The organism is Micromonospora sp. HNM0581 (genome assembly GCF_012726175.1).
Taxonomy (GTDB): Bacteria; Actinomycetota; Actinomycetes; order Mycobacteriales; family Micromonosporaceae; genus Micromonospora.
The window spans coordinates 171,916-286,151 of the sequence record NZ_JAASAD010000004.1; the positions used below are offsets into that span (position 1 = coordinate 171,916).

Below are 114,236 nucleotides of genomic sequence, written 5' to 3' on the forward strand. Positions count from 1 at the left end.
CCGCCAAGGAGAACATCCTGCTCCCACTGTCGATCGCCGGACGGAAGCCGGATCCGGCCTGGTTCGACCTCGTGATCGAGACCGTGGGTCTGCGCGAGCGGTTGGGTCACCGTCCGGCGCAGTTGTCCGGCGGCCAGCAGCAGCGGGTGGCGTGCGCCCGGGCGTTGGTGGCCCGCCCCGAGGTGATCTTCGCGGACGAGCCGACCGGCAACCTCGACTCGCGCTCCGGCGCCGAGGTGTTGAACTTCCTACGCAACTCGGTACGCCAGCACGGGCAGACCATCGTGATGGTCACCCACGATCCGACGGCCGCCGCGTACGCCGACCGGGTGGTGTTCCTCGCAGACGGGCAGATCGTCTCGGAACTGGTCGAGCCGACCGCGGACACGGTGCTGGACACGATGAAGAGGCTCGACACGCCTGCCGAGGTGGTCGGCTGATGTTCCGGGCAACCATGAAGAGTCTGCTGGCGCGGAAGGTCCGGCTGGTCCTGTCCGGCTTGGCCGTGGTCCTCGGCGTCATGTTCGTCTCCGGTGCCTTCGTGCTCACCGACACCTTGGGCCGCTCCTTCGACTCGCTGTTCGCCGACGCGTACGCCGAGGTCGACGTCAACGTGGCAGCCAAGCCGAAGCTGGCACTCGGCGAGATGGAAGGCGAGCAGTTCGCCGGCCCGTTCCCGGCCGCCACGGTGGAGACGGTGCGCGCCGTGGCCGGGGTGGCCGAGGCCACCGGGGTGGTCGCGGCCGACGGCGCCCGGTTGATCGGCAGCAACGGCAAGGCCGTCACGTCGTTCGGTCCGCCGCAGTTGGGAGGCAACTGGACGGGCGAGAGCGACCTGGTGCAGTTACGCGAGGGCCGCGAGCCGCAGGCCGACGACGAGATCGTCATCAACAAGGCGCTGGCGGAGGCCGGTCGGGTGGCGCTCGGCGACCGGGTGGGTGTGCTCACCCTCGAACCGCGCAAGGACTTCACCATCGTCGGCATCTTCGGGTACAGCGGTGACCGGGACTCCCTCGGTGGCACCAACGAGGTCATGTTCACCACACCCGTGGCCCAGCAGCTGATGCTCGGCGAGTCGGATGTGTTCAACAACATCGTGGTCAGCGCCGCCGACGGTGTCTCCGACGACCAGCTGCGTGACGCGGTGGCAACGGCGGTCGGCGACGGCTTCGTGGTCAAGACCGGCGAGCAGCTCTCCGCCGACGCCTCGGCCGGTCTGAAAGAGGGGTTGTCCTTCTTCAACCGGATCCTGCTCGGTTTCGCCGCGGTCGCTCTGCTCGTCGGCACGTTCCTGATCCTCAACACGTTCTCGATCATCGTGGCCCAACGCACCCGGGAACTCGCGTTGCTGCGGGCTGTCGGTGCCAGTGGCCGGCAGATCATCGGCTCGGTGGTGCTGGAGGCGATCGCCGTCGGGTTGATCGCCTCGGTGTTTGGCCTGGCCGCCGGGATCGGCATCGGCGCGCTGCTGGCGTACGTGTTCGGTAACCTCGCCGGTGGGCTGGCCCTGGCCGGGGTCGCGGTGCCCGCGTCGGCGGTGGTCGGCGCGTTCGGTGTCGGTCTGGTGATCACCGTGTTGGCGGCGCTGCTGCCGGCGCTGCGGGCCGCCCGGATTCCGCCGATCGCGGCGATGCAGGACGTGGCAACGCCGGACCGGCCGTTGACCAAGGTGACCGTCGGCGGGGCGCTGGTCTCCGCGATCGGCGTCGCCCTGCTCTTCGTCGGCCTGGGCGGGCACGCCGGTGGCAGCACGCTCGCCACCATCCTCGGTGGTGTGCTGTTCTCGTTCATCGGCGTGGCCCTGCTGACGCCGCTGATCAGTCGTCCGGTGGTGGCGGCGCTCGGCACGGTCTTCTCCGGCTGGGTGCCGGGAAGGCTGGGCCGGCTCAACTCCGGTCGTAACCCGCGCCGCACCGCGATCACGGCCGCCGCACTGATGGTGGGCATCGCCCTGGTCACCGGCATCACGGTGATCCTGGACTCGGCCAAGAGCAGCATCAGCGGACTGGCCCAGGACAGCATCAGCGCCGAATTGGTGATCGCCGGGGCGCAGTCCGGTCCGCGACCGCCGACGTTCGACCCGGCGGTGCTGGACGAGGCAAAGGCGATCCCGGGTGTCCGCCTCGTCGACGGCGAGTACGGTGACATCGCGATGGTCGGTGGCGAGCAGACCTGGGTCGGTGCCAGCAGTGAGCCGAGTGCGCTGGTGGAGATGTTCGGCCTAACCGCGACCGCCGGCGAAATCGGGCGCCTCGGGCCGGGTCAGATGCTGGTCAGTTCCGACGCGGCGGAGTCGCGTGGCCTCTCGGTCGGCTCCACGGTGCCGGTGCAGTTGGCCCGGGGCGATGGACGTACCTACACGGTCACCGGCATCTACCAGAGCACTCCGCTGTTCGGCGGCGTGACGTTGCCCGCCGAGGCTGCGAGCGACTTCTCCATCCCCCAGCCGATCCAGGGCTACATCCAGTTGGAGCCGGGGGTCAGCACCGCCGACGTGCTGCCCCGCGTGGAGGCGCTGCTGGTCGACAGCCCGGAGGTCTCGGTGGCTGACCGGGACGCGTTCATCGAACAGCAGACCGGGCAGCTCGACGGGCTGCTCCAGATGATCCAGATCCTGCTGGCGTTGGCCATCGTGATCGCGGTCCTCGGCATCATCAACACCCTCGCCCTGTCGGTGTTGGAGCGGACCCGGGAGCTGGGTCTGCTGCGTGCCATCGGTCTGCGGCGTTCCCAGACCATGGGGATGATCACCGTGGAAGCGGTGGTGATCTCGGTGTTCGGCGCGCTGCTTGGTGTCGTGGTCGGGGCCAGCCTGGGAGCCGCAGTGGTGGAAGCCCTCCGCGACGAGGGAATCACCGAGCTGGTGCTGCCATGGGGCCAGATGGGTGTCTTCCTCGGCCTGGCCGCGGTCATCGGCGTGGTCGCGGCGGCGCTACCGGCGATCCGGGCCGCCCGGATCAACGTCCTCGGTGCTATCGCCCACGACTAAGGGGTGAGGAACGGCCCCCTGCCAACGCCTCGCGTGGAGCAGGGGGCTGTTCCTGTAACGAAGGGTCAGGGAGGATGCCCTTCCTTGCCTGCACCGGCTCAGGCGGGGGCACGGCGCAGTAGTTCCGCCAGCAGTTCCAGGTCTGCCGACAGCAGGCTCTCCAACTGGTGGACGCCGTCGACGGGGGCCAGCGGCACCTCGGCGGGTACGGCCAGCACCGCCGCACCGGCGGCGACCGCACTTGCCACCCCGGTCGCCGAGTCCTCGATTGCCACACATCTGCCGATCGGCACTCCGAGCAGCCTGGCGGCGGTCAGGTAGGGCTCCGGATGCGGTTTCGTCGAGTCGACCTCGTCGCCGCAGACGACGACGTCGAAACTGGCGCGGCCGAGGGTGTCCAGGGCGATCTCGACCAGGGCCCGCCCGCTGGAGGTGACCAGGGCCGTCGGGACACCCGCCTGCCGGACCGCGCCGAGCAGTGCCAGTGCTCCGGGCCGCCACTGCAGACCGGTACGGAACAGTTCCAGGATCCGCGTGTTGATCCATTCCGCGCTGGTCTGCGGATCCCGGTGCGACTGCCCCAGGTCGTCGTGCAGGATCCGCATGGAATCGGCCATGCCCGTGCCGACGATCGCCCGTCGGGCAGCGGCGGACAGCGTGCCGCCGTACCGCTGTGCCAGTTCGGCCAGTGCCACGTCCCACAATCGCTCGCTGTCGACCAGGGTGCCGTCCATGTCGAAGAGCACGGCGGCTGGACGGGTACTGTTCACCGGATCCTCCTCGGGCTCGGGTGACCGGTGCATCCTGTCAGCCGACGATGGGTGAGCGGGCGGCACAGTGAGTTTCCTCAACCGAGGTCGCAGGCGGTCAGGGACCGTTCGTATCCGCGGAAGAACGCCTCGGCGCGCTGCTCGGGTGTGCCGTGGGAGCCCTCGGCGAACCACGGTTGACCCGGTTCGTCGCCGACGGCGAGCAGTCCGTCGTTGAACTCGTCGAGGTCGCCTTCTTCGAGGGTGAGCCGGCCGGACCGTACCGAGTCGCCGAGGAACGCCCCGGCCATGCAGTCGGCCTGCAGTTCCTGCTGGATGGTGAAGTTGTAGCGGATGCCGAGTCGGGTCTGGATGCCGTGTGCGTACTCGTGGCCGAGCAGGTAGAACACGAAAGCGTCACCGATCTGTCGGAATGCCCCGAAGGACCAGTTGATGTCGTACGCGATGTAGTCGCTGACAGTGCAGTACACGGCGTTGTTGCTGGGCACTTCCTGCCCGCCGCAGGAGATCTCACCGTCGCGCTGGTACGGAATGACCTGCCGGATCGGTCGGAAGGACCGTTCCGACGCGGCGAACTGGTCGGCCCAGTACGACTCGGCGAGGCGCTGCGCGTCGGCGACGTCCTGCCGGAACTCCTCCACCGTGTCGGTGCCGTCGGCCCGGGTCACCTCGGCTGTGGGCCTGGCCGGTTCCCGCTGCCCACCCGGTTCCGCAGGCCCTTCCACCGGCTCCACCATGCAGGCGGCGGCTGCCACCAGCGCCACCGCCAAGCCGGCGAGTCTGCCCCGGCGTCGCCCTCGCCCACCTGCCGCCACCATTCTCCTCCCGCCTCGACGTCACCGATGCTGTACCCCGACGGTACGACCGGCACGCCCATTTGCCGTCAGGTACGCCTCACCGTCCCGTCCGGTTCAGTTGCCCGTCTCGTGGGGCGCGAGTTGCGGTCGGAGCGTTCACTTTCGAGCCGTGCTGCGGCGATGGGCAACGGGGACGTGACGCTGTCGCCGTCACGCCCCCGTCTCCGGTGCCGCCGTGGCGGCACCTGCTCAGCAGGTGTTGAGCATGGCGTTCAGTGCCGACTTCTCCGCACTGTCCACGGTGAGGCTGTAGTACCACTTCACCTGGATCCAGGCCCGGGCGTAGGTGCAGTGGAACGACGCGAGCGGCGGCTTCCAGGCGGCCGGGTCCCGGTCACCTTTGGACGAGTTGACGGTGCCGGTGACCGCCCACAGCTCCGGCCCGCCCAGGTCGTTGGCGTAGGTTTGGCGCCGCGCGGTGGTCCAGGCCCAGGCGCCCGACCGCCAGGCCTCGGCGAGCGGCACCACGTGATCGATGGAGATCTCGGCGGGGTTGGTACGGGTCACTCCGTCGTACGGGCTGTACCAGGATCCGGACGTCGGATAGCAGCTGGAGTTCACCACCACGTTGTTGCCGTCACGCTTGAGCACCTGTTCCCGGGTGTTGCAGGATCCGGTGATGGTGACCCAGTGCGGGAACAGGTCGCGACTGTAGCTGGACTGGTGGGACTCGGCCATGACGGTGAGCGAGTTGAGCCGGCTGACCGCCGTGCTGTGGGAGGGGATGTTCGGCGGGGTGGCTTTGGCCGCCGATGGGACGAGTACGACCGACAGGACGACGGCGACGATCGAGACGATGGCGGCCTTGCGTGGGCGAGCCACGGGCGACTCCTGACTGTCGCCTGCGACGGCGGGTGGGGCGACCCGACTTGGGGACGCGGCAGGCGACACCAGGAATTCTGCCAAAGATAGCGATCAATAAATGTCGCCGCGTTGGGAGCCCTGTGAACGCCAGATGAAGACCGCGACGGGGCGCTACGGCGCGTGATCCGGTCGGTTCGGAGGAGGTCGGTCCGGTACGCCCACATCGCGATCTCCACCCGGTTTCTGACGCCGAGCTCGACCATCAGGCTGAACCCCTCCTCCTGCGGGGTGAGCGCCTCGACCGGCTGACACGGTGGCGCGGCCGGACCCACGTCGGCGAAGGCCCGGAGCATCCGGGTGGTGGTGTTCGGCGCGATGGGCGCGTCACCGGCAGCAGCGGCTGGCCTGGCTGGCCGCCATCGGGCCGCTCACCACGTCGGGCCGGACCGGGACGATGACCGCCGCCTGGCTGATCAACGTGGCGCTGGCCGAATGGATCATCCGTCGGCGCGGCGGTACCGCAGGATCGCGTGCAGTGGACCGGGGGCAGCGCCGACGTCCGATCGCTGTGCTGCCTGCCGGCGGCACCACCGGCTCCGGTTAGCCCGTGCGGTGTCCCGAGCCGGTGGCGGTGCCGCCGCGAGGTGCAGACGGTGATCCGGTGGATGCCTCACCGGTGGCCGCCGCCCGCAGGTCGACGCAGATCGCGTCCAGGAGCACACCGGCGGCCTGCTCGACCACGATCGGCGACCGTGGACGCAGCGGATCACCGGTCCGGGTTGTGGCGAGCGGCAGCGGTACGAGCGTGCAGTCCCGAACCACCACGTCCCGGTATTCGAGCACCCGGACCGAGTGGTCGATCTCGCTGCGCCCCCAGCCAGCGATACGGACGCCGTACAACGGGCCGTTCCAGGCCACGTGGGCATCCGTGATACGGATACGCGCGCCGACCGGGTTGTCGCCGCTGGAGTGGAACCGGTCGGTGTTGTCGCCCGGCAGCAGGCGAAATCCGATCTCCACCTCGGTCAGGTGGACCCGGTCCACCGACACGTCGTGTACCGAGCTGAGGTAGAACCCTTCGAACGCGTCGGAGACGCGCAGGTCGTGGATGTCGAGGTGGTGCGGGTGATAGGAGGGGCCGACGATCGAGTCGACGCCGTCGCCCACCGCACCCCAGTGCACGGCGATGCCGGTACATCCGCCGACGATCGCCACGTCGCTGATGGTGACGTCGCGCACCGCACCCATGACGGCGACACAGTTGGCGGCTCGGTCGGCACGGCGTTCGATCTGGACGCGCCGGATCTGAATGTCCTCGATCCATTCCGTCTCGGCCGGGTAGAGGTAGCTGCCCACGGTGACGGCGGTGCCCCGGTCGCCGCCATGCTCTCCCGGCGCGCACGGCGGCGGGAGGAAGCCGATGTCCTGGACCGTAACCTGTGAACCGAGGACGTGGACGATGGGTTCGCCGGCCGACGAGGACGACGTCAGCCACGTCGTCACCGGCCCGTCCCCGTGCGCCGCGCCGGTCAGCGTCCAGCCGGGACCAAGTGTCACTCCCCGATCCAGTGGGAAGGTTCCCGCCGGCAGTCGCAGGGTGCCCCCGGTCCGGGAGACCAGCAGTTGTTCGAGGGCGCGCCGGTTGGCCGCCGGATCATCGGTGAGCGTCAGGTCGTGGTGCTGCTCCTCGGTCACCGGTGGCGCTCCAGCTCGACGACCTGGCAGGCGGTCTCGGCGATCCGCCTTCGGACGACCGGGTTGTCCCGCTCGGCGAGCCCGACCAGCACCGGGCCGGGGGCGGTCCGCTCGATCACCACGTCGAGGGTGTCCTCGCCCTGCGGGGTCGCACTCACCCGGCATTCGGTGCCGCCGATCAGGTGTGCACCCCGCACCGTCAGCTGGTCCGGGTGCGGCGGCCGGGTGAACGGCGACGCCTCGAACAGCGCGTACCCCGCCCCGCGTTGCGCCACCCGGAACGCCCGCAACACGGTCTGGCCCTGCTGGCGGCGCAGCCACTTCTGGCTCGGCTGCCGCACCGCTGCCGGCGGTGCCGTGGCGGCCGAGATCCGCAACCTGCACCGTACGGTGGGTTCGGGGGCGTTGACGACGAAGAACCTCGACCGGGCTTGTCCCTGGCCACGACCGCGCGCTCCGACCAGACCGCCGGCGCTGACCAGCCCGGCCAGCTGTGCGGCGGCACCGGTGAAACGTTCGGTGTGGGCGTGTCCCTCCGCCTCGTCGATCGCGACGATCTCGATCTGGTTGATCCGGACACCTGTCGCTGCCGCTGGGCTGAGCGCGGTCGACGCCCAGGGCGGTACGGTGCCGTCGACGACCTCGACGATCAGGAGACCGTCCGCGCCCACCTCCTCGGCCCGCAGGTCGAACTCGACCCACGCGTGCGCCTCCACCATCCGCAACCGTCCCCGCTGGCGGCTGATCAGGGCGGCGGCACGGTCGGTGCCCTGGGCCCGGACCGTGACCAGCCGGGGCAGCTCACGCATGCCCCGGGTCGGTGCCGCCGCCCGCGACCACGCGGTCTGCGAGGCATCGTCGACGTGTAGGTCGATCCGGACGCGGACCGCACGGCCACCGGTGCGTACCTTGAGCACGACCGCACCGGACCCGCTCTGCACCCGACCCACGATCGCGACGCCCCGGGAGACCTGGTCGGCGATCAGCACCTCGGCGTCCCCACCCGAGGCGAACATCGCGGGAAGTTCGCGGGCCGGGACCGGCTCGTCGAACTCGGTGGCGAACCATGCGCCGATCGCCACTACCGGACACCTCCCGGCAGCTGGAGATCGGTTCGGGTCAGCACCGGCTCACGGCGGGTCCACATGCGCTCGACAGCCTCGAAGACCGGGTCCGCGTCGCTCTCGATGTGTCGGAACGAGGTCCGCACCGCACGCAGCAGGTAGTCTGCGGGCCAGACCTCCCAGTGCGGGACCTGCGGGGTGAACAGGTCCGTCGCGCTGCGGTAGAACCACAGCCACAGCCTGGCGCGTTCGACCTGCTCGGCTGAGATGATCTCCTCGCCGCTGAGCATGGCGCTGATCGCGGCGTCGAGCGCCTTCCAGTAGGTCTCGGGGTCGCCCACCACAGTGGACAGGCCGCATTCGCTCCACTCCGACCAGCCTGCCTGGATCACCGGGATGCCGTACGCCGGCAGTTCGTTGCTGACGCTGCCACGAACGGTGACACCCAGGTCGACGAGACTCCACAGGCCGTTCTTGCTCAGGTCCTTGCTGGGCTGGAACACCATGTGCCGGTGGCGGGCGTACCGCCGGGCCACGGAGTCGAAGAAGTCGGTGCTGTCGTATCGGAACTGGCTCGGATGATCCTGGAACAGCCACTGCACCTCGGTGGCGGTGCTGGCGAACTGTGCGGTCTCCTCGAACCAGTCGGCAAGCGTCGGGAAGGACTGGTGGTTGGTTCCCGGTGCGTCGGACACCGCGTGGTTGAACACCGCCACCACCGGACGTGCCGGGTCGAAGCCCAGGCGGGCAGCGAAGTGGGTACGCAGCCGCGCCCGCTCTTCGCTGTTGGTGATGTCGACGGAGGCGCTGGCTCCGCCCCGCCACCAGCTGGGCCGGCCGAGGTTGACCTTCGACCGCCAGGCGACGAGTTCGGCGTTGCGCCGCACCTCGGTGCGGCGCGACCACACCCGCTGTTCGAAGAAGGCGCCGATCTGGTGGGTGAGTTCACCACGGAACGTGTGCTCGCCGGTGTCGTTCTCGGGGAACAGCGCGTACGCCTTCAGGCAGCCGGTCTGTTGGGTGTGCACGACGGGTACCCCGGCCCGCCGGGCGGAGTCCACCGCGAGCCCCCAGTGGTCGTAGTCGACATGGCTGGTGACCAGCGCGACCACCGAACCGCTGCCGAGCAGGGCGTCGTAGGCCGATGAGATGGCCCGGGCCAGGGCCTGCCGCCGCCGGTAGCGGGGATCGGTGGCGGGGTTCTCCGGCGTCCGGGGCCGCTTGGTGACCCGGCAGTAGGTCGCGTCGACGAACTCGGCAAGCGTCTCCTCGCTCGTCGACGCACCCGGAGCCAACGGCCGTCCGAACAGCTCGACCGGCACCGAAGCCGGGTTGTCGGAGTTGGCTGGACCCTCGACGAGGCGGTACAGGTCGATGACCTGGCTGGCACCGTAGGCTGCCGCCATCCGCTCGACCAGTTTCACGTCGAACTCGGTCCACAGCGCCTCGTGCCACATCTGTTCCACGCCGGTCACCACGACCAGTTGGGCGGGAACGATGCGGCGGATCGCGTTGGCGACGGAGAGGTTACGCATCGCCACTCTGATGTCCTGGTGGAACACTTCGACGACGAGGTACTGCTGGGACGTCGTGGAGCTCAGGTTCTTGCGCCAGTAAACGTCAGCTGAGTCGAGGAATGCCTCGAACTCCTTTTTGTCAGCCCCGAGCCACACTCGAAGAACCGCCTTCCCCCGCATACCGCCTGAGCGCTGTGTCCGAATTTGTTTGGCGCACCGTGGAGCTGCCGGCCGGCGGGCCCGGCGCGACTCACGGAGACCGCAAGGTACCGGTGCCGAAAAGAGTTCAGATTGACGCCACATGGACAACAGGTGGCCGGGACGCCATCAGGAGTGAACGCGTTTCGGGTCGGCGCGCGGCACGCGGCGGGCGTCCCGGACGGCGACTGCGATGCCGGCCGGGCCCATGTGCCTGCGGGGACGCGCCGGCTGGCGACATCTGACCGATGATCGCCGTCAGCGCTGGTCAGCGTGCTCGTCGAACCGCTGCCGCAGGGTGTCGGCGAAGCCTTCGGCGGTGGCCAGTTGCTCGCGTAGCGCGACTACCCGGGTGGTGGCGAGGGTGTGGAACATGGCCAGCCGGTCGAGCAGTGCGGGGCGTTCGCCGCCGTCGGCGACGGGCAGCGCGTCGAGGATGCCGAGCAGGTCGCGCATCTCGTCGAGGGTGAACCCGAGCGGCTTCATGCGTCTGACCACCGCCAGTCGGTCCAGGTCGGGTTCGGTGTAGAGGCGGAAGCCACCGTCGGTACGCGCCGACGGAACGATCAGACCGACCTGTTCGTAGTGGCGGATGGTGCGGATGCTCAGGCCGACCCGCTCGGCGGCCTCGCCGATCTGCATGGGTCGGCCAGGTGTCGGGCCACTGGCGAAACGCGGCCCGGCATCACGGCCGGTGACGGGCATCAGTGACCCCCGCTGAGGGTGCCGGCGAGGCTGCCGTGGATGGCGGCACTGGGCTTGTTCAGTTCGATGATCTCGACGGTCTTGCCACGGTCGGCGTACTTCGTCGTGATGGCGTCGAGGGCAGCGACGGAGGAGGCGTCCCAGACGTGGGCGCGACTCATGTCGATGATCACCTTCTCGGGATCACCGGCGTAGTCGAACTGGTAGACCAGGTCGTTGCTGGAGGCGAAGAAGAGTTCGCCGTGCACCGAGTAGATCCGGGTCCCACCGTCGGGGTCGAGCACGCTGGTGACCTCGACGAGATGTGCGACCCGGCGGGCGAAGATCACCATGGCGGTGAGTACCCCGGCGACGACGCCGATGGCGAGGTTGTGGGTGGCCAGGGTGGTGGCGACGGTGGTGACCATGACGAGGGTCTCGCCCAACGGCATGCGCTTGAGCGTGGCAGGGGCGACCGAGTGCCAGTCGAAGGTGGAGACCGCAACGATGATCATGACGGCGACGAGGGCGGCCATCGGGATGGTGGCGACCACGTCGCCGAGCGCCACGACGAGGATGAGGAGGAAGACACCGGACAGGAACGTCGACAGTCGAGTGCGGGCGCCGGACGCCTTCACGTTGATCATCGTCTGGCCGATCATGGCACAGCCGCCCATACCGCCGAAGAATCCGGTGACGACGTTGGCCACTCCCTGGCCCCAGGACTCGCGGGTCTTGTTGGATCGGGTGTCGGTGATGTCGTCGACCAGCTTGGCGGTCATCAACGACTCCATCAGCCCGACCAGCGCGATACCGACAGCATAGGGGGTGATCAGCGCCAGGGTGTCCATGGTCCACGGGATCTGCGGCAGCCCGAGAGTGGGCAGGCTGTTCGGGAGTTCGCCCTGGTCGCCGACGGTCGGCACGGTCACCGCGGCGGCCACCGTGATGACGGTGAGAACGATGATCGCGACCAGCGGAGCGGGAACGACCCGGGTGAGTCGGGGCAGCCCGACCATGATCACCAAGGCGAGTGCGACGAGCGGGTAGACGAGCCACGGCACCCCGAGCAGGTACGGCACCTGCGCGGCGAAGATCAGGATGGCGAGGGCGTTGACGAAGCCGACCATCACGCTGCGGGGGATGAACCGCATCAGCTTCGCCACCCCGAGGGCGGCCAAGAGCACCTGGATCAACCCGCCCAGGATCACTGCCGCGACCAGGTAGTCGAGGCCATGTTCCTTGGCCAGAGGTGCGACGACCAGGGCGATCGCACCGGTCGCCGCGCTGATCATCGCCGGCCGGCCACCACAGATCGAGATGACGACGGCCATGGTGAAAGACGCGAACAGCCCGACCCGAGGGTCAACCCCAGCCAGGATCGAGAAGCTGATCGCCTCCGGGATCAACGCCAGGGCCACCACCAACCCGGCGAGGACCTCGGTCCGCAACACCTTCGGCGAGAGCCAGGACGGGCGGGACAGACGCGGCCGGGAGACCGCAGACAGCATCGAGGACATGAAGCCGTTTCCGCTCAGGGTGCGCACGCCTGGCGCACACACGATGCCGCTCCCCCCGGAGGGACCGACGTGATCTGTACGAACCAATACCGGTCGGACGTTTCCAGACCGTTTCCGGGCATCGTCGCCCAGGAGAACCGCTCGGGTAGGACCGCGAGGGGCCGCAGCCGCACCTCGACGACCGGCACCGAACCTACCCTCCGGAGAGGGTAGGTTTCACCCCACGGTGATGATCATCACCGTGGGGTGGGTCCAGTGCCACCCCTGTCCCGAACGAACTCAGCCGCCCACGTAGACGGCAAGGTGCTCGCCGGTGAGGGTGGACCGGGCCGCGACAAGGTCGGCGGGGGTGCCTTCGAAGACGACCCGGCCACCATCGTGCCCGGCCCCCGGACCCAGGTCGATGATCCAGTCGGCGTGGGCCATGACGGCCTGGTGGTGTTCGATGACGATGACCGACTTGCCGGAGTCGACGAGCCGGTCGAGCAGGCCGAGCAGGTGCTCGACGTCGGCCAGGTGCAACCCGGTGGTCGGCTCGTCGAGCACGTAGACCCCGCCCTGCTCAGCCATGTGGGTGGCCAGCTTCAGCCGCTGCCGCTCGCCGCCGGAGAGCGTGGTGAGCGGCTGGCCGAGGCTGAGATAGCCGAGGCCGACCTCGGCCAGCCGGGTAAGGATGCGGTGCGCGGCCGGCGTACGCGCCTCGCCGGAGCCGAAGAACCCCGCCGCCTCGCCGACCGACATCGCGAGCACCTCGGCGATGTTCCGGCCGCCGAAGTGGTATTCCAGGACGGACGCCTGGAACCGCCTGCCCTCGCACTCCTCGCACATCGTGGCGACGCCGGCCATCATCGCCAGGTCCGTGTAGACGACGCCCGCCCCGTTGCAGTTGGGACAGGCACCTTCGGAGTTGGCGCTGAACAGCGCAGGCTTGACCCCATTGGCCTTCGCGAACGCCTTACGGATCGGGTCGAGCAGCCCGGTGTACGTCGCCGGGTTGCTCCGCCGCGAGCCACGGATCGCGCCCTGGTCGATCGAAACCACTGCGGCCCCGGCCGGAATCGACCCGTGCACCAGCGAACTCTTACCCGAACCGGCGACGCCGGTCACCACGACGAGCACGCCGAGCGGGATGTCGACGTCGACGTCGCGCAGGTTGTGCCTCGACGCCTGGCGGATGGCCAGGTGGCCGGTGGGCGTGCGTACCGACTTCTTGAGCCCGGCCCGGTCGTCGAGGTGACGGCCGGTGAGCGTACCGCTGGCCCGCAGTCCCTCGACGGTGCCCTCGAAACACACGGTGCCGCCGGCCGTGCCGGCCCCGGGGCCGAGGTCGACGACGTGGTCGGCGATCACGATGGTCTCCGGCTTGTGCTCCACCACGAGCACCGTGTTGCCCTTGTCGCGTAGCCGTAGCAGCAGGCCGTTCATCTGCTGGATGTCGTGTGGGTGCAGCCCGATGGTGGGTTCGTCGAAGACGTAGGTGACGTCGGTCAGTGACGAGCCCAGGTGGCGGATCATCTTGGTGCGTTGCGCCTCGCCGCCGGAGAGCGTCCCGGAGGGGCGGTCCAGGCTGAGGTAGCCGAGCCCGATCTCGACGAAGGAGTCGAGGGTGTGCTGCAACGACGCCAGCAGCGGCGCCACCGAGGGCTCGTGCAGCCCATGCACCCACCGAGCGAGATCGCTGATCTGCATCGCGCAGGCGTCGGCGATGTTGACACCTTTGATCTTCGAGGAGCGGGCCGCCGCGCTCAGCCGGGTGCCGCCACAGTCGGGGCAGATCGTGAAGGTGACCGCCCGTTCCACGAAGGCGCGGACGTGCGGCTGCATCGCCTCGACGTCCTTGGACAGGAACGACTTCTGAATCTGCGGGATCAGACCCGAGTACGTCAGGTTGCTCCCATCGACCTTGATCTTGGTCGGCTCCTTGTGGAGCAGATCGTGCAGCTCCTTCTTCGTGTACTTGCGGATTGGTTTGTCCGGGTCGAAGAAGCCGCTACCCCGGTAGATCCGGCTGTACCACCCGTCCATGCTGTAACCGGGCACGGTGATCGCGCTCTCGTTGAGCGACTTGCTGTCGTCGTACAACGCGGTCAGGTCGATGTCCGTCACCCGCCCGGTGCCTTCGCAGCGCGGACACATGCCACCGGTGATGCTGAAGCTCCGCCGCTCCTTCGTCGTGGTGCCACCACGTTCGATGGTCACCGCGCCGGCACCATTGATCGAGGCGACGTTGAAGGAGTACGCCTGAGGCGACCCGATGTGCGGCTTGCCGAGCCGGCTGAACAGGATCCGCAGCATGGCGTTGGCGTCGGTGGCGGTGCCGACGGTGGACCGCGGGTTGGCGGCCATCCGCTCCTGGTCGACGATGATCGCCGTGGTCAGCCCGTCGAGGACGTCGACCTCCGGTCGGGCCAGGGTCGGCATGAAGCCCTGGATGAACGCGCTGTAGGTCTCGTTGATCAGCCGCTGCGACTCCGCCGCGATGGTGCTGAACACCAGCGAGCTCTTGCCCGAACCGGAGACCCCGGTGAACACCGTCAGCCGGCGCTTCGGCAACTCTACGGTGACGTCCTTGAGATTGTTCTCCCGGGCGCCCTGCACCCGGATGAAATCATGGCTGTCGGCGGTGTGCATCACGGTAGACCGGTCACCCCTACTCATCGCGCTTCCTGAATACATATCATGTTGCCGGCGGCGGCCCGGACAGCGCAGTCACGGACCCCGTACGGCTGATCGATCGGCTCCTGCACGATCTCGATGTCGCTTGCCTGCAACCGCTCGAAGACACCGTCGAGGTCGGGCGTGGCCAGCAGGATCGAGGCGTACGTGCCCTTGGCCATCATCTCGGAGATGGTCCGGCGTTCCTCCTCGGTCGGTGGCACGCCGACCAGCGCGGCGAACCGGATGCAGAAGGTACCCAGGGACGAGCAGCCGACCGCGGAACAGACCTCGGTGACCCTCAGGTCACCACGACGCAGCAGCGCCATGGCACGCTCGATCCGACGGGTCATCAGGTAGCCGTACGGAGAATCACCGTAGGCAAACCGGAACTGACGACTCAGGTGACCGGCTGACATGTTGACCCCACGGGCGAGCGCCTCCACATCCGGCGGCTGTGGATACTCCCGGTCGATGCGGTCGCGTACGCGGCGCAACCGAACCAGACCGCAGAGACGCCGAGCGGGTTTCGATCTTCCTGTCACCTCAGTGATCGTGCCACGACAGTACGACACCGGCGAGCTCGCCGGTCGACCGGCGCGTCGTCGAGGCAGTGGTGGCCAGGAGCCGCCAGGCCGTGGTCGACAGTGCAGCCGCCCCCCGGTCACAAAGTGTCAGCACGCTTCCGGATTCTCGTCCAGACCCGCCCGGCTGACCACCCCCGCGGCACTGCGAACCACGGCCCGATCGATCAACCGCCCGTCATCGTCGACGGCGACACCCGACCCGTCCCGTTCCGCCCGAGCTATCGCGTCGAGGACCCGCCGGGCGCTCGCCACCTCCTGCTCCGAGGGGCTGAACACGTCGTTGATGGTGCTCAACTGCCCCGGATGCACGGCACTACGGGCCCGTCGAGCGGGCTACGAGGAGATCTTCGACCTCTGATCGGCGGGCACGCGCCGGCCCGGCTACGAGGCACGCCCGCACCGTCGAGGCGTGGGGAAAACCCTGATTCCCTCTCCGCGGGCGCTGTCTAGGGTCGGAGCCATGGCCCCCCGCTGGCCAGTGCCGGTTGCCGCCGCAGCTGCCAGCAGCGGTGTCAGGTGCCGCCGACCCGATCCGACGAGGAGTCCCGGTGCGTAAGGTTGTTTCGGCTGTCCTCACCGTGGTCCTCGCGCTGGCCACGACAGGGTGCGGCAGCCGGTTCTCGGGCGATCCGGCCAGCGACGAAGACCCGTACAGTGAGTCCGCGTTGCGCTACGGGATGGCACCGGCGCCGCATCCCGACCTGACGTACCAGCCGGATGTGGTTCTCGTCGGCGGGGGCGGCCGCTCGGTCCGGTCGGTCACCGCCGACGGGTTGACCTGGCGGCTCGACGGTGACGCCCCCCGGGCCGCCGACCTTGCTCCGGGCAAGGTCATGTTCGTCACCGGACGTGGTGTCGGCCGGGTGCTCGATGTGCAGCGCGACGGTGGTGACCTGCTCGTCACGATCGGGCCGGTAACTGTCACCGACGTGATCCGTGACGGCACTCTGGAGCAGCGCGGCATCGTTATTGACAACCCGGTCGTCTACCAGGCTGGTGAGCCGATCTGGGCGATGTCCGAGGAGGAGGCCGACGCCCTGGGCGCCACGCCCACCGGCCGCGCCGGTCGGGCCGGGCCGGCGCGGCTAGCCCCGCCACCGCCCCGGCCGAACCAGCCGCCGCCGAGCCGGGGCGGTGGCGAGGTCAGGACGGTCGTCGCGAACTTCTCCACCGGTGTCAGCCTCAACGACGGCGCGGAGGTCAGCTTCCACTACCACCGCAACGGTACGAAACTGTCCGGGCGGGCCGCGCTGACCTTCGCCAAGCCGGAGGCGGACTTCCACCTGAACATCAGGGGTGGTTCGGTGACCCGGGCGGAGCTGTCGATCAGCGGCGGCTTCGGCATCCGCTACTCGTTCGAGGCCGGTCTCCGGGACGGGCAGAACATCCGGACGGTGCTTCCCATCCCGGTGGACTTCAGCATCCCGATGGGCACGGTGCTCGGCGTACCGCTGGCGTTGACCGTCAGCCAGACGGTGAAGGTGACCACCGCGTTCGGCGCGAAGGTGGGCACCATCAAGGGCAAGGGTGAGTTCTCCCTCGCCGGCTCGCTCGGCTACGGCTACGCCAACGGCACGTTCGGCCCGCAGGTCAGCAAGAACTTCAAGCGCAAGGAGAGCCTGATCAACTCGCTGAGCGGGGTGCCGGTCGGGGTGATGGGCCTGCTCATCGAGCATCAGGTCCGGTTCGACGTCGGGTTCAGCGCGTTCGTGCTCAAGGCCGGCCTGTTCTTCGAGGTGTCGACCGCCTACGCGACGACGATCGGGTCGGCGCTGGGCGCACCGCTGGCGGTCTGCCGGGGCGTGGGCATCGGCGTCCGAGCCTCGTACGGCGTGGGTTACACGATCCTGGCCCCGGTGGTGGACGTGATCAACAAGTTCCTCAGCCTGATCGACGTCAGGCCGATCGACCCGTCCGGCAAGCTGGGGCCGCCGCCGTACGTCATCCACAGCGACGAGGAGGTCATACCGCCCGGCACCAAACTCTGCGGCACCCCGAAGCCGGCCGCCGACTGAGCACGGTGCCGGCGGCCCGGCCGTCCGGTCACCGGCCCGCGTCGTCTCCAGTGGGTGGGGAACCGGCCGCGTCGGTGCCGAATCCGTCGAGCGCGGCACGCTCGTCGAGCGTACGCAGCTCCTGGAACACGGTGATGTGCAGACCGGCCGGCGCGTCGAGGCGGGCGTTGACCGACTGCCACGGCGTGGTGGTGGGTGGTGCGACCTGCTCGGCGCCGGCCGCGACCAGCCGGTCGGTGGTCGCGGCGGTGTCGTCCACCTCGAAGGCCACCCGGATGCGCGGGGCGACCTGACGCCCCACCTCCACGTCGTCGATCATGCGCTTCTGCGCCGGGTTGGCGATCTCCAGTGTGGCCCGTCCGGCGTCCAGGATCACCACCTGGGCTTCGTCCGCGCCGGAGAACGCGGCCTGCTCGGGCAGACCGAGCACGTCGCGATAGAAACGCACCGCCGCATCGTAGTCGTCGGCCTGCACCACGAGCCGCAACTGGCGGACCGTCGACGTGGACTTCTCGGATGAACTCACTGCTGCGACTCCCCTGCGACTGTCCGGTGGTGCCGGTGCCGGCACCACCGGCAATGGTGGTGCGGTCGGCCGCGGATCGCCACCTCGGGTGGCCGGGCGGAGTGCACCTTGAGCTTGGCGAAGACCCGGTTCACGTCCGACTCGACGGGCGCTCGGCGGCACGCCCGACGCCGGGCCGGACCACGGCCAGGGCTGGACCGTCACCGCGACGCTGCCGCGCGTCGCGACGAGGTGAGCCGCGGCACTTCCGGGCAGCTCGACCCCACACGCCCCGCAGCAGGTCGCGGTGTGCCGGCGACACGCGGTGGGTACCTACCGGACACCGAGAGGAGGACGACATGACGACCGACCCGAGGTACCTGCCGACTGCCCTGACCGGCCCCGAGGAACTGGTCGCCGACGGCCGCGATGCCGGCACCGAGTTGATCGGCGCGGACGACGCTGCGGCCGATGCCGCGCGAGCCGGTGCTGACATCGATCTGGCCACAGCCAGCCGCGACACCGATCCGACCCCTGTCGGCGCTGCCGATGCCGAGGCGGACCGGCAACGCGCCGCTGGCGACGACTGAGTCAAACCCGCCTGATCGTGGCCCCGGGGCGTACGCCCCGGGGCCACACTGGTCCGGGGTCGGGCTCAGGCCACCTCGGGCACCGAGACGACGAGCGAGTCGGCCGGCCCAGCGGAACCCGCCGCATACTCCTGCAGCGGCACCGCGCCGGCCTTCCAGGCGGTCAGCACCGGCTCCACGATGCGCCAGCACTCCTCGGCGACGTCGGCGTGTACCGACAGGGTCGGATCACCCTCGAAGGCGCCACGCAGCACCTCGCCGTACGGGGGAAGATCACCCGGACCGAAGTCCGCCGTCAGGTTCACCTGCTCCAACGCGAAGGGGTTCCCGGGACCGTTGATGTTGAGGTCCAGGCCGAGCCGATCCGGACCGAAACCGATCCGGAGCCGGTCGGGCTGTTCGTAGCCGGTCAGTCCGTCGGGCACCCGGGTCGGCTGCTTGAAGGTGATGACCGCCTCCTTGCGTACGGCGTCCACCGCCTTGCCGGAACGCAGCCGGAACGGCACTCCCGCCCAGCGCCAGGTGTCCACCGTGACCGCGAGTTCCGCGAGTGTCTCCGTACCCCGCACGGGGTCGACGCCGGGCTCGTCGGTGTAGTTCGGCAGCCGCCGCCCATCGATCTCGCCTGCTGTGTACCGGCCCCGTCGGCTGGCGGTCGACGGATCGTCGCGCCACAGTCGGGTGGCCCGCAGCACCTGCGCCTTGCGTCCCCGCACCTCCTCGGCCCGTAACGTCGGCGGTGGATCCATGGCGAGCAGGGCCAGCACCTGAAGCAGGTGGGACTGCACCATGTCCACGAGTGCGCCGGCACCGTCGTAGTAGCCCGCCCGCCCTTCGAGGCCGAGGGTCTCGTCGAAGACGATGTCCACGCAGGCCACGTGCGCGGAGTTGAGCACCGGCTCGAAGATCCGGTTGGCGAAGCGCAGGCCAAGGAGGTTGAGCACCGTCGACTTGCCGAGGAAGTGGTCGATCCGGTGAACCTGGTTCTCCGGCACGAGGGTCGCCAGCAGTTCGTTGAGTGAGCGGGCCGAGATCCGGTCGACACCGAAGGGCTTCTCCAGCATCAGCCGGGTGCCGGGGGGCACACCGATACGGGCCAGTGCGGCGGCCGAACGGGCCGTCACCAACGGCGGCAGCGCGAAAAAGATCACCAGCGGCCCGGTACAGCAGCCCAGCAGCGACCGCAGGTCCTCCTCGCGTGTCACGTCGGCTGCCACGTAGCGCGAGTCGCGGATCACCTCGGACTCCGTCGGGCCCACCGCGCCGACGGCCCCGAACGACTCGGCCACCCGGCGTCGCCAGCGCTCATCGTCCCAGCCGTCCATGCCGCTGCCGATCAGTCGCAGGCCAGGCACGGCTCCGGTGGCCACCAGCCGGCCGAGTCCGGGAAGCAGCAGCCTCCCAGTCAGGTCACCGCTGGCGCCGAGCACCAGCAGTGTCTGCCGTACGCCGGAGCCGGCGACGGGTGCTGCGGGGACAGTTGCGGGGGCGCTCCATGCCGGCGTCGTCATGCCACCACCATGCCCGGTCCCGGCGGCCGGCACGCACCGGACCCCGGGGACTCGCCGGGTGCTCGCGTACCGCGCCCGGATCCCTGCGGATCGTCACCCCGGCCGTGTCGCACGATCCACCCTGGTGCCACCGGAACTGGCCGATCATCCGGCTGTGTGACCCGCCACCGCGACAGTCCTGGTGTCGGGCCGGCGAGCCGATCTTCGTGTGGCAGTCTGGTCACACGGTCGGCCGGGACGAGGCCGACGACGTGCCCGACCCCCCTGCGAGGAGACGATCGAACCGATGGCTGCGGACGTCACCAGCACCGACGAGTGGCAGGCCCTACGCAGGCACGCCGACGAGATCCGCCTGACCCACCTGCGGGACCTGTTCGCCACCGATCACGATCGGGGCCGACGGTTGACCGTCGAGGTGGCCGACCTCTATGTCGACTACAGCAAGAACCTGGTCACCGACGAGACGGTGCGCCTGCTGACCGCCCTGGCCGAACGGGTCGGGCTGACCGACCGGATCACCGCCATGTTCGCCGGTGCCCACATCAACGGCACCGAGGACCGCGCGGTGCTGCACACCGCGCTGCGGCTGCCGGCCGACGCGACGCTCACCGTCGACGGGCAGGACGTGGCGGCTGACGTGCACGCGGTACGGAGGCGGATGGCCGAGTTCGCCGGCAAGGTGCGCTCAGGCGAGTGGCGTGGGCATACCGGTGAGCGGATCCGTACCGTGGTCAACATCGGCATCGGTGGCTCGGACCTGGGGCCGGTGATGGCGTACGAGGCGTTGAAGGCATACCGCGACGCTGGGCTGAGCTGCCGCTTCGTGTCGAACATCGACCCCACCGACATCCACGACACCACCAACGACCTGGACCCGGCCACCACCCTGTTCGTGGTGGTGTCGAAGACCTTCTCCACCCAGGAAACCCTGGCCAACGCCGAGCAGGCCCGACGCTGGCTGCTGGCCGGTCTCGACGCCGGCACCGACGCGGTGGCCCGTCACTTCGTCGCGGTCAGCACCAACGCCCAGCGGGTGGCGGACTTCGGCATCGACCCGGCCAACATGTTCGGCTTCTGGGACTGGGTGGGTGGCCGGTATTCACTGCCCTCGGCGGTGGGACTGTCGGTGATGCTGTCCGTCGGGCCGGCAGGTTTCGACGAGATGCTGGCCGGCTACCACGCCGTGGACGAGCACTTCCGTACCGCGCCGCTGACGGCCAACGCGCCGGTCCTGCTCGGCCTGCTCAACGTCTGGTACACCAACTTCCTGGGTGCGCAGACCCACGCGGTGCTGCCGTACTCACAGTACCTGCACCGGTTCCCCGCGTACCTGCAACAGCTGACCATGGAGAGCAACGGCAAGTCGGTACGCACCGACGGCCGTCAGGTGTCGTACGACACCGGGGAGATCTTCTGGGGCGAGCCCGGCACGAACGGCCAGCACGCCTTCTACCAGCTGCTGCACCAGGGCACCCGGCTGGTTCCGGCGGACTTCATCGCGTTCAGCGAGCCGAACCACGACATCGGCGACATGCACGACCTGTTCATGTCGAATTTCTTCGCCCAGACCGCGGCGTTGGCCTTCGGCCGGACCGCCGAACAGGTCGCGGCGGAAGGCACCGCCGCCAGCCTGGTGCCACACAAGGTGATGGCCGGCAACCATCCGACCACCTCGATCGTGGCCAACCGGCTCACCCCGGCCACACTCGGCCAACTGGTGGCCCTGTACGAGCACATCGTGCTCACCGAGGGCGTGATCTGGGGCATCAATCCGTTCGACCAGTGGGGTGTCGAGTTGGGCAAGGTGATGGCGAACCAACTAGCGCCGCTGCTCACCGGCGACCAGGCCGACCTGACCGGGCTGGACTCCTCCACCGCCGCCCTGATCTCCCGCTACCGCACCCAGCGTCAGCGGGGCTGACAGAAGGGTGGATCGGGAGGTTCTGGTCGGAGGACGCCAGGCCCGCATGACAGAACCTCCCGATCAGCACCCGGACGGTTCCAGTACGACGACCGGAATCAGACGGGTGGTCTGCCGCTCGTAGTCGGCGAAGCCCGGGTAGGCGGCCTTCTGCGCACTCCAGATCCGCTCCCGCTCGTCCCCGGTGGCCACCCGGGCGACCACGTCGACGGTGTCGGTACCGATCTCCGCCTGGATCCGAGGGTGGGCGAGCAGGTTGTGGTACCAGTCGGGATTGGTCGGCGCACCGGCCTTGGACGCGAACACGGCGTAGCCGCCGTCCACCTTCTGGTACATCATCGGATGTACGCGAGGCTGACCGCTTCTGGCCCCGACGGTGTGCAACAGCAGCAACGGTGCACCGGCGAACTGACCGCCCACCTGCCCGCCATTGGCGCGGAACTCAGCGATGATCTTGTCGTTCCAGTCGCTCATGTCTCCTCCTTGTCCGTCGCGTCACAGTCAGTCCCGCCGATTCTGTCAGGCGCGGGCCGGGCACCGTTGCCCGCGCCTGAGCTCAGCCGACTGATCACCAGCGGGATCTGTCATGCAACTGTCATCCAACCGTGCGGTCGACTCCAAGGTCGTTGCGCAAGGTGGTGGGCGATCGGGACGGCGCGTCGGGTCGCCGACGTACGACGAAGGAGACCGCTGTGGTGATGCCGTGGCCCTGGCCGATGCCCGACGACAACTCCTTCCGCGCGCTGTGGGACGAGCCGCAACACCACGACGAGGATGTCCGGCTCGCCGCACTCGTCGCCCAACGGCTGAGTGTCGACTGGTCGACCCGCAGGCAACAGATCACGGTGATGGTGCAGAACCGGGTGGTGATCCTCACCGGCCTGGTGGGCAGCGCCGAGGCCCGCCGCACGGCAGGTGAACTGGCTTGGGACGTGGAGGGCGTGACCGACGTCTGCAACGCACTACGGCTGGTCGCACACCGGCGCCGCCGCTGAACTTCGGCCCGTCCACGGCGCCCGGCACCGGCTCCGTGGACGGGCCGAACACGCAGTCGTCGACTTGGCCGGCCACAGCGCGGTCGGTGACGTCGGCCGATCGTCACGGCACCGTTCAGCTCATGGCCCCCGCCTATGCCGAGGTCGCCGGGGCCTCCTGCGAGGCGCGACCCTGCAGGAGGGCCAGCGCCTCGGCGCGGGTGCGGGCGACGGGAAACACCTCGTCCAGCCGGGTGACCCGTAGCACCTGTCGGATCAGCGGTGAGTTCGACGCCAGGCACAGCATCGCGCCGCGTTCGGCGACACCTCGGTGGGCCCGTACGAGCAGCCCGAGAGCGGTGGAGTCCAGAAGATCGGTGCGGCCGAGGTCCACCAGGATGTGGCCACCCATGTCCGCCGCGTGTCGCAACGCCAGGCCCAGGGTGTCACCGGTGTCGAGGTCGACGTCACCGGCGACGGTCACCACTGTCACGGTGCCGAGGTGTTCGATGCCGAGGATACCGCCGGGCACACCGGCAGCGGCGGGGCCGAGTTGGGTGCAGTGCGCGCAGCGGTGCGGGCCCTCGGCAAGCGGGGATCCGCTCCAGCCGTGCTCGGACACCAATGGCCACACCACCTCCGTGTCGGAGGGCATCCGCGGCCCGGCGACCGTGTCGCCGCAGTTGTCACAGGTCAGGGTGACCAGATGGTCATCCAGCACGACGGCCATGGCGTGCTCCTTCCCAGGTCAAGGAGGTCGAGGTCCCACCCTGCCGGGGTCAGGTGGCGGAGACCGCGCGGAAACATGACGATTGGGTGACGAAATGATTTCCCCTCGTTTGCGGGTCGGATGGGCGACGACCAGCCCCGGCTCGTCGCCCGCTTTGCGATGATAGACGTAGAGAGATCAGTTGATCCCTGGTTGTGACAGGAGGTCGATCATGCGCTACGCACTGCCCACCGACGAACCGGTCGGCAAGCTGGAGGTGGTGCACCGGTTCCGAGGCCCGATGCCGACCGGGGTGACGGTGTCACACCGTGGTCGGATCTTCGTGAACTTTCCCCGGTGGGGTGACCAGGTGACCGCAACCGTGGTGGAACTGCGTCGTGGTCGCGAGATTCCCTATCCCGACCTGCAGTGGAACACGCCGTCCGGCGACGACGACCCCTCGGCGTTCGTGTCGGTGCAGAGTGTGGTGGTGGACGCGGCCGACCGGCTCTGGGTGCTCGACACCGGCAGCCCGATGTTCCAGCCGACCTCACCCGGCGGGCCGAAGATGGTCCGCGTCGACCTGAAGACCGACACCGTCGCTCAGGTGATCACCTTCCCGCCCGAGGTGGTGCTGCCCACGTCCTACCTCAACGACGTGCGTTTCGACCTCCGGCGCGGCGAGGCCGGGCTGGCGTACATCACCGACTCCGCCGAGAACGCCCCCAATGCGATCATCGTGGTCGACCTGGCCAACGGAACGTCGTGGCGGCGGCTCAACGACCACCCGTCGACCAAGGCCGAGCCGCTGGCGGACTTTCGGCCAGTGGTCGAGGGGCGCCCGTTCCTGGTCCGTCCCCCGGACGCCCCGCCGATGCCGGTGGGCGTCGGTGCCGACGGCATCGCGATCTCGGCCGACGGCGCACGGCTGTACTACTGCGCCCTCGCCACCCGCCGCTGGTACAGCGTCGCCACCGACGCCCTCGCCGATCGCGCCCTGAGCGACGCGGAGGTCGCCGCGACAGTGATCGACGAGGGCGACAAGGGCGGCGCTGCCGACGGGCTGGAGTCCGACGACGCCGGCCGCCTCTACCTCACCAACTACGAGCACAACGCAGTGCTACGACGTCACCCTGACGGCGAGTACGAGACCGTGGTGCACGACGCCCGCCTGCTCTGGCCCGACACGCTGAGCGTGGCGACCAACCGGCACCTCTACATCATCGCCAACCAGGTGCACCGGCAGCCTCCGTTCAATCGCGGCCGGGACCTGCGGCGCAAGCCATACGCCCTGTTCCGGACCCGGATCGACGCGGGCCCCGTACTGCTGCGACCGTGACGGCGGCGCGCCCCGGTCAGACACAGGTGAGGTGCGATCGGGGCGGCGCGGCACGCGCTGCGGACTCGAACGGTACGGACCCTGAAGTCGTCGGTTGTGCGAGGTCAGGCGGCGATGAGGGCCGGGGTGGGGTGGTCGGGGGTGCCGTCGAGCGGGCTGGCCGGGGGTACCGGCTGGCGGCGGTTCGGCAGGGCCAGCCGGAAGACTTTCTTCCACGCGGAGAAGACCTGCCGGGGCAGCGAGCCGGTGGTGTACTTCAGCCCGTACCTGTCGAACAGGTCCCGTACCTCCGGCGCGATCTCCTGATAGCGGTTGCTCGGCAGGTCAGGGAAGAGGTGGTGCTCGATCTGGAAGGACAGGTTACCGGTCATGATGTGCATCAGCCGGCTGCCGCTGATGTTCGCCGAGCCGAGCATCTGCCGCACGTACCACTCACCTCGGGTCTCGCCCTCGATCGACGTCTTCTCGAAGGTCTCCACCCCGTCCGGGAAGTGCCCGCACATGATGACCGAATGACTCCACAGGTTGCGGATCAGGTTCGCGGTGAAGTTCGCGGCGAGGGTGTGCAGGAACGACGGGCCGGACAACAGGGGGAACAGCAGGTAGTCCTTGAGGAACTGGCGGCGGATCTTCCGGCCGACCGCGCGCAGCCTGGTGCGGAACTCGGGGTCCTTGTGTCCCCCGTTCTTCAGTTTGTTGCCCAGGTCGAGGTCGTAGGCGGCGATGCCGTACTCGAAGAAGCACGCGTTGACGAAGTTGTAGAGCGGCTGCCCGAGGTGGGCCGGGTGCCAGGGCTGGTCCTCGTCGACCCGCATGATGCCGTAACCGAGGTCGTTGTCCTTGCCGATCACGTTGGTGTACCGGTGGTGCAGCTCGTTGTGCGACTGCTTCCACTGGTCGGCGGGGGCGACGTGGTCCCACTCCCAGCTGGTCGAGTGGATCTTCGGATCGCGCATCCAGTCCCACTGGCCGTGCAGGACGTTGTGCCCGATCTCCATGTTCTCCAGGATTTTCGCCACCGACAGCCCGGCGGTGCCGACGACCCAGGCCGGCGGAAACAGCGAGAACAGCAGCACGACCCGGCTGCCGATCTCCAACTTCCGCTGCGTCGAGATGACCTTTCGGATGTACGCGGCGTCCCGTTCGCCCCGGGAGGCGACCACCCGTTCCCGCAGGGCGTCGAGCTCCCTGCCGAGGTTCTCGATGTCCTCGGCGGTCAGGTGGGCGATCGGGTTGGTGGCCTTCTTCTGCATGACGGTCACGTCGGTCGGTCTCCGATCAGATCTCGAGTTCGCACGGGCCGGCGGCGGCAGACACACAGGTCTGCACGCGCACGCCGTCACCCGGCAGGGCGGTGGTGAGTTGGCCGTTACGCAGGTCGCGAACCGCGCCCTGGCGCAGTGGCAGCACGCAGCCGAAGCAGATGCCCATCCGGCAGCCCGACGGCATGAGCACCCCGGCGTCCTCGCCGGCGTCCAGCAGCGGCGTTTCGCCGGCGGCCTGCACGGTCACCGACGAGCGGGTGAAGGTGACGGCACCGCCGTCACCGGCGGTGATGACCGTGGGACGGAACCGCTCGGTGTGCAACCGCTCGGCGTGGCCACGGGTCGACCAGTGCGTCTCCGCCGCGTCGAGCAGCCCGAGTGGCCCACACGCCCATGTCCGGCGCTCCAGGTGATCCGGGACCAGGGTGTCCAGCTCGGCCACGTCGAGTAGGCCCTCGACCTCGGTGTGCCGCTCGATGAGGCGGATGGCGCCGCGTTCGGCGAGACCGCGCAGCTCCGCCCCGAAGACCACGTCCGCCGCGGTGGGTGCCGAGTGCAGCAGCACCACGTCACTGCCGGCCAGTGCCCCTGAACGCAGCATTCCGGCCACCGGTGTGATGCCGCTACCCGCGGTGAGGAACAGCACCCGCGACGGTGCCGGTTGCGGCAGCACGAAGTCGCCGCGTGCCTGATCGAGCTGGACGATCGTGCCCGGCCGGATCCGGCGGACCAGGTGGTTGCTGACCACGCCGTCGGGGATCGCCTTCACCGTCACCGAAATCGGGTCGGCCCGCCGGCCGGGGGCCGAGGTGACCGAGTAGGCCCGCCACTGGCGTACCCCGTCGACGTCGACGCCGAGCCGGACGTACTGGCCGGGGACGTGGCCACGCCAGCTGCGCCCGGGCCGGATCAGCAGCGTCGCCGCGTCCGGGGTCTCCGGGTGCACGGCGACGACCCGGCCGCGTAGATCGGCGCCGGCTCGTAGCGGGGCGACCAGGTCGAGGTATTCGCTGGGCAGAACCGGGGTGGTCACCGTCTCGGCGAGCCGCCACAGGCGGCGCCGAAAAGATCTCGTCGGGCCCGGTCGCGGGACGGTGGCGGTCATACGACGATAGTCGCTGCGCGCTGGCATAAAATCTTGGCCAGCGAAGGTAAAGCGATCCATCCCTTTTGTGCGGGGAGAACAACCGTGGCGGAACCCTCCGGAACGACGAATCGGGCGGCCCACGTCGAACTGGACCAGCGGGTGGCCAGTGAGCTGCGTGATCGGCTACCGCTGGTGGCCGGTCGGACCGTCACCGCGATCACCGCGGAGGTACCCAGCTACTCCGGCACCCTCACCGGACAGATGCGCGACAAGATCGAGACCGCGGTGCAGATCGCGTTGGGCACCTTCCTGCAACTCCTCGAACAGTCTCAGGTTGCCGATCGTCCGCAGGCCAACGACCCGAGCACCCCACTGGTCCCGGCGCTGGAAGCCGCGTACGCGCTCGGTAGCGGCGAGGCCCGCTCGGGGCGCAGCGTGGACGCGCTGCTGGCCGCCTACCGGGTGGGTGCCCGGGTCTCCTGGCGGGAACTGGCCGCAGCCACCGTGGCGACCGGTCTGCCCGCCGCCAGGGTCGCCGAATTCGCCGAGCTGATGTTCGCCTACATCGACGAACTCTCCGCCGCCAGCGTCGCCGGGCACGCCGACGAGTTGGCGAGTGTCGGCCGAGCCCGACGGCGGAACCTGGAACGGCTCACCCAGCAGCTGCTCGCCGGGGAGACCGAGGACGTGCTGCTGCGCAGCGCCGAGCGGGCCGACTGGCCGGTGCCGAAGACTCTGACCGTCGCGCTGCTGCCGCAGGCGAAGCTGCGAGGAGCACTCGCCCTGCTCGGCGAGCACACCCTGGAGAGCAGCGAGGAGTTGCCCGTTGGCGAGCCGGGCGAGGAGACGGCGGTACTGCTCGTACCGGACATGCACGGCGACCGACGCCGACAGCTCGCCCGGGTGCTGCACGGGCGAAACGCGGTACTGGGGCCGTGCCGCCCCTGGGCCCGGGTCTGTTCCTCCTATCGGCGGGTGGTGCGGGTGGTCGCGCTCGGTATCCCCCAGCCCGCCGACGGCGAACCTCTGGACACCGAGCGTCACCTGGCCGAACTGCTGCTCACCGCCGATGTCGAGGCACTCGCCGACCTGCGTACCCGGATGCTGCAACCGCTCGCCGCCCTGCCCGCCGCCACCGCCGAGCGTCTCACCGAGACGTTGCGTTCCTGGCTGCTGCACCAGGGGCGACGTGACGACGTCGCCGCCGACCTCTTCGTCCACCCGCAGACCGTGCGATACCGGATGGGTCAGCTGCGCCAGCTCTACGGCGACCGTCTCACCGATCCACGCAGTCTGCTCGACCTGACGGTCGCGCTCGCGCTACCGGCCGGCGCAGTCAATCCGGGGTGAGCGGGCCACCGCCGGCAGGACCGAGCCCATGCCCGCCGATCAGCGGTCACTCGGCGGGCATGGGGCCGAGCAGGCGGATCTCCTCGGCGTCCAGCCGGGCCTGCAACTCCTGCAGCACGGCGTCGTCGATCACCCGCCGGTCACGCATCCGGGTGATCTCGCGTCTCTTGTGTTCCAGGGCGGCCAGCCGCAGTCGACGCTCGACCTCCCGGGCGGTCGACGAGTCGTCCCCGGGCGCGGCCTGCACCGCGCCGAGATGGCCCACGTACTCGGCCCGGAGCCGTCGCACGATCTCCGGGTCGGCGCCCACCCGGTCGGCGATGTCGGGTAGGGCGTCGAGCGTTGCCTGGGTCGCGGACACCTGTGCCTGCCGCGTCTCCGCGACGCGTTCCGGATCACCGCTCAGCCCCGCCCAGGTCATCAGGAACGGCAGGGTGGTGCCCTGCACGAGCAGGGTCACCAGGATCACCGTGACGACACCAAAAATGATCAGATCGCGTTCGGGCACCGGACTACCGTCCGGCGCAGTCAACGGCACGGCGAGTGCCGCCGCCAGCGACACCGCGCCCCGGAAACCGGCCCAGCCGGCGACCGTGCGGACCCGCCAGCCGACCCGGCGGGCGAGCTGCGACTCACGGCGGTCCACCAGCCGGGCCAGCCCGGCTGTCACGTGCAGCCACAACATCCGCACCAGCACCAGCACGCCCGCCATCACCAGCGCGATCACGACGGCCTGGCTCAGGGAGACGCTGCTGACGTTCTGCACCGCCCTCGGTACCTGCATGCCGACCAGCACGAAGAGGGCGCCGTTGACGAGGAAGGTGGTCAGGTCCCAGAACGACAACGCGAGAATGCGGGACCGGGCGCGGATCACCCGGGGACCGGCGAAGGAGAGCATCAAGCCGGCGACCACCACCGCGAGCACCCCACTCTCGTGGATGCTTTCGGCGAGGAAGAAGGCGACGAACGGGGTGAGCACACTCAGCGCACCTTCCCGTAGCGGGTCGTCGAGACGTCTGCGGATCGAAATCACCACCGTGCCGACCACCAGGCCAGCAACGACGCCACCGAGGAAGGACAGCCCGATCCGTTCGACGAGTTCGACGGCAGTCGGTGCGGCACCTCCGCCGAGCAAACCGAGTGCGACGGCGAACAGCACCAGGGCGGTGCCGTCGTTGACCAGACTCTCCGCGCGCAGCGTGGTGAGCAGGCGGCGGGGCATCCGACTGGCCAGCCCCGCCACCGCTGCGGCGTCGGTGGGAGCGAGCGCCGCGCCGAGCACCCAGGCCACCGCCGGGTCGACACCGAGACGCTGTACGACGAGGGCCACCGCGACCATCGTGGCACCGACCAGGCCGACCGCCAGCAGGGCGATGACCACGATGTTCGCCCTGATCTCCCGGAGGCTGACGGCCAGACTCTCCCGGTACAGGATCGCCGGCAGGAACAACAGCAGCACGACCTCGGGGGCGAGGACCACGTGCGAGAACGGGGGGAGCAGCGCCACCAGGGCACCGAGGCAGATGAGCAGCACCGGCGGGGCGACCCGGTACCGGCCGCCGACGGTGGTGCCGACCAGCACGACGATGCCGAGTGTGATGACCAGCAGCAGCTCGCGCACCTCGCCCCCCGTTCGTCGCCCCCCCCACATGGTGGAACGCCGGTGGGCCGTACCGGACCGATTCGCCGCACCGGACCGACCGGACTCAGCGGCGGGGCCCGGCCCCCAGGTCCTCCTCGATGCGGTTGGCGGTGGCAAGCAACGGGGACAGCGGTTCCCTGCGGATCGACTCGAATGAGCCCCGGCTCGCGTGGGCGGAGACGTTCACCGCGGCCACCACGGAGCCGCTGTCACCGTGGATCGGCCCGGCCAGCGAGTCGGCCCGACCTGCACCGGCTGTCACCGGCCCGGCAGCCGCGGGGCTTCGTCAGCGCCGCCATGGGCGGGCTCGGCTTAGGCCTACCGGCCGCCGCAGGGGCGACCCCGCCCGGCCGGTCGTCGCGGCACTCGGCGACGGCTCGTCACTATACGGCATCCAGGGGCTACGGAGCGCCGCCCGGTACGGTTGCGGCGTGCTGTTCGTGGTGCTCTCCAGCGGACGGTACGCCATCATGGACCGCCTCGCCGGCCGGGCCGGCGGCAACGCACCCCTGGCCGTCCTCAACGAGGTCGTTCCCACCCTGGCCGATCGGAGTGAGCCCCTGCTGCTCGACGTGTCGGTCGGCGACGCAGACGTCGCGCCCTGACCACGACGGCAACCCGCACCACCTGGCAAGGAGGACCATCATGAACCTGCTCGACCCCGACATCTGGCACGGCACTTTCTACAGCTACGGCTGGGTCAAGGGCAACGGCGGCACCACGACTGTCCGTTCCCCCGCGAGCCGCGAGGAGCTCGGCGAGGTCGGCGTGGCGGATCCGAGCGACGTGACACGCGCCTGCGCCCGTGCCGCCGCCGCCCAACGCGCCTGGGCCGCTACCAGCTACACGAAACGGGCCGCCGTGCTGCGCCGAGCGGGCGCGCTGTGGGAGCAGCACGCCGCCGAGGTCAGCGGTTGGATCGTCCGCGAAGCGGGGTCGATCCCGTTGAAAGCCGGCGTGGAGACCGCCACCGCAGCGCAGGAATGCTACGAGGCGGCGGCGCTCGCCTCACACCCACTCGGCGAGATCATCCCGAGTGCCCAGCCGCGCCTGAGTCTGGCCCGTCGGCTACCGGCCGGTGTCGTCGGTGTCATCGCCCCGTTCAATTTCCCGCTCGTCCTCGCCATCCGCTCGGTCGCGCCAGCACTGGCCCTCGGCAACGCGGTGGTACTCAAGCCGGACCTCCGCACGGCGGTCAGCGGCGGTCTGACCATCGCCCGGATCTTCGAGGAGGCCGGGCTGCCGGAAGGGCTGTTGCACGTCCTGCCCGGTGGCGTCGAGGCTGGCGAGGCGCTGGTCGCCGACCCGCACGTACGGGTGGTCAGCTTCACCGGGTCGACCGCCGCCGGTCGGAAGGTCGGCGAGGCCGCCGCGCGGCACCTGAAGCGGGCGCACCTGGAACTTGGGGGCAACTCGGCGCTGGTGGTTCTCGACGACGCCGACTTCGACCTGGCCGTCTCCGCTGGCGCCTGGGGTTCCTTCCTGCACCAGGGCCAGGTCTGCATGACCACCGGTCGACACCTGGTGCACGCCAGTATCGCCGAGCGCTACGTGGAGGCGCTGGCCGCCAAGGCCGACCGCCTGACAGTCGGCGACCCGGCCAGGGACAAGGTGACGCTCGGGCCGATCATCGACGAGGGACAGCGCGACAAGATTCACTCGCTGGTCACGGCAAGCGTCGACGCGGGCGCCCGACTCGCCGCCGGTGGTCGCTACGACGGGTTGTTCTATCGTCCGACCGTGCTCGCCGACGTCACCCCGGAAACCCCGGCGTACGCGCAGGAGGTCTTCGGCCCGGTCGCCCCGGTGTTGTCGTTCACCGACCTGGACCAGGCCGCGGCCCTCGCCGGCAGCTCGGAGTACGGGCTGTCGCTGGGCATCCTCAGCCGCGACGTGATGAAGGCGATGGCACTTGCCGAACGCATCCCCAGCGGGATCGTGCACATCAACGACCAGACGATCGGAGACGAGGCGGTGGCACCGTTCGGTGGGGTCGGCTCCTCCGGCACCGGTTCCCGCTTCGGCGGTGCGACGGCGAATGTGGAGGCGTTCACCGAGACGCAGTGGTTGACCGTACAGGGCGGCATCACCCGCTACCCGTTCTGAGCAGGTCGGAGGTCGTGGCGGGCGGTACACGGTTGCCGGGTGCGTCGGTGACCTCCCGGGTGCTGGCCATCCCGGGTGCCTTCGATCCGGCTCACCCGGTGCCGGCGTTCTGAGCGACATCGCCCGGCGTGCCGATCTGCCGCCCGCCACCACGCACCGGCTGGTGGCCGAGTTGGTGGCCGGCAGGCTCCGGGAGGCTGGCGACGATCCGTGAGGGCGGTTGGGCGCGGGCACACGAGGAGATGACCCTCGGTCCTACTCGATCGCCGTCGCGGTGCGTGGCCCCGATGGCGCCGGCGTTGCACGCAGCGGCTGAGTGTCAGCGACTGTTCCTGGCCGGCGACACGGTGCACATGTCGGCCACCCTGCGGTACGTCAGCACCTCCCCGGCGTACGCGACGAGCCTCGCGGAGAACTACGTCGGCATACCCGAGGTCTGAGGTGTGTCTCTTCCGTTGCTCCGCCGTACAGGGTAGAAACATCTGAACCCCGGTTCTGCCCAGTGTGCCGTCGGCGGGCCGGGCGAGAGAGCGCTCTCAGTCCGTTTGGTCGACCGTGTCGTCGGGCTCGCCATCGAACCGCCCGGCGGAAAGGACGAACGCATGCCGACCCCACCACCACACCAACGACGCGGACGGGCACTGGCCTTCGGGCTGGCCCTCACCACCGCCGTGATCGCCACGAACACCCCGGTGAACGCAGGACCACCCCGACCGGCGAACCCCGACCTCGGGCCCAACGTCACGATCTTCGACCCGGGCATGCCGGTCAGCCGGATCCAGGCGACACTCGACGCGGCACACGCCGCGCAGGTCGACAACGAGATGGGCGCCACCCGGCACGCCTACCTGTTCCGACCGGGCCAGTACGGCACCACCGAGGAACCGTTGCAAATCAAGGTGGGTTACTACACCGAGATCTCCGGTCTGGGCGCCTCCCCCACCGACGTGGTCATCAACGGCAAGGTCGAGGCGTACAACCGTTGCCTCACCGAGGGCGGCACCGGCAACTGCATCGCCCTCGTCAACTTCTGGCGCACACTGAGCAACCTGTCGCTGCGGATCAACGCCACCGGCCAGGACGACTGCCGCGCCTCCGCCAACTTCTGGGCGGTCTCCCAGGCAGTGTCGATGCGCCGGCTCGACATCAGTGGTGGTGGGCTGTCCCTGATGGACTACTGCACCAACGGGCCGCAGTACGCCAGCGGCGGCTTCATCGCCGACTCCCGGCTACCGGCCACCACCAACGGCTCCCAGCAGCAGTGGTTGACCCGCAACAGCGAGGTCGAGAGTTGGTCCAACGGGGTGTGGAACCAGGTCTTCGCCGGGGTGGTCGGCGCACCCGACGACGCCGGGTTCCCCGAGCCGCCGTACACCACGCTCGACACCACCCCGCTGAGCCGGGAGAAGCCGTACCTGTTCGTCGACGCCAACGGTAAGTACCAGGTCCGGGTACCGGCCGTACGCCGCGACACGCGCGGCATCACCTGGGGCGTCCGGATGGCTCCGGGACGGACCATCCCGATCGGCGACTTCTTCGTCGCCCGGCCGTCCGACCCGGTGCGGGTCATCAACCGTGAGCTCGCCCGGGGCAAGCACCTGCTGCTCACCCCCGGGGTGTATGACGTCGCGCGTAGCATCGAAGTCCGCCGACCCGACACGATCGTGCTCGGCATCGGGCACGCCACGCTCACCGCAGTCGACGGCGCGGTCCCGCTCGACGTCGCCGGGGTACCCGGTGTGGTCGTCGCCGGGGTCACGATCGACGCGGGCCTCGAGGAATCACCGGTGCTGCTACGGGTCGGCCGCAAGCACGGCCGCAACCACAGCATCCCGCGTAACCCGATCACGCTCTCCGACGTGTACTTCCGGGTCGGCGGCCCACACATCGGCAAGACGGACACCGCCCTGGAGGTCAACAGCGACCACGTCCTGATCGACCACACCTGGGTGTGGCGGGGTGACCACGGTGTCGAGGGCTTCACCGAGGGCGTCAACGGCGACACCGACCGCTGGCGCACCAACACCGGCCGCCACGGCGTCGTCGTCAACGGTGACCACGTCACCGCCACCGGTCTCTTCGTGGAACACTTCCAGCGGTACAACACCATCTGGAACGGTGAGCACGGCACGACGGTCCTTTACCAGAACGAACTGCCCTACGACCCACCCACGCAGGCCGACTGGCACAACGGCAGGACCAACGGGTGGGCCGGCTACAAGGTCGGCGACCGGGTCCGCCAGCACACCCTGCACGGTGGTGGGGTGTACGTGTTCAACCAGAACAACCCGTCGATCCGTACCGAGAACGGCTTCGAGGTGCCGGAGCGACCCGGCGTACGGCTACATCACGTCATGACGGTCAACCTCAGCGCCGGCACCATCGACCACGTGGTCAACGGCGTTGGTGAGGCCGCCGACATGGACCGCGTCGGCGCCCCGGTGTACCTGGAGCAGTACCCGTAGCGCGGTGAGTTGGGCCCCTGCCATGTGCGAGGCGTGGCAGGGCCCTCCCTCACTTCACGAGGGGACTGCGTCGTTCCAGCAGGACGACGTCGCGCCAGCGGCCTTGATGGCGGCCCACCCGCTCGCGGGTGCCGACGACCCGGAACCCCGCCCGCCGGTGCAGGGCGAGACTGGCGGCGTTCTCGGGGAAGACACCGGACTGGATCGTCCAGATGCCCGCCGCGTCCGTCGAATCGATGAGCGCGTCGAGCAACCGGCGGGCCGCACCCCTGCCCCGGGCGGCCGGGTCGACGTACACGGAGTGCTCCACCACCCCGGAGTAGACCGCCCGGGAAGAGGTCGGCGACACCGCGACCCAGCCGACGACCGTCCCGTCCCCGTCGACCGCCACCAGCCGGTGTGCCGGTAACCGACCGGCGTCGAAGTCGACCCAGGACGGCGCGACAGTCTCAAAACTGGCGTTCCCGCCGTCCAGCCCGGCCTGGTAGATCGCCAGAACCCGGTCGGCGTCGCCCGTCGTCATCGGGCGCAGCCGCACCTCGGCGGCCGGCAACTCGCTGCGGATCATCGGGAAATCCTAGGCCAGGGCGCCGGACGCCCGCACGCGTGCCGGATCAGGTGGTCCCGTCCCGGTTGGCGGCGTCGCGTTCAGCGGCCTCGATGTTGGCGTCGGTGACCTCGAACATTCCGAGCAGCAGGGTCAACGTCAGCACTCCCATGATCGCGAACACCGCGCGGAGACCGAACACCTCGGCCAGCAGGCCCCCGACGAGCGCGCCGGCCGGCATGCTCCCCCACGCCAACATTCGGTAGCCGCTGTTCACCCGACCGAGCAGAAGGTCCGGGGTGATCCGCTGACGCAGCGAGATCGTGATGACGTTCCAGGCGGCGCTGAGGATTCCGCCGACGAAGAAGACCGAGCCGATCACGAAAGGGTCGGTGCTGACGGCCGGCACACCGACGACGGCGGCCATCCCCAGAAGGGAGGCCGCGAGAGCGCGGGCCCGCCCGAGCCGCTGTTCGATTCGCCCGGTGGCCACCGAACCGAGGACGATCCCGGCGGCGACGGTGGTGAGCAGGATGCCGTAGCCAGGTCCGGTCAGACCCACGGCCGAGTCCGGGCCGACCGCGTAGAGCACCAGCACGGCGAAGATCGCGGTGGTGATGAAGTTGCTGATGCCGACCATCGTGGCCAGGGTGCGCAGCAGCCGGTGCCGCCAGAGGAAACGCAGCCCCTCGACGATGTCGGCGCGCACCGTCGTCGGGGTGTCTCGGGTTACCCGGAACCGGCCGGTGACCAGGAGCAGGGCCCCGACGGCTACCGCCCACAGCACCGCCGGCCCGGCGAGCGCCGACACCACCCCGACAGCGATCAGGAAACCGGCCAGGGGTGGGCCCACGAACTGGTTGGCGGTCAGTTCCACCGCGGCCAGCCGACCATTGGCCCGGGGCAGTTCGCGTCGGGTGACCAACTGCGGCAGGATCGACTGCGCCGACGTGTCGTAGAGGGTCTCGGCGATCCCGACGCCGAACGCCACCAAGTAGAGCAGCCAGATCGACCCGGAGTCGAGCAGCACCGCCAACGCCAGCGCGCCGATCAGCGTCGCCCGCCCGGTGTTGGCGGCGAGCATCACCCGACGCCTGTCGAGCCGGTCGACTAGAGCACCGGCTGGCAGCGCGAACAGCAGCCAGGGCAGGCTGAGGGCGGTGGCGGTCCCGGCCACGAGCAACGGCGAGCGGGTGTAGCCGACGGCGACCAACGGCAGTGCGACCTTGACGATCCCGTCGGCCAGGTTGGACACCGCCGAGGCAGACCAGAACCGCCAGAACCGGCCCCCCAACCCGTTGTCGTCGGTGGAGCGGGCAGCCGGCAGATCGGTTCGCACCGGTTCCTCGACCCCCGTCACGCCGCCGATCATCGCACCCCCAGGTCGCCGGTGGAACACCTGCCGGGTCCACCGGCGACGCTCGGGCAGGAGATCGTCGACGATCAGCGAGGTGCCCGAGGTTTTGCCGAGTTGCTCACTGACCGCGCCGTAGGTCACGGTCTCGTACCGAACGCTCGATCCCCGAACACCGCGACACTCCGACTCGACGCCCTGGTCACCAGCGCATCGCTCGCACAGCCTCCCGGGCGAACAGGCACGCCGCACGGTGGTTCGGGTCGACCTCGGTCAGCACCGGATCGGTCTCGGCACACGCCGGCCGGGCCTGCGGACAACGGGTACGGAACCGGCAGCCGCCCGGCGGGTCCACCGGACTGGGAACGTCCCCGCCGAGGATGATCCGGCGACGGCCCCGCTCGACCTGCGGATCGGCCACCGGCACCGCCGACAGCAGCGCAGCGGTGTACGGGTGGGCCGGGTCGCGCCAGATCTGCGCCGGAGTACCGCTCTCCACGATCCGCCCCAGGTACATCACCGCCATCCGGTCACTCATGTGCTCGACGGCGGCCAGGTCGTGGGCGATGAACAGGTAGGTCAGACGCAGCTCCCGTTGCAGCCGGCGGAGCAGGTTCATGATCTGCGCCTGCACGCTCAGGTCCAGCGAGGCGATCGGTTCGTCCAGGACGATCAGGTCCGGTTCGCCGGCGAGGGCACGGGCGATGCCGACCCGCTGCCGCTGGCCGCCGGAGAGTTCGTGGGGATGCCGGTCGGCCAGATCGCTGCGCAACCCGACCATGCCGAGAAGTTCGTCGACCCGACGGCGGCGGGCGGCACCACCGTCGGTGAGCCGATGCACGATCAGCGGCTCGGCGATGCTCGCCCCGATGGTCAGTCGTGGATCCAGAGACGCCTGCGGGTCCTGGAACACCATGGCCACCCGGCGACGAAACGCCCGCAGTCGCCGCCGGGACCACCGGGTGACGTCCTGTCCGGCCACCCGGACGCTGCCGGAGGTGGGCTCCACCAGCCGGAGCAGGGCCAGCCCGGTGGTGGACTTGCCGCTGCCCGACTCGCCGACCAGACCAAGCGTTTCCCCCCGGCGGACCCGCAACGACACCCCGTCAACGGCCCGAACGACCCCGGTCGGCGTCGGGAACCACACCGCCAGATCGTCGAGTTCGGCCACCACCTCGGCTGGTTCCCGCTGCGTGGGCATCCCACCGTCGGCCGGCACGACCGTACCGAGCTCATGATCAGCCCGCTGCCGCTGATTCATCGACGCTCCCCGTCGCTCGGCTGCGGGTAGAAGGTACGGACCTGGTGCCCGGCCGAGACCGGGACCAGCGGCGGCAGCTCGTGCGCGCAGCGGGCGTCCCCCCGTACCGGGCAGCGGGGCCAGAACGCGCAGCCCGCCGGCAGTTCCAACGGGCTGGGCGGCGCACCGGCGATAGTGACCAGGTCCGCACCGTCTGCCGTCGGGTCGGGACGGGCGGCCAGCAGAGCCCCGGTGTACGGGTGCGACGGCGCGCCGAAAACGGCGTCGACCGGCCCCTGTTCGAGGATCCGTCCGGCGTACATCACCGCCACGGTGTCGGCGATTCCGGCCACCACCCCCAGATCGTGGGTGATCCAGACGACTGCGGTGCCGAGCCGCCGTTGCAGGTCGCCGATCAGATCGACGATCTGCGCCTGAGTGGTGACGTCGAGGGCCGTGGTCGGCTCGTCGGCGATCAGCAGGTCCGGCTCACAGGCCAGCGCCATGGCGATCACCACCCGCTGCCGCATGCCGCCGGAGAACTGGTGCGGGTACGCGTCCACCCGCTGCCCCGCGGACGGGATGCCGACCATGTCCAGTAGTTCGACGGCGCGGGACCGGGCGGCTCGACGGGTCAGCCCGAGGTGTTCCTCGGCGGCCTCGGTGACCTGCCGGCCGACGGCGAGTACCGGGTTGAGCGAGGTCATCGGATCCTGGAAGACGAACCCGACGTGCCGCCCACGCAGTCGTCGACGACGTTCCTCGGTCACCCCGGTGAGTTCCGCGTCGAGCAGGTGCACCCGGCCGGTCACCCGGGCGGTGCGCGGCGCCAGTCCGGTGGCGGCGAGCACGCTCATACTCTTCCCGCTGCCGGACTCACCGACCAACGCCAGCGTCTGTCCGGGCTGCACCGCCCAGTCGACGCCCGCGACCGCGTGGGCCGGCCCACGCCGGGTGCCGATGGTGACGGTGAGGTCCTCGACGGCCAGTACGGGCTTCATGCGGTGCTCCTCCTGGCTTCGCTGACGGTGAGTTGGCGGGGGTCCAGCACGTCCCGCAGCGCGTCACCGACCAGGTTGAACGCCAGGACGGTGAGGAAGATCGCCGCACCGGGGAAGAAGCCCAGCCACCAGGCCTCGGTGACGAACCCGCGCCCGTCGAACAGCATCCGGCCCCAGGCCGGATCGGGTGGCTGGACGCCGAGACCGAGGAAGGACAGCGCCGCCTCGGAGAGGATCGCGAAGGCCAGCGAGAGCGACGTCTGCACGATCAACGGTGCGGCGATGTTCGGCAACACGTGCCGGCGCATGATCCGCAGATCGGACGCGCCGACGGAGACCGCAGCCCGGACGAAAACCTGCTCCCGCACCGAGAGCACGCCGGCCCGGGTCACCCGGGCGAAGATCGGCGTGTAGACCACCCCGATCGCCACCATCGCGGTGGTCAGCCCCGGGCCGAGGACCGCCACGATCGCCACCGCCAGCAGCAGCACCGGAAACGCGAACAGCACATCCATGCAGCGCATCAGCACGTTGTCGAGCCAGCCCCGGTAGTAGCCGGCGAACAACCCGAGAGTCACCCCCACCACGATTGCGATACCGACACTCACCAGACCCACCTGCAACGACACCCGGGCGGCGATCATCACCCGGCTGAGTACGTCCCGGCCCAGTTCGTCGGTACCGAACGGGTGCGCCCAGCTCGGTGGCTCAAGCATCTGGTCGACGTTCACCTCGTTGATGCCCGACGGCGCCAGCCAGGAACCGCCCACGCCCACCACCACCAGCACCGCCAGCACCAGGCTGCCGGTCAGGGCCAGCGGATCGCGTCGCAGCACCGCGAGCACGCGGCGCAGCTGTCCCTCACGGTTGACCGTCTGCGCGCTCATCTGACCGTGATCCTCGGATCGAGTCGGGCGTAGAGGATGTCGACCAGCAGATTGACCAGAAGAAACAGCGCCGCCACCAGCAGCACCGCCCCTTGCAACACCGGATAGTCCCGAGCCGCTACGGCGTCATAGGTGAGCCGTCCGATGCCGGGCCAGGCGAACAGCACCTCGATCACGATCACCCCGCCGAGCAGGCTGGCCAGTTGCACCGCCACCACGGTCACCACCGGGATGAGGGCGTTGCGCAGCACGTGCCGCGACACCACCACCCGGGTACGCAGTCCCTTCGCCTCGGCGGTGCGCACGTAGTCCTCGGAGAGCACCTCCAGCATCGACGAACGGATGAACCGGGTGAGGATCGAGGCGGTGACCAGCCCGACCGTGACGGCGGGCAGCGCCACATGGGACGCCCAGCGGCCCGGATCGTCGGTGAGGGCGACATAGCCGGACGGCGGTAGCCACCCGAGCACGCCGGAGAAGAGCAGGATGCCCATGATTCCCATCCAGAAGTCCGGCACCGAGACCCCGAACTGACTGAACACCCGAGCGGCGTGGTCGACGAGCGAGCCGCTGCGGATAGCCGAGACGATACCCAGTGGAACGGCAACGACCAGCGCGAACACCACCGCGGTGACAGCCAGCGACAGGGTCGCCGGCAGTCGCTCCAGCACGATCGCGGTGACCGGACGTCCACTGCGGAAGGACACACCGAGGTCGCCGGTCAGCGCCCGCCGCAGGTAGTCGAAGTACTGCACCGCCAGGGGCTGATCCAGCCCCGCCCGGGCCCGCAGCGCCTCGTACGTCTGCGGGTCGAAGCGGGTGCCGAGGGCGACCCGGACCGGGTCACCTGGCACCAGTTGGAGCAGCAGGAACACCACGAGGGTCACGCCGAGCAGCACGACGGCCGACTGCAACAGCCGACGGATGACGAAGCGGGCCACCTGAGGTCCCCCGCCGGGTCAACGAGCGAGAGCCACGTCGCGGAACCGGATCGCCCGGTCCGTGCGTACCTCGTAGCCGCTGACCTGCTTGGACCAGCCCTGGGCCACGTCCGGGTTGTAGAGGTAGATGTAGCTGGCGTCGTCCACGATCTGCTTCGCCACCTGCTCGTACTGCTGTTTGCGGGCGGCCTGGTCGGTCTCCGTCCGGGCCTGGTCGAGCAGCCGGTCCACGTCCGGGTTGGCGTACTCGTGGAAGTTGAACGTGCCGTCGCTGTGGTGCTGGGCGTAGTAGAACTCGTCAGGATCGATGTTGCCCAGCCAGCCGAGCATGAACGAGTCGAACGTGCCGGCGCCCTGCTCGTCGAGCCACTGTGCGAAATCCAGCGTACGGATCTCGACGGTGATCCCGACGGCCGCCAGCTGCGAGGCGACGACCTGGGCGGCGGTGACCGTCTCCGGGTACTCGCTGGTGACCATGAGGTCCATGGTCAGGCCGTTCACCCCGGCCTGGTCGAGCAGTTGCGTGGCCTGGCTGACGTCGTGGGTGTACGGCGCGTACTCGTAGTAGAAGGCGCTGTTCTGTGGGATGGCCGTCTGGTTGACCGTAGCCAGCCCGAACTTTGCCGCCTTGGTGATCGCCTCGCGGTCCAACGCGAAGGCGACGGCCCGGCGGACATTGACGTCGTCGTACGGCTTGCGCGCCTGGTTGAGCGCGAGGTACCAGTAGTCGGTCGAGGGCACCGACCGCACCGACGGGTCGTCCCCGTCGAGCAGCGCCGGCACCTGCTGCGGTGGCAGGTTGTCGGTCCAGTGCACCTCACCGCCGCGCAGGTTCTGCAGGGCGACGGTGGGGTCGCTGACGAAGGTGAACCGGAGGCCGTCCAGCTGGGGCTTCTCGCCCCAGTAGTTGTCGTTGCGGACCAGCCGGATGCTGTCGCCGGAGCTGTAGTCGTCCACGGCGAACGGGCCACTGCCGACCGGCTTGGTGGTGATCTCACCAGATTCCACGTTGGCCTTCTGGACGATCGCCACGCCCTTGAAGCCACCGAGGTTGGCCAGCAGGTTCGGAGTCGGCGCGGTGAGGGTCACCACCACGGTCTTCGGGTCGGTGGCCTCGATCGACTTGACGGTGCCGAACTTGTACGCGTTGTTCAGCTTCTCGTCGATGATCCGGTTGTAGGAGTAGACGACGTCGTCGGCGGTCAGCGGCGAACCGTCGGAGAACGTCACTCCCTCGCGAAGGGTGAACGTCCAGGTCAGCTGGTCCTCGCTGGTGGTCCACTCGGTGGCCAGTGCAGGCTTCATCTCCAGGTTGGCGTCCGGCTCGACGAGCGTGTCGAAGACGTTCTCCAGCACCTGGAAGCTGTAGTAGGCGGAGGTCTTGTGTGGATCGAGCTGGTCGGGTTCACCGCCGATCGCGGCGTTGAGCACGCCTCCGGCTCCCGCCGTGTCGTTGCCGTCGACGTCGACGCCCTCGCCCCCACTGCAGCCCGCCACGGCGGCGAGCATCAGGGCGATCGTCGCGCCGGCCAACCTGAATCTGGTCCTGGACATGGTCCTCCCTGATTCTTCTCCGGCAGTCGAAGATCTTGCGAGTCTGTTCCGCTTACCTACTGATGTCAATACAAATGGTGGCAAATTGCCCCTAGCTGTTGCTTCCCTGTCCCGCCCACGCTAACGCCAAACCCGCCCGGCGGCAGGACCCGGACCGGCGAGACGGACAGCTTCGCCATCGAGCTGTGACCCGGGTTCAGCGGCAACAGTGACTCACCGGTGTCCCTCATGCCGCCGGACGACAGTCCACTACAGGCAGTTGTTGCTGGTCAGCCGGATCGTGTACTCGGCATCGTCGCTCGTGATGCCCGACGGGACGCCGTCGAAGTGGGTTTCCACCTTCTGCCAACCCTGACGCTGCTCGTAGTGCAGGTGCGGCGCACCGGAGTTACCGGTGCTGCCGATCCGGCCGATCTGCTGGCCCTGAGCTACCTCCTGGCCGACCTCCACCAGCGGCGGCTCCAGCAGATGCAGGTACTGGGTCTCCCACCGGCCGCCGTGGTCGATCTTCACCCAGTAGCCGCCACCACGACCCCGCGGACCGTCCGGGTCGTCCGGGGTGCGACCACCAAGTGACCCGTTGATCCCGGCCACGGTGACGGTGCCCTCATACGAGGCGAGCACCGGTTGTCCCCACGGGTCGCCAGTGAGCGGGAAGAAGTCCACGTCGTATTCGCCATGCCCTGGATAGGTGCCGACCTGCCAGGTCTCACCGCAGCCGACCGGCATCTGGAACAGCGGACGGGGCCCCGGCGGGCGCAGCACGATCACGGCCGCCACGGCCAGGGCGGTCACGATGCCGAGGCTGAACAGGAGCCCGACCCGGGTTCGGCGGGCGCGTCGGTGGGAACGGGGGTGGCCGGGCGTCACGGCCCAGAGCATGCCAGAGACCGCCGATCCGCGTCGGTCGCGGTCAAGCCGGCACGGCCGGCACCGTAGGGCGGCTCGACCCTGCAACCGGCACCGGGAGCACCACCTCGGCACCATCACCGGCGACCTGCTCGCCGGCCAGGTACGTCCCGAGGGGCAGCCGGTGAAACCGGATCGCCTGACCGTCACCCACCCGCTACGGTCCGCCGCATGCGGTTGGACACGGTCCCCCCTTCCAAGTGGGTGGGTCAGGTGATGAGAAGTTTGCGGCCGATGCCGGAGCGGAACTGGGTCATGGCGTCGGCGTAGGCGGACAGGGGGAAGCGGTGGCTGATGAAGACCTGAGGGTCGAGGACACCGGCGGCGAACAACTCGGCGGCACGGTCGAAGCTGTGCAGGACGGCCATCGAGCCGGTGACGGTGATCTCCTTGTTGTAGATGCGGTACGGCTCGACCGGCACCCGGGTGGCGTACTCGGAGACGCCGAACTGGAGGAACGTGCCGGCCGGGGCGACCCGGGTCAAGCCGTCGGCGATGGCCGCCTCGACACCGGTGCAGTCGATGACGACGTCCCAGCCGCGCGGGCGGTCCAGCTCGTCGGCGTTGGCAGCGCTCGCCGAGCAGCCAAGCCGGACAGCGGTGGCGAGGCGGTCGGGATTGAGGTCGACCATGCTGACGGTCGCCGCACCGCAGCGCTTCGCCAACTCCAGCATCATCAGGCCCATGGTGCCGGCACCGTAGATGAGGTAGTGGTCGGCCAGCCGGCGGGGCAGCACGTCGAATCCGCGTACCGCGCAGGAGAGCGGCTCGATGAGCGCGGCGTCGGCGGGGGCGACACCGGAAGGCAGCACCACGCAGTTGCGTACCGGGGCGAGGGCGTACTCGGCCGCACCGCCGGGGACGGTGACCCCGATGGCGTTCCACCGTTCACAAAGGTTGCCCCGGGCCCGCCGGCACTGGTAGCACTCGCCGCAGTGCAGTGACGGATCCACCGCGACCTGATCACCGACCCGCAGCTCCGTGACGCCGGCGCCCACCTCGACGACGGTGCCGGCGAATTCGTGGCCCGGCACGATCGGGTACGCGGGTGCGAACTCGCCGTCCATGATGTGCAGGTCGGTGCCGCAGATCCCGCAGCCGGCCACCTCGACCACCACGTCCCGGGGGCCGGGCGTGGGGTCCGGTACCGACTCGACGCTGATCTGGCCCGGCGTGACGATGACAGCTGCCTTCACTTGACCGCCCCCATGGAGAGTCCTCGGACGAGTTGTTTCTGGGCGATCCAGCCGGCCAGCACGACCGGTAGCGACACGATGGTCGCCGCCGCGCAGAGCCGGGCCAGGAACAGCCCTTCGGACGTGATGAAGCCGACCAGGAAGATCGGCGAGGTGCCGGCCCGGGTGGCGGTCAGGTTGACCGCGAAGAAGAACTCGTTCCAGCTGAAGATGAAGCAGATCAGCGCGGTCGCGGCCAGGCCAGGTGCCACGATCGGCAGCAGGATCCGCCGGATGGTGACCAGCAGGTCGGCGCCGTCCATCGCCGCCGCCTCGATCAGTGCCGCCGGCACCTCCAGCAGGAACGACCGCATCATCCACACCGCCAGCGGCAGGTTCATGGCGGTGTAGAGCACGATCAGGGTCCAGACGTTGTCCAGCATGCCGAGGTCCTGCACGAGCAGGTAGATCGGCAGCAGCGCCGCGACCAGCGGCAGCATCTTGGTGCTGATGAAGAAGAACAATGCATCGCGCCACCGTTCGACCGGCCGGATGGACAACGCGTACGCCGCCGGGGTGGCCAGCACGAGCACCAGCAGGGTGGACAGCACACTGGCCATCACCGAGTTGAGCAGGTACGGGGTGATGTCCCGGTCGAAGACCTGCCGGTAGCCGTCCAGCACCGGGGTGAAGAACCAGGACGGCGGGTTGCTGGCGGCGTCGACCTCGCGTTTGAAGCCGGTGAGCACCATCCACGCCACCGGCAGGAAGAACAGCAGGCCGGCCAGCCACGCGAGCACGGTCCAGGCCGCCCCGGTCATTCCCGCACCACGTCGGGTCGGCTGCACGGTACGGGTCATCGTGCGTCCTCCATCCGGAACAGGCTGGAGATCACCCGCAACGCGAAGGTGGCGACGACGATGGTGCCGATCACCACCACGACTCCGGCTGCGGCGGCCTCGCCGTACTCGAACTTGCGGAAGGTGGTCAGGTAGATCTCGTACGGCAGGTTGGTGGTGGCCCGCCCCGGGCCGCCCTGGGTGATGGTGAAGACGGCGTCGAAGGTCTGCACCAGATAGATGGAGCCGAGCAGGGCGCCGAGTTCCAGGTAGGGCCGCAGGTACGGCAGGGTGATCCGGGTGAAGGTCTGCCACGGGCCGGCCCCGTCGACCCGGGCCGCTTCCAGGGTCTCCAGCGACTGGCTCTGCAACCCGGCCAGGATGATCAGCATCATGAACGGTGTCCACTGCCAGACCAGGGCGGCGACGACGGAGACCATCGGGTACTGCGAAACCCAGTCGGTGCTGCCGCCGAGGATGCCGTTGATCAGGCCGTACGACGGGTTGTAGATGGCGTGCTTCCACAGCAGTGCCGCCGCCATCGGCATCACCAGGAACGGGGTGATGAGCAGGGTCCGCACGATGCCGCGACCGGGGAACCGGCGGTCGAGCAGGATGGCCAGGCCGAGACCGAGCAACACCGAGGCGAACACCGACGAGGCGGTGAGCACCACCGTGTTGAGCAGGGCGGCGCGCAGCCGGCCGTCGGTGAGCACGGTGGCGTAGTTGGCCAGCCCGATGAACTCCTGGCTGCCGGGCCGCAGCGCGTTCCAGCTCTGCGTGGACAGGTAGAGGGTGAACAGGAACGGCAGCTGCGTCACCACGATGGCGAAGACCAGGGCGGGCAGCAGCGGAGCCCGGCGGGCCCAGCGGTGCCGCCGGTCAGGGCGGGTGGGACGCGGGTCGGGGCGCGGTGCAGCGTCCGCGCCGGTGGTGACGATGGTGGTGGTCATCGATCCGCCTCGTAGGGCAGGGCCGGGGCCGGCCGGTCGACCGGCCGGCCCCGGCGGGCGGCTACCGGTGGTTGCTGGCGGCTTCCTCGGCCAACCGCTGGCCGTCGGCGAGCGCCTGCTCGACGGTGGTCTGGCCGGCGATCGCGGCCGACACCTCCTGCGACACCTTCGTACCCAGGTCGGCGAACTCGGGAATGCCGACGAACTGGACACCGAGGGCGGGTCGCGGCTGCACTCCGGGGCTCACCGGATCAGCCTCCTGGATGGACTTCAGCGTGATGTCGGCGAACGCTTCGGCGGACTGCCGGTACTCGGCGATCTCGTAGGTCGACTGACGTTTGCCGGCCGGTACCCGGGACCAGCCGAGCGACGAGCCGACCAGCTTCTCGTACTCCTTGCCGGTGGCCCAGGAAATGAACTTCCAGGCGGAGTCGGCGTTCTTGGTGGTCTTCGGCATGGCGAGGGCCCACGCCCACAGCCAGCCGGAGGAGTCGGTCTCGTCGACCGGCGCGTACGCGTAGCCGACCTTGCCGGCGACGGTACTGGCGTCAGGATCCTCCAGGGTGCCGGCGGCAGAGGTGGCGTCGTACCACATGGCGGCCTTGCCCTGGCCGAAGGTGTTCAGGCACTCGGTGAAACCGGACTGTGGCGCGCCGGGCTGACCGTGCTCCCGCAGCAGGTCGACGTAGAACTTGGTCGCCTCGGCGAACTCGGGGGCGTTGACCTTCGGCGTCCAGTCCTGCTCGAACCAGGTGCCGCCGAAGGTGTTCACCACGGTGGTCAGCGGGGCGAACAACTCACCCCAGCCGGGCAGGCCGCGCAGGCAGATCCCGGAGACACCGGCAGCGTCGTCGTCGAGCTGCTCGGCGAACTGCGCCACCTGTTGCCAGGTCGGCCGCTCCGGCATGGTCAGGCCCTCGGCGTCGAAGAGTTCCCTGTTGTACATGAGGAACGACGACTCGCCGTAGAACGGGGCAGCGTAGAGCTTGCCGTCGGTGCCGGAGAGCGAGGCCACCATCGGCTCCAGCAGATCACCCCTGTCGTAGCCGGTGTCGGCGTCGGCGTACGAGCTGAGTTCGTGCAGCCAGCCGTTCTGCGCCCAGATCGGCGCCTCGTACGCCCCGATCGTCGCCACGTCGTACTGACCGCCCTGGGTGGCGACGTCCTGGGTGACCCGGTCCCGGAGTTCGTTCTCCGGCAGGATGGTGAACCGGACCTCGATTCCGGTGTCCTTGGTGAAGTTGTCGGCGGTGACCTTGGCCAGATCCTCCATTTGCGGGTTGCCGACCATCAGCACGGTGATGGCCGAACCGTCGTCTGACGAGCCGCCGCCCGCGCCGGAGCAGGCGGTACTGACCAGTCCGACCGCGAGGGCGACGGCGAGGGGGCCGGTCCAGCGGCGCGGAGATCGTGTTCTGGGCACAGCGAACCTCCATCGGTGGTGTGGTGGTGTGGTGGTGTGGTTGGCCGACGGCGCTCAGACGCGCAGCACCACCGGACCGAGCAGTGAGTAGCGGTGTGCCTCGGACGCCGGCAGTGCCGTGTCCGTGACGATGGTGTCGATGTCCGCCACGGTGGCGAACCGGCAGAAGCTGTGCCCACCGAACTTCGTGTGCACCCCGGCGAACACGACACGTCGGGACACCGACATCACCTGGGCCTTCACGGCGGCCACCGCCGGGTCGGGTGTGGTCAACCCGTGTTTGCGGGAGATCCCGTTGGCGCCGACGTAGGCCAGGTCGATGACGAATCCGGCGAGCATCCGGGTTGCCCAGTGGTCGACGGTGGCCAGGGTGCGACCACGGACCCGGCCGCCGAGCAGCAGCACGGTGAGACTCGGGTAGGCGGCCAGGGCCGCCGCGGTGTGCAGGGAGGCGGTCACCACCGTCAGGGGACGGTGGGTGGGTAGCGTCTCGGCGATCAGTTGCGGCGTGTAGCCCTCGTCGATGAAGACCGACTCGGCGTCGCCGAGGTGTTCCACCGCCGCGGCGGCGATGCGCCGCTTCTCCGCGACCATCCGGGTGGCCCGGGTCTCCAGGGTCGTCTCGAAGCGGGCCGTCTCCACCGGGTACGCCCCACCGTGGGTGCGTCTCACCAGTCCCTGCTGGGCCAGCAGGCTCAGGTCACGACGTACCGTCTCCTGAGCGACGCCAAGGTCGGCGGCGAGCTTGCGCACGTCGACGTCCCCCTGGCGGCGAGCCAGGGTGAGGATGTGCTGCCGGCGCTGCGTCGCGTCCACCTGCACGCCTCCGTTCGGCTCGGGTGCTTTTTTGTAACACCGTCGAGCGGCAGGTGACCCCGGTCACCTGCCGCTCAATCACGTGGATTTGATGACTGCTGTGCTCTACCGAACGGGCTGTTCATAACGGACAAATATGATCGATCGTTACGATCATGCTGCCCGTTCACCTGGGTGGGCCGCCCGACCAACACCCGATCTGCCCGCTCGGGCATGAGCCGGTCATCGCGGCGCAGCCCCGTTGTCGACCAGCCGGAAGCGCGTGGTCAGCGGCGCGTCGCCCAACTCCTCCAGGATCACCCCCTGGGTCGTTGAGTACTGCAGGTACGCCGACTGGTTGCTGACCGCGTACGTTGGTTTGCCGTCGCGCTCACCGTCCCGGATGACAGTAAACTGCTGCCTCGGCTCCTCCGGCGAGCAGACGGCCCCGACCACCCGCAGCGGCTGGCTGCCCGACGCCCGCGCCTCCCAGCAGACGTCGTCCCCTTCAGCGGCTCGGACCAGGTAGGTGTCAGGCCCCAGCGGCGTGAAGACGAAAAGTTGCCGGCCCTCGTCGCTGTCGACCTCGCTAAGGCGGCCGTCGGCGAGCAGGGAGAGCCCGCCACTCCACTGCGCAGCCCGTACGACCGTCACCTGCCGCCGTCCCGACAGCACCGGGTCGTTGCTCGACCAGCTGGGCGACGGACCGGACGTAGCAGCCGGCTCGGGACTGGCCGATGCGGAAGACGACGCCGCCGTCGGGCCGGCCGGCGTGACGGGCAGGGCGTCCGAATTTCCTGACGGTCGAGCCAGGACCGCGCCGGCACCGAGCAGACCGACGAGGACGGCGCCCAGCGTGGCCGAAGCGGCCTGCCGGCGGCGACGACGGGTGTCACCCCGGCCGCGGATGTCGACGGCCTTCGGCACCCTCCCCTGTCGACCGTGCGTCGCCAACGCCCGTAGGGCCTCGTCGAGCTGCTGCTCTGGACCCATCACCGCCTCCCCCCGCCGGTGGTCTCGTATGCGTCGATCAGGTGTGACGCGAGGGCCCGGCGACCCCGGGCGAGCCTCGTCTTGACGGTGTTCACGTTGCTGCCGATCTCCACTGCGATCTCGTTCACGCTGAGCCCGACCAGATGGTGCAGCACCACCACACGCCGCTGATCGGTGGAGATGCGGCGCAGCGCCGACACCACCGCCACGTGGTCGACCGAGGTCGCTTCGACCTGCTGGCCGGCCACCTCCCGGCGGTGGGCGCGGAGCCGGTTCACTGTCTTGCGCCACGTGCTCACCGCGATGCGGTACGCGACGCGGCGCACCCACGCCTCCGGGCTGTCGCACTCCCGTATCGACGCCCAGCGGTCCCACGCCCTGGCGTATGCCTCCGCCACCGCGTCCTCGGCATCGGCACGGCTGCCGACCATCGCGGACAGGTGGCCAAGTACCCGCTGCGCCGACGCCGAGTAGAAGGCGTCGAACTCCTCAGCGTCGCGTATCACTCAGGTTCCCACCCGTACTGTCGCTGCTGATTCTGGGTTGCCGGAGGAAGCCCCCGGGCTGGTGTCCCGGGGGCTCGACCGGGTTCTACGTGCGGGGTGCCGGTCCGTTGTCGTTGAACCGGAAGCTGCTTGCCGGAGGGGCGTCTCCCAACTCCTCCATGATCAGACCGAATCGCGTGGAGTCCCGCAGATAGGCCCACCGATTGCTGATCAGGTACTCCCGCGGACCACCGTCGGCCACGGCGGTGATCTCGAACCGCTGGGCGGGGTCGCCGGCCCGGCAGGTGGCGCCCCGCACGTACAGCGGCCGAGTGTCACCCGGGTTACGTACCTGCCAGCAGACCGGCTGGCCGGTGCCGCCACCGTAGTAGGCCTTGACGAGGAACTGTCCCGAACCCACCGGCGTCGGCACGAACAACTGCCGCCCCTGATCGTCGTCCACCTCGGCCAACCGGTCGCCGTCGAGCAGGGACAGTCCCGCCTCGAACGCACCGACCCGGACGATCGTCATTCGACGCTTGCCAGACAGCAACGGGTCCGTCGTCGGCCCGGCTGACGGGGCTGCCGCCGACGGCCCGTCAGCGAGCGGCTGGGCAACCGCTGCGGCCACCGACCCGTCGCCGGATGCCGGAGCCACGTCGTACCCCCCTACCGCGGTACCGGCGAAAATTACCAGGCCCGCAGCGGCGAACCACCTTCCCAGCAACATGATTCCTCCCGAACTGGTCGACACCGGAGCCAACCGCCGGATGGCGGGTGATCCTCGGTCGGTTCAGCGGGATGACGCGTAGGGGCTGGAGCAGGTTTCACGGTTCCATCGAGATTCTCGCGTCGGCGTGACCTACCGGGGCTGGCACCGTTTCGGCGCGGCGGGGCCGGTCGTCAGGTCAGCCTGATCAGACGCATGCCGGTGCGGATCAGGACCACGGCACCTCCGGCGGCCATGACCAGACCGATGCCGGGCATCAGTTGCCCCCAGGCGCCGGTGCTGGCACTGAGGCTGACCAGGCGGGCCACCTGCCATCCGACGATGGCGGCGACGACCAGTCCGGGGATCATGCTGTGCGCGACCGCCACCTTTCGGTACGGCAGCAGGGCACCGGCGACGGCCAGGAACGCCATGCTCAGCGTCCAGAGACCCGGGCCCGCCGCACCGGAGAGCGACCCGAACGGCGTGATGACCCAGGGCAGCAGCGAGCCGACGAGCGCGAGCACGCCGCCGACGATCATGCCGAGGCTGCCGGCGTGGAGGACCCGTCGGCGTACCGGGGCGGCGGTGGATGCGGTGTCGGCCATGCCCGGATGCTAGGTGCTCGACACCGCTGACCGAACGGGCAGATCGGTAAGCGGTCGGGCGTCATCGGTGGGCGGCCGAGCCAGGTCCGCGAAAAACCCGAATCGGGACGAGTCTCCACCACGGTCCGGGTCGCTCGACCGTTCGCGGAGTCCAACGGACCGCTCAGCGACCCGAGCGGTACCTGACCGGATCAACTCTTGCCTGACCAGGCTGCATCACGTTCGCTTCCCCACAACCAAGGTGTGACCGACCGCACAACCATGTCGAGCAGTACGGCGACGCGGCCGTACGGATCGGGCCACGACACCAGCACCGCGTCACCACCACCGGGCGCCGTGTCCTAGACCCCTCGCCGGATCCGCCGGTTTCATACCGACTAGGAGGCTCCAGAATGACCGAGGTAACCCCCGACAAGGAGACCCGCGGCGGTGAACCGCCACCGTCGGCACCACCGCCGACGTTCCCATCGGACAACGGTTGGCGGAAGGAATACTGGAGCCGCAACCTGCGGCTCATGGTCATTCTCCTGGCCGTCTGGTTCGTCGTCTCGTTCGGCTTCGGCATTCTGCTCGTCGAACCGCTCAACAACATCGCCGTCGCCGGATTCCCACTCGGCTTCTGGTTCGCCCAGCAGGGATCGATATACGTATTCGTAATTCTGATCTTCGTGTACGCGAAGATGATGGATCGACTCGACAACCAGTTCGGCGTCGACGAGCAGGAGACCGAGAGGGCTGGCTCATGAGTCAGATCCAGATCTGGACCCTCGTCTTCATCGTCGGCTCCTTCGCCGTCTACCTCTACATCGCCTGGCGCAGCCGGGTGAAGGAGACGGCCGGCTTCTACGTCGCCGGACAGGGCATCCCGACCATCGCCAACGGCGCCGCAGTGGCGGCCGACTGGATGTCAGCGGCATCGTTCATCTCGATGGCCGGCCTCATCGCGTTCCTCGGCTCCGACGGCACCATCTACCTGATGGGCTGGACCGGCGGCTATGTGCTACTGGCCCTGCTGATCGCCCCCTACCTGCGCAAGTGGGGCAAGTTCACGGTCCCCGAATTCGTCGGTGACCGGTATTCGGAGAGCGTACGCACCATCGCCGCGGTGGCCGCGATCATCATCTCCTTCACCTACGTGGTCGGGCAGATGCGCGGCGGCGGCATCGTCTTCAGCCGGTTCCTGAAACTGGACGTGACCCAGGGCGTCATCCTCGCTGCCGTGATCATCGGCCTCTACGCGGTGCTGGGCGGCATGAAGGGCATCACCTGGACCCAGGTGGCCCAGTACTCGGTGCTGATCGTCGCCTACCTGATTCCCGCGTTCGCGGTGGCGCAGCAGATGACCGGCATTCCGGTCCCGCAGGTGTCGTTCGGTCAGATCCTCGCCGAACTCGACGCGATAAGCGTCGAGATGGGGTTGAACCAGTACACCGAGGCGTTCGCGGCCCGGCCGCAGATCGACGTGTTCCTGGTGACGATGGCGCTGATGATCGGCACGGCCGGTCTGCCGCACGTCATCGTCCGGTTCTACACGACGAAGACCGTCCGGGGGGCCCGCTACTCGGCGTTCTGGGCGTTGTTCTTCATCGCCCTGCTCTACACCACCGCCCCGGCGGTGGGCGCCTTCACCAAGCTGAACCTGCTCCAGGATGTCAACGGCATCTCCGCGGACGCCTTGCCCAGCTGGATCGAGAACTGGGCGGCGACCGGGCTGGTCACGGTCAGCGACGGCGCGTCGACGATCAACACGGTCAGCAACAGCCCGGTCTCCGGCGCCGACCTGATCGTCAACAACGACATCCTGGTCCTCGCCAGTCCGGAGATCGCCGGCCTACCGGCACCGATCGTGGGTCTGGTGGCGGCCGGCGGCATGGCCGCCGCGATGTCCACGGCAGCCGGGCTGCTGCTGGTGATCTCGTCGTCGTTCTCGCACGACCTGTACTTCCGCAGGGTCAAGCGGGACTCCACCGATCAGCAGCGACTGCTCGCCGGCCGGATCGCCATGGGCCTCGCGGTGCTCGTCGCCATCTACGCCGGTATCAACCCGCCCGCGTTCGTGGCGCAGGTGGTCGCGTTCGCCTTCGGTCTGGCGGCGTCGACGTTCTTCCCGGCCATCGTGCTCGGCATCTTCTGGAAACGCTGTAACGCCACCGGCGCGGCAGCCGGCATGGTGACCGGCCTACTCTTCACCGCCAGCTACATGATCTACACACTGCCGGTGTTCGGTACGGCGGCCAACCCGCACATCTTGGACATCAGCCCGGAGGGCATCGGCACCATCGGCGCGATCGTCAACTTCGTCGTCACCATCGCGGTGTCGAAGATGACGGCCCCGCCGCCGGAGGAGACCGTCGAAATGGTGGAAAACATCCGCTACCCGGCAGCCCGGCGGGAGGTGACCGCCGGCACCGAGGCCGCCTGAGCGACCTCCGAGTCGACGAGGCGCGGTCGCCAGTCCCACCTCGACGGTGGGACCGGCGATCGGCCGTGCGGGAGCGCACGGACGTCAGCTGCCTTACTGCCCGACGGTCGGCAATCAGGTCGCCACCCGCTGAGGGCGGCGACCAGCTGCGATCCGTGGGGCTGCGATCGTGGTCCGTGCGGGCTCTGGCCGGGCGCACACGGACCACGACGTAAAGCTGCGGGTCGAGGTCATCCGACCCTGGCGGGGAACCTCTCCCACGTCCGGTGGGCGGCCATCAGCTGCTGGACAGCGGCCAGGACATCGGTTGCGGAGTCCCCGGTCACCACCCCTGGCGTGTCGGTGACGCCGGCCTGTTCCAGCACAGTGGTGCCGGCACCCCACGCGCCGACGGCCTTGGCGTGTCGCCAACACTCCTCGACCATCAGCGACACCCGGGGGTCGATGGTGGTGGCGCCGGCCGCGCCCGCCGTGGCCTGGCGGGTCGGCGACGCGTCCGGTGCCGGCGCGGGTGCCGAGGCGAGCAGGAGCGCGTCGAGTTCGACCGAGCGGCCGGTGGCGAAGCTCCGTTGCGCGGGCAGGTCGCCGATCGTTCCGCCGTGCGGCGCGATCAGCAGCGGCACCATCCCCGCGGCGACGGCCGCCTCACGGACGACACGGACACTGTCGACGTCGACCTCGGTGTCGACCACGATGCCGATCGTCCGGCCCGCGGTCGGCCACTGCCGACCCACCTGGGACAGCGCGGGGCTGGGTTCGACGTCGGCCACCGGCGCCGTCGGCTCCGGTGCGGGCAGGCCGAGGCCGGTGGCGACCTGGGCGCAGAGCACCGGGTCTATGTTCGCCAGGCACTGGAGCTGCCGTTGCCTGATCGCCTGGTGGTAGCACTTGCCCAACTCGAAGGTGTACGCCCGGACGATGTGTTCCCGCTCGACCGGGGACATGCTCGACCAGAACAGGCGGGCCTGGCTGAAGTGGTCGTCGAACGATGCCGGACTGGCGCGTACCTTGGGCGCCTGGGCGACCTGCACCGGCACGTCGACGAACGGGTGGTCCTCGTCGCCGGCCGGGAACGGGTTGCCACCGTCGAGGGAGTTCGGCCGGTAGGGAGCCACACCCGCGTGGACGGCCTGCTGGTGGAAGCCGTCCCTGAGCATGTCGTTGACCGGGGCGTGGGGCCGGTTGATCGGGATCTGCGCGAAGTTCGGCCCGCCCAGCCGGGTCAGCTGCGTGTCGACGTACGAGAAGAGCCGGCCCTGCAGCAGCGGGTCGTTCGTGACGTCGATGCCTGGCGGTAGGTGACCCACGTGGAAGGCGACCTGCTCGCTTTCGGCGAAGAAGTTCGTCGGAGTGCGGTTCAGCGTCAGTTTGCCGACCGGCTGCACCGGGGCGAGTTCCTCCGGCACGAACTTCGTCGGGTCGAGCAGGTCGATGCCGGCGAAGGTCTCCTCCGGGGTGTCGGGGAAGACCTGGAGGCCGAGTTCCCACTCGGGGAACGCTCCGGCCTCGATGGCGTCGTAGAGGTCACGCCGGTGAAAGTCCGGGTCGATGCCGCCGAGCAGTTGGGCCTCCTCCCAGACCAGCGAGTGCACGCCCAGCTTCGGCTTCCAGTGGAACTTGGCCAACGCCGTCTCGCCGGCGGCGTTGACCAGCCGGAAGGTGTGCACGCCGAAGCCCTCCATCGTCCGGTAGGAGCGCGGGATGCCCCGGTCGGACATGTTCCACATGGTGTGGTGCTGTGCCTCGGTGTGCAGCGAGACGAAGTCCCAGAAGGTGTCGTGCGCGCTCTGCGCCTGCGGGATCTCCCGGTCGGGGTGCGGCTTGCCGGCATGGATGATGTCCGGAAACTTGATCGCGTCCTGGATGAAGAAGACCGGCATGTTGTTGCCGACCAGGTCGAAGGTGCCCTCGTCGGTGTAGAACTTCGTGGCGAAGCCCCGGGTGTCACGCACGGTGTCCGCCGAGCCGCGGGAGCCGAGGACGGTGGAGAAGCGGACGAAGACCTCGGTGGTGCGCCCTTTCTTGAGGAAGTCCGCCCGGGTGACCGCCTCGGCGGTGCCGTACGCGGTGAACTCACCGTGAGCGCCCGCGCCCCGAGCGTGCACCACCCGCTCGGGGATTCGCTCGTGGTCGAAGTGGGTGATCTTCTCCCGCAGGTGGTGGTCCTGAAGTAGGACCGGCCCGCGGGGGCCAGCCTTCAGCGAGTGGTCGGTGTCGCGTAGTCGTGCGCCCTGCGCGGTGGTGAGGAAGGCACCCTGCTGGCCGTTGGCGGTGGCCGGCGCCCCGGTCTCGGCGCCGGTCGGGGTACGGGTCTGCGGGGCGCCCTGCTCGGGCTTCGGTGGCAGTGGCTCATGCGGCGTCGCCGGCTCGTCGAGCGGCGGCGGTGCGCTGCCCGGCGCACCGGGCACCTGCGGGGTGAGGGCGTCGGTCACCTTCTCAGCCACAGCCTCCACGGCTTCCTTTACCGCCTTGGCGGAGTTTCGGGCATTCATTTCGACGGATACCTCCCGGGAGACCGAAGCCAGTTGTCAAGGCGGTACCCAGGGTGGACCGCGCAAAACGGGTCGAACCGAAGAAGCGTCGGCCTGACCGGGCAGGGCGGCTGCCAGCGTTGACACCGCCGACAGCGGCATGATCTGCTCATAAGGTAGCGATAACGACAACCGTGATCGTTTGTCGAGGAGGAACATGTCTCTCACCGTGCCACCGAGCCTGCTGCGGGCCGCCGAATCCGGTCCCGTCGACGACGAGGAGTTCGTGGCCTGCGTCCGTGAGTCGCTGCCATACGCCTGGCAGACCGTCAGCAGGGTGGCCTCGGAACTGGCGTCCTCCGACGCCGAGTTCGCCGACAACCAGGTGCCGCCGCCCAGCGAGGCGGAGCGGGGCCAGCTGCTGCGCGCGTTGGCCAGTGACGCGATCCGCTCCAGCCTGGAGCGTCACTTCGGCGTCAAACTCGCGTTCCAGAACTGCCACCGGATCGCGGCGTTCCGACCGGCAGCCGTGGACTCCGACACCTACCGCCGGTTCATCTCCGTGCGCGGCCAACTGCTCAACCAGTCCCCCGAGTTGCGTGACTGCTGATCCGAGCGGGATCCGGCGAGCCGGTCGGGGCGTACGCGCGCACCTGTTCCTGCTCGCCGGACAACGCCCCGGCGACTCGCACGCCGAGGCGCTGGCGACCGCCCACCGCTACGGCCGTGCGGCGGAGGCCGCCGGCTTCGCCGGGGTCTGGATCGCCGAGCACCACTTCATCTCCTACGGGGTGTGTCCATCGGCGATCACCTTCGCCGCACACCTGCTCGGCGCGACCCGCCGCATCGAGGTAGGTACCGCCGCGTGCATCCTGTCCAACCGGCACCCGGTGGCCCTGGGTGAGGAGGCGGCGCTACTGCACGAGCTTTCCGGCGGCCGGTTCCGGCTCGGTGTCGGCCGCGGCGGGCCCTGGGTCGACCTCGAGGTCTTCGGCACCGGGACGGAACGGTTCACGCACGGTTTCCACGACTCGCTGGAGCTGTTGGCCCGCTGGCTGTCCGGGCAACCGACGGTCGCGGGGAACGACCGGTTCCCGTTCCGCGAGGTGCCGGTGGTGCCGCGTCCGCCCCACCGGCTGCCGGTCTGGGTCGCGGCGACCTCGACCGCCACCGTCGATCTCGCCGCCCGGCACGGCATGCCGTTGCTGCTCGGCCTGCACGCCGACCTCACCGAGAAGGTGGAGTTGCTCGACCGCTACACCGCGACGGCCAAGGCGCACGGCTACGACCCGGCGAGCATCGATCATGCCAGCGCCCATCTCGCCCAGGTGGCCGAGACCGACGCCGCTGCGGCGAGCGTGGTCTCCCGCGGGCTCCCGCCGCTGCTGGCCGGCACCCGGGAGTACGTCCGTCTGGACGGCGAACCGGCGGGGAACCGTGACCCGGCCGGCTACGTCGAGCATCTGATCGCCATCCATCCGGTGGGCACGCCCGGCCGGTGCCGGGAGGCCGTCGCGAGGGCGGCGGCACTGCCCGGCGTACGCCATCTGCTGTTCATGGTGGAAGCCGGCGGCGGATCCGAGGCCGGTCTGACGAACATCCACCGACTGGCCACCGAGGTGCTCGAGCTCGCTCCGGACGACAGTCGGCAACAAGACCCGCCGACACCGACGGGCCGGGCGGGTTCGTCACCGAGCGCAACAGCGACCCGCTACCATGCGTTCCATGGAAACGGTTACCGTTAGCAACTGGGCGGAGGGGTACCGATGAAGGTCGCCTTCGTCGGCAAGGGTGGCAGTGGCAAGACCACCCTCGCCGCGCTCCTCGCCCGCCACCTCACCGCCGAGGGGCGCCCGGTGCTGGCCATCGACGCCGACATCAACCAGCACCTCGCGGTAGCCCTCGGTGGTTCGGCCGCCGTGAGCACGGCACGACCGTTGAGTGAGCGCCTACCGGCGATCAAGGAATACCTGCGCGGTGACAATCCGCGCATACGTTCGGCGACGGAGATGGTGAAGACCACCCCACCGGGACAGGGCTCCCGATTACTGCGGGTGGCGGAGGAGAACCCGATCTACAGGGAGTGCGTCGCCGCCGTCGGCGGTGTGCGCCTGGCGGCGACCGGTGAGTTCAATGCCGAGGATCTGGGGGTGGCCTGCTACCACTCCAAGGTCGGCGCGGTGGAGCTGATGCTCAACCACCTGCTCGACGGGCCCGGCGAATACGTGGTGGTGGACATGACCGCCGGTGCCGACTCGTTCGCCTCGGGGCTGTTCACCCGGTTCGACCGAACCTTCCTGGTCTGCGAACCGACCGTGCGCAGTGTCGGTGTCTACCGCCAGTACGCCGGCTATGCGCGCGACTACGGGGTGGCCCTGTCGGTGATCGGCAACAAGGTCGAGGATGCCAGCGACGTGGATTTCCTGCACGAGCACGTCGGCGCGGACCTGCTCGGCTGGATGAGCCGATCGGCGTACGTGCGCCGCGCCGAGCGGGGCACGGTCGGCCCGTTGCACGACCTTGAGGAGGCCAATCGGGCCGTGCTGGGTCTAATGGCCGATGCCGTCGACGGCACCACGCAGGACTGGTCGGCGTTCACCCGGTGGGCCCACGAGTTCCACCGACGCAACGCCGAGGCCTGGGCCAACGATCGCACCGGCGTCGACCTCACCGCACAGATCGACCGGGACTTCCACATGGGGCCGACCGCTCTCGTCGGCGCCGCAGCAACTGCCTGAACCGTCGTCGACGGCACCGCTGCCGGGCCACCGATCCCGGGCCCGGCAGCGGTGACCGCGTTTGTTCCAACCTGGTTAACGTCACCTGCTGCCCACCCGACAGGTCTGGTGCTGATCGCGACATCTTGCGACGCTGGTGATCGTGTATGACTACGATCTGTTGGTGCTGGGCTCCGGGCCCAGCGGTCAGAAGGCCGCCATCGCCGCCGCGAAGCTGGGCCGGCGGGTCGGCCTGGTGGAGCGGCGCGACATGCTCGGCGGGGTGTGCATCAACACCGGAACCGTGCCGTCCAAGACCCTGCGGGAGGCGGTGCTCTACCTGACCGGCCTCAGCCAGCGAGACCTGTACGGAAGTAGCTACCGGGTGAAGGACGAGATCACGGTCAGTGACCTGACCGCTCGGACCCAGCACGTCATCAACCGGCAGACCGACGTCATCCGGAACCAACTGGCCCGTAACCGGGTCACGGTGATCACCGGCACCGGGCGTTTCGCCGACGCTCACTCCGTCTGGGTCGACAGTGACTCCGGACGCGAAACCCGAGTCACCTTCGGGCACGCCGTCATCGCCGCCGGCACCCGCCCGGCCCGACCCGAGAGCGTCGACTTCGACGACCGGACCATCGTGGACTCCGACGGTGTCATCAACCTCAGGGCCGTGCCGCGCAGCATGGTGGTGGTCGGTGCGGGCGTGATCGGCATGGAGTACGCCTCGATGTTCGCCGCGCTCGGCACGAAGGTCACGGTGGTGGAACGCCGAGACCGAATGCTCGACTTCTGCGACGAGGAGGTCGTCGAGTCGCTCAAATACCACCTGCGGGACCTGTCGGTCACGTTCCGCTTCGGCGAGGAGGTGGCCTCGGTCGAGAAACACCAGACCGCCGCCTTGTGCATCCTCAAGAGCGGCAAGAAGATCGTCGCGGACACGGTGATGTACTCGGCCGGCCGGCAGGGGCAGACCGACGGGCTGGACCTGGCCGCCGCCGGGCTGACCGCGGACCGACGCGGTCGCATCGAAGTCGACGCGAACTACCGCACCGCGGTGCCGAACATCTACGCCGTCGGCGACGTGATCGGTTTCCCCGCGCTGGCTTCGACGTCGATGGAGCAGGGACGGTTGGCCGCGCAGCATGCCTGCGGCGAGCCGGACCGACCGATGCACGAGTTGCAGCCGATCGGCATCTACACCATCCCGGAGATCAGTTTCGTCGGAAAGACCGAGGAGGAACTGACCGACAGCGCCACCCCGTTCGAGGTGGGCATCGCCCGCTACCGCGAGCTGGCACGGGGTCAGATCGTGGGTGACTCGTACGGAATGTTGAAACTGCTCGTCTCACCCGAGGACGGCCGCCTGCTCGGCGTGCACGTGTTCGGCACCGGGGCCACCGAGATCGTGCACATCGGACAGACCGTGATGGGCTGCGGCGGAACCGTCGACTATCTGGTCGACACGGTGTTCAACTACCCGACCCTGGCCGAGGCGTACAAGGTGGCGGCCCTGGACGCGTCCAACAAGATCCGTAACATAACCCGGATCGACGGCTGACGTCCTCACCGCAGGCGTTAGCGGGACCGAGCCGCGGGCGGGGCATCGCGTTCGCGGCGTTCGCGGCCCCCGGTCGAGCCCGTGTCGACCGGGGGCCGCGACCGGGGATCTAGGCGGCAGCCGCCAGGATCGGCTTCCGGGTGGGCCCCAGGTGCCGGGCGTACGCGCTGGTGGTGAAGAACGACGGAAGGTCCTCGCCGAGGGCGGTCTCCTCGACGATCCGCGCAGCCTGCTCAGCACGTTCCCGACCGGCCTGCTCTCGCCCCTCGGTCACCGTGGTCAGTTCCGCAGCCAGCATCGAGCGGACCAGGTCCTCGGTCACCGCTCCCCCGCCGGCCAGCGGAGTGCCGTGGCGCAGCCACTGCCACAGCTGGCACCGGGCGATCTCGGCGGTGGCGGCGTCCTCCATCAGGTTCCACAGTGCCACCGCGCCCGCACCGCCGAGCCAGGCGTCGATGTAGCGCAGCGCCACTGCGACGTTCGCCCGCACCCCGGCCTCAGTGACCTGGCCCGGGGTCTTGTCCACCGAGAGCAGTTCGGCGGCGGTGACCGTCACCTCGTCGCGACGCCGGTCGACCTGGTTCGGACGCTCACCCAGCACCCCGTCGAAAACCTCTCGGCAGGTTGCCACCAGGCCCGGGTGGGCCACCCAGGAGCCGTCGAAGCCGTCACCGGCCTCGCGCTGCTTGTCCGCCCGCACCTTGCTCAACGCCACCTCGTTGACCTGCGGGTCGCGAGCTGGAACGAAGGCGGCCATTCCGCCGATCGCGTGCGCGCCGCGCCTGTGGCAGGTACGCACCAGCAGTTCGGTGTACGCCCGCATGAACGGCACGGTCATCGTCACCTCGGCTCGGTCCGGCAGGACGAAGTCCGGCCACTGACCGAAGTTCTTGATGATGCTGAAGATGTAGTCCCACCGCCCGGCGTTCAGGCCTGCGGAGTGCTCGCGCAGCTCGTAGAGAATCTCCTCCATCTCGAACGCGGCGGTGATCGTCTCGATGAGGGTGGTCGCCCGGATGGTGCCCTGGGGTAGCCCGAGGTAACGCTGGGCGAAGACGAAGATGTCGTTCCACAGCCGCGCCTCGCGGTGGCTCTCCAGCTTCGGCAGGTAGAAGTACGGGCCCTTGCCGGCGTCGAGCTGCCGCCGGGCACAGTGGAACAGGTAGAGCCCGAAGTCGACCAGACTGGCCGAGATCTGCCGCCCGTCCACCACGATCCCCTTCTCCACCAGGTGCCATCCACGCGGCCGGACCACGATCGTCGCCAGGTCCTCACCGAGGGTGTAGCTCTTACCGCGCGCGTCGGTGAAGTCGATCCGGTGGTCCAACGCGTCGATCAGGTTGAGCTGGCCGCCGATCACGTTGTGCCAGTTCGGCGCGGTCGCGTCCTCGAAGTCGGCCAGCCAGACCTTGGCGCCGGAGTTCAACGCGTTGATGGTCATCTTGCGGTCCGGCGGCCCGGTGATCTCGACCCGCCGGTCCTCCAGACCAGGCGCGGGTGACGCCACCTGCCACGTCGGGTCGTCCCGGATCGCTGCGGTCTCCGGCAGGAAATCGGGCAGCTGCCCGGTGGCGTAGCGGTCGCGGCGGGCCCGTCGGGTGTCCAGCAGGGCCACCCGACGGGCGGCGAACTCGCTGTCCAGGGCGACCAGGAACTCCAGCGCCTCGCCGGTGAGAACCTCGTCGAAACGTTCGACCATCGGGCCGATGATCTCGTATCTCATGCGAACTGCTCCTCTTCCGTGGAGCCGCGCAGCGCGGTCGTCTCGGCTGCCGGGTTCAGCACCGTGCTGATCAGGTCGAAGTAGCCGGTACCCACCTCACGCTGGTGCTTGACCGCCGTGTAGCCGGACGGCTCGGCCGCGAACTCCCGCTCCTGGAGGGAGACGTACGCCGACATGCCGTCGGAGGCGTAGCCTCGGGCCAGGTCGAACATCGAGTAGTTCAGGGCGTGGAAACCGGCAAGGGTGATGAACTGGAACTTGTAGCCCATGTGACCGAGTTCGCGCTGGAACTTGGCGATGGTGGCGTCGTCGAGGTGCTTGCGCCAGTTGAACGACGGCGAGCAGTTGTAGGCCAGCAACTGGTCCGGGTACTCGGCCTTGATCGCCTCGGCGAAGTTGCGGGCCACCTCCAGGTCCGGCTTGCTGGTCTCCATCCACAGCAGGTCGGCGTGCGGGGCGTACGCAAGGCCCCGGGCGATGCACGGCTCGACCCCGTTGCGGACCCGGTAGAAGCCCTCCGCGGTGCGCTCGCCGGTGACGAAGGGCTGGTCCCGCTCGTCGACGTCAGTGGTGAGCAGGGTGGCGGCCTGGGCGTCGGTGCGGGCGATGACCACGGAAGGCACACCCGCCACGTCGGCGGCCAGCCGTGCCGCCTCCAGGGTGCGGATGTGCTGGCCGGTCGGGATGAGCACCTTCCCACCGAGGTGACCGCACTTCTTCTCACTGGCGAGCTGGTCTTCCCAGTGCACTCCGGCCGCGCCGGCCGCGATCATCGCGTTCATCAGCTCGTACGCGTTGAGCGCGCCACCGAAGCCAGCCTCGGCGTCGGCGACGATCGGCGCCAGCCAGTCGATGCCGGAGGTCTCGCCCTCAGCGGTGGTGATCTGTGCGGCGCGCAGCAGGGCGTTGTTGATCCGGCGCACCACCGCGGGCACCGAGTTGGCCGGGTACAGGCTCTGATCGGGGTAGGTGTGCCCGGCCAGGTTCGCGTCAGCGGCCACCTGCCAGCCGGAGAGGTAGATCGCCTTGAGTCCGGCCCGGACCATCTGCACGGCCTGGTTGCCGGTGAGGGCGCCGAGGGCGTGGATGTAGTCCTCACTGTTCAACAGTCGCCACAGCCGGTTCGCGCCGTGCCGGGCCAGGGTGTGCTCCTCCTGGATCGCGCCCCGCAACCGCACCACGTCCTCGGCGCTGTAGCTGCGTCGCACCCCCCGCCAGCGAGGGTTGGTGTCCCATTCGTGCTGCAACTGCTCGACCGGAGTAGCCATCGTTTTCTCATTCCCTTCAAATTCCGTCGTCACCTGGTGACGCTGCGCGAGATGCCGGGCCGCCGGGTGTGAAGACCACGGTCACACGGCGCGCGGAAGCGGTCGAGGGACGGAAAAAGCCAATTATTGAAAAGTCGGTGAGTCATTCTGCGAAGTTGTGAAAGGCTGCATTCGCAGCAGTGCTAATGTGGCCGGATCAGTTCGCCGGATCAGGGAGGTAAGGGCGATCGCCAGAACCTTCGCCGGGGCCCGGCTGCGCCGGATGCGCGAGGAACGCGGGTTGAGCCAGACGGAGCTGGCCCGGCACCTCAGCATCTCCCCGAGCTACCTCAACCAGATCGAGCACGACAGCCGACCGTTGACCGTCCCGGTGTTGTTACGCATCACCGAACTCTTCGGCGTCGACCCGACCGTGTTCGCCGCGCACGACACCCCCCGGCTGGTCGCCGGGCTGCGCGAGGCGCTGCCCGGACGCGCTGGGCTGACCGAGCTGACCGAACTGGCCACCCGGCTGCCGGAGGTGGCGGCGGCGGTGATCGAGCTGCACCGCCGCTACCAGCAGGCCGACGAGCAGCTCGCCGAGCTGGTCGGCGATCGCGAGCGGATCGGTCGTAGTCCACACGACCAGGTCACCGAGTTCTTCTACCGGCGGCAGAACTACGTGCCGGATCTCGACGAGGAAGCCGAGCGGCTGGCCGTTCAGATGGGGCTGCGTCGCGGCGAGACCCGCGCCCTGCTCCGCGAACGACTGGCACAGCGGCACGGCGTTCACGTCACCCGTGAGGACGCCGCCGCTCTCGGCGGGGAGCTGCACCGGTACCGCCCACGAACCCGCACCCTGCACCTGTCCACGTCGCTGCGCGCCGGGCAGGAGGCGATGCGGATGGCGGCTCAGATCGCCCTGTTGGAGTTCGCCGACGTCATCGACGAGATCGTCGAGTCGGAGGAGTTCGACGACGTGCAGACGCAGATCCTCACCCGGGTCGGTCTGGCCAACTACTTCGCGGCGGCGCTGATCCTGCCGTACGAGCACTTCCTCGCCGCAGCCGAGCAGCGTCGCTACGACATCGACCTGCTTACCCAGCACTACGCGATCGGCTGGGAGACGGTGTGCCACCGGCTCAGTACGTTGCAGCGGCCCCGGGCACGAGGGGTACCGTTCTCGTTCGTCCGGGTCGACCGGGCCGGCAACATGTCGAAACGACAGTCGGCCACCGGCTTCCCGTTCTCGCGCACGGGTGGCACCTGTCCCCTGTGGACGGTCTACGAGGCGTTCGGCGCGCCGGGGCGGGTGGTCACCCAGGTCGCCGCCATGCCGGACGGGCAGCGCTACCTGTGGATCGCCCGCACCATCACCCGCCACCACGGCGGTTACGGTCAGCCGGGCAAGGTGTACGCGATCGGACTGGGCTGCGAGGTGCGGCACGCCAGCCGGCTCGTCTACTCCACCGGCATGGACCTGCACGCGGCCGAGGCGGCGACGCCGATCGGACCGGGCTGCAAGACCTGCGAGCGGATGACCTGCCCACAGCGGGCCGCCCCGCCGATCAGTCGACAGCTGGACCTGGACGAAAACCGCAGCACCTTCATCCCGTACCCCCTGCGAACCTGACCTGTGCCACCACGCCTGCCGTCGGTGACGTGGCCGGCTGCGCGGACCGGCGCCCGGGGCGGTTCGGCACACCGCCGTGACCGAGGCGACGGCCTCGATCGCCCGCCGTAACGATCATGGTGGTGTCACCCATCGGTGCGGATACACTTCAGCCCCCCGCGAGCCCAGGGCTGGTACATGAATCCTCGTCCGACAGATACCCGACCGCTGGTGTCCGCCGTCGCACTGGTCTGCGTCGTAGTGGTGCTGGCCGGGTGCTCGGTGGTCACACCGGTCGCTTCGACGCCGCTGCGGGTGCTACAGCTGAACCTGTGCAACAGCGGCATGGCCACCGGCTGCTACACCGGCCGTTCGGTGGCCCGGGCCGCCGAGGTCATCCGGGCCCGGATCCCCGACATCGTCACCCTCAACGAGATCTGCTCCGGCGACGTGGACGCTCTGGAACAGGCGATGACGGACGCCCACGACGGCACGGTGGTGGCTGCCTTCCAGCCGGCCCGCAACGGCCGCACCGGCGAGCCGTACCGCTGCGTCAACGGGCAACAGTACGGCGTCGGGGTGCTCACGCACATCGCCGCGCCGTACCGTGGGCACGAGATCCACGCGGGGATCTACCCGGCACAGGACCCGGCGGACCCCGAACAGCGGGCCTGGCTCTGCGTCGAGGCCACCAGTGCCTTCTACGCCTGCACCACCCACCTCGCCTACACCAGCTCCACGTTGGCGCTGGCGCAGTGCGGGCACCTGCTGGGCACCGCCATCCCACAGCTGCACGACCGCCGCAGCTACCAGCCGACGGTGGTCAGCGGCGACCTCAACCTGCGCGTCGGTGGCACACCCGACGTACGGTCCTGCGTGCCGGCGGACTACCGCCACCGGCACGACGGCGGTGTTCAGCAGTTCATGGCCACGACCGACCTGACGGTCGAAACCACCGAATCGATCGACATGGAGCGGACAACGGACCACGCAGCGTTCCTGGTGTCCCTCAATGCCCCGCAGCAGCAGGACCGGTCGGTCTGACTGCCACTCACCCCCCGACCGGCACGGCGGCGACGAGCCCGTCCCGGTGATCGACCTTGCGGGTCGATCCGGCGGTCAGCGCGGCCGGGTCAACGTTGCACCCGGGCACCGGCACCGCGCACCAACGCCTCCACCTCGGCCAAGCTGGCCATGGACGTGTCGCCTGGAGTGGTCATGGCCAGCGCGCCGTGCGCGGCGCCGTACTCCACCGCGACCGCCAGGTCGCCGTCGCGTTCGAGCAGGCCGTAGATCAGCCCGGAAGCGAAGCTGTCGCCGCCACCGACGCGGTCCATGATCTCCAGACCGGGTCGGTGGGTGGCTTCGGCGAAGCCACCGCCGGCCCAGGCCACCGCACCCCAGTCGTTCACGGTCGCGCTGCGTACACCGCGCAGGGTGGTCGCCACCACCTTGAAGTTGGGGTACGCCTGCACGACCGCCTCGATCATCGCCTTGAAGTTGCCGGCATCCAGGGCGCCGCTGTGGATGTCGGTGTCCGGCACCGGAAAGCCGAGACAGGCGGTGAAGTCCTCCTCGTTGCCGATCATCACGTCCACCAGGCGGGCCAATCGGGAGTTCACCTCCCGCGCACGGTCCTGGCCGCCGACCGCCTTCCAGAGACTGGGTCGGTAGTTCAGGTCGTACGAGACGAGGGTGCCGTGCCGGCGAGCGGCGGTCATCGCGGCCTCGGCGGTCTGCGCAGCCGTCTCCGACAGGGCGGCGTAGATGCCGCCGGTGTGCAGCCACCGCACCCCGAGGGTGCCGAACAGGTGATCCCAGTCGACGTCGTCCGGTTTGAGCTGGCTGGCGGCGGAGTGGCCCCGGTCGGAGGTGCCGACGGCACCGCGTACCCCGAACCCACGCTCGGTGAAGTTGAGCCCGTTGCGCACGGTGCGGCCGATCCCGTCGTAGGGCAGCCAGGTGACCAGGCTGGTGTCGACGCCGCCCTGGAGGATCAGATCCTCCAGGAGGAGGCCGACCTCGTTGCGGGCGAACGCGGTGACGACTGCGGTCCGCAGGCCGAAGCAGCGGCGCAGACCCCGGGCGACGTTGTACTCGCCGCCGCCCTCCCATACCCGCAACTGGCGGGCGGTGCGGACCCGACCCTCACCGGGATCCAGCCGCAGCATGACCTCACCGAGCGAGACCAGGTCGTAGTGGCAGTCGGCCTTCGGCCGGGGATCCACCGCACTCACACCGCACCTCCGGCCGCCGTCAGCGCCTCCCGCGTGCGGGAGGTGATTTCGTCCCACTGTTCACCGGCGACGAGGTCGGCCGAGACCATCCAGCTCGCGCCGACCGCCAGCACCGCCGGGATGGCCAGGTAGTCGGCGATCCCGGCGGCGGTGATGCCACCGGTGGGGATGAACCGCACCTCGCGGAACGGCGCCGCCAGCGCCTTGATCATCGCTGCGCCGCCGAGTTGCTGGGCGGGAAAGAACTTGACCACGTTCAGGCCGGCGTCCAGGGCCATCTGGATCTCGGTGGCGGTGGCGACACCGGACACCACCGGCACACCGGAACGCTGGCAGGCGCGCACGACAGCCGGGGCGAAACCGGGGGTCACCACGAAGCGGGCGCCGGATGCGATGGCTCGCTCGGCGTGCTCCACGGTGAGCACCGTCCCGGCACCGACGATCAGATCACCGCGGGCAGCGAGCGTCGCGATGGCCTCCAGCCCGGCGGCGGTACGAAGAGTCACCTCGACTGCGGTCAGACCGCCCTTGGCCAGAGCGTCACCGAGCGGATCCGCGTGTCGCGCGTCGTCGATCACCACCACCGGCAGCACCCGACCGATGGATAACTGTTCAACACTATGAACGTTGGTCACATACGTGACCTTACCGGAGGCGCACCTCCCTTCGCTAGAGTGGCCGCGTGCCGATCGCGTCCGAAGACTTCCAGCCCGTGAAGTCGGCCGGGCGCACCCTCGACCTACTTGAGCTGCTCGCCGACCACCCGCAGCCCTGGGCACTCGGGGACCTGGCCCGCACCCTCGCCATTCCGAAGAGCAGCCTGCACGGCCTGCTGCGCACACTCGTCAACCGCGGCTGGGTACAACCCGACGACAGCGGCACCCGTTTCCGGCTCGGCATGCGTGCGCTTCGGGTGGGTGCCGCCTACCTGGACGGCGACGACCGGGTGACCCTGCTGTCAGGAGTGCTGGACGAGTTGTCCCGCCGCTTCGGTGAAGCCGCACACCTCGGCCGACTCGACGGCGACCAGGTCGTCTACCTCGCTAAACGGGAGTCGGTGCACCGGCTGCGGCTCTACAGCGCGATCGGTCGCCGGCTGCCGGCGCACGCCACCGCACTGGGCAAGGCCCTGCTGGCCGAGCATCCAGACACGGACGTCGACCGGATGCTGAACTGGCCGCTGGCCAGGCTCACACCGCACACGGTAACCGACCGCGAGGCGGTGCACGCCGCTCTCGCGACGGTACGGACCACCGGGTACGCCGTCGACCAGGAAGAGAATGCCGAGGGCATCCGCTGCTTCGCCGTGGCCGTACCGTTGGCGAGCCCGGCAGTCGACGCGGTGAGCGTTTCGGTACCGGTCAGCCGACTACGCCCGGACATCGAGACGGCGATCCTCGTGGCACTCCGGGAGCTGGTCGGAGGTCTCGCCCAGGCCCGGAGCATGCTGACCGGCTGACCGGACCCCACGCCGCGTGGCCCGCCACCTCGGTCGAAGCTGGACGGTCGCAGCGGCCGGGCACGTGGCTGGCAGGCCCGGCCGGTGTCCACGAGGTTCCGGAAGTATCGGTAAGGCCGACGACCGGACGGGGTGGACGCACCGGCGAATAGCGACCGGGGAGGGCGGCGGGTTAGCCTGCCCTAACTCATCGAGTGTGAGGCGGGGGCATGGCACAGACAGCGGGGCAACTGATCCGTCGGATGTTCTGGCGACAGCGCCGCGACACCGTGCTCTGCGCCGGTTTCTGGTCACTGCACCAGATGTGTGAGGCGTTCGTCCCGGTGGCCATCGGTCTGGTCATCGACCAGGCCGTCGGGACCGGGTCGACCTCGGCGATGGCCTGGTCGGTACTGGGCATCTTCGCGCTGTTCACCGCCCTCACGATGGGGTGGCGGTGGGGCTTCTGGTTCCTGTCCAGGGGGGTCGCGGAAGAGTCACACGGGTTACGGATGCGGGTGCTCCGGCGCGTGGTCGGCGGTCAGGGAATCCACACCAGCCGCCAGAGCGGAGAGCTGCTCTCGATCGCGACGTCCGACACCGAGGCCACCGCCGACCTGCTCGAACTGGGTTCCCGGGTGGTGAGCGCGTTTGTCGGTCTGGCGGTGGCCACGGTCGTGTTGCTACGCATCGACTGGTCGCTCGGGCTCGGTCTGGTGGTGGGCGTTCCGGTCCTGGTGCTCGGGCTCAACGCGCTCGGACCGGTGGTGGGCCGCCGCACGTCCGCGCAGCAGCAGGCGGTCGGTCGGGCCGCCGCCACGGCGTCGGATCTGCTGCGCGGGCTACGACCGCTGCGCGGATTCGGTGGCGTCGACGAGGCTGTCCGTCGCTACCGCACGACCAGCCGTACGTCCCTGGACGCCGGGATCGGCACGGTCAAGGCCGGTGCGACGTTCATCGGCGCATCGACCTTCACCACCGGTCTGCTGATCACCGCTGTTGCCGCACTGGCCGGCTGGTACGCCCTGGAAGACCGGATCACGGTCGGACAGCTCATCACGATCGTCGGGTTGGCCACCTTCCTCACCGACCCGGTACTCAACCTCGCCGACTGTGTCTTCCGGATCGCGACGGCGCGGGCCAGCGCGGCCCGGGTCGCCGAGGTGCTCGCCGCCCCGGAGCGGGTACGGTCCGGAACGCGCACGGCCCAGCCGGGAACCCTGGCCCTCGACGCGGTGCACGCGCCGGGCCTTGCCGGCGTCGATTTCGCCGTGGCCCCCGGGGAACTGCTCGGCATCGTCACCGCGGAGAACGGCACCGCCGACGAACTCACCGAACTGCTCGCCGGGGCGCGGTCACCGCAGCAAGGCACGGTACGACTGGCCGGCGTGCCACTGCGGGAGCTGGACCTCGCCTCGTTGCGCCGGACAGTGCTGGTCGAACCACACGGGGTCGACCTGTTCGGCTCCACCCTGCGGGAGGTGCTCCAGAGCGGCGAGGACCGGGACGACGCCGCGCTACGCGCCGCGATGGCCTCGGCGGTCGTCGGTGACCTGCTCACCGACGACATCGGGTTCGGACGGGAACTCGTCGACCACGGTCTGAATCTCTCCGGCGGCCAGCGGCAGCGGCTCGCTCTGGCTCGCGCTCTGCTGGCGGACCGGCCGGTGACCGTCCTACGTGACCCGACCACGGCCGTCGACGCGGTCACCGAGCAGGCCATCGCCGACGGTGTCCGCGCCCACCGCGACAGCGACAACCGGGCGACGGTGCTGGTCACCACGAGCGCACCGCTGCTCGACCGGTGCGACCGGGTCGTCTTTCTCCGCGCCGGTCGGGTCGCCGCCGTCGGGAACCACCGCGACCTGCTCGCCGACGCGGCGTACGCGCAGGTGGTGCTGCGATGACCAGCAACGCCACGATCCTGCCGGTCGCGACGGGCCGGGTCACACTCGCCGCCTTCTGGCGGGCCCTGCGACGCTACCCGCTGCTCGCCTGGGCCTCGGGGGCCACAGCCACGGCGGCGAGCGTCGCGGCCGTCGTCGTGCCGATCCTGCTCGGCCGGCTGGTGGACCTGGTGGTGGCCGCCGGGACCGTCGGGTCGCTGCTCCTGACCGCCGCGTGGATTCTCGGCGCGGGCCTGGCCGCCGCGGTACTGACCGGCGCGGCGAACTGGCTGGTCACCGAGTGGGGCATGCGGGCCTGCGCCGATCTGCGCGAGGAAGTGCTCGACCGGGCGCTGCGGATGGACCCGACTAGGTTGGAGAGCGCCGGTTCCGGAGACGTGGCCTCCCGGGTCACCGAGGACGTGGAACGGGTCACCGACTCGGTGCGGCTGGCGGCCGGGATCTTCACCGCACTCGTCACGGTCGTCGTCACCTTCGCCGGATTCGCCACGCTCGACTGGCGCATCGCGGTCGCCTTCCTGATCGTCTTCCCGGTGCACGTGTTGAGCCTGCGCCGGTTCGTGCCGCAGGCGAAACGGTTGTACGCCGCCGAACGGGAAGCCGCGGCGACGCGTACGCAGAGCCTGTTGACCACCTTCACCGGTGCCCGGACCGTGCACGCGTACGGCATGCAGGACCGGCAGGGCCGACGGGTCGAGCAGGCCTCCCGCCACGCCGTGGTGGCCCGGTTGAGCGCGGTTCGCGGATTCCTCTGGTTCGCGAACACGATGAACTACGCCGAGGCGCTCGGCTTGACCTCCGTCCTGCTCACCGGTTTCCTGCTGGTACGCGGGGGCGACAGCACAGTCGGCGACGTCACCGCGGCGGCGTTGCTGTTCCACCGGCTCTTCGGCCCACTCGGCATGTTGCTGATCTCGTTCAACGACGTCCAGTCCGCCGGTGCGGCACTTGCGCGGCTGGTCGGCATCACCGGGCTCGACGTGCCGGCCCCCAGACCGGCCGACACCGTTGGTCCGCCGCCACCGACGGGCATCACCGCGAAGTCGGTGTGGCACCGCTATCCCGGTGGTCCCGCCGTCGTAACGGACGTCTCGATTGAGATCGGCGAAGGTGAGTCGTTGGCAATCGTCGGCGAGAGCGGAGCCGGAAAGACGACCCTCGCGGCCATCCTCGGTGGCGTGTTCCCCGCCACGGACGGTGAGGTGTGGCTGGCCGACCGGCCGATCAGCGAGTTGCATCCGACGGAGCTGCGCCGGATGGTCGGCGTCGTCACCCAGGAGGTGCACGTCTTCGCCGGCACCCTCGCCGACGATCTGCGGCTGGCCGCCCCGGACGCCACCGACGAGGAACTGCACGCCGCGTTGCGGCTGGTCGGCGCCGACGCCTGGGTAGACGCACTGCCCGACGGGCTGTCGACCCGGGTCGGCGACGGCGAACATCCACTCACCGCCGGCCAGGCGCAGCAGGTGGCGTTGGCCCGGATCGCCCTGCTCGACCCACCGGTCGTCGTGCTCGACGAGGCCAGCGCCGAAGCCGGCAGCGCGGGTGCCCGACAGCTGGAGCAGGCCAGCGCCGCGCTGCTCCGGGGCCGTACGGCTGTCGTGGTCGCGCACCGGCTCAGCCAGGCACACACCTGTGACCGGATCGCCGTACTGGCGCATGGCCGCATCGTCGAGCTGGGTACCCCGGACGAGCTGGTCGCGGCCGGCGGTCGGTACGCCGAACTGTGGTCGGCGTGGCGGCGTTGACCGGCCGACCCCAGCGTCCGACGACCGGACCAGCCCCTGCCGTTCCGCCCGTCCGGCAGGGCCGGCGGACCGGCAATCGCCGACCGGCGACCGGCGGGGTCAGGTGCGCAGTAGCGGCAACACCCGCCGGCCCAGCAGATCGATTCCGCGCTGCGGGGTGAGACCGTGTGGGGTGCCGAACTCCACCCGGCTCGCCCCGGCCTCGAACACCGCCGCGGCCTGGGCGGCGACCTGCTCGGGCGTACCGGAGAACGCGAACAGGTCGAGCAGGTCGTCACCGATCAGAGCGCCGGCCAGGTCGTCCTCGCGTCGGGTGACATGGTGCTGGATGCGGACCAGCAGTTCCGGGTCGACCTCGACGGTGGGGTCGAGGGCGGCGACCACCGCAAGGTACATGGCGACCTCGGTTCTCGCCATCCGCCGGGCCAGCGCACCGTCGGTGTCGACGACGGTGACCGCGCCGAGCACCACTCCGGTGTCCCGGCCCGACGCCGCCTCGTCCAGCCAGGCCCGCATCGTCTTGGCCATCGCCGGGTTCGCTGACCCGCCGACCTTCACCTCATCGGCGAACGCGGCGGCGGACCGGGCGGTCTGCTGGCCCCAGGTGCCCACCAGCACCGGCACGTCGGACCGGGCCGGGGTGTACCGCAGCGCGGTGCCCGGAGCCACGGTGAACTCGCGGCCGACGAAGCCGGCGTCGTCACCGGCGAGCAGCCGGCGGACGATCTGTACCGTCTCCGCGATGCGCCGCAACGGCCGGGTCTGTGCCACCCCCACCTGCTGCAGCCAGGTCCCCCGGGCCAGACCGAGGTACGCGCGGCCGTGCGAGGCCAGGTCGAGCGCGGCGACCTGACCGGCCACCTCCACCGGATGCAGGGTGAACGGATTCAGGCAGGCCGCGCCGAGCCGGATCCGGCGGGTGTGTCGGGCGGCCACCAACAGCGGGAACAGGGGCGGCTGGTACATCAGGTCACCGAAGACGGACAGCACGTCGAAGCCGTGCCGTTCGGCCAACTCGGCCAGCACCGCGTACTCGTCGGCGGACTTGTCCGACTGCAGGCCGATACCCACCAGGCGGGTCACGTCAGCTCCTCGGTGGGGATCTGTCGCCGGCCGGTGCGTTCGATGCGCATGATGAGCCGTTCCTCCGGGTCGGGGCAGGCGACGTGACTGTCCTTGGCCATCCAGTCCCCGTCGTCGAGGGCCCGCTGCTTGGCTGGTAGCAGCGGCAGACACGCGGCGAGCGCGTACAGGCAGAAGTGCTGGCCCTCGGGGATACGCAACCGGCACGACTCGGTCAGGTCGAGGTAGTCACCCGGCTTCATGCCACACACCGAACGTCCCTCGATGCGCTCCACCACGACCCGCAGGTCGTATACGTCGGTGGTGGGCTGGTCGTCGCTCATCGCACGGCCTCCGCGTGGTGGTGCACGATCCGCCAACCCGCGTCGCCTCGCCGCAGCACGTCGGTGACCCGGAAGCACGCATCGGGTCGGTCGTCGACGTGACAGGCCCGCAGGACGTACCGGACCAGACCGGTGTCGTCCCATGCCTCGGCGTGCAGCTGTTCCGCAGCGACCGTCACCGGTGCCGGCCCGGTGGCCCCGGCCGCCCGCCGGTCGCGCAGTTCGTCCAGCGCGGCCAGGCCGAAGAGCAGTTGATCGGCGTCCGATTCCCAGATGGTCAGTTCAGGGTGCAGGTGCGCGTCGAAGGCGGTCCGATCCCCAAGTGATCGGTACATGTCGGTGATCGTGGTGGTGAGTTCGTCGATACTCATCGGGGTCACTTCCGGTCGAGGGAGGCGGCAGCGGGGCGGAACGTCTCGGCGAGGCGGCTGCGCAGCGGGTCGAGGCCCATCGGCCCGAGCGCCAGCGCGGTGTGGTGGAACCGTTTGCGGTCGAAGGCGGGACCGGAGCGGCGCTCGGCGTCCTGGCGTGCCTGCTGCCACAGCCGCGCGCCGACCTTGAAGGCGAGCGCCTGCGCCGGCCAGCCGAGGTAGCGGTCGACCTCGAATCGGGCGCTGGCGGAATCCAGTCCGGCGACCCGGGTGAGCAGGTCCACGGCCACCGGGTGGCTCCAGCGGGAGGCGTCGGTGAACCCGTTGCCTGCCGGTATCGGCAGGTCGAGGTGCAGGCCGAGATCGACGACCACGCGGGCTGCCCGCCACATCTGCCCGTCCAGCATCCCCAGCCGTTCCGCCGGGCTGGCGTAGAGGCCGAGTTCGTCGGCGAGCCGTTCGGCGTAGTGCGCCCAGCCCTCGGCGTACCCGTGCACGTGGCACAGCGTGCGTTGCCACCGGTGCAGCTCGGCGGTGGTGAGGGTGACGGCGTGCTGAAGGTGGTGGCCGGGCAGCCCCTCGTGGCAGAGCGTGCCGACGTGGCGCCACACCGGCACCGTCGACTCGCCCGGCGGCACCGACCACCAGATGCCACCCGGGCGGGTCAGGTTCGCGTCGGGTGGTGTGTAGTACATGACCCCGGAGGTGGCGGGACTGATCCGGCAGACCACCTGCCGGGTGGCCGGTGGGATGTCGAAGTGTGTCCCGTCGAGCAGGTCGGTGGTCAGCGCGGTACGCCGGGTCAGCCAGTCCTCCAGGGCGGGACCGACCGGCACCCGGCCGTCCGGGTCGGCGTCCAGTGCCGTCCGGGCGGCCACGACGTCCGGGTGACCGCAGTCGACCGCCACCGCCCGCAGCTCGGCGGCGATGCGGGTCAGCTCCGCCCAGCCGTACGCGTACAGCTCGTCCAGGTCGACGGTGGCGCCGAGGAACGCGCGGGCGGTGACCTCGTACAGCTCCCGGCCCACCCCGTCCACCTCGGATGCGACGGGTGCCAGCTCGGTGCGCAGGAAGGCGGCGAAGGCTGCCGTGGCGGCGGTGGCGACCTGTGCCCCGTCGGCCAGCCGGGCAGCCGACGGTCCCGTCTGGTGGCCGGCGACGAGGCCGCCGTAGAAGTCGCCGGCGACCCAGGCGGTGCACTGCTGCGCGACGGCCAGTACCTGCCGGCGGGCGACCAGGTGGCCACGCTGGGCGGAACGCCGCAGGGTGGCGGTGTACTGGGCGAGGGTGCTGGGCAGCCGGTGCAGGTGGTCGGCGACGACCGCCCAGTCGTCGACGGTGTTCCGGGGCAGGTTGTCGAAGACCTGCCGGGCCAGGTGCACCGGGGTGGCCAACGGGGCGAGCAACCGAGTGGTGAAGCCGACGTCGTGCAGCGTGATCTCGCTGTCCAGCCGGTCGGTCAGGGCACCGGCGAGGGCGCGCTCGGCCGGCGTGGTGACGGTCGCGCTGGCCACGGCGGTCGCGGTCCTGCGGGACAGTTCGGCCCGAGCGTCGAAGTTCTCCGGTGACAGGTCGGCCAACCGCCACTCGGGGGTACGCCCGGCCGCCTCGGCGGCCTCCGGGTCGAGTGCGGCGAGGGCGTGCAGGTACTCGTCGGCCACGGTGCAGATGCGCGGCGCGGGGGCGCCCGGCTGGGCGGTGCCGGTCACCGGGACGCCCGGAGCCGGTGCTTGTCGTCGCGGTACGCCACGCCGCCCTTCACGACAGCGTGCAGGGTACGCAGCGCGGATACGGAGCGGGTCGGGTCGTCGCGCAGCAGCAGCAGGTCGGCGTGTTTGCCGACCTCGACGCTGCCGAGGGTGTCCGCCCGGTCGAGCCACTCGGCGGGGCGGATGGTGGCGGCCTTGAGCGCGTCGGCCACCGACATCCCGGCGTCCACCATGAACTCCAGCTCGCGTACGGTCGCGCTGGTCTCGTCGTAGCCCGCGTGCGGGGGCATGTCGCTGCCCAACGCGATCGGTACCCCGTTACGGATGGCGTGCTGGAGGCTCTCCCAGTGCCGCGGGCCGGCGGCCAGAGCCCGGTCCATCAGCCAGCCGGGCACCCCGGAGTCGCGGAAGAACTGTTCGCAGCGGCTGACCACGATCGTGGGCACGTACCAGACGCCACGGTCGGCCATCAGACGGGTGACCTCGTCGGTCAGTTCGTAGCCGTGCTCGACGCAGTCGAGGCCGAGTTCGACGGCCCGGCGTACGGTGTCGGCCGGGCCGGCGTGCGCGGTGACCTTACGCCCCCAGTCGTGGGCGACCCGGAGCACGGCGGCCATTTCGTCGTCGAGCAGCTGAGGTGTGTCGATCGCCTCGAACTGGCCGGCGATGCCGCCGGAGACACACACTTTGATCAGGTCGGCGCCGGCCCGGATCTGTTCCCGGGTGATCCGACGGAAGCCGTCTGCACCGTCGGCCTCCAGCGCGTCGGCCTCCCAGCCGTGGCCGCCGGTGCAGCAGAGCGCGTGCCCGGCGGTGAAGATCCGTGGGCCGTCCACCGCGCCGGCCTCGATGCCCCGGCGCAGCGCGAAGTCGGCGTACCGGCTCTCGCCCACCAGCCGGGCGGTGGTGATCCCGGCGTGCAGGGTGCGCCGGGCCGAGTCGGCCATCAGCAGTACCAGTTCGGCCAGGTTGGACCGGTGCACCGTGTCGGCGAGGTGGCCGGGCAGCCCGAGGGAGAGGTGTACGTGCATGTTGGTCAGACCGGGCATCACCACGTCGCCGTGGAGGTCGACCACACGGGCGTCGCCGGCCTCGGCGAGCACGTCGTCGACGGCTCCCACGGCCTTGATCGTTCCGTCGGCGCCGATCCAGACACCCCGGTCGGGTTGGAGGTGGTCGGCGACCCCGTCGTAGAGGGCGAGGTTGACCAGAACCTGTTCGGTGGCGGTGTACATGACGGCGTCCTCAGTTCGCGGGTACGACGGCCGCGGCAGTCGTGGGGTCGTTGAGCCAGCAGGCGGCGCTGCGACCGCCGAGTTCGAGGGTCGGTGGCTGGTCTCCACAGGGGGCGAAGGCGTGCGAGCAGCGCGGCCGGAAACGACAGCCGGTGGGGGCGTTGGCGGGATCGGGCACCTCACCGGCCAGGGTGGCGGGCAGTGCCGGGGTGGTGCTGATGCGGGGCACCGCGTCGATGAGCGCCCGGGTGTAGGGGTGTCGCGGACTGCGCCACAGCTCGCGGGTGGGCGCGGTCTCGACGATGCGGCCCAGGTACATCACCGCCGTGACGTCGGCGATCTCGTGCACCAGGGCAAGGTCGTGGGAGATGAACAGCATGCCCATGTCCAGGTCGCGGACCAGCTCGACGAGCAGGTTGACCACCTGCGCCTGGGAGGAGGCGTCCAGCGCGGTGACCGGTTCGTCGGCGATGATCATGCGGGGTTGCGGGGCGAGGGCCCGGGCGATGGCGAGCCGTTGCCGTTGGCCGCCGGAGAACTGGTGTGGGTACCGGTCGGCGGCGGTGCCCGGCATACCGACCCGGTCCAACAACTCGCGCACCCTCTCCCGGCGGGCCGCGCCGGCAAGCGTCGACGGAACGCCGTCGAGCAGTTGCGCGCCGATGGTGCGGCGGGGATTCAACGAGGCGTACGGATTCTGGAAGACCATCTGCAGGCCGATCTCGGTGTCCGGCCGGCGTCGCCAGCCCAACGGCGTGACCGGCTGGCCGGCGAAGCGGACCGCGCCGGCGCTCGGCGGGGTCAAACCCACAGCGACCCGGGCCAGTGACGACTTGCCGCAGCCCGATTCGCCGACCAGGCCGACGACCTGTCCGGATGCCACCTGAAGGCTCACCCCGGCGACCGCGCGTACCCGGCCTCGCCCGCGCGAGCGGTACTCGACCTCGACGTCGCTGATCTCCAACAGGTCGCTCATCGGGCAGCCACCTCCAGGTGCGGGCGGACCACGCAGGCCACCGAACGGTCGACGGCCACCGGGTCCAGGCGCGGCGGGGCGGTGCCGCACTCCGGCTCCGCGTGCCGGCAGCGGGGTTCGAACGGGCACCCTGGCGGTGCCTCTCCCGGCGCCGGCGGGCTGCCGGGAATGGGTCGCAGTGTGCCGACGGTCTGGGTGCCGTGCGGCCGGGCACCGAGCAGTGCCGAGGTGTACGGGTGCGCAGGTGCGGTGAGTAGCGCTCCGGTCGGACCGGTCTCCACCACCCGACCGGCGTAGAAGACGTAGCCACGGGTGGTCAACGCGCTGAGCACCCCCAGGTCGTGGGTGATGAACGCGACGGCCAGGCCGGTCTCGGTGCGCAGCCGGTCGAGCAGGGCGAGGATGCCGGCCTGCACGGTGACGTCGAGGGCGGTGGTCGGCTCGTCGGCGATCAGCAGTCGGGGCCGGGCCGCCAGGGCGATGGCGATGGCCGCCCGTTGCCGCATGCCACCGGAGAACTGGTGCGGATAGGCGCGCAGGGCACGTTCCGGGTCGGGGATGCGCACCTGGTCGAGCAGTTCCACCGCCCGGCGCGTGGCGGCCCGGCGGTCCATCCGAAGGTGCACCCGCATGTGTTCGGTGAGCTGACGACCGACGGTGAGCATCGGGTGCAGGGCGGCGGTCGGGTCCTGGAAGACCATGGCGATGCCCGCGCCTCGGACCCGCTGCCAGCCGCGGTTGTCCAGGCCGAGCAGGTCCGTGCCGGCGAACCGGGCCGACCCGGTTACCTTGGCTCCGGCCGGCAGCAGGCCGAGCAGGGTCTGTGCGGTGAGACTCTTGCCGCAGCCGCTCTCCCCGGCGATACCGACGAGTTCACCCTCGTCGACGCTGAGCGAAACGTCGTGCAGGATCGGCAGCGGTCCGCGCGGGCCGGGCAGGGTCACGGCGAGGGAGTCGACGTCGAGCAGCGGCGCCATCTCAGCGTCCCTTCGCGTAGCGGGGGTCGAGCCGGTCACGCAACGCGTCGCCGAGCACGTTGAAGGCCATCACCACGGTGAGGATGGCCAGGCCCGGAAAGACGCTCACCCACCACATCGACAGGTCCTGCGAGCCGAGCGCGACCATCGAACCCCACTCGGCGGCCGGCGGTCGCGGGCCGAGCCCCAGGAAGGACAGTGCGGCGAGCAGCAGCACCGCGTTGCCGAGTTCCAGGGTGGCCAGCACGATCGCCGGGCCGATGCTGTTGGGCAACACGTCACGGCGTAGCGCCCGGACCGGTCCGACGCCCAGCAGTCGGGCGGCGTTGAGGTAGTCGTCGCCGCGCATGCTGAGCACGGCGCTGCGGATCACCCGGGCGTAGACCGGCCAGGAGACGATGACCAGCGCCAGCACCGCGTTGCGGGTGTTCGGGCCGAAGGCGGCGGTCACCGCCATCGCCAGGATGATCTGCGGGAAGGCGAAGACCAGGTCGGTCAGCCGCATCAGCGCCTCGTCGGCGAACCGGCCCAGGTATCCGGCGACCAACCCGAGCAGACCGCCGACGAGCAGGGCCAGGGAGACGATGGCCAGGGCCAGCGGGATCGACAGCCGCGCGCCGTGGACGACCCGGCTGAAGATGTCCCGGCCGAGCGAGTCGGTGCCGAACCAGTGGGTCGCCGACGGCGGTGCGTAGGTGTCGGCGCTCTGGGCGAGTGGGTCGTAGGGCGCGACGATCGGGGCGAGGATCGCCGCCAGCAGCCAGCCACCGAGGATGGCGAGCGCCACCACAGCGATCGGCTGTCGCCACACCGGCCGGCCGGTCGAGCCACCGCGTAGCCGGCCGAGCCACCGGCGTCGGGTCAGGGCCCGGTCCACCTTCGGGTCGGGGGCCACCGGGTCGGGTGCGGTCATCGTCATGACAGGCGGATCCTCGGGTCGATGAGCCCGTACAGCAGGTCGACGGTGAGGTTGACAAGCGTGTAGACGAGCGCCACGAACAGGCTGACTCCGAGGATCGCGGGCAGGTCGAGGGCGGTGGCGCTGCGGTAGGCGTACTGACCGACGCCGGGCCAGCCGAAAATGCTCTCGACCAGCACCGTCCCGGACAGCAGCGAGGCGAAGGCCAGGCCGGAGACGGTGACCACCGGAACCAGGCCCGCGCGCAGCAGGTGCCGGCGCAGGACCACCCGCGTCGGCAGGCCCTTGGCGTACGCGGCCCGGATGTAGTCCTGCTGGAGCACTTCCAGCATGGCGGAGCGGACGAAGCGGACCAGCAGCGCCACGGTCAACGAGGTCAGCACCAGCACCGGCAGGGTCAGGTGCTGCGCCGCATCCCAGGCGACATCCCACTGCCCAGCCAACGCGGCGTCCACTGTGTACATGCCGGTGACGGTCGGCGGTGGGCTGAACGCCGTGGACAGCCGGCCCCCGCTGGGCGCCAGACCGAGCTGGTAGAAGAACACGTAGAGCACCACCAGGGAGAGCCAGAACGGTGGGGTGGATAGCCCGAGCAGGGCACCGACGCGGACGATCTGGTCGGTGGCGCGGCCGTTACGGACCGCGGCGAGCATCCCGATCCCGGTCCCGATCACCAGCGCCAGCACCATCGTGGGGATGGCCAGTTCCAGGGTCGCCGGCACGTAGCGCACCAGGTCGTCCAGGACCGACCGACCGGTCTGCTGGGAGATGCCCAGGTCGCCCCGCAGCAGGTTGCCGAGGTAGTGCAGGTACTGCTGCCAGAGCGGCTGGTCCAGGCCCCACTTCTCCCGAAAGGCCGCCACCGTGGCCGGATCGTTGAGTGCCTGGTCGGACAGGTTCGCGGTGACCGGATCGCCGGGTACCACGTTCACCAGCCCGAACGTCACCACGGTGACACCGAGCAGGAGGCCGGCGGTGATCGCCAGCCGCTTTGCCAGGAAGGCGAGCAGCGGGTGGGCGCGGCGGGGCCGGGGCGCGGTCGTGGTGACCGCGCCCGGCTCGCCGTTCTGGACCGTCGTCATGGTGCTCCGACTACTTGCGGCCGACCGCGGCGACGTCGACCTGCCAGCCGGCGGCGGAGTAGTCCGCACCGGTGAGGTCGGCGGTCGCCACCACCGTGGAGGAGTTGCTGGCCAGCACGATGTACGGGGAGGACTGGTTCATCAGCCGCTGCCACTGCTGCATGGCGGTGGCCCGGGCCGCGAGGTCGAGGGTCTCGGTGACCTTCTCTCCGGCGGCCACGATCGCCGGGTCGGCCCGCTCCACGGTCCAGCCCGAGCGAAGCGCGGTGGCCTGGCCGGGCGCCATGTTGTTGATCAGCGAGTCGGCGACCGGGTAGTTCAGACTCTGCGGGGTGAAGCCCAGGGGCGACTTGCCGCTGCGCATCTCGTCCAGGAAGGTGGTCAGCGGCTGCGGGTTCAACTCGAGCGTGATGCCGGCCTCGGCGGCGTCGCCCTGCACCTTGGTGGCGACGGTGCCCAGGTCGACACCCTTGTAGGTGATGGCCGGGTAGTTGAACTTGACCGTCGGGTCGGTCAGGTCGGCCTCGGCGAGCAGCGCCTTGGCCTTCGTCACGTCCCGGGTGGACGCCTCGCTGGCGGGCAGGGTACCGGGGAAAGCGGGGGCGACCAGGCCGGCACCGGGTGCGGCACCCTCGCCGTACAGGGCGGCGATGCCCTGGTAGTCGATGGCGGCCCGCAGTGCCTGGTTGAACTTCGGGTTCGCGGTCACCGCCGACACGGCCGGGTCGGCGTTGAGGAAGAGGAAGTAGACGGTGTCCTGCACACCTGAGGTCTGCAGGCTGTCCGGCAGTCCGTCGAGCAGCTTGCCGGAGATGTCGAGCGAGATCTCGGCGCTCTCGGCACGCTGCATGGTCAGCTTTTGGGTCTGCACGTCCATGTTGCGCAGCACCACCCGCTCGAACTGCGGCTTCTCGCCCCAGTAGTCCGGGTTGGCCTCCAGCACCACCTGCGACTCCGGCTCGTACGACGACAGCACGTACGGCCCGCTACCGATCGAGTTGGTGTCGAGGTACTGCTGGGCGGTGTCGCCCTGCGCGGCGTCCTCGCCGTCCTTGGCGCCGTTGTCCTGGGCAACCTCGGCGTTCAGCACGCCGGTGGACGGCATCGCCAGCACCACCGGGACGTTCGGGTTCGGCGTCGCCGAGGTGACCACCACGGTGCTGTCGTCGGTCTTGCTGAACGTCAGTTCGCTGACGGTGACCGCCGGACTGCCCTTGATGTTCTTCAGTCGGTTGAGGGAGAACACCACGTCGTCGGCGGTGAGCGGGCTGCCGTCGGAGAAGGTCACCCCGGAGCGGAGCGTGAAGGTGAAGGTCTTCGCGTCCGGGGACGCCTCGTACGACTCGGCGAGCGCCGGGACGGGGGTGCCGACGTCGGAGCCTTCGAAGGTGAGCAGGGTGTCGTAGAGGGCGTGCACCGCGGTCAGGCCGGTGGCTTCGTAGACACGGCCCGGGTCGAGGGTCTTGAGCACGAACGACGTGTTGACGGTGAGGGTCTTGACCTCGCCATCGTTCGCGTTGCCACCGCTGCCGCCGGCTGTGCAGGCGGTGGTGGAGATGACGGCCAGCGTCGCCAGAGCGATTGCTCCGGCGCGGAGCCGGCGGGGGGACACCGACATGCTGTTCCTACCTTCGTATGGTGTGGCCCGCTGCGCGGGGCCCGCGGGCGTCGACGTCCGGCGGCACCGTCACCGCCGGCGCAGATGGCTGGTTGACGGTGTCCCGGGTTCTCCGGAGGTGCGTCGGGGCTTTCAAGGTGTGTCGTCGCAGGGTTGGATGTAGCCGGACTCGCGTTCGTCCGGTTCGTGCCTGGACGCGGCGTGTCTGCCGTTATCAAACAACGCCGTCCTGTTGTTTGACCACCCTAAACACGGCCGTGTAGCTTGGTCAAACATTTTTAGTCACACTGTTATCGGATCGAGGTTCACATGCTCGGCGACCGGCTCCGCGTCCTGCGTCAGCAGCACTCACTCACGCTGCGGCAGCTCGCCACAGCCGCCGACGTGTCACCCGCGCTGCTGAGTCAGATCGAGAACAGCGCGACCGACCCGAGCCTGGCCACCCTGCGCAAGCTCGCGCAGGTCTTCGACACCTCGGTCGCCGAACTGTTCTCCGAACCCGAGGCACCCGCGGTGCACATCAGCCGGGCCGGCAGCCGCAGCCTGCTCACCGCGCCCCCGGGGCAGATCACCTACGAACGCCTCACCCCGGGACGCGGCGACCTGGAGGTGCTCCAAGCCCATCTCGACCCGGGCGACGCCAGTTCGGCCGAGCCGTGGGCCCACCCCTCCACCGAGTGTGCCATCGTCATCAGCGGCGAGGTGGTCGCCGACATCGGTGGTGAGGCGTACCCCCTCGCCGCCGGTGAGGCCGTCACCTTCGACTCACGCCTGGCCCACCTCTACCGCAACGCCAGTGACCAGCCGGCCCACCTGATCATCGCGGTCACGCCGCCCAACCCCTGAACGGTCGACGAGTTCTCGCTCCGGTCGGAGGTGCCAGGGCCAGCGCTACTGTCGTCGGCGTGGATCTGGACGACATCGCCACCCGGCTCGACGTACCCTTCGAGGACGTCGACCGCGTGCACCGGCTGGCCGGCGAGCAGCCGTCGACGCCGGTGCCCGCCAGAGCCAACGCGCCAGCGCTGCTCGACCGGCTCGCCGCAAAGCCGGACGATGCCGCCGAGATCATGGCGGGCTGGCCCGACTCCGACTCCACGCAGTGGACCCCGGAGCTGCGCTGGCTGCTCGACCGCTCGATCGCCCTGGTCCGCGCGGATCTCGGAGGCCACGAATGGCTGCCACCCGGCCCGGCGCTGCCGCGCGAGCGGGGCCCCGCCTGGCGGCACCTCTACGTCTACACGTACCTGGCCATGGTGGACATGGCCAGGGGGTACCACCGGGACCACGGCGTTTCCGACGCCGTGTCCTGGGCTACCCTCGCCGACCTGGGTCGCAACCTCGCGATCGACCGGCGGATGAACCGCCAGGGCTGGTCGGTCATGCAGAGCTGGCTGACACTGCACTCGCGCGGCGCGCTCTACGAGCTGGGTCGGCTTCAGCACCACCGCGGCGGCACCGCCATCGACCTGCACATCCCGGACTCGGGCCCACTGACCCCGGCAGCGGTCGAGGCGTCACTCGACGAGGCCCGCGTGTTCTTCCCTCGCCACTTCCCCGACGAGCACTACACGTCGTTCGCCTGCGGCTCGTGGCTACTCGACCCGCAGCTGGGGGAATACCTGCCCGAGGAATCCAACATCGTCCGGTTCCAGCGACGTTTCGAGCTGGAGCCCTATCAAGAACCGGCAGGGCTCGACGCCGACGTCGAAGTGGTGCGGTTCGTGTTTCGCAGCCTGACCACACCGCTGAATCAGCTGCCGCGCCACACGGCGCTCCAGCGCGCGGTCGTCGACCACCTCCGGGCGGGCCGACACTGGCAGTGGCGACGCGGCCGTTTTCCGATGTGACGCCGCCGCCGCCAGCCCGCCGGACGGCCGGTCGCCGGCCGTCCGGAGCCGGCATCAGCGGTTGGTGACCAGGTCGCCGCAGTCGGTCTCGTCGGGCAGCAGCGGTCGCAGGGTCAGCGTCCACCGCTTGCCGTCCGAGACCCAGGGGGTGGCCGCGTTCGCCGTCGCAGCGGCGGTGAGCACCTGCTGCGCCGCGTCACCGGTCGCCGTGACACAACCCAGACCCAGGCCCGCGCCGAGTTCGCCGCCCGGCAGTGCCGGCCCGGGCCAGGCCACCTCGGGCTGCTCGCCAGCCTCAGCGTTGGCGCCCCAGGGCTCGGCCACGGCGGCGACGGCGGTCGGCACGTACGGCTGCGTGTCCGTCGGCGCGGCGGCGAGCGGACCGGACTCGGCGGTCAGCGAGTCGGCGAACTCCCGCAGGGTCTTTCGCTTCGACCGCTGGTCGGCGGTGAGCCCGGTCTGCGTCCCGCCGGACTCAGCCAGGGCATAGACCTCCAATTCCTGGACGCCGTTGTCACCGAGGATCGTGAAGCGCGTCGTGGGCGCGTCGGCGACCGGCGGCGTGCCGAGATCCGCCGGGTCGCCCACCCCGACGCCGCGGGCCGTCTTGAGCAGTTCCTCCACCTCGGTGGCACTGATCGTGCCCACCTGTAGGTTGGGCAACGCCGGACCGGGATAGATCAACGGCACCGGCCCCTGAGTGATCACGCGGCCGTCACCGTAGACGCTCACGGTGGGCAGGCGGGTGGCCAGCATGGCAGGCGTGACGAAACCCCCGGTGTGCTCCATCCGGAACACCACCGCGTCGGCGGAGTAGGACCGCTCGGGTGAGTCCGCCTCTCCCGACCCGGTGCCACCGGACTGCTGGCCGCAGGCCGCGGAGGTCAGCAACAGCAGAGGGACGACCGCGAGTCGCCCGCTTCGACGAATGCTCATGCCGTTTGGACGTCGGCCGACGCCGACCGGTTCCAGGCGAGGTCGGGGTGGCCGAGGAGGTCAGGCCCAGTTGACCGTGAATGCTGCGGTGTGCACCTGCCCGTCCACCTGGAAGTACTCCCGCACCGACGGTCCAGTGTGTCGGGCTTTGCGATGCGTCCAGCCGTTGTCGACCCGAGCACCGCCCGGCGCGGTGACAGTGACGTACGCGTCCTGGCGGACCCGCTCGGTGAGGTAGAGCTGCACAGCCGTCACGGCCTCGTCGACGGTGGCGCCCTCGCTGATCAGCGAGCGACCGTGGACCCCCCGGCGGGTACGGCCGTCGCTCGAAGTTGCGCACGTACTTGGTGGTCAACGGGACGCCGGTCCAGAGGACCTCAGCTGCTACGAGCTTGGCGGTCAAAGGCCTGCAAGTTCGATGCTTCCCCTATCTTCAGGCTCGTATCTGCATGACGTAGAGTGAGAGCTGTGACGGTGTTTCGCATGGGCGAGGCAGCCGAGCTGCTGGGGGTCAGCGCGGACACGGTGCGGCGCTGGGTGGATGCCGGTCGTCTCGCCGCCATCCGCGACGAGCAGGGACATCGACTGATCCACGGTGTCGATCTGGCCGCGTTCGTCCGGTCCCAGGCCGACGGTCCAGTCGATCGGGCAGACGAGTCCTCGGCCCGTAACCGGCTCCGGGGGATCGTCACCGCCGTGCTCAAGGACGCCGTGATGGCCCAGGTGGACATTCAGGCCGGACCGTTCCGGGTGGTGTCGCTGATGAGCCGTGAGGCCGTCGACGACCTGGGACTGTCGGTCGGTTCGGTGGCCATCGCGGTGATCAAGTCGACCACCGTCGTCGTGGAGCGACCGCCGACCGACGCAGACCGGAGTCACGGCTCGTGACGGCCCGACGCCTGGCGCTGTCCGCCGCCATGATGATGGTGGCGCTTACCGGCTGCGGCAGTGGCGAGACCACCGACCAGCGACCGCAGGGCGGTGCCGTGACCGGTGCCGTCACGGTGTTCGCCGCCGCGTCGCTCACCGAGTCGTTCACCCGGATCGGCGAGGACTTCGAGACCGCGAATCCCGGCGCGCGGGTCACCTTCAGCTTCGCCGGCAGTTCCGCCCTCGCGCACCAGATCAACCAGGGTGCCCCGGCAGACGTCTTCGCCTCCGCCTCCCCCGCGAACATGACGACCGTCGTCGACGCCGGCAACGGCGACGGCAACCCGAGTGTCTTCGTACGCAACCAGCTCGTGATCGCGGTGCCGGACGGCAACCCGGGCAGGGTGAGCGGCCTGGCCGACCTGACCCCACCGGACGTCAAGGTCGCGCTCTGCGCCGAACAGGTCCCCTGTGGCGCAGCGGCGGTGAAGGCACTGGACGCCGCCGGGACGGAACTTATCCCGGTCACGCTGGAACAGGACGTCAAGGCGGCCCTGTCCAAGGTACGACTGGACGAAGTCGACGCGGCACTGGTGTACCGCTCCGATGTACGGGCCGCCGACGAGGAGGTCGACGGGATCGAGTTCCCCGAATCGGCCGGGGCGGTCAACGACTATCCGATCGTCGTGCTGAAGAACGCCCCGAACGGGTCGGCCGCCCGTGCGTTCGTCGAGCATGTGCTCTCCGGACCGGGTCAGGCCGTCCTCGCCGCCGCCGGATTCCAGGCCCCGTAGCCGATGTCCCGGCCTGACCTCGTGACCGTAACGCCCGCCCGGTCCGCGCCACCTCCACAATCCAGGCGCACCGGTCGAATACCCGTCGCGTTGCTGCTGCCCGCCGCCCTGGGCCTGGTCTTCCTGGTGCTGCCGCTGGCAGGTCTGTTGATCCGTACGCCGTGGAGCACCCTTCCGCAGCGCTTGACCGAGCCGGGGGTGCTCACCGCGCTGCGGCTGTCCGTCCAGGCCGCGACCCTGGCCACGCTGCTCTGCCTCGTCCTCGGAGTGCCCCTGGCCTGGCTGCTCGCCCGCATCGACTTCCCGGGCCGCCGCCTGGTGCGTGCCCTGGTCACCGTACCGCTGGTGCTGCCGCCGGTGGTCGGTGGTGTGGCTCTGCTGCTCGTCTTCGGCAGGCGGGGCATCCTCGGCGGCTGGCTCGACAGCGCCTTCGGGTTCACCTTGCCGTTCACCACGGCCGGTGTGGTGCTCGCCGAGGCCTTCGTCGCAATGCCGTTCCTGGTGATCGCCGTCGAGGGCGCGCTGCGCGGCGCGGACGTCCGGTACGAGGAGGCGGCGGCGACCCTCGGCGCGGGCCGGTGGACCACCTTCACCCACGTGACGCTCCCGTTGGTCGCCCCGGGCATCGCCGCCGGAGCGGTGCTGTGCTGGGCCCGGGCGCTCGGCGAGTTCGGTGCCACCATCACCTTCGCCGGCAACTTCCCCGGCCGTACGCAGACCATGCCGCTGGCGGTCTACCTCGCCCTGGAGACGGACCTGGAGGCGGCGATCGTGTTGAGTCTCGTCCTGCTCACCGTCTCGGTGGCGATTCTGGCCAGCCTCCGTGACCGCTGGCTCGGCAGTTCGTGACCGGCGATCCGAACTGCCCCGGCGTCGATCCGAGCCCGCCGGGCGACCCTTCACCCGGCCCTGCGGTGCTCGACGCCCACCTCGTCGTGGACCGTGGCACCTTCCGACTCGATCTACCGCTGACCATCCGCCCGGGCGAGGTCGTCGCTCTCCTCGGGCCGAACGGCGCTGGCAAGACAACCGCGCTGCGGGCCCTCGCCGGCCTGCTTTCCCTCACCGGCGGGCACCTCAGCCTCGCAGGACGCCACCTCGATCATCCGGGCCGGCGGATCTGGACCCCGACCGAACAGCGTCCGATCGGCGTCGTCTTCCAGGACTACCTGCTCTTCCCGCACCTGACCGCGCTGGACAACGTCGCGTTCGGGCCGCGTCGGCAGGGCCTCGACCGGCAGCGGGCCCGGCAGCGGGCAGCGGACTGGCTGACCCGGGTCGGGCTCGCCGAACAGGCCCGGCGCCGGCCCCGCCACCTGTCCGGCGGGCAGGCGCAGCGGGTGGCCCTGGCCCGGGCCCTGGCCGTCGAACCCGCGCTACTGCTGCTCGATGAGCCGCTCGCCGCGCTCGACGCCCGTACCCGGCTCGACACCCGCGCCCAGCTCCAGCGCCATCTCGCCGACCACCCCGGCGCCACGCTGCTGGTCACCCACGACCTGATCGACGCGGTCGTGCTCGCCGACCGACTGGTCGTCATCGAACAGGGTCGGGTGGTGCAGATGGGCGACGTCGCCACCGTCACCGCCCAGCCGCGCACCGACTACGTCGCCCGTCTGGTCGGTCTCAACCTCCACCGAGGGCGGGCCGACGGGCACCGCGTCCTGCTGGCCGGCGGGTTGCACCTGGTCACCGGCGACCGGCACGAAGGTGAGGTCCTTGTCGCGTTCGCCCCCTCGGCTGTGGCGCTGCATTCCGTCCGCCCCGACGGCAGCCCCAACAGCTGGCCGGCCACCATCACCGGGGTGCACCGCCACGGCGACAACCTGCGGGTGCAACTCGACGGCCCGGTCACCGTCGCAGCCGACGTCACCCCGGGCGCCGCCGCCCAGCTGCGACCGGCACCCGGGCGGACGCTGTGGGCCGCCGTCGAGGCCGCCGAGACCCGCGTCTATCCGGCCTCGGCGGTCCCTACCGGCTGACCGTTTTCGATCGCCGGGGTTCGTCCTCCGGACGGCGGACCTTCGCGTACCGCCGGGCCGACGTCAGACGAAGCGTGCCGGGTCACCGGCGCCCAACCGAACGATTTCCGGCTCACCGTCGGAGAAGTCCACCACCGTGGTCGGTTCGGTGCCGCAGTCGCCCGCGTCGACGACCGCGTCGACGACGTTGTCGAGACGTTCCTTGATTTCCCAGCCCTGGGTCATCGGCTCCTGCTCGTCGGGCAGCAGCAACGTGCTCGACAGCAGCGGCTCGCCGAGCGCGTCGAGCAGCGCGCGGGTGACCGGATGGGCGGGGATGCGCGCTCCGACCGTTTTCTTGCGGGGGTGCCACAGTCGCCGGGGCACCTCCTTGGTGGCGGGGAGGATGAAGGTGTACCGGCCGGGGGTGGCCGCCTTCACCGCGCGGAACACCGCGTTGTCCAGCTGCACGAACTGCCCGAGCTGGGCGAAGTCGCGGCACACGAGGGTGAAGTGGTGCCCGCTGTCGAGGTGGCGGATCTCTCGGATCCGGTCGATGCCGTCCCGGTTGCCCAGCCGGCAGCCCAGGGCGAAGCAGGAATCCGTCGGGTACGCGATCAGACCGTCCCTGCGGATGATGTCGATCACCTGGCCGATGCTGCGCGGTTGCGGGTTGTCGGGGTGCACGTCGAAGTACCTCGCCATGGGCCGAAGCTTAGAGCGCCCGCTTCCACTGTCGCGTTGCCGACAGTGGCGCGTCCAGCCAAACGTCGACGTTCATCGTTGTTCTTATGGTCGTACGCCCACCCGGCGGCGGCTCCGGGGACCTGCTCCGGCCGCCCACGACGCCGACCCCGGTACGGGGCACCGTGCTCGCGTTCGCCCTGCTGTCGCTGTTGTTCGCGCTCGCGACGGTACACCGGTCGCTGGCCGCGACCGGTTCCCTCGGCGCCGTCGCCTTCTTCGCCGCCATGGCCACGGCGTGTGCGCTGGTGTCGGTCAGCCTGGCAGCCCGCCGCCGCTGGGCACCCTACCCGGCGTATGCCCTGGCCGCCCTGCTGGCCGCCGCCTCACTGGGCCTCTTCGGCGCGATCACCGTTGTCGGTCTGGGCCTGCTGGTCTGGGTGGTCCTGGCATTGAACACCCGGGACTCGCGGGACTGGTTCGGTCGGCGCGGTCGGCTGCGCTGACCTGGGTCCCGCTCTCACCCGGGCGAGGCGATCAACCCGGCCGGCAGGGGTGTCGTGGCCGCCCTCGGACACCGACTTGCCCCCACGTCGACCCATTGTTTAGGTTTGCCTAACCAAAGTTTGGGAGGGTTCCATGTCGTTGCCCGCCGCGACCGAAACGATCGGCGAACGGGACAGCGCCGTCGTCACCACCGACCGGGTTGACATCGAGGCGCTCACCCACGTCTACCACCAGGTGCACGCCACCGCACTGCACCTGGTCGACCACATCGCACCGACGGCCGAGGAACGCCTCCGGTGGACCGCCGCCGCCCCCGGTTTCGAGGCGGCGCTCGGGTACGTCGACGGCCAGCTGGTGGGCGCGGTCATGGGTTGCCCGCTGCCACCGGAGACCCTGTGGTGGCGTGACCTGACCTCCGCCACGGATCCGGACCTCGCCGTCGAATGGCCGGGCCGCACCTTCGCGGTGTGCGAGGCGTTCGTCCTGCCCGAGTACCGCCGGCACCGCCTCGGGCTCCGGATGACTGTCGAGTTGCTGACCCGACGACGCGAGGAACGGGTATCCCTCGCCGTCGCCGAGACCAACACCCGGGTGTGGCACGCACTGCAACGCACCGGGTTCACCCATGTCGGCGACCTCGTGCCGTTTCCTGGCTGGCGTTCGCACCGGATGCTGGTACGCGCGCTGCCACTGACCGCCACCCCCTGAACCGACCTCGCGGGCCGGTAGTCGTACGCCCAGCCGTCCCGGCCGGGTCGAAGGCGTCGACGGCCGGCAACTGTGCACCGCCCGTTCGCACCCACAGTGGAGAACCCGATGAAACGGAACTGGGAAGCCCTCGTACTCAAGGCGTTCGGGGGCCGGAACTTCCAGCTGACCGTCCTGGAGACCGAACCCGTCGGGGACCACTACCGACGGCTGCTCGTCGACGGGGGTGAACTGCTGCGTACCTGCGGTGTGCACCCCACCATGTGGATCCGGTTGTGGTTCGACAACGAGGGCCGGCCGCACCAGCGGGCGTACACTCTCGTCGACCCGGACGCCGACAGCGGACAGTTCCATCTCGTGTTCGCACTGCACGACGGCTGCGCCGCCCGCTGGGCCTCGACCGCCCGGCCCGGGGACACCATCGAGGCGACCGTCCAGGGCAGCACCTTCTCCTTTCCCGAGCCGGCGCCCGGCCGGCTGCACCTGGTCGGTGACGCGGCATCCCTGCCGGCGGTCAACAGCCTGCTCGACGCCGCCGGACCGGCGTCGGCGGGAATCTGGCTCGAGTACGCCCACGACGGTGAACGCGAGCTGCCGCTGCGTACCCGGCCACACGACGAAGTGGTGTGGGTACCGCGCCGTGCCGAGGGCCAACACCTGGTGGACACCGTCACCACCGCTCTGACCACCGGCCAGGAGGACAGCCTGTACTGGGTGGCGTGCGAGGCGGCCAGCACCCGCAGCATCGTCAGGCACCTCCGCAAAGGACTCGGCGTCGGCAAGGAGCAGGTGTCGGCGCTTGCCTACTGGCGCGCCCGGTGACGGCCCGGCACCCCACCGACTCGTGATGCTGTACCTGACCGCCGTCAATCCGACAGACTCCGTCCTGGACGGACTACTGCCGGCCGCTGACGCTCTCGGCGTGCCGGTCACCGTGCTCACCGACCGGCCCGACGACTGGCCCGGGTCAGTGTCGACGCGGGGCTGCCCGGTGCGGGACCCACGTGCCGTCACCGAGGCGGTCCGGGCAGGACCAGCCCCGGTGGGCCTGTTCTCCAACAGCGATCACCTGCAGGCCGCCACCGCGCTGGCCGCCCGCCGACTCGGCCTGCCCGGTAAGGATCCCGAGGCGGCACGACGCTGCAAGGACAAGGCCGCCACCCGGCAGGCGGTGGCCGACGCCGGTCTCGACGACGTCCGGGCCCGAACGTTGGCACCTGCGCAACCGCCGACGTTCGATGTCTTCCCCGCCGTGGTCAAGCCCCGCGACGGCGTAGCCAGTGAGGACGCCTATCTGGTCACCGACGAGGACGAACTGGCCAGGCGGGTGAGCGAGATCCGCCGCCGCCGACCGGACGCGTCACTCGTGGTGGAGGAGTACCTGCCCGGCGAGGTCCGCACCCACGACACCCTCGGTGACACCGGCACACTCACCGTGCTCGGTGGCTGGCGCACCACGCTCGGTCCGCCGCCCACCTTCACCGAGCTGTGCCTGGAGTGGGCACCGGCAGCCCCGGCGACGGCTGAGCGGCTACGGGCTCAACTGGATGCCCTCGGCGTACGGTTCGGTGCCTGCCACACCGAGTTCGTCATGCACCGGGAACGCCCCCGCCTCATCGAGGTCAATGACAGGTTGATCGGCGACCGGATGGATCTCATCCTGGCCGAACTTCTCGGGATACCCCTGTTCGAGTACGTCATCCGGCTGCACCTGGGCGAGTCCGTGGCCGACTTCACGCTACCCGACCTGGCGCAACACGTACCGGCCGCCCGCGTCGAGTACGTCTGCGCCGACCGCACCGGCACCCTCGTCGCCGCCCCTGGAGCCGTCGACGCGGTACGCGACGGGGTGCGGCTCGGCTGCCGCCCGTTACGGGCGGTCGGTACCAGCGCCGCGCGAACCGGCACGAACCGTGACTACCTTGCCGTCCTGCACGGCATCGGGTCGGATCCGGTCACGGTGCGCCGCGCGCTCGTCGGATTCCGCGCCGACCTCGACTGGGTGATCGCCGCGTGACCGACCCGGTCGAGCGGGAACTGTTCCGCCGGGTGCTGAACGCTCTGCTGCGAGAGGACCACCTCGGGATGAGCAGCGGCGGCCGTCCTGACGGGCCCGGCTGGTGGCAGGCACCGCACCACGCCGGTCAGCTACGACTTCCGGTCCGTCCCGACGGTTTCCAGCACACCGTCCGCCTGGCCCGCGCCGAACTGCACCTGTGTCCGGCCGGTCAGGCTCTGCGCCGGGTTGACACCCTGGCGGGCCTGCTGGAGCTGCTCGCGCCACCCGACGATGCCGACGCCGAGCAGGGATGGCGTGTCTTCACCGACGAGTGCCGGCAGGACCTGCTCGCCCGCCGGCTTGCCGCAACCAACCGACCGGTCACGTTCGCCCGGATCGCCGCTGCCCGGGTCGGCTGGCCCACCGGCTTCGGCGGCGCCCTCCTCGACGACGTGCTCGCCGCCCACGCCGGCCACGCCGTCTACCCCACCGACCGGTGCCGGCACGGCCTGGACGGCGCCGACCTGCTCCGGTACGCACCGGAACACGCTCCCGCGTTCACCCTGCGCTGGCTGGCCGTACCGGCCCGGACGCTGCGACTGAGCGGCCGGTTGCCCAGCTGGTGGCCGGCGCCGCGCCGGGCCGGTGAGGTGCTGCTGCCGGTGCATCCACTCACCGCCGACCGGTCGGACCTGCCGGTGCTCGACACACCGGGCATCACTGTGCGGCCCACGCTGTCGATGCGGACCGTCGCCCTGGACAGCGATCCGACCACGCACCTGAAGCTGCCGCTGCCGACCGCGAGTCTGGGCGCCCGCAACCGCCGCACCCTCGCACCCGGCTCGCTCACCGACGGCGCGGACATGGCCCAGCTACTCGACCGCCTTGCCGCGGCGCAGCCGCGCTTCGCCGGCCGGATCGTGCACGCCGACGAGAGCACCTTCGGCCACTGCGACGACGAGTTGCGGGCTTTCCTGCTCCGCCGGCTCCCCGTCGGTTGGGACCGGGCGACCGTGGTGCCGGTGGCCGCCCTCGCCGCGGCGGATCCCACCGCCGGCACGGTCGCCCAGCGCATCGGCGGTGACGACCCGACCCGGCTGCTCGGGTCCTACCTCGATCTCCTGCTCGACTGGCACGTGTTCCTTTGGTTACGTAACGGAGTGGCATTGGAAGCACATCCACAGAACATCCAGCTGGTCCTGTCGGCCGAGGGCCCGGTACGGCTGCTGTACAAGGACAACGACGGTGCCCGGCTGGACCGCCGGCACGCGGGCGCGCTCCGACTGCGCGACCAACGGATGTGGATCCGCCACCCCGGGGAGTTGTCCGACATGTTCGTGACGATCACCCTGCACCTGGCTGCCGCAGCACCTCTGCTCGCCCTGGCGGAGCGGGGGGTGCCGGTGCCCTCGCCCGCCGAGGCCCTGGCGCCCCGCCTACGCGCCGCCCGCGACAGGTGGGGCGACACACCCGCCGCGCGGGAGCTGATCGACCGCGTCCTGACCGCCGACCGGTTGCCGGTCAAGGCGATGCTCACCGCCGGCACGCTGCTGCCCAAGCATCGGATCGGCTGCACCGACGTGAACAAGTTCTACCTCCGCACCGGACCCAACTACCTACGGAGCGCCTCGTGACGCCGCAGACGGCTGAGGCCACCACCCGACCGGCGGAACGCGCCGCCGACCTGGCCGCCGCGCACACCCTGCTCGCCTGCTACCTGCGGGAGGTGGCTGCGCCCGACGGTGCCGCCGAGACCGTCGGCGGGATCCTGCGGATCCGGCTGCCGAACGTCGGACTGACCCTTTCCTGCCGGCTGGTGCGGGTCTCTCCCGTGTTGGCGCACCGCTACGTCGGCCCGGTCCGCTGCCGGCCCGCATCGATCCTTGACCGCCCGGCCGTGCCGGTCGCCGTCCCACCGATCGACGTGCCGGACGACGGCCCGCTCGTCGGTGACGTGCCGGTCGACAGTGCGCAGCTCGCACGGTTGATCGCCACCGAGTTGAGTGCCCGCACCGGGCTGGCCAACGACGAATTCGTCGAGCAGGTACTGGGCAGCCGGGACGCACTGGCCACACTGTTGCGACAGCGACCGTCCCGCGACCCCACCCCGACCGGTGACCCGGTGCTGGACGGCTACGTCGATTCCGAACAGTCCCTCGTGTACGGGCACCCGCACCACCCCAGCCCGAAATGGCGCAGCGGTGACCCGGCGAGCTGGCGGCGGTACGCCCCGGAGCTCCGCAGCGCATTCCAGCTGAGTTGGCTCGCCGTCCCGACCGCTCTGGTGGCCGACGACGGGCCGGTGGACGAACTGATCGCACCGCTACGACCGCCGGATGCCCCACCCGGGCACCTCCTGCTGCCGGTGCACCCGTGGCAGTTGGACCTGGTCCCGCCGAACGATCCGCGACTGCGCCGGCTCGGCCCGGCCGGGGTACCGGTCCGTCCGACCGCGAGCGTCCGTACGCTGTACGCCCCCTCGGTGGACCGGTTCCTCAAGACCAGTCTGCACGTACGCATCACCAACTGTCTGCGCAAGAACGCCCGCTACGAGTTGACCGGGGCGGTGGCGTTGACGCGGTTTCTGGCCGATGTGCCGCTCGCGGCGCAGGTCGGTCTGCTACGGGAACCCGGCTACCGGACCGTCGACCTGCCGGGTGCGGACGAGGCGTACGGCACCATCCTGCGGACGGGTGTACGCGAACATCTGCGGCCGGGCGAGCGGGTGGTGTTGGCGGCGGCGTTGGCTGCCACACCGCTGACCGTGCCTGATCCGTTCGGCTGGTGGCGGGCCTACGTCGAGTTGCTGGTACCCACCGTGCTGCGGCTGTGGCTCGGTCACGGCGTGGTCCACGAGGCGCACCTGCAGAACGTGCTCGTGGTCCTGGCCCCGGATGGCCGCCCGGTCCGACTGGTCCTGCGGGACCTCGAGGGGGTGAAGTTGGATCCGGGCCGGTTGACGGCCTGGCCGGACGGGGTGCCCCGGGAAGTCGCCTACACCCCCGCGCAGGCGGCCCTGCGCGTCGTCTACTGCTTGTTCGTCAACCACCTCGCCGGCCTCGCCGGTGCGCTCGCCGACTTTCACCCCGGCGTGGAGCCCCGGCTGTGGCAGCTGGTCCGGCAGGTCGTCGAGGCGACGTACGCGCAGCTGGGTGAGCCGGTCGAGCTGGTCGCCCTGCTCGACGGCGCCCCGCTCGCCGCGAAGGCGAACCTGCTGGTCCGCTGGCATCGGGCCGCCGACCAGCGGGCACCCTACGTCGTGGTGCCCAACCCGCTGGGTGGTGCCGGGTGACCCGACCCACGTACGTCTACGACCTCGCTGCCCTGGCTACCCATGCCTCCGCTGTCCGGGCGGCCCTGCCGGCACAGGTCGAGCTGCTGTACGCGGTCAAGGCCAACCCCGACGCGGGTGTGCTGCGTATCCTCGCCGCCTCGGTCGACGGCTTCGAGGCCGCCAGTCGGGGCGAGCTGCGGCACCTCGCGGACGTGCTGCCCGATCAGCGGGTGGCCGCGTTCGCCGGGCCGGGCAAGACCGACGCGGATCTGACCGCCGCGCTCGTGTCCGAGGTGCACCGGGTACACGTCGAGTCCGGTGCCGAACTGCACCGGCTGGCCGCTCTGGCCCGGGCCGCCGGGCGTACCGTCGACGTGCTGCTACGGGTGAATCTGCCGGTCGCCACCCCGGGGGCGGTGCTGGTGATGGGCGGGCAGGCGAGCCCGTTCGGCATGGACCCGCAGGAAGCGGTCCGGCTTGCCGCGCAGCCGCCGGCCGGTGTCCGGGTCCGTGGCGTGCACGCCCACCTGGCCAGCGGGCTCGACGCGGCGACCGCCGCCGTGGTGGCGCGCGAGGTGACCGACTGGGCGGTCCGGCAGGTACGCGCCGAGGAGGTGAACGTCGGCGGCGGCATGGCAGTCGACTACCACCGTCCGGAGCAGCGTTTCGACTGGCGGGTCTACGGTCGGCTGCTCGGCGAGGTGGCGAAGGCTCATCCGATGGTCCGGCTCCGCATCGAGCCAGGTCGGGCCGTGGCGGTCTACTGCGGGTCGTACCTGACCGAAGTGATCGACGTGAAACGGTCCCGGGGCCGGTGGTTCGTGATCGTGGCCGGCGGCACCCATCATCTGCGGACCCCGGCGGCCAAGGGGCACTCCCAACCCTTCGTCGTGGTGTCCCGGGCCGGTACCGGCCCACGGACCGACGGCGGTCCGGTCACCGTCGTCGGTCAACTCTGCACACCGAAGGACGTGCTGGCCCGCGACACCGACAGTGGTCCGATCGCCGTCGGCGACGTGCTGGTCTTCGGGATGGCCGGTGCGTACGCCTGGAACATCAGTCACCGCGACTTCCTGCTGCATGATCCGCCCGACTTCCGGGCCGGTGATCCACTCGCCGTCGCGCACAGTTGGGGTCGCGCAGCGCCGTGATCCGTCGACGCGCTGAGACCGACAGCGCGCCGGCTGGACAGCTCTTCGCCTTGGCGACGGCCGGCGTCCCCGGCCGTACCGGGGCGAGCGGTGCGCCCTTTCCGCTGCCCTGATCTTGCTGATAGCTTGTTGCCACTGCTTTGCAAGAGCCTAGGGAGTGCAGATGGGTGCGGTGACCGCGACCGCCCTGCCCGAAAACCGGCCGGACCTGCTCGGTGTCGCAGCGCAGCGCCGCCGGACCGGGATCTGGCTGCTCGCGCTGACGATCACGCTGATCCTCACCGGGGTGATCGCGGTCGGGTCCGGTGCGGTCAACGTCCCCCCGGCGACGGCGGCGCAGATCATCGGGCACCATCTCGTCGGCCTGCCCGGCGAGGTGACCTGGACCCCACCCCAGGACGCCATCGTCTGGCAGGTACGACTACCCCGGGTGCTGCTCGGCATGCTCGTCGGTGCCGGGCTTGCCGCATGCGGGGTCGCGTTGCAGGCCATGGTGCGCAACGTTCTGGCTGACCCCTACCTGCTGGGCATCAACTCCGGCGCCTCCAGCGGGGCAGCCGCCGCGATCCTGTTCGGCGCAGGCGCCACCTTCGGACAGTACGCCCTGTCCAGCAGCGCCTTCCTCGGCGCGCTCAGCGCGTCGCTGCTCGTCTTCCTGATCGCCCGCAGCGGCGGGCGGGTGACATCGGTCCGGCTGCTGCTGTCCGGTGTCGCTGTCGGTTACGTCCTCTACGCCACCACCAGCTTCCTGATATTCGCCTCCGGGTCCGCCGAAGGCGCCCGCTCAGTGATGTTCTGGCTGCTCGGCTCCCTCGGGCTGGCCCGGTGGAACGCTCTGCTGCTCGTCGCCGCGGTCGCACTCGGCTCGATGATCACCTACCTGACCGTCGTCGGCAGACGCCTCGACGTGCTGGCCATCGGCGACGAGACCGCCCACACGCTCGGCGTGTCACCCGGCCGGTTCCGGCTCCGGCTGCTCGTGCTCGTGTCGCTGGGCGTTGGTGTGCTGGTCTCCGCCGCCGGCAGCATCGGCTTCGTCGGCCTCGTCGTGCCGCACCTGGCCCGCCGCATCGTCGGCGCCCCACACGTCCGCGTGGTACCGGTGGCCGCGTTGCTCGGCGCCATCCTGCTGGTCTGGGCCGACGTGCTCGCCCGGATGCTGCTCTCCCCCCAGGAGATCCCGATCGGCATCGTCACCGCCCTGCTCGGTGCCCCCTTCCTGCTGGTCCTCATCCGTCGCCTGCACGCCACCGGCGCCTGAGCGCCCGACCCGCCGAGGAGCGCCGATGAAAGCAACCCGACTCGCCGTCACCGCCGCCACGTCCACTCTCTCGCTGCTGGTAGCCGCCTGCGGCGGAGCCGGCAACGAGCCGGGCGGTGACCGTCCCGGCTTTCCCGTCACCGTCACCAACTGCGGCGTCCAGGTGACCTTCGACGCCCCACCGCAGCGGGTCGTCCTGCTCACCAGCGCGGCGGTGCCGTACCTGCACGCGCTCGGTGTGCTCGACCGCGTCACCGCCCGCGCCGGGAAGTACCCCAGGGAGTACTACGACAGCGGCACCCTCGCCGCACTCGACCGCATCCCCCTGCTAACCGACAAGACCGACACCACCGGCCACCTGCAGATCGCCAAAGAGGTGGTGATCAGCCAGGAACCAGACCTGGTGCTCGGCGAGGTCGACAACCTCTCCCGCGACACCCTCTCGGCGGTGGACATCCCGCTGCTCGAGGAACCGGCCCTGTGCGCGGAAACCACCGCCACCCCCAGCTTCGCCGACATCCCCCGGCAGCTGGAAACCTACGGTCGGGTGTTCGGCCGCGAGGCACAGGCGGCTTCCGCCGTCGACGCACTCACCGAGCGGATGGCGACGATCCAGGCCAGCCCGACGACAGCGCCCGGTCGTACCGCGGCGGTGCTGTACCCGACGGTGGGCGGCGGCAGCACGTACGCGTACGGCTCCGCCAGCATGGCCCATCCACAACTGGAGGCGGCCGGCTTCCGAAACGTCTTCGGCGACACCCCCGAACGCGTGTTCGAGGTCACCATCGAGGAACTGCTCGGCCGTGACCCCGACGTGCTGATCCTGCTCCACAGCGACGGTGACTCCGCCGCGGTCGCGCAGGGCCTGACCGGTCTACCCGGCGCCGAGCAGCTCACCGCGGTCCGCAACGGCAACGTGATGACCCAACTGTTCCACTTCACCGAGCCGCCGACCCCACTGTCGATCGACGGACTGGAACGCATCGTGCGACGGTTCGGATCCGAGTCGTGATCCAGGCGACCCAGGTCTCCTGGCGCTACGGTGCCAACCCGGTGATCGACGGGATCAGCGTGACCGCCCGACCCGGGCGGGTGCTCGGCCTCATCGGCCCCAACGGCAGCGGTAAGACCACCCTGCTGCGGCTGCTCTACGGCGCACTGCGCGGCGGCACCGGACACGTTGCCGTCGATGGTGACGAGGTGAGCGCACTACCGCCGCGGGAAGCCGCGCGGCGGCTCGCCGTGGTGGTGCAGGAAACCGGCGCGGAGACCGCCCTCACCGTGGCCGAGTTGGTGCTGCTGGGCCGCAGCCCGCACCTGAGCACCTTCCAGCGCACCGGGCCAGCCGACCACGAGATCACGATCGAGTGTCTACGCCGGGTCGGCGCCGGCCAGTTGGGGTCACGGGCGTTCGCCAGCCTCTCCGGCGGTGAACGCCAGCGGGTGCTCATCGCCCGGGCGCTGGCCCAGCAGGCCACCCACCTGCTCCTCGACGAGCCCACCAACCATCTCGACATCCGCTACCAGCACGAAATCCTGCGGCTGGTCCGCGGCCTGGGCACCTGTGCCGTCGTCGTACTGCACGACCTGAACCTCGCCGCCCGTTACTGCGACGACCTGGTGCTGCTGGGCCGAGGCGAGGTCGCCGCGGCCGGCACCACCGAGGAGGTCCTCGACCCCACCGTGATCGAAGCCGTCTACCACATCGGCGTCCAGCGCCTCGACCTCGACGGCGCCATCCACCTGCTGTACCACCCCCGTGACGAACCCACCGCCACGGGGACCAGCGCACCGGCGGCGGCCAGCCACATGCCGGCGTGAACGCAGCCGACCGCAGAAGCCCCGCGGTGCTCCGGCCCCGGCGGTGATCGGCAGGATCGCCGCCGGGGCCGAACCCGGTTACACAACCGGCCGGACCTGCGTCAGAAGTCGTCGTCGAAGGCGACCGTGCCGGTGACACCAACCTGGTACGCCGACACCCGGCGCTCGAAGAAGTTCGACAGCTCCTGCACGTCCTGCAACTCCATGAAAGCGAACGGGTTCTTCGACCCGTACAGCGGTTCGATCTCCAACTGCGCCAACCGGCGGTCGGCGACGTGCTGGAGGTACTCGCGCATGTCCGCCAGAGAAAGCCCGGAAACACCCTGTTCGAGCAGGTCGGCGGCGAACTGCACCTCACACTCGACGGCCTCGGCCAGCATGTCCCGGACCTGCTGCTCCATCTCGGCGTCGAACAGATCCGGCTCCTCGGCGCGTACGGTGTCGACCACGTCGAAGGCGAAGGCCATGTGCATCGACTCGTCCCGGAACACCCAGTTGGTGCCGGAGGCCAGGCCGTGCAGCAGGCCCCGGGAACGCAGGAAGTACACGTAGGCGAAGGCGCCGTAGAAGAACAACCCCTCGATGCACGCGGCGAAACAGATCAGGTTGAGCAGGAACGACCGCCGGTCCTCGCGGGTCTTCAACTCCCGCAGCTCGAAGATCGAGTCGATCCACTTGAAGCAGAACTCGGCCTTGCGGGCGATCGACGGGATGTTCTCCACCGCCGCGAACGCCGCGAACCGTTCCCGCTCGTCGGGCACGTAGGTGTCGAGCAGGTTCAGATAGAACTGGACGTGCACCGCCTCCTCGAACAGCTGCCGCGACAGGTAGAGCCGGCCCTCCGGGGAGTTGACGTGCTGGTAGAGATTGAGCACGAGATTGTTGGCGACGATGGTGTCGCCGGTGGCGAAGAACGCCACCAACCGGGACACCAGGTGCTGCTCCGCCGGGGACAGCTTGGCCAGGTCGGTGAGGTCGGAGTGCAGGTCGACCTCCTCCACCGTCCAGGTGTTCTTGATGGCGTCCTTGAACCTGTCGAAGAACTGCGGGTAGCGCATCGGCCGCAGGGTCAGGTCCATACCGGGGTCGAGCAGCATCTGCCGCTGACCGGTGGTGGGCTCAGAGGAAACGATCGTCACTGGCACGCCTCGCAGCTCTCGGGATTCTCCAGGGAGCAGGCCAACGCCTCGTCGTCGCTGACCGCGACGACCGGCTTGATGGCGACGGTGGCCTGCTGGATCCGGGTCGCGGGACGCGACCGCAGGTAGTAGGTGGTCTTCAGCCCGGCTTTCCAGGCATACAGGTACATCGAGGAGAGCTTGCCGATGGTCGGCGCGCCCAGGAACAGGTTCAACGACTGCGACTGGTCGATGAACGGCGCACGGGCGGCCGCCAGATCGATGAGCGCCCGCTGCGGCAGCTCCCACGCGGTACGGAACAGCTCCCGCACCTGCGGCGGCAACTCGGCGATGCCCTGCACCGATCCCTCGGCCCGCTTGATCTGCTCCCGGATCGGCGCCGTCCACAACCCACGCGCCTTCAACTCCCGGACCAGATAGGTGTTGATCTGGAGGAACTCGCCGGACATCGTCTCGCGCTTGAACAGGTTGGACACCTGCGGCTCGATGCATTCGTAGCAACCGGCGATCGAGGCGATCGTGGCGGTCGGTGCGATCGCCACCAGCAGCGAGTTCCGCAGGCCGTGGCGGGCGACCGTCTCCCGCAGGGCGGCCCACCGCTGCGTCTGGGTCACCTCTGCGCCCCACAGGTCGGGGTGCAGCTCACCCTTCGCCGCGCGGGTCTCGGCGTACGCCGGGTGCGGGCCGAAACTCTCGGCGAGCCCCGCTGACGTCTCCAACGCGGTCAGGAAGATCTCTTCCTGTACCCGGGTCGACAGCTCCCGCGCCTGCGCCGAGTCGAACGGCAGACGCAGAGCGAACAACGCGTCCTGCAGACCCATCAGCCCGAGCCCGACCGGCCGCCAGCGCGGGTTCGACACCGCCGTCTGCTCGGCCGGGTAGTAATTGATGTCGATCACCCGGTCGAGGAACACCACCGCCGTGCGCACCGTCGCCCGTAGCTTCTCCCAGTCGACACCGTCGGCGGTGACGTGCGCCCCCAGGTTCACCGATCCCAGGTTGCACACCGCCGTCTCGGTGTCGCTGTTGACCTCCAGGATCTCCGTGCACAGGTTCGACAGGTGGATCGTGTTGCCCGGCTCACCGGTCTGGTTCGACAACCGGTTCGCCGCGTCCTTGAACGTCATCCACCCGTTGCCGGTCTGCGCGAGCGTACGCATCATCCGGCCGTACAGGTCGCGGGCCTTGACCGTGCGGACGGCCTTCTTCTCCGCCGCCCGGTACGCCTCGTCGAACGCCTCACCGAAAAGATCCGGCAGCTCCGGCGCATCCGACGGGTCGATCAACGACCAGTCGCCGTCCGCTTCGACCCGGCGCATGAACTCGTCCGGGATCCAGTTCGCCAGGTTCAGGTTGTGGGTACGCCGGGACTCCTCCCCGGTGTTGTCCCGCAGCTCCAGGAACTCCTCGATGTCCGGGTGCCACGGCTCCAGGTACACGCAGGCCGCGCCCTTACGCCGACCCCCCTGGTTGACGGCCGCCACCCCGGCGTCGAGGGTCTTCAAAAACGGCACGATGCCGTTGGAGCGGCCGTTGGTTCCCCGGATCAACGCACCCCGGCCCCGCACCCGTGACCAGGAGATACCGATGCCGCCGGAGAACTTCGACAGCTTCGCCACCTGGTGGTAGCGCTCGTAGATGGAGTCGAGTTCGTCGCGTGGCGAGTCGACGAGGAAACACGACGACATCTGGGTGTGCCGCGTCCCCGAGTTGAACAACGTGGGTGAACTCGGCAGGTAGGCCAGGCTCGACATCAACCGGTAGAAGCCGATCGCCTCCCCCGGCGTCTGCGACAACCCGCAGGCGACCCGCAGCAGCCAGTACTGCGGCGTCTCCACCACCAGCCGGGTCCGCGGATGCCGAAGCAGGTAGCGGTCCGCGACCGTACGCAGCCCGAAATACTCGAACCGCAGGTCACCGTCGGGGTCGACCGCGTCGTCCAGCTTGCGGGCGTTGCGGGCCACGAACGCGGCGGTCGTGTCCCCGACAAGTCCCAGGTCGTGCGCGTGACGAATGGACTGGCTGAAACTGGCTACCTGCTGTCCGCGGACCTCCTTGTCCACGTACGCGGCAAGCAGCCGCGCCGCCAGCTTGGAGTACTGCGGCTCCTCGCCGATCAGCTCGGCGGCCGTCTGAATGGACAGCTTGTCCAGCTCAGCGGTGGTGGCGCCGTCGTACAAACCACTGATCGTCTTCGTGGCCACCCGAAGCGGATCCACCTCGTCCAGATCGGCGACCCACCGCTCCACCGCGCGGACGATCTTGTTGACGTCCACCGGTTCGGCGTCCCCGTTGCGCTTACGGACCTGCATCACCTGCCGGCGCTGCTCCGGCACAGCTGGGCCGGACGCAGGAATCTCCCGCACGACCGTCACGTCTCTCTCCTCGCGCCGTCTACTGATGGCCTCGGACAACGCGGGAGGACGCCACAGGGCTCGCGCACAGGCGCGTTCCGGGTGGCGTCGGCCGTCCCACGCGGCCGACTGCCGCCGCCCGCGTGCGCGGACGGCGTGCTGGCAGGTCTTCGGGCTCGTGGGCGTGCTCGCCTTCCTACTGGCCGTCGCTTCCCAGGCCGCAGCCCAGTGCCGTGTGACGGCTGTCGTTCCCACTCACCGCTGCGGGGCAGCCCCGGATTCACACCGGGTTCCCTCTTACCTCAGCCGCCCCGGATGGGCGCCCGAACCAGCTACGGGTGACACCATATATGGGTGGCCTACGAACGCAAGACACCAGATGGTGTGCCGGCGTGTCCTGCAACGGATCTCACATCCGGCTATCCCCCGCGCCGCTGCGTGCCTGCCACACACCGAATCGACAGTGGAACCCGAAGCGAACGCGCAGTGCCCACACGCTCTACCTGGCGTTGAAGTAGCTGGCCTCGGGATGATGGACGACGATGGCGTCGGTGGCCTGCTCCGGCATCAGCTGGAACTCCTCGGACAACTCCACACCGATCCGCCCGGCACCCAGCAACTCCACGATCTTCGCCCGATCCTCCAGATCGGGGCAGGCCGGGTAACCGAACGCGTACCGGCAGCCCCGGTAGTCGGTGCGCAGCAGACCAGCCAGGTCAGCCGGGTCGTCGTCGGCGACGGTGCGGCCGTCGGGCAGCCGCAGCTCGGACCGGACCCGCCTGTGCCAGTACTCGGCGAGGGCCTCGGTGAGCTGCACCGACAACCCGTGCACCTCCAGGTAGTCGCGGTACTCGTTGCGCGCGAACAGCTTCGCCGCGTACTCACTGACCGGCTGGCCCACCGTCACCAGCTGCAACGCGACCACGTCCAGGTCACCGCCGCGCGGGCGGAAGAAGTCGGCCAGGCACAGCCGCCGCTCCTGCCGCTGGCGGGGGAAGGTGAAGCGGGCCCGCTCGGCGTGCCCGTTCTCGTCCAAGACCACCAGGTCGTTGCCCTCCGAGTAGGCGGGGAAGTAGCCGTACACCACGGCCGCCTCCAACACCTGGTCGGCGATCAGCCGGTCCAGCCAGTAACGCAGCCTCGGCTGACCCTCCGTCTCCACCAGCTCCTCGTACGACGGACCCTTACCGCCCCGCGCACCACGCAGCCCCCACTGGCCCATGAAGGTGGCCCGCTCGTCCAGCAGCGCCGCGTAGTCGGCCAGCGGCACCCCCTTGACCACCCGGGTGCCGTAAAACGGTGCCACCGGCACCGGCACGTCGACCGCGACATCCGAGCGCACCGAGGTGTCGTGCAGCTCAGGCAGCGACTCCGTCACCATCGCGCGCTGTCTTTCCCGGCGGGCCCGCCGCGCCGCCAGAGCCGCCTCCCGTTCGGGATCCACCACCGGAGCACCGCCACGCTTGGCGGTCATCACCCGGTCCATCAGGGACAACCCCTCGAAGGCGTCACGGGCATAGTGCACCTGACCGGGGAACATCGACCGCAGGTCGTCCTCGACGTACGCCCGGGTCAACGCCGCGCCACCGAGCAGAACCGGCCAGCGCTCCGCGACCCCGCGCGAGGCCATCTCGACCAGGTTCTCCTTCATGATGACGGTGCTCTTGACCAGCAGACCCGACATGCCGATGGCGTCGGCGCGGTGCTGTTCGGCGGCGTCGAGGATGGCGGAGATCGGCTGCTTGATGCCGATGTTCACCACCTCGTAGCCGTTGTTGGACAGGATGATGTCCACCAGGTTCTTGCCGATGTCGTGCACGTCGCCCTTGACGGTCGCGAGCACGATGCGACCCTTGCCGCCGTCGTCGGCCTTCTCCATGTGCGGTTCGAGGTACGCCACCGCGGTCTTCATCACCTCGGCGGACTGCAACACGAACGGCAGCTGCATCTGACCGGAACCGAACAGCTCACCGACGACCTTCATGCCGTCGAGCAGGATGTCGTTGATGATGAGCAGCGGAGCGGTGCCAGCGGCCATCGCCGCGTCGAGGTCGGCCTCCAGACCGTTGCGCTCGCCGTCGATGATCCGCCGCTTCAGCCGCTCGTTGAGCGGGAGGGCCGCCAACTCCTCGGCCCGGGTGGCCCGTGCCGAGGCGGCGTCGACGCCCTCGAAGACCTCGATGAACCGCTGCACCGGGTCGTAGCCTTCACGACGTCGGTCGTAGATGAGGTCGAGGGCGATCTCGCGCTGCTCGTCGGGAATCTTCGCCATCGGCAGGATCTTGCTGGCGTGCACGATCGCCGAGGTGAGCCCGGCCTGAACGCACTCGTGCAGGAAGACCGAGTTGAGCACCTGCCGGGCCGCCGGGTTGAGCCCGAACGAGACGTTCGAGATGCCCAGGGTGAAGTTCACCCCGGGCCAGCGGCGGGCGATCTCCCGGATCGCCTCGATGGTCTCGATGCCGTCTCGGCGGGTCTCCTCCTGACCGGTGGCGATCGGGAAGGTCAGCGCGTCGATGAGGATGTCCGAACGGTGCATCCCCCACCGGCCGGTGAGATCCTCGATCAGCCGCCCGGCGACCCGTACCTTCCACTCCGCCGTCCGCGCCTGCCCCTCCTCGTCGATGAGCAGTGCGACCACGGCGGCGCCGTGCTCGGCGACCACCGGCATCACCCGCGCGTACCGGGACTCCGGGCCGTCGCCGTCCTCGAAGTTCACCGAGTTGACCACGCAACGACCGCCGAGCATCTCCAGCCCGGCCTCGACCACCGCCGGCTCGGTCGAGTCCAGCATGATCGGCAGGGTGGAGGCGGTGGCGAACCGGCCGGCCAGCTCACGCATGTCGGTGGTGCCGTCCCGGCCGACGTAGTCGACGCAGAGATCCAGCAGGTGTGAACCGTCACGGGCCTGGCCACGGGCGATCTCCACACAGGACTGCCAGTCCGCGGCGAGCATGGCCTCCCGGAACGCCTTGGAGCCGTTGGCGTTGGTGCGCTCCCCCACCATCAGCACACTCGCGTCCTGCGCGAACGGCACATGGTGGTAGACCGAGGAGACACCCGCGTCGACGCGCGGCTGGCGGGCCACCGGCCGTACGTCACGCAGCCGATCGGCGAGTACCCGGATGTGCTCGGGGGTCGTGCCACAGCAACCGCCGACCAACGCGACGCCGTAGTCGGTGACGAACTGTTCCAACGCGTCGGCCATGTCCTCGGGACCCAGGGGGAAGTACGCACCGTCCGGGGTGAGTACCGGCAGACCGGCGTTGGGCATCACCGACACCGGAATGCGGGAGTGTCGAGACAGGTAGCGCAGATGCTCACCCATCTCGGCCGGTCCGGTCGAGCAGTTGAGCCCGATCAGGTCCACGCCGAGCGGCTCGATCGCGGTCAACGCCGCACCGATCTCGCTGCCCAGCAGCATCGTGCCGGTGGTTTCGACCGCCACGTGACAGATGATCGGGACGTCACGGCCCAGCTCGGTCATCGCCCGCCTGGACCCGATCACCGCTGCCTTGACCTGGAGCAGATCCTGACAGGTCTCGATGATCAGCGCGTCCGCGCCACCGGTGATCAGTCCACCGGCGTTCTGCTGGTACGCGTCGCGGAGCGTGGCGTACGCGGCGTGACCGAGGGTCGGCAGCTTCGTCCCCGGGCCTATCGAACCGAGCACCCACCGGGGCTGTTGCGAAGTCGAGTAGACGTCGGCGGCATCCCGCGCCAGTCGTGCCCCCACCTCGGACAACTCCCAGATCCGGTCCGCGATGTCGTACTCGGCGAGGTTGGGCAGATTCGCGCCGAAGGTGTTCGTCTCCACACAGTCCGCGCCCGCCGCCAGGTACGCCTCGTGCACCCCGCGGACGACGTCCGGCCGGGTGACGTTGAGGATCTCGTTGCATCCCTCCAGGCCGTCGAAGTCGTCCAGGCTCAGGTCGGCGGCCTGCAACATCGTGCCCATCGCCCCGTCGGTGACGAGGACCCGATCTGCCAGCGCGTCAAGCAACGAAGTCCGCACAACCTCAGGTTAGTGCGACAGGGCGGGCCCACGCCCCTGCGTGTGGCACGTTCCCACATTGTGTCGTCCGGATCACGGTGTCTGTTTCGGCCGGCATCACCGAACATCATCGGCTGCTGGGCGCACGACACCGGCGCTGAGGCCCGCCCCGACCGGCGCGGCCGACGGGCCGGTTCCGGGCCCGACACGTAGGCTGACTGACGTGAAGGACTACAGCGACACCGCCACGCACCGTGGGCGGACGACCGGGCCTGCGGCCCGGACCGCCGGTGACGAGCAGGAGGTGACGGCATGACCGAGTTCGACGGGCTGCCGGTGCTGCGGTCCCCCGTCGCCATCTGCGCCTTCGAGGGGTGGAACGACGCGGCGGACGCGTCCACCGCGGCGGTCGAGCACCTGGAGCAGGTATGGGAGGCCCGGCCCGTCACCGAGCTGGATCCGGAGGACTTCTACGACTTCCAGGTCAGCCGGCCCACCATCACCATGTCCGACGGCGCCACCCGCCGGGTGGAATGGCCCACCACCCGGTTCACGGTCGCCAGTCCCGCCGGTACCGAGCGGGACGTGGTGCTGATCCGCGGCATCGAGCCGAGTATGCGGTGGCGGACCTTCTGCGAGCAGGTGCTGGAGATCTGCCACAGCCTGGAGGTCGAGCGGGTGGTGCTGCTCGGAGCGCTGCTGGCCGACGTGCCGTACACCCGGCCGCTACCGATCAGCGGCAGCGCCTCCGACGCCGACGCCGCGCGCCGATACCAGCTCACCCCGACCCGCTACGACGGGCCGACCGGCATCGTCGGCGTCCTGCACGACGCCTGCACACGAGCCGAGGTCGACGCCGTCTCGTTCTGGGTCCACGTGCCGCACTACGCCAACAATCCGCCCTGCCCGAAGGCCACCCTCGCCCTGCTGCACCGGGTCGAGGAGGTGCTCGATCTGCCGGTTCCCATGGCCGACCTGGCCGAGGAGGCCGCCGAGTGGGAACAGCGGGTACGCAGCGCCGCCGAGCAGGATGCCGAGCTGGGCGAATACGTACGCGAGTTGGAGGAACGGGTGGGTGATGCCGGCATCACCCCGTTGACCGGGGACGAGATCGCCCAGGAGTTCGAGAAGTACCTGCGCCGCCGCGGTGGATCAGCCGGTCCCACCGCCGGTTCCTGGTAACTCTTCCCCTTCTTCGTTTCACGAGGCCCCGGGCGGGTGATCGCCCGGGGCCTCGTCGTGTGGGTCGGGGTGGCGATTCACGCACCCCGTAAGGCATCCTAGGACCCTAGCTGAAACGAGGAGGCGGGGGATGCAAATCAACCCGGGGGCGGCCGAGTTCCCGCACCGACAGATCGCTACGCAGCTCAAGAGCCAGATCCGGCGCGGCGACTGGGCACCGGGCGAACGACTGCCGTCCATCCCGGCCATCGCCGAGATGTTCGGCGTCGCCAAGCAGACCGTGCAACGCGCCGTCGACCAACTCCGGGTCGAGGGCATCCTGATCACCAAACCCGGATCCGGCACGTACGTCCGGGGCACCCGGCGTCGACTCAACCGGCTCTCCCGAGGCCGCTACGGCGGCTTCCGCGGCTACCACACAGACCTGGCGGCCCGCTACCGCCAACAGCTCGTCTCCGTCGGCCGCTCCCCCGCACCGCCCGAGGTGGCCGACGCCTTCGGCGTACCCGACGGCACCGAACTGCTCTGCCGCCGCCACCTCGTCCGCACCGAGGACTCACCGGTGGAGGTGGGCGCCTCCTGGTTCCTGCCCGCCGACACCGCCGGCACCTCGCTGGAACGGACCGAGGCGTTCGGCCGCCCCCTCTACCAGGAAGCCGAAGAGGCCACCGGCCGGCGGTACACCACCGCCACCGACACCATCACCGCACGCCAGCCCAGCCGCGAAGAATCCGAGACCCTCCAGATCCGGCCGGACACCCCGGTACTGCATCTGCTGCACGTGGCGTACGACCCGCAGCGCCGACCCATCGAGGTCGCGCAAGCCACCTGGCCCGGCCCCGTCACCACCCTCACCGAGCAGTACCAGATCCCCGCCCCCACCGCCGAACCCGACCCTGACCCCGGCCTCGTCCTCGGCTGACCCGCGGCGCCGCCCCGCCCCACCGGACGCAGGCAACACCATCGGGATACTGCTGTGTCCGGCGCTGACGAAGCCACGACGCCAGGCCACCGGCGACGGGCACACGTCAGCACGGCGGGACAGGCAGGCGGTGGTTGATCAGAGGCGGATGCCGAGCAGGGCGTCGACGGTGTCGGCGAACAGGAGCGGCGCCGCCGGGTCGTCGTCGACCCCGGCGAGGGTTCGCTCGGCCCACTCGTCAGCCACCCGCAGGGCGCCGGGAGTGTCGAGGTCGTCGGCGAGTTTCCCGCGTACGCCGGCCAGGAGCCCCGCACCGGACGGCCCGGCGGCCTCGGCGGCGGCCCGTCGCCAACGGTTCAGCCGGCCCTGCGCGTCAGTGAGCAGGTCGTCGGTCCACGACCGGTCGGCGCGGTAGTGACCGGAGAGCAGAGCGAGCCGGACCGCCATCGGATCCACCCGGTCGGCCCGCAGCCGGGAGACGAAGACCAGGTTGCCCCGGGACTTGGACATCTTCTCGCCGTTGAGTCCGATCATGCCGGCGTGCACGTAGTGACCGGCGAACGGCGCGGCGCCGGACAACCGCTCGGCGTGCGCGGCGGAACACTCGTGGTGCGGGAACAACAGGTCGTTACCGCCACCCTGGACGTCGATGGTGGAGCCGAGCAGGTTGAGGGCGATCACCGCGCACTCGATGTGCCACCCCGGTCGGCCCGGGCCAAGGTCGTTGCCGGGCCAGGACGGCTCGCCGTCTCGGGCACCGCGCCACAGCAGCGGGTCCAACGGGTCACGTTTACCGGCACGGTCCGGGTCGCCGCCACGCTCAGGAAAGATGTCCAGCATCTCCGCGCGGGACAGGTTCGACTCGTAGCCGAAGCTCGGCGCGGTCGAGACGTCGAAGTAGACGTCGCCGGTGCCGTCGTCGAGACGGTACGCGGCACCATCCTTGAGCAGCACGAGCACCTTGTCGGCGATGTCCGGGATCGACTCCACCGCGCCCACGTAGTGGGCCGGCGGGATGATCCGCAACGCCTCCATGTCCTCCCGGAACAGCGCCGTCTCCCGCATCGCCAGGACCTTCCAGTCCTCACGGTCACGCTCCGCCCGCTCCAGCAACGGATCATCGATGTCGGTGACGTTCTGGACGTAGCGGACCTCGCGCCCGGTGTCGCGCCACATCCGCTGCACCAGATCGAAAGTGATCATGGTGGCGGCATGCCCGAGATGAGTGGCGTCGTACGGGGTGATACCGCAGACGTACATGGTGGCGGTGCCGTCCGGGTCACTCGGCTGCGTACTCCCGCGAGCCGAGTCGAACAACCTCAACGGCCCGGGCCGCCCCGGCAGCCGCGGCACCTCGTGCCCCATCCAAGACTCCATGCTCGTCAGCCTAACCAGCCGCCGGGTAACGTCACGCCGACCGGCGAGTGATCAACGCGACAGGCTCAGAGCGGTGGCCAGGGCACCGCCGGCCAGTCCTGCGACGGCCGTGGAAAGCGGCAACTCTCGCGCAGCCGGTCGATCCGGGCGGCCAACGCGGCGGTCTCGCCACGGGTGAGATGCTCGGCCAGGTCCGCACCGAGCGGCCCAGCAAGCTGCCGGGACAGGCGAGCGAGCATGTCGACCGCGTCGTCGGGCAGGGAGCGGTCGGCCCAACCCCAGAGCACCGTACGCAGCTTCTCGTCCACGTGGAAGCTCACCCCGTGGTCGACCCCGTGGATCCGGTCGTCCGGGCCGACCAGCACGTGGCCGCCCTTACGGTCCGCGTTGTTGATCACCGCGTCGAGCAGTGCGAGCCGGGCCAGCCGCGGGTCGTCGGCGTGGGCCAACGCGTACGCGGTGCCGTCGTCGTCGCGGGCGGCCGCGATCGGGAACCAGCGGGCCGGCACCGAATCGGCCGGCACGAACCCCACAAGCGGCTCGGAGTCGGGTGGCTCGTCGATCCACAGCTGGCAGGAGCCCGGCCCCAACGGCCCGTCCCGCAGCACCGTCGGCGGCACCAGATCCCACCCGGTGGCCGCGGAAACCAGGTAAGCCGCCACCTCACGGCCCGCCAGGGTGCCCTCGGGGAAATCCCACAGCGGTCGCTCGCCGCGCACTGGTTTGTACACGCACCGAGCCGACACCCCGTCCAAGGTCAGCAGCGCCCGCAGGGTGGTGTTGGAGGCGTCGACGAGGCGCCCCTCGACGGTCAGCTCACCGTCCCGCAGCAGGCGCAGCGCAGCACCCCCTTCCTGACGGGGAGCCACACCGGAGGAGGTCACCGGTGGTAGCCGTTGTTCCGGGGGCAGAGATGGCCGGCCGGGTCCAACGGCTGACCGCAGAGGGGGCAGGGTGGCCGACCGGCGTTGACCACTCGTCGGGCCCGCTCGATGAACGCGCGAGTCGCCTCCGGGGTCAGCCGGACCCGCAGCCGGTCGAGATCCTCGTCCGGCTCGACGTCATCGGGTTCTTCCTCTGCCTCGGCCTCCACCTCGCCGAGCTCGATCTCCGACTCGGCCTCGCCGACCGCTATCGCCTCGATCACCACGGTCGCGGTGTCCGCGTCGAAGGCCAGGCCCAGTGTGCCGACGCGGAACTCCTCGTCGACGGGGGTCTCCAGCGGATCGTTGTCACCGACCGGGACCACAGCCTCCGGCAGCTCCACACCGAACCGACGCTGAGCCTCGGTCAGCAGCTCCTCCAGCTTCTCGGCGAGCAGGGAGACCTGGACCTTCTCCAGCGCGACGCTGACCAGGCGGCCACCACCGCGCGCCTGAAGAAAGAACGTGCGCTCCCCCGGCGGCCCGACGGTCCCGGCGACGAACCGCTCCGGCGGCTCGAAGGCGTGCACCTGGTGGGTCATAACCACGACCCTATCCGGCGGCCACACACAGCGCGCACCCCACCGACCCGTTTCGCGGCACACCCGACGGTGCCGGGACGCGCGTCCGGGCGAGTCATCGGGACACCCCCGCGCCACCGCCGACCGCAGCGTCCGAGTCCGTCGGCCGGCGGGCCCGCCGACGCCGCTTACCAGGCGCCGGCACCAGGCCGGCCAGGTCACCACCGACGTCGTTGAGACGGATCAGGAAGGGACGCAGAGGCGTGTAGCGGATCACGGTCACCGATGCCGGATCGACCACGATCCGCTGGAAGAGGTCCAGGTGTACGCCGAGCGCGTCGGCGACGACAGCCTTGATCACATCCCCGTGACTACAGGCCAGCCAGACCGCCTCCGGGCCGTGCTCGGCACTCAGTCGGGCGTCCCAGGCGCGAACCGCCGCGACCGCCCGGGTCGCCATCTGCGCCATCGCCTCACCGTCGGGGAAGACGACGGCGCTGGGATGCTGCTGCACCACCGGCCAGAGCGGCTCCTTGGCCAGCTTCTTGAGTGGCTGGCCTTCCCAGCTGCCGTACCCACATTCGATCAGACCCTCGTCCACCACCGGGGACGCGTCGGGCAACGCCAGTTCAAGGGTCTGCCGGCAGCGGACCAGTGGGCTGGTCACCACGGCCGCCAACGGCACCGCCCGCAGCCGGCCACCGACCGCGGTGGCCTGGGCGCGACCGGTCTCGTCCAGCTCGACGGGCTGCCGACCGGCGAGACCACCGTCGGCGTTCGCGGTGGTACGTCCGTGCCGCAGGAGCAGAAGTGTCGCCACCCGCACCACCCTAGGCCCTCGCCCACACCGCTGATGGCTGCACCGAACTCCCCGGGAGGTCGGGCGCCTTCCGCCACCGGCCACGGCGGTGACCGGACGGCACCCTGGGGCGTTTACGACCGAACGGGCATGGTGTCCGGTTCTGCGGGCCGCAGCGGGCGGAATCATCGACCGGTGGCCGGCGTTGTGCAGGGTGGCTGACCGAGCAGCACACCGGCCCACCCCGGGGCCGATCTCCTCTCAGACTTCTGGCGCTCGACCGCGCCGACCTCACCCGCCACCCCCGTTCCACGACGGGCGAGGTCCGACCCCGACGCGAAGGAGCCCCCGATGAACACCATGCTGCGAAAGAGCATCCTCGGTATCGCCGGCCTCGGCACCGCCGTCGGTCTCGCCGCCGGCCCGCTCAACCACGGCACGGACAGCGACCCCACCCCCACCAACCCCATCGCCGCCGTGCAGGCCGACACGCCGGACACCAGCACGCTGCTGCCGCACGGCACGCCGACCGGCCAGTCGACGATCGAGTTGGACGACGAGCAGGTCGGCAACGTGAAGGCGATCATCGCGGCGACGA

The 114,236-nt window shown here is 69.9% G+C and carries 103 protein-coding genes, 1 pseudogene and 1 riboswitch (1 of these 105 running past the window's edge); of the genes and pseudogenes, 43 read left to right on the forward strand and 61 right to left on the reverse strand.

Annotated features, from left to right (window positions below; translation table 11 throughout):
• A protein-coding gene (locus HCA58_RS08095) for an ABC transporter ATP-binding protein (protein ID WP_169597140.1) crosses the window boundary here: on the forward strand, positions 1-440 show its 3' portion. 328 nt of this gene lie to the left of the window's left edge; only the last 440 of its 768 coding nucleotides appear in the window; the start codon falls outside the window, past its left edge; it ends in the stop codon at positions 438-440.
• Entirely contained in the window at positions 440-2,989 is a 2,550-nt protein-coding gene (locus HCA58_RS08100; RefSeq protein ID WP_169597141.1) for an ABC transporter permease, read from the forward strand. Before HCA58_RS08095 ends, HCA58_RS08100 begins: the two co-directional genes overlap by 1 nt.
• 98 nt (positions 2,990-3,087) lie before the next feature.
• Here the strand turns inward: HCA58_RS08100 and HCA58_RS08105 are convergent, their stop codons facing one another.
• The 3 genes from HCA58_RS08105 to HCA58_RS08115 form a co-directional block, all read right to left on the reverse strand.
• Positions 3,088-3,735, reverse strand: coding sequence for an HAD family phosphatase (locus HCA58_RS08105; RefSeq protein ID WP_169597232.1), 648 nt, complete (start codon positions 3,733-3,735; stop codon positions 3,088-3,090).
• Positions 3,736-3,836: 101 nt separating this feature from the next.
• Entirely contained in the window at positions 3,837-4,577 is a 741-nt protein-coding gene (locus HCA58_RS08110) for a neutral zinc metallopeptidase (protein WP_169597142.1), read from the reverse strand.
• A gap of 228 nt (positions 4,578-4,805) precedes the next feature.
• Complete coding sequence (locus HCA58_RS08115; protein ID WP_169597143.1) at positions 4,806-5,438, reverse strand: HNH endonuclease family protein; 633 nt, start codon at positions 5,436-5,438, stop codon at positions 4,806-4,808.
• 436 nt (positions 5,439-5,874) lie between these two features.
• Between HCA58_RS08115 and HCA58_RS08120 the strand changes: the two genes are divergently transcribed.
• On the forward strand, positions 5,875-6,024 hold the full coding sequence (locus HCA58_RS08120) for a hypothetical protein (protein WP_169597144.1): 150 nt from the start codon (positions 5,875-5,877) through the stop codon (positions 6,022-6,024).
• Here the strand turns inward: HCA58_RS08120 and HCA58_RS08125 are convergent.
• The 8 genes from HCA58_RS08125 to HCA58_RS08160 all read right to left on the reverse strand — a co-directional run bounded on the left by HCA58_RS08125 (position 6,021) and on the right by HCA58_RS08160 (position 15,616).
• Positions 6,021-7,115, reverse strand: coding sequence for a hypothetical protein (locus HCA58_RS08125; RefSeq protein WP_346775908.1), 1,095 nt, complete (start codon positions 7,113-7,115; stop codon positions 6,021-6,023). The genes HCA58_RS08120 and HCA58_RS08125 overlap by 4 nt on opposite strands.
• Positions 7,112-8,197, reverse strand: coding sequence for a hypothetical protein (locus HCA58_RS08130; RefSeq protein ID WP_169597145.1), 1,086 nt, complete (start codon positions 8,195-8,197; stop codon positions 7,112-7,114). Before HCA58_RS08130 ends, HCA58_RS08125 begins: the two co-directional genes overlap by 4 nt.
• The gene (locus HCA58_RS08135) at positions 8,197-9,852 is read right to left on the reverse strand and encodes a hypothetical protein (protein WP_346775909.1); all 1,656 of its coding nucleotides are present in this window, start codon (positions 9,850-9,852) and stop codon (positions 8,197-8,199) included. The genes HCA58_RS08130 and HCA58_RS08135 overlap by 1 nt, the downstream gene beginning before the upstream one ends.
• A 300-nt stretch (positions 9,853-10,152) precedes the next feature.
• Positions 10,153-10,536 carry a MerR family transcriptional regulator gene (locus tag HCA58_RS08140; protein ID WP_240955687.1) on the reverse strand — a complete coding sequence of 128 codons (384 nt, stop codon included), beginning with the start codon at positions 10,534-10,536 and terminating at the stop codon, positions 10,153-10,155.
• A 62-nt stretch (positions 10,537-10,598) separates the two neighbouring features.
• Positions 10,599-12,098 (reverse strand): SulP family inorganic anion transporter, encoded by a 1,500-nt coding sequence (locus HCA58_RS08145; protein ID WP_169597233.1) that lies wholly within the window; start codon positions 12,096-12,098, stop codon positions 10,599-10,601.
• Between the two features lie 279 nt (positions 12,099-12,377).
• Positions 12,378-14,756, reverse strand: a complete 2,379-nt coding sequence (locus HCA58_RS08150) for an excinuclease ABC subunit UvrA (RefSeq protein ID WP_205807953.1) — start codon at positions 14,754-14,756, stop codon at positions 12,378-12,380.
• On the reverse strand, positions 14,753-15,298 hold the full coding sequence (locus HCA58_RS08155) for a helix-turn-helix domain-containing protein (RefSeq protein ID WP_169597148.1): 546 nt from the start codon (positions 15,296-15,298) through the stop codon (positions 14,753-14,755). The genes HCA58_RS08150 and HCA58_RS08155 overlap by 4 nt, the downstream gene beginning before the upstream one ends.
• Positions 15,299-15,427: 129 nt before the next feature.
• Positions 15,428-15,616: a hypothetical protein gene (locus HCA58_RS08160; protein WP_240955690.1), complete on the reverse strand. Its 189-nt coding sequence runs from the start codon at positions 15,614-15,616 to the stop codon at positions 15,428-15,430.
• Between the two features lie 272 nt (positions 15,617-15,888).
• Between HCA58_RS08160 and HCA58_RS08165 the strand changes: the two genes are divergently transcribed.
• Positions 15,889-17,355, forward strand: a complete 1,467-nt coding sequence (locus HCA58_RS08165; protein ID WP_169597149.1) for a hypothetical protein — start codon at positions 15,889-15,891, stop codon at positions 17,353-17,355.
• Between the two features lie 28 nt (positions 17,356-17,383).
• On the opposite strand, the gene HCA58_RS08170 is transcribed toward HCA58_RS08165, so the two are convergent.
• Positions 17,384-17,881: a VOC family protein gene (locus HCA58_RS08170; protein WP_346775910.1), complete on the reverse strand. Its 498-nt coding sequence runs from the start codon at positions 17,879-17,881 to the stop codon at positions 17,384-17,386.
• A 338-nt stretch (positions 17,882-18,219) separates the two neighbouring features.
• On the opposite strand from HCA58_RS08170, the gene HCA58_RS08175 reads away from it, so the two are divergent.
• Positions 18,220-18,450 (forward strand): hypothetical protein, encoded by a 231-nt coding sequence (locus HCA58_RS08175; protein WP_169597150.1) that lies wholly within the window; start codon positions 18,220-18,222, stop codon positions 18,448-18,450.
• A gap of 65 nt (positions 18,451-18,515) precedes the next feature.
• On the opposite strand, the gene HCA58_RS08180 is transcribed toward HCA58_RS08175, so the two are convergent.
• Entirely contained in the window at positions 18,516-19,961 is a 1,446-nt protein-coding gene (locus tag HCA58_RS08180; protein WP_169597151.1) for a glucose-6-phosphate dehydrogenase, read from the reverse strand.
• Between the two features lie 286 nt (positions 19,962-20,247).
• Here HCA58_RS08180 and pgi point away from each other — a divergent pair, with 286 nt between their 5' ends.
• Complete coding sequence (pgi, locus tag HCA58_RS08185) at positions 20,248-21,882, forward strand: glucose-6-phosphate isomerase (protein WP_169597152.1); 1,635 nt, start codon at positions 20,248-20,250, stop codon at positions 21,880-21,882.
• Positions 21,883-21,945: 63 nt separating this feature from the next.
• Here pgi and HCA58_RS08190 read toward each other — a convergent pair whose 3' ends face one another.
• A complete protein-coding gene (locus tag HCA58_RS08190) occupies positions 21,946-22,356 on the reverse strand; it encodes a nitroreductase family deazaflavin-dependent oxidoreductase (RefSeq protein ID WP_169597153.1) in 411 nt (136 codons plus the stop codon).
• A 224-nt stretch (positions 22,357-22,580) separates the two neighbouring features.
• Here HCA58_RS08190 and HCA58_RS08195 point away from each other — a divergent pair, with 224 nt between their 5' ends.
• Positions 22,581-22,877, forward strand: a complete 297-nt coding sequence (locus tag HCA58_RS08195; protein WP_169597236.1) for a BON domain-containing protein — start codon at positions 22,581-22,583, stop codon at positions 22,875-22,877.
• Positions 22,878-23,010: 133 nt separating this feature from the next.
• On the opposite strand, the gene HCA58_RS08200 is transcribed toward HCA58_RS08195, so the two are convergent.
• The gene (locus HCA58_RS08200) at positions 23,011-23,586 is read right to left on the reverse strand and encodes an STAS domain-containing protein (RefSeq protein ID WP_169597154.1); all 576 of its coding nucleotides are present in this window, start codon (positions 23,584-23,586) and stop codon (positions 23,011-23,013) included.
• 211 nt (positions 23,587-23,797) lie between these two features.
• Here HCA58_RS08200 and HCA58_RS08205 point away from each other — a divergent pair, with 211 nt between their 5' ends.
• Entirely contained in the window at positions 23,798-24,904 is a 1,107-nt protein-coding gene (locus tag HCA58_RS08205) for an L-dopachrome tautomerase-related protein (RefSeq protein ID WP_169597155.1), read from the forward strand.
• 104 nt (positions 24,905-25,008) lie between these two features.
• Here the strand turns inward: HCA58_RS08205 and HCA58_RS08210 are convergent, their stop codons facing one another.
• Positions 25,009-26,166, reverse strand: coding sequence for an acyl-CoA desaturase (locus tag HCA58_RS08210; protein WP_169597156.1), 1,158 nt, complete (start codon positions 26,164-26,166; stop codon positions 25,009-25,011).
• A 16-nt stretch (positions 26,167-26,182) separates the two neighbouring features.
• Positions 26,183-27,274, reverse strand: a complete 1,092-nt coding sequence (locus HCA58_RS08215; protein WP_169597157.1) for a ferredoxin reductase — start codon at positions 27,272-27,274, stop codon at positions 26,183-26,185.
• An 84-nt stretch (positions 27,275-27,358) separates the two neighbouring features.
• Here HCA58_RS08215 and HCA58_RS08220 point away from each other — a divergent pair, with 84 nt between their 5' ends.
• Complete coding sequence (locus HCA58_RS08220; RefSeq protein WP_169597158.1) at positions 27,359-28,606, forward strand: helix-turn-helix domain-containing protein; 1,248 nt, start codon at positions 27,359-27,361, stop codon at positions 28,604-28,606.
• Positions 28,607-28,652: 46 nt separating this feature from the next.
• Here the strand turns inward: HCA58_RS08220 and HCA58_RS08225 are convergent, their stop codons facing one another.
• Together HCA58_RS08225 and HCA58_RS08230 are read right to left on the reverse strand one after the other, a co-directional pair.
• A complete protein-coding gene (locus HCA58_RS08225) occupies positions 28,653-30,227 on the reverse strand; it encodes a Na+/H+ antiporter (RefSeq protein ID WP_346775911.1) in 1,575 nt (524 codons plus the stop codon).
• Positions 30,228-30,312: 85 nt separating this feature from the next.
• Positions 30,313-30,510 carry a hypothetical protein gene (locus HCA58_RS08230; RefSeq protein ID WP_346775919.1) on the reverse strand — a complete coding sequence of 66 codons (198 nt, stop codon included), beginning with the start codon at positions 30,508-30,510 and terminating at the stop codon, positions 30,313-30,315.
• Between the two features lie 169 nt (positions 30,511-30,679).
• On the opposite strand from HCA58_RS08230, the gene HCA58_RS23425 reads away from it, so the two are divergent.
• From HCA58_RS23425 to HCA58_RS08255, 4 genes are all read left to right on the forward strand, one after another.
• Positions 30,680-30,853 (forward strand): hypothetical protein, encoded by a 174-nt coding sequence (locus tag HCA58_RS23425; RefSeq protein WP_240955771.1) that lies wholly within the window; start codon positions 30,680-30,682, stop codon positions 30,851-30,853.
• A 40-nt stretch (positions 30,854-30,893) separates the two neighbouring features.
• Positions 30,894-32,354 (forward strand): benzaldehyde dehydrogenase, encoded by a 1,461-nt coding sequence (locus HCA58_RS08240; RefSeq protein ID WP_169597160.1) that lies wholly within the window; start codon positions 30,894-30,896, stop codon positions 32,352-32,354.
• Positions 32,355-32,641: 287 nt separating this feature from the next.
• Positions 32,642-32,794, forward strand: coding sequence for a hypothetical protein (locus HCA58_RS08250; protein WP_169597006.1), 153 nt, complete (start codon positions 32,642-32,644; stop codon positions 32,792-32,794).
• A gap of 162 nt (positions 32,795-32,956) precedes the next feature.
• A complete protein-coding gene (locus HCA58_RS08255; protein WP_169597161.1) occupies positions 32,957-34,819 on the forward strand; it encodes an adenylyl cyclase in 1,863 nt (620 codons plus the stop codon).
• A gap of 49 nt (positions 34,820-34,868) precedes the next feature.
• Here the strand turns inward: HCA58_RS08255 and HCA58_RS08260 are convergent, their stop codons facing one another.
• The 17 genes from HCA58_RS08260 to HCA58_RS08340 all read right to left on the reverse strand — a co-directional run bounded on the left by HCA58_RS08260 (position 34,869) and on the right by HCA58_RS08340 (position 51,232).
• Positions 34,869-35,387, reverse strand: a complete 519-nt coding sequence (locus HCA58_RS08260) for a GNAT family N-acetyltransferase (RefSeq protein WP_169597162.1) — start codon at positions 35,385-35,387, stop codon at positions 34,869-34,871.
• 46 nt (positions 35,388-35,433) lie between these two features.
• Positions 35,434-36,864, reverse strand: coding sequence for an MFS transporter (locus HCA58_RS08265; RefSeq protein WP_346775912.1), 1,431 nt, complete (start codon positions 36,862-36,864; stop codon positions 35,434-35,436).
• Positions 36,865-36,922: 58 nt separating this feature from the next.
• Entirely contained in the window at positions 36,923-37,921 is a 999-nt protein-coding gene (locus tag HCA58_RS08270; protein ID WP_169597238.1) for an oligopeptide/dipeptide ABC transporter ATP-binding protein, read from the reverse strand.
• A 56-nt stretch (positions 37,922-37,977) separates the two neighbouring features.
• On the reverse strand, positions 37,978-38,961 hold the full coding sequence (locus HCA58_RS08275; RefSeq protein WP_169597163.1) for an ABC transporter ATP-binding protein: 984 nt from the start codon (positions 38,959-38,961) through the stop codon (positions 37,978-37,980).
• Positions 38,958-39,848: an ABC transporter permease gene (locus HCA58_RS08280; protein WP_169597164.1), complete on the reverse strand. Its 891-nt coding sequence runs from the start codon at positions 39,846-39,848 to the stop codon at positions 38,958-38,960. The genes HCA58_RS08275 and HCA58_RS08280 overlap by 4 nt, the downstream gene beginning before the upstream one ends.
• A complete protein-coding gene (locus tag HCA58_RS08285) occupies positions 39,845-40,789 on the reverse strand; it encodes an ABC transporter permease (RefSeq protein WP_169597165.1) in 945 nt (314 codons plus the stop codon). Before HCA58_RS08285 ends, HCA58_RS08280 begins: the two co-directional genes overlap by 4 nt.
• An 18-nt stretch (positions 40,790-40,807) precedes the next feature.
• Positions 40,808-42,343, reverse strand: a complete 1,536-nt coding sequence (locus HCA58_RS08290) for an ABC transporter substrate-binding protein (RefSeq protein ID WP_169597166.1) — start codon at positions 42,341-42,343, stop codon at positions 40,808-40,810.
• A gap of 249 nt (positions 42,344-42,592) precedes the next feature.
• A complete protein-coding gene (locus HCA58_RS08295) occupies positions 42,593-43,225 on the reverse strand; it encodes a M23 family metallopeptidase (RefSeq protein WP_169597167.1) in 633 nt (210 codons plus the stop codon).
• Positions 43,226-43,461: 236 nt separating this feature from the next.
• On the reverse strand, positions 43,462-44,448 hold the full coding sequence (locus HCA58_RS08300) for a zinc-dependent alcohol dehydrogenase family protein (protein ID WP_169597168.1): 987 nt from the start codon (positions 44,446-44,448) through the stop codon (positions 43,462-43,464).
• The gene (locus tag HCA58_RS08305) at positions 44,445-45,287 is read right to left on the reverse strand and encodes a carbohydrate ABC transporter permease (protein ID WP_169597169.1); all 843 of its coding nucleotides are present in this window, start codon (positions 45,285-45,287) and stop codon (positions 44,445-44,447) included. The genes HCA58_RS08300 and HCA58_RS08305 overlap by 4 nt, the downstream gene beginning before the upstream one ends.
• Entirely contained in the window at positions 45,284-46,219 is a 936-nt protein-coding gene (locus tag HCA58_RS08310) for a sugar ABC transporter permease (protein WP_169597170.1), read from the reverse strand. The genes HCA58_RS08305 and HCA58_RS08310 overlap by 4 nt, the downstream gene beginning before the upstream one ends.
• A 61-nt stretch (positions 46,220-46,280) precedes the next feature.
• A complete protein-coding gene (locus tag HCA58_RS08315; protein WP_346775913.1) occupies positions 46,281-47,642 on the reverse strand; it encodes a sugar ABC transporter substrate-binding protein in 1,362 nt (453 codons plus the stop codon).
• Positions 47,643-47,696: 54 nt separating this feature from the next.
• Entirely contained in the window at positions 47,697-48,458 is a 762-nt protein-coding gene (locus tag HCA58_RS08320; protein WP_169597171.1) for a DeoR/GlpR family DNA-binding transcription regulator, read from the reverse strand.
• Positions 48,459-48,680: 222 nt separating this feature from the next.
• Positions 48,681-49,430, reverse strand: a complete 750-nt coding sequence (locus HCA58_RS08325) for a hypothetical protein (protein ID WP_169597172.1) — start codon at positions 49,428-49,430, stop codon at positions 48,681-48,683.
• The gene (locus HCA58_RS08330) at positions 49,430-49,933 is read right to left on the reverse strand and encodes a sigma-70 family RNA polymerase sigma factor (RefSeq protein WP_169597240.1); all 504 of its coding nucleotides are present in this window, start codon (positions 49,931-49,933) and stop codon (positions 49,430-49,432) included. Before HCA58_RS08330 ends, HCA58_RS08325 begins: the two co-directional genes overlap by 1 nt.
• Before the next feature lie 88 nt (positions 49,934-50,021).
• Entirely contained in the window at positions 50,022-50,645 is a 624-nt protein-coding gene (locus HCA58_RS08335) for a hypothetical protein (RefSeq protein ID WP_169597173.1), read from the reverse strand.
• Between the two features lie 173 nt (positions 50,646-50,818).
• A complete protein-coding gene (locus HCA58_RS08340; RefSeq protein WP_169597174.1) occupies positions 50,819-51,232 on the reverse strand; it encodes a hypothetical protein in 414 nt (137 codons plus the stop codon).
• Positions 51,233-51,624: 392 nt separating this feature from the next.
• Between HCA58_RS08340 and HCA58_RS08345 the strand changes: the two genes are divergently transcribed.
• Both HCA58_RS08345 and HCA58_RS08350 read left to right on the forward strand, forming a co-directional pair.
• Entirely contained in the window at positions 51,625-51,978 is a 354-nt protein-coding gene (locus tag HCA58_RS08345) for a DUF4212 domain-containing protein (RefSeq protein ID WP_169597175.1), read from the forward strand.
• Positions 51,975-53,654: a sodium:solute symporter family protein gene (locus HCA58_RS08350; protein WP_169597176.1), complete on the forward strand. Its 1,680-nt coding sequence runs from the start codon at positions 51,975-51,977 to the stop codon at positions 53,652-53,654. Before HCA58_RS08345 ends, HCA58_RS08350 begins: the two co-directional genes overlap by 4 nt.
• Before the next feature lie 230 nt (positions 53,655-53,884).
• On the opposite strand, the gene HCA58_RS08355 is transcribed toward HCA58_RS08350, so the two are convergent.
• Positions 53,885-56,146, reverse strand: a complete 2,262-nt coding sequence (locus HCA58_RS08355; protein WP_169597177.1) for a catalase — start codon at positions 56,144-56,146, stop codon at positions 53,885-53,887.
• 196 nt (positions 56,147-56,342) lie between these two features.
• Between HCA58_RS08355 and HCA58_RS08360 the strand changes: the two genes are divergently transcribed.
• From HCA58_RS08360 to sthA, 4 genes are all read left to right on the forward strand, one after another.
• The gene (locus HCA58_RS08360; RefSeq protein ID WP_169597178.1) at positions 56,343-56,735 is read left to right on the forward strand and encodes an SCO5389 family protein; all 393 of its coding nucleotides are present in this window, start codon (positions 56,343-56,345) and stop codon (positions 56,733-56,735) included.
• The gene (locus tag HCA58_RS08365; RefSeq protein ID WP_169597179.1) at positions 56,725-57,870 is read left to right on the forward strand and encodes an LLM class flavin-dependent oxidoreductase; all 1,146 of its coding nucleotides are present in this window, start codon (positions 56,725-56,727) and stop codon (positions 57,868-57,870) included. The genes HCA58_RS08360 and HCA58_RS08365 overlap by 11 nt, the downstream gene beginning before the upstream one ends.
• A 21-nt stretch (positions 57,871-57,891) precedes the next feature.
• On the forward strand, positions 57,892-58,863 hold the full coding sequence (locus tag HCA58_RS08370) for an AAA family ATPase (RefSeq protein ID WP_169597180.1): 972 nt from the start codon (positions 57,892-57,894) through the stop codon (positions 58,861-58,863).
• Between the two features lie 142 nt (positions 58,864-59,005).
• Positions 59,006-60,409: a Si-specific NAD(P)(+) transhydrogenase gene (sthA, locus tag HCA58_RS08375; protein WP_169597181.1), complete on the forward strand. Its 1,404-nt coding sequence runs from the start codon at positions 59,006-59,008 to the stop codon at positions 60,407-60,409.
• A gap of 109 nt (positions 60,410-60,518) precedes the next feature.
• On the opposite strand, the gene aceB is transcribed toward sthA, so the two are convergent.
• Positions 60,519-62,132 carry a malate synthase A gene (gene aceB, locus HCA58_RS08380; protein WP_169597182.1) on the reverse strand — a complete coding sequence of 538 codons (1,614 nt, stop codon included), beginning with the start codon at positions 62,130-62,132 and terminating at the stop codon, positions 60,519-60,521.
• Complete coding sequence (gene aceA / locus HCA58_RS08385) at positions 62,129-63,400, reverse strand: isocitrate lyase (RefSeq protein WP_169597183.1); 1,272 nt, start codon at positions 63,398-63,400, stop codon at positions 62,129-62,131. Before aceA ends, aceB begins: the two co-directional genes overlap by 4 nt.
• Positions 63,401-63,587: 187 nt before the next feature.
• Between aceA and HCA58_RS08390 the strand changes: the two genes are divergently transcribed.
• Together HCA58_RS08390 and HCA58_RS08395 are read left to right on the forward strand one after the other, a co-directional pair.
• Positions 63,588-65,012: a short-chain fatty acyl-CoA regulator family protein gene (locus tag HCA58_RS08390; protein ID WP_346775914.1), complete on the forward strand. Its 1,425-nt coding sequence runs from the start codon at positions 63,588-63,590 to the stop codon at positions 65,010-65,012.
• Between the two features lie 210 nt (positions 65,013-65,222).
• Positions 65,223-66,035, forward strand: coding sequence for an endonuclease/exonuclease/phosphatase family protein (locus HCA58_RS08395; RefSeq protein WP_346775915.1), 813 nt, complete (start codon positions 65,223-65,225; stop codon positions 66,033-66,035).
• 89 nt (positions 66,036-66,124) lie between these two features.
• Here HCA58_RS08395 and HCA58_RS08400 read toward each other — a convergent pair whose 3' ends face one another.
• Both HCA58_RS08400 and eda read right to left on the reverse strand, forming a co-directional pair.
• Positions 66,125-67,228, reverse strand: coding sequence for a sugar kinase (locus HCA58_RS08400; RefSeq protein ID WP_169597184.1), 1,104 nt, complete (start codon positions 67,226-67,228; stop codon positions 66,125-66,127).
• Positions 67,225-67,863, reverse strand: a complete 639-nt coding sequence (gene eda, locus HCA58_RS08405; RefSeq protein WP_169597185.1) for a bifunctional 4-hydroxy-2-oxoglutarate aldolase/2-dehydro-3-deoxy-phosphogluconate aldolase — start codon at positions 67,861-67,863, stop codon at positions 67,225-67,227. The genes HCA58_RS08400 and eda overlap by 4 nt, the downstream gene beginning before the upstream one ends.
• Before the next feature lie 47 nt (positions 67,864-67,910).
• Here eda and HCA58_RS08410 point away from each other — a divergent pair, with 47 nt between their 5' ends.
• From HCA58_RS08410 to HCA58_RS08420, 3 genes are all read left to right on the forward strand, one after another.
• On the forward strand, positions 67,911-68,687 hold the full coding sequence (locus tag HCA58_RS08410; protein ID WP_169597186.1) for an IclR family transcriptional regulator: 777 nt from the start codon (positions 67,911-67,913) through the stop codon (positions 68,685-68,687).
• A 209-nt stretch (positions 68,688-68,896) separates the two neighbouring features.
• Complete coding sequence (locus tag HCA58_RS08415; protein ID WP_169597187.1) at positions 68,897-70,573, forward strand: ABC transporter ATP-binding protein; 1,677 nt, start codon at positions 68,897-68,899, stop codon at positions 70,571-70,573.
• On the forward strand, positions 70,570-72,321 hold the full coding sequence (locus HCA58_RS08420) for an ABC transporter ATP-binding protein (RefSeq protein WP_169597188.1): 1,752 nt from the start codon (positions 70,570-70,572) through the stop codon (positions 72,319-72,321). Before HCA58_RS08415 ends, HCA58_RS08420 begins: the two co-directional genes overlap by 4 nt.
• 99 nt (positions 72,322-72,420) lie before the next feature.
• Here HCA58_RS08420 and HCA58_RS08425 read toward each other — a convergent pair whose 3' ends face one another.
• The 10 genes from HCA58_RS08425 to HCA58_RS08470 are packed head-to-tail and all read right to left on the reverse strand — an operon-like array spanning position 72,421 to position 82,614.
• The gene (locus HCA58_RS08425) at positions 72,421-73,404 is read right to left on the reverse strand and encodes an LLM class flavin-dependent oxidoreductase (RefSeq protein WP_169597189.1); all 984 of its coding nucleotides are present in this window, start codon (positions 73,402-73,404) and stop codon (positions 72,421-72,423) included.
• Positions 73,401-73,727 (reverse strand): TIGR04076 family protein, encoded by a 327-nt coding sequence (locus HCA58_RS08430; RefSeq protein ID WP_169597190.1) that lies wholly within the window; start codon positions 73,725-73,727, stop codon positions 73,401-73,403. Before HCA58_RS08430 ends, HCA58_RS08425 begins: the two co-directional genes overlap by 4 nt.
• Positions 73,724-74,098 carry a nuclear transport factor 2 family protein gene (locus tag HCA58_RS08435; protein ID WP_169597191.1) on the reverse strand — a complete coding sequence of 125 codons (375 nt, stop codon included), beginning with the start codon at positions 74,096-74,098 and terminating at the stop codon, positions 73,724-73,726. Before HCA58_RS08435 ends, HCA58_RS08430 begins: the two co-directional genes overlap by 4 nt.
• Before the next feature lie 5 nt (positions 74,099-74,103).
• Positions 74,104-75,807 (reverse strand): DUF885 domain-containing protein, encoded by a 1,704-nt coding sequence (locus HCA58_RS08440; RefSeq protein ID WP_346775916.1) that lies wholly within the window; start codon positions 75,805-75,807, stop codon positions 74,104-74,106.
• Positions 75,804-77,042: an amidohydrolase family protein gene (locus HCA58_RS08445; protein ID WP_169597192.1), complete on the reverse strand. Its 1,239-nt coding sequence runs from the start codon at positions 77,040-77,042 to the stop codon at positions 75,804-75,806. The genes HCA58_RS08440 and HCA58_RS08445 overlap by 4 nt, the downstream gene beginning before the upstream one ends.
• A gap of 10 nt (positions 77,043-77,052) precedes the next feature.
• Positions 77,053-78,018, reverse strand: a complete 966-nt coding sequence (locus HCA58_RS08450) for an ABC transporter ATP-binding protein (RefSeq protein ID WP_169597193.1) — start codon at positions 78,016-78,018, stop codon at positions 77,053-77,055.
• The gene (locus HCA58_RS08455; RefSeq protein WP_169597194.1) at positions 78,015-78,995 is read right to left on the reverse strand and encodes an ABC transporter ATP-binding protein; all 981 of its coding nucleotides are present in this window, start codon (positions 78,993-78,995) and stop codon (positions 78,015-78,017) included. Before HCA58_RS08455 ends, HCA58_RS08450 begins: the two co-directional genes overlap by 4 nt.
• A gap of 1 nt (position 78,996) precedes the next feature.
• Complete coding sequence (locus HCA58_RS08460) at positions 78,997-79,914, reverse strand: ABC transporter permease (protein ID WP_169597195.1); 918 nt, start codon at positions 79,912-79,914, stop codon at positions 78,997-78,999.
• Positions 79,911-80,996 (reverse strand): ABC transporter permease, encoded by a 1,086-nt coding sequence (locus HCA58_RS08465; RefSeq protein WP_169597196.1) that lies wholly within the window; start codon positions 80,994-80,996, stop codon positions 79,911-79,913. The genes HCA58_RS08460 and HCA58_RS08465 overlap by 4 nt, the downstream gene beginning before the upstream one ends.
• Before the next feature lie 10 nt (positions 80,997-81,006).
• Positions 81,007-82,614, reverse strand: coding sequence for an ABC transporter substrate-binding protein (locus HCA58_RS08470; RefSeq protein WP_169597197.1), 1,608 nt, complete (start codon positions 82,612-82,614; stop codon positions 81,007-81,009).
• Positions 82,615-82,923: 309 nt separating this feature from the next.
• Between HCA58_RS08470 and HCA58_RS08475 the strand changes: the two genes are divergently transcribed.
• Complete coding sequence (locus tag HCA58_RS08475; RefSeq protein ID WP_169597198.1) at positions 82,924-83,460, forward strand: cupin domain-containing protein; 537 nt, start codon at positions 82,924-82,926, stop codon at positions 83,458-83,460.
• Between the two features lie 59 nt (positions 83,461-83,519).
• Positions 83,520-84,464, forward strand: coding sequence for an acyltransferase domain-containing protein (locus tag HCA58_RS08480; RefSeq protein WP_169597199.1), 945 nt, complete (start codon positions 83,520-83,522; stop codon positions 84,462-84,464).
• A 54-nt stretch (positions 84,465-84,518) separates the two neighbouring features.
• Here the strand turns inward: HCA58_RS08480 and HCA58_RS08485 are convergent, their stop codons facing one another.
• Together HCA58_RS08485 and HCA58_RS08490 are read right to left on the reverse strand one after the other, a co-directional pair.
• The gene (locus HCA58_RS08485; protein WP_169597200.1) at positions 84,519-85,400 is read right to left on the reverse strand and encodes a hypothetical protein; all 882 of its coding nucleotides are present in this window, start codon (positions 85,398-85,400) and stop codon (positions 84,519-84,521) included.
• A 60-nt stretch (positions 85,401-85,460) separates the two neighbouring features.
• Positions 85,461-85,688 carry a copper resistance protein CopC gene (locus tag HCA58_RS08490; protein ID WP_169597244.1) on the reverse strand — a complete coding sequence of 76 codons (228 nt, stop codon included), beginning with the start codon at positions 85,686-85,688 and terminating at the stop codon, positions 85,461-85,463.
• A 180-nt stretch (positions 85,689-85,868) separates the two neighbouring features.
• Here HCA58_RS08490 and HCA58_RS08495 point away from each other — a divergent pair, with 180 nt between their 5' ends.
• The 4 genes from HCA58_RS08495 to HCA58_RS08510 all read left to right on the forward strand — a co-directional run bounded on the left by HCA58_RS08495 (position 85,869) and on the right by HCA58_RS08510 (position 89,043).
• Complete coding sequence (locus HCA58_RS08495; RefSeq protein WP_169597201.1) at positions 85,869-86,288, forward strand: helix-turn-helix transcriptional regulator; 420 nt, start codon at positions 85,869-85,871, stop codon at positions 86,286-86,288.
• Positions 86,289-86,317: 29 nt separating this feature from the next.
• Positions 86,318-87,064: a molybdate ABC transporter substrate-binding protein gene (modA, locus tag HCA58_RS08500; protein ID WP_205808093.1), complete on the forward strand. Its 747-nt coding sequence runs from the start codon at positions 86,318-86,320 to the stop codon at positions 87,062-87,064.
• A gap of 3 nt (positions 87,065-87,067) precedes the next feature.
• The gene (locus HCA58_RS08505; RefSeq protein ID WP_169597203.1) at positions 87,068-87,913 is read left to right on the forward strand and encodes an ABC transporter permease; all 846 of its coding nucleotides are present in this window, start codon (positions 87,068-87,070) and stop codon (positions 87,911-87,913) included.
• 65 nt (positions 87,914-87,978) lie between these two features.
• Positions 87,979-89,043, forward strand: coding sequence for an ABC transporter ATP-binding protein (locus HCA58_RS08510; protein ID WP_169597245.1), 1,065 nt, complete (start codon positions 87,979-87,981; stop codon positions 89,041-89,043).
• Positions 89,044-89,106: 63 nt separating this feature from the next.
• Here the strand turns inward: HCA58_RS08510 and HCA58_RS08515 are convergent, their stop codons facing one another.
• The gene (locus HCA58_RS08515; RefSeq protein WP_169597204.1) at positions 89,107-89,727 is read right to left on the reverse strand and encodes an L-threonylcarbamoyladenylate synthase; all 621 of its coding nucleotides are present in this window, start codon (positions 89,725-89,727) and stop codon (positions 89,107-89,109) included.
• A gap of 86 nt (positions 89,728-89,813) precedes the next feature.
• Here HCA58_RS08515 and HCA58_RS08520 point away from each other — a divergent pair, with 86 nt between their 5' ends.
• From HCA58_RS08520 to HCA58_RS08565, 10 genes are all read left to right on the forward strand, one after another.
• Complete coding sequence (locus HCA58_RS08520; RefSeq protein WP_169597205.1) at positions 89,814-90,212, forward strand: hypothetical protein; 399 nt, start codon at positions 89,814-89,816, stop codon at positions 90,210-90,212.
• A gap of 133 nt (positions 90,213-90,345) precedes the next feature.
• Positions 90,346-90,921 carry a GNAT family N-acetyltransferase gene (locus tag HCA58_RS08525; RefSeq protein WP_169597206.1) on the forward strand — a complete coding sequence of 192 codons (576 nt, stop codon included), beginning with the start codon at positions 90,346-90,348 and terminating at the stop codon, positions 90,919-90,921.
• A gap of 108 nt (positions 90,922-91,029) precedes the next feature.
• Positions 91,030-91,743, forward strand: a complete 714-nt coding sequence (locus HCA58_RS08530; RefSeq protein ID WP_169597207.1) for a siderophore-interacting protein — start codon at positions 91,030-91,032, stop codon at positions 91,741-91,743.
• On the forward strand, positions 91,721-92,938 hold the full coding sequence (locus HCA58_RS08535; protein ID WP_240955693.1) for a siderophore biosynthesis protein: 1,218 nt from the start codon (positions 91,721-91,723) through the stop codon (positions 92,936-92,938). Before HCA58_RS08530 ends, HCA58_RS08535 begins: the two co-directional genes overlap by 23 nt.
• A complete protein-coding gene (locus tag HCA58_RS08540) occupies positions 92,935-94,554 on the forward strand; it encodes an IucA/IucC family siderophore biosynthesis protein (protein WP_169597208.1) in 1,620 nt (539 codons plus the stop codon). Before HCA58_RS08535 ends, HCA58_RS08540 begins: the two co-directional genes overlap by 4 nt.
• Positions 94,551-96,212 (forward strand): IucA/IucC family protein, encoded by a 1,662-nt coding sequence (locus HCA58_RS08545; protein ID WP_169597209.1) that lies wholly within the window; start codon positions 94,551-94,553, stop codon positions 96,210-96,212. Before HCA58_RS08540 ends, HCA58_RS08545 begins: the two co-directional genes overlap by 4 nt.
• A complete protein-coding gene (locus HCA58_RS08550) occupies positions 96,209-97,345 on the forward strand; it encodes an alanine racemase (RefSeq protein ID WP_169597210.1) in 1,137 nt (378 codons plus the stop codon). Before HCA58_RS08545 ends, HCA58_RS08550 begins: the two co-directional genes overlap by 4 nt.
• Positions 97,346-97,508: 163 nt before the next feature.
• Positions 97,509-98,606 carry an iron ABC transporter permease gene (locus HCA58_RS08555; protein WP_169597211.1) on the forward strand — a complete coding sequence of 366 codons (1,098 nt, stop codon included), beginning with the start codon at positions 97,509-97,511 and terminating at the stop codon, positions 98,604-98,606.
• 25 nt (positions 98,607-98,631) lie between these two features.
• A complete protein-coding gene (locus tag HCA58_RS08560; RefSeq protein WP_169597212.1) occupies positions 98,632-99,618 on the forward strand; it encodes an ABC transporter substrate-binding protein in 987 nt (328 codons plus the stop codon).
• Positions 99,615-100,427 carry an ABC transporter ATP-binding protein gene (locus tag HCA58_RS08565; protein WP_169597213.1) on the forward strand — a complete coding sequence of 271 codons (813 nt, stop codon included), beginning with the start codon at positions 99,615-99,617 and terminating at the stop codon, positions 100,425-100,427. Before HCA58_RS08560 ends, HCA58_RS08565 begins: the two co-directional genes overlap by 4 nt.
• Positions 100,428-100,528: 101 nt before the next feature.
• Here the strand turns inward: HCA58_RS08565 and HCA58_RS08570 are convergent, their stop codons facing one another.
• From HCA58_RS08570 to metH, 3 genes are all read right to left on the reverse strand, one after another.
• Positions 100,529-101,524 carry a ribonucleotide-diphosphate reductase subunit beta gene (locus tag HCA58_RS08570; RefSeq protein WP_169597247.1) on the reverse strand — a complete coding sequence of 332 codons (996 nt, stop codon included), beginning with the start codon at positions 101,522-101,524 and terminating at the stop codon, positions 100,529-100,531.
• Positions 101,525-101,562: 38 nt separating this feature from the next.
• The gene (locus HCA58_RS08575; protein WP_169597214.1) at positions 101,563-103,941 is read right to left on the reverse strand and encodes a ribonucleoside-diphosphate reductase subunit alpha; all 2,379 of its coding nucleotides are present in this window, start codon (positions 103,939-103,941) and stop codon (positions 101,563-101,565) included.
• A 122-nt stretch (positions 103,942-104,063) separates the two neighbouring features.
• A riboswitch (cobalamin riboswitch) is annotated at positions 104,064-104,268 on the reverse strand.
• Between the two features lie 151 nt (positions 104,269-104,419).
• On the reverse strand, positions 104,420-107,935 hold the full coding sequence (gene metH, locus HCA58_RS08580; RefSeq protein ID WP_346775917.1) for a methionine synthase: 3,516 nt from the start codon (positions 107,933-107,935) through the stop codon (positions 104,420-104,422).
• Between the two features lie 291 nt (positions 107,936-108,226).
• On the opposite strand from metH, the gene HCA58_RS08585 reads away from it, so the two are divergent.
• Both HCA58_RS08585 and HCA58_RS08590 read left to right on the forward strand, forming a co-directional pair.
• Positions 108,227-109,096 carry a PAC2 family protein gene (locus tag HCA58_RS08585; RefSeq protein ID WP_169597215.1) on the forward strand — a complete coding sequence of 290 codons (870 nt, stop codon included), beginning with the start codon at positions 108,227-108,229 and terminating at the stop codon, positions 109,094-109,096.
• 130 nt (positions 109,097-109,226) lie between these two features.
• A complete protein-coding gene (locus HCA58_RS08590; RefSeq protein ID WP_169597216.1) occupies positions 109,227-110,018 on the forward strand; it encodes a GntR family transcriptional regulator in 792 nt (263 codons plus the stop codon).
• A gap of 138 nt (positions 110,019-110,156) precedes the next feature.
• On the opposite strand, the gene mshC is transcribed toward HCA58_RS08590, so the two are convergent.
• The 4 genes from mshC to HCA58_RS08610 form a co-directional block, all read right to left on the reverse strand.
• Positions 110,157-111,395 (reverse strand): cysteine--1-D-myo-inosityl 2-amino-2-deoxy-alpha-D-glucopyranoside ligase, encoded by a 1,239-nt coding sequence (gene mshC, locus HCA58_RS08595; protein WP_169597217.1) that lies wholly within the window; start codon positions 111,393-111,395, stop codon positions 110,157-110,159.
• Positions 111,396-111,460: 65 nt separating this feature from the next.
• A complete protein-coding gene (locus HCA58_RS08600; RefSeq protein WP_169597218.1) occupies positions 111,461-112,279 on the reverse strand; it encodes an SCO1664 family protein in 819 nt (272 codons plus the stop codon).
• Positions 112,276-112,860, reverse strand: a complete 585-nt coding sequence (locus HCA58_RS08605) for a DUF3090 domain-containing protein (RefSeq protein ID WP_169597219.1) — start codon at positions 112,858-112,860, stop codon at positions 112,276-112,278. The genes HCA58_RS08600 and HCA58_RS08605 overlap by 4 nt, the downstream gene beginning before the upstream one ends.
• Before the next feature lie 94 nt (positions 112,861-112,954).
• Positions 112,955-113,668, reverse strand: a complete 714-nt coding sequence (locus tag HCA58_RS08610; protein ID WP_169597220.1) for a histidine phosphatase family protein — start codon at positions 113,666-113,668, stop codon at positions 112,955-112,957.
• A 321-nt stretch (positions 113,669-113,989) separates the two neighbouring features.
• Here HCA58_RS08610 and HCA58_RS08615 point away from each other — a divergent pair.
• Positions 113,990-114,236, forward strand: a pseudogene (locus tag HCA58_RS08615) (hypothetical protein); the annotation flags it as partial.

Coding starts and splice junctions, on each gene's coding strand:
- HCA58_RS08100 (WP_169597141.1), top strand. CDS start 440: ATGTTCCGGGCAACCATGAAGAGTCTGCTGGCGCGGAAGGTCCGGCTG.
- HCA58_RS08110 (WP_169597142.1), bottom strand. CDS start 4,577: ATGGTGGCGGCAGGTGGGCGAGGGCGACGCCGGGGCAGACTCGCCGGC.
- HCA58_RS08120 (WP_169597144.1), top strand. CDS start 5,875: ATGACCGCCGCCTGGCTGATCAACGTGGCGCTGGCCGAATGGATCATC.
- HCA58_RS08140 (WP_240955687.1), bottom strand. CDS start 10,536: ATGCAGATCGGCGAGGCCGCCGAGCGGGTCGGCCTGAGCATCCGCACC.
- HCA58_RS08145 (WP_169597233.1), bottom strand. CDS start 12,098: ATGTCCTCGATGCTGTCTGCGGTCTCCCGGCCGCGTCTGTCCCGCCCG.
- HCA58_RS08150 (WP_205807953.1), bottom strand. CDS start 14,756: ATGAGTAGGGGTGACCGGTCTACCGTGATGCACACCGCCGACAGCCAT.
- HCA58_RS08175 (WP_169597150.1), top strand. CDS start 18,220: ATGACGACCGACCCGAGGTACCTGCCGACTGCCCTGACCGGCCCCGAG.
- HCA58_RS08180 (WP_169597151.1), bottom strand. CDS start 19,961: ATGACGACGCCGGCATGGAGCGCCCCCGCAACTGTCCCCGCAGCACCC.
- pgi (WP_169597152.1), top strand. CDS start 20,248: ATGGCTGCGGACGTCACCAGCACCGACGAGTGGCAGGCCCTACGCAGG.
- HCA58_RS08190 (WP_169597153.1), bottom strand. CDS start 22,356: ATGAGCGACTGGAACGACAAGATCATCGCTGAGTTCCGCGCCAATGGC.
- HCA58_RS08195 (WP_169597236.1), top strand. CDS start 22,581: ATGCCGTGGCCCTGGCCGATGCCCGACGACAACTCCTTCCGCGCGCTG.
- HCA58_RS08200 (WP_169597154.1), bottom strand. CDS start 23,586: ATGGCCGTCGTGCTGGATGACCATCTGGTCACCCTGACCTGTGACAAC.
- HCA58_RS08205 (WP_169597155.1), top strand. CDS start 23,798: ATGCGCTACGCACTGCCCACCGACGAACCGGTCGGCAAGCTGGAGGTG.
- HCA58_RS08215 (WP_169597157.1), bottom strand. CDS start 27,274: ATGACCGCCACCGTCCCGCGACCGGGCCCGACGAGATCTTTTCGGCGC.
- HCA58_RS08240 (WP_169597160.1), top strand. CDS start 30,894: ATGAACCTGCTCGACCCCGACATCTGGCACGGCACTTTCTACAGCTAC.
- HCA58_RS08250 (WP_169597006.1), top strand. CDS start 32,642: ATGGCGCCGGCGTTGCACGCAGCGGCTGAGTGTCAGCGACTGTTCCTG.
- HCA58_RS08255 (WP_169597161.1), top strand. CDS start 32,957: ATGCCGACCCCACCACCACACCAACGACGCGGACGGGCACTGGCCTTC.
- HCA58_RS08260 (WP_169597162.1), bottom strand. CDS start 35,387: ATGATCCGCAGCGAGTTGCCGGCCGCCGAGGTGCGGCTGCGCCCGATG.
- HCA58_RS08270 (WP_169597238.1), bottom strand. CDS start 37,921: ATGCCCACGCAGCGGGAACCAGCCGAGGTGGTGGCCGAACTCGACGAT.
- HCA58_RS08275 (WP_169597163.1), bottom strand. CDS start 38,961: ATGAAGCCCGTACTGGCCGTCGAGGACCTCACCGTCACCATCGGCACC.
- HCA58_RS08280 (WP_169597164.1), bottom strand. CDS start 39,848: ATGAGCGCGCAGACGGTCAACCGTGAGGGACAGCTGCGCCGCGTGCTC.
- HCA58_RS08290 (WP_169597166.1), bottom strand. CDS start 42,343: ATGTCCAGGACCAGATTCAGGTTGGCCGGCGCGACGATCGCCCTGATG.
- HCA58_RS08295 (WP_169597167.1), bottom strand. CDS start 43,225: ATGCTCTGGGCCGTGACGCCCGGCCACCCCCGTTCCCACCGACGCGCC.
- HCA58_RS08305 (WP_169597169.1), bottom strand. CDS start 45,287: ATGACCCGTACCGTGCAGCCGACCCGACGTGGTGCGGGAATGACCGGG.
- HCA58_RS08310 (WP_169597170.1), bottom strand. CDS start 46,219: ATGACCACCACCATCGTCACCACCGGCGCGGACGCTGCACCGCGCCCC.
- HCA58_RS08325 (WP_169597172.1), bottom strand. CDS start 49,430: ATGGGTCCAGAGCAGCAGCTCGACGAGGCCCTACGGGCGTTGGCGACG.
- HCA58_RS08335 (WP_169597173.1), bottom strand. CDS start 50,645: ATGTTGCTGGGAAGGTGGTTCGCCGCTGCGGGCCTGGTAATTTTCGCC.
- HCA58_RS08340 (WP_169597174.1), bottom strand. CDS start 51,232: ATGGCCGACACCGCATCCACCGCCGCCCCGGTACGCCGACGGGTCCTC.
- HCA58_RS08345 (WP_169597175.1), top strand. CDS start 51,625: ATGACCGAGGTAACCCCCGACAAGGAGACCCGCGGCGGTGAACCGCCA.
- HCA58_RS08350 (WP_169597176.1), top strand. CDS start 51,975: ATGAGTCAGATCCAGATCTGGACCCTCGTCTTCATCGTCGGCTCCTTC.
- HCA58_RS08355 (WP_169597177.1), bottom strand. CDS start 56,146: ATGAATGCCCGAAACTCCGCCAAGGCGGTAAAGGAAGCCGTGGAGGCT.
- HCA58_RS08360 (WP_169597178.1), top strand. CDS start 56,343: ATGTCTCTCACCGTGCCACCGAGCCTGCTGCGGGCCGCCGAATCCGGT.
- HCA58_RS08370 (WP_169597180.1), top strand. CDS start 57,892: ATGAAGGTCGCCTTCGTCGGCAAGGGTGGCAGTGGCAAGACCACCCTC.
- aceB (WP_169597182.1), bottom strand. CDS start 62,132: ATGAGATACGAGATCATCGGCCCGATGGTCGAACGTTTCGACGAGGTT.
- aceA (WP_169597183.1), bottom strand. CDS start 63,400: ATGGCTACTCCGGTCGAGCAGTTGCAGCACGAATGGGACACCAACCCT.
- HCA58_RS08415 (WP_169597187.1), top strand. CDS start 68,897: ATGGCACAGACAGCGGGGCAACTGATCCGTCGGATGTTCTGGCGACAG.
- HCA58_RS08420 (WP_169597188.1), top strand. CDS start 70,570: ATGACCAGCAACGCCACGATCCTGCCGGTCGCGACGGGCCGGGTCACA.
- HCA58_RS08430 (WP_169597190.1), bottom strand. CDS start 73,727: ATGAGCGACGACCAGCCCACCACCGACGTATACGACCTGCGGGTCGTG.
- HCA58_RS08435 (WP_169597191.1), bottom strand. CDS start 74,098: ATGAGTATCGACGAACTCACCACCACGATCACCGACATGTACCGATCA.
- HCA58_RS08445 (WP_169597192.1), bottom strand. CDS start 77,042: ATGTACACCGCCACCGAACAGGTTCTGGTCAACCTCGCCCTCTACGAC.
- HCA58_RS08450 (WP_169597193.1), bottom strand. CDS start 78,018: ATGAGCGACCTGTTGGAGATCAGCGACGTCGAGGTCGAGTACCGCTCG.
- HCA58_RS08455 (WP_169597194.1), bottom strand. CDS start 78,995: ATGGCGCCGCTGCTCGACGTCGACTCCCTCGCCGTGACCCTGCCCGGC.
- HCA58_RS08460 (WP_169597195.1), bottom strand. CDS start 79,914: ATGACGATGACCGCACCCGACCCGGTGGCCCCCGACCCGAAGGTGGAC.
- HCA58_RS08465 (WP_169597196.1), bottom strand. CDS start 80,996: ATGACGACGGTCCAGAACGGCGAGCCGGGCGCGGTCACCACGACCGCG.
- HCA58_RS08470 (WP_169597197.1), bottom strand. CDS start 82,614: ATGTCGGTGTCCCCCCGCCGGCTCCGCGCCGGAGCAATCGCTCTGGCG.
- HCA58_RS08475 (WP_169597198.1), top strand. CDS start 82,924: ATGCTCGGCGACCGGCTCCGCGTCCTGCGTCAGCAGCACTCACTCACG.
- HCA58_RS08485 (WP_169597200.1), bottom strand. CDS start 85,400: ATGAGCATTCGTCGAAGCGGGCGACTCGCGGTCGTCCCTCTGCTGTTG.
- modA (WP_205808093.1), top strand. CDS start 86,318: ATGATGATGGTGGCGCTTACCGGCTGCGGCAGTGGCGAGACCACCGAC.
- HCA58_RS08505 (WP_169597203.1), top strand. CDS start 87,068: ATGTCCCGGCCTGACCTCGTGACCGTAACGCCCGCCCGGTCCGCGCCA.
- HCA58_RS08515 (WP_169597204.1), bottom strand. CDS start 89,727: ATGGCGAGGTACTTCGACGTGCACCCCGACAACCCGCAACCGCGCAGC.
- HCA58_RS08520 (WP_169597205.1), top strand. CDS start 89,814: ATGGTCGTACGCCCACCCGGCGGCGGCTCCGGGGACCTGCTCCGGCCG.
- HCA58_RS08525 (WP_169597206.1), top strand. CDS start 90,346: ATGTCGTTGCCCGCCGCGACCGAAACGATCGGCGAACGGGACAGCGCC.
- HCA58_RS08530 (WP_169597207.1), top strand. CDS start 91,030: ATGAAACGGAACTGGGAAGCCCTCGTACTCAAGGCGTTCGGGGGCCGG.
- HCA58_RS08555 (WP_169597211.1), top strand. CDS start 97,509: ATGGGTGCGGTGACCGCGACCGCCCTGCCCGAAAACCGGCCGGACCTG.
- HCA58_RS08560 (WP_169597212.1), top strand. CDS start 98,632: ATGAAAGCAACCCGACTCGCCGTCACCGCCGCCACGTCCACTCTCTCG.
- HCA58_RS08570 (WP_169597247.1), bottom strand. CDS start 101,524: ATGCTGCTCGACCCCGGTATGGACCTGACCCTGCGGCCGATGCGCTAC.
- HCA58_RS08585 (WP_169597215.1), top strand. CDS start 108,227: ATGACCGAGTTCGACGGGCTGCCGGTGCTGCGGTCCCCCGTCGCCATC.
- HCA58_RS08590 (WP_169597216.1), top strand. CDS start 109,227: ATGCAAATCAACCCGGGGGCGGCCGAGTTCCCGCACCGACAGATCGCT.
- mshC (WP_169597217.1), bottom strand. CDS start 111,395: ATGGAGTCTTGGATGGGGCACGAGGTGCCGCGGCTGCCGGGGCGGCCC.
- HCA58_RS08605 (WP_169597219.1), bottom strand. CDS start 112,860: ATGACCCACCAGGTGCACGCCTTCGAGCCGCCGGAGCGGTTCGTCGCC.